The following is a 111,500-nucleotide window of genomic DNA, read 5'->3' as shown; positions in this document are numbered from 1 at the left end:
CTTCGACCAGACGGTGACGCGCGGCGACGTCGAGGGGCGCAGCTTCTCGGTGGTTTATCTCAAGCAGGGCAAGGTCGTGGCGCTGGACTGTGTGAACATGGTCAAGGACTACGTGCAGGGCCGCAAGCTCGTCGAGGCGGGCGCGACGCCCGATGTAGGGCGCCTTGCCGACGCAGGTGTGCCGCTGAAAGAACTGGTCTGAACTGAATCCTCCCCGTTCCGCAGGAATGGGGAGGGGGACCGCCCGCGCAGCGGGTGGTGGAGGGGTTGGAAGGCCCACTCCGTCAGCGACTACGTCGCTGCCACCTCCCCATCGCTGCGCGACAGGGAGGATTGGAGTTTCGCCCTAGCCCACCTCGCCGCATCGGCGACGGCATCGTCTGCATCCGCCAGCAGCGGCTCCACTTGCGCCAGCAGCGCTTCCCGGCCGCTGTTGCCCGCCGCATAGAGGCAGTTGCGCACGAACCGGTCCCGCCCGATCCGCTTGATCGGACTTCCCGAGAACAGCTTGCGAAACCCTGCATCGTCCAGCGTGAGCAGATCCGCCAGCTCCGGCGCCGTCAGTTCCGCGCGCGGCAGGAACGCCTTCATCGTATGCGCCGTCTCGGCGAACTTGTTCCACGGGCAGACCGCGAGGCAGTCATCACAGCCGTAGATGCGGTTTCCCAGCCCCTCGCGCATGTCCTCGGGCACCGGCCCCTTGTGCTCGATGGTGAGGTAGCTGACGCAGCGCCGCGCATCGAGGTGGTAGGGCGCCGGGAAGGCGTCCGTCGGGCAAGCGTCCTGGCAGGCCCGGCACGATCCGCAGCGATCGCGCGCCGGGGCCGAGAGCGGCAGGTCCAGTGTCGTGTAGATCTCGCCGAGGAAAAGCCATGAACCATGTTCGCGGCTGACAACATTGGTATGCTTGCCCTGCCAGCCGAGCCCTGCGGCAGCGGCGAGCGGCTTTTCCATCACCGGCGCGGTGTCGGTGAAGACCTTCACGCCGACCGGCCCCAGCCCGCGTTTGTCCCCCTCGCTCACCATCCAGCGGGCGAGGTTCTTGAGCGCCTTCTTCACCGTGTCGTGATAATCGGCGCCTTGCGCATACGTCGATATCCGGCCGATCCCGCTTTCGTCCGCCAGCCGCAGCGGGTCGGCGGCGGGGGCATAGCTCATGCCCAGCGCGATGACGCTGCGGGCTTCGGGCCAGAGCCCCTGCGGACTGCGGCGATGGTGCGCGCGCTCCTCCATCCAGCCCATCGAGCCGTGCATCCCCGCCGCCAGCCAGGCGTCAAGCCGCGCCGCACGGTCCTCGTCCGTCGCGGCCGAAGCCACGCCGAAGGCGCAGAAGCCGAGAGCGCGCGCCTCTCCCTCCACCGCCTCGGCAAAATTGCTTAGGGCGGTCTTAACCGGGACTGCGCCATCAGGGGCGCACGTGCTAGACCCAGGGGGCTTCATGGATGCGCAAGTAGGAGATCCTCGGTTGACCGGCAATGTGTCAGGTTTCGATTGCCCTCTGGCGATCGAGGCACGGGGGCTCGTCAAGCGGTTCGAGGGGACCACTGCCGTGGGCGGTGTCGACCTCTCGGTGCCGCAGGGCTCGGTCTATGGCATCCTCGGCCCCAACGGTGCGGGCAAGACGACGACGCTGCGCATGCTGCTGGGTATCATCGAGCCCGATTCGGGTTACCGTCGCATTCTCGGCGCCGAGCGGCCGCACGATGTCGCCCACGCCATCGGCTACCTGCCTGAGGAGCGCGGCCTCTACCCGTCCATGAAGGCGACGGAGGCGATCGCCTTTCTCGGCGCGCTGCGGGGCCTGCCGCTGAAGGAAGGCCGCCGCCGCGCGCACGAACTGCTCGAACGACACGGCCTCGGCTATGCCGCGGACCGTCAGATTCGCCAGCTTTCCAAAGGCATGGCGCAGCAGGTGCAGATCCTTGGCACGCTGGTCCATCGCCCGCGCCTGGTCATCTTCGACGAGCCGTTCTCCGGCCTCGATGCGCTCAACCAGGGCAAGCTGGAGGCGATGATGCGCGGTCTGGCGGAGGACGGCACGACCGTGATCTTCTCCACCCACGTCATCGCGCATGCCGAGCGCCTGTGTGACGAGGTCGCGATCATCGCGGGAGGGCGGGTGCCGTTCGCGGGGCCGGTCGACGTCGCGCGCGATCGCATCCCCGCGCAGGTCCGGCTCGAAACGCAGGCCGACGAGGGGCTGTGGCGCGCTGCCTTGCCGACCGATTCGCGGCGCGAGGGGCGGTACTGGCACTTCGCGCTGCCCGAGGGCGGGATCGAGCCGCTGCTGCGCGCGCTGATCGCGGGGGAGGCGGGCATCCTGTCGCTGTCCATCGAGCGCGCCGGGCTGCACGATGCCTTCGTCGCCATCGCCGGGGAGGCTGCCGCCCGCGCCCTCGAAGCGGAAAAGCCCGAGGAGCCGCGCCGATGAACTTCGATCTTTCCGCGCCCGGTCATCGCGGCCGCCTGTCGATGCTGGCCGCCGCCTGGGTGGTGGCCCGGCGCGACTTCACCGCGATCCTGTTCTCGCGCACGTTCTTTTTCTTCCTGCTCGGTCCGCTGTTCCCGGTGATCGTCGGGCTGCTGGCAGGCAGCGTCGGCCAGCGTGTCGACCAGAGCGGCGAGGCGCCCGCGATCGGCGTGGTCATGGCCGAGGCCGACGCGAAGGCGATGGTCCGTGCCCGCGATGCACTGGCCGACCGGCTCGGAGGCGGCCTGCCGGACATGCATGTGGTCAAGGACCTGACCCCGGCCGAGCAGGCCGATCCGGGTGAGGTGCTGGCGTCACGCAAGGGTGCTTTCGCGGGCGTGCTGTCGGGCTCTCCCGCCGCGCCGGTGCTGACCGGGCCGGGACCGCTCATCAAGGACTGGCGGGGGGATGTCGAACTGATCGCGGCCGAGGTTCGTGACGGATCTCTGGCCTTCTGGCCACAGGTGAAGCTGGCCAAGACCTCGGTGGCGGCGCCCGGCGATTCGCGCAGCCGCCTACGTACGGCGCAGGGCGCGCAGACCTTGCTGTTCCTGCTGACGATGATGCTGGCCGGCATGGTCCTGTCCAACCTTGTCGAGGAAAAGGGCAACAAGATCATCGAGGTGCTGGCAGCGGCTATCCCGATGGAATCGGTGTTCTTCGGCAAGCTCTTCGCCATGCTCGGCGTGTCGCTGGTCGGCATCGCGGTGTGGGGTAGCGTCGGCGGAGCGATCTACCTGTCGGCGGGATCGCTCGTGGCACTGCCCGAACCGGCGGTCGGCTGGCCGATGCTGGTCGGGCTGGGGGTGATCTACTTCGCGATGGCCTACCTGCTGCTGGGCTCGGTGTTCCTCGCGATCGGCTCGCTGGCGAACACGGTGCGCGAGGTGCAGACACTGTCGATGCCGGTGACGATGATGCAGCTCATGCTGTTCTTCTTCGCGACTTACGCGATGACCCAACCGGGCAGCGCGGTCGAGATGCTGGCGGTGGTCCTGCCGTTCAGCTCGCCCTTCGCGATGCTGGCCCGCGCCGCGCAGGAGCCGGCGATCTGGCCGCACGTCGCGGCGCTTGGGTGGCAGGTGATGTGGGTGGTGCTGCTGGTTCGCGGCGGCTCGATGCTGTTCCGCAGGCGGGCGATGAAGTCGGGGCCACAGGGGGCAGGTCGCAAGTGGTGGCGGCGCGTCGTTTCCGAAGGCTAGCGGGCGCCCGCTTCCTGCATGTGGAAGGCGCGGACCGCCAGTTCCTCGAGGCTCATCAACTGCCGGAAGACGATGCCGTAGGACGGATGCCGGCGCCAGCATACAGTGGCCTCGAATTCGGGCATGAGGGCGGAGCCGATGCGCAAGTGCTGCCCGATCGCGAGATGGTGTTCGGTCTCGATCCCGGCGCCCTGGCGCGAGAGATCGCGCACCTTGGCGGCCGAAGTTTCCCCCGCGATCGTCACCTGCACCGGATGGCCGACGCAAACGCGGATCGGGCGCTTGGGATAGGGACCAGCCTCGGCGATGAAGCGCTGGACCTCGATCGGGACGTCGAAGCGGAAGCCCGCCTCCCCGCCGTTCTCCCAGACCTTCTCGACCGCAAGCCGATCCCCGGCCGCGCTTTCCAGCGCAAGGCGGCGTTCGGCGGCGAGGGAATGGAACAGGCGCAGCTTCACGCCGGTCTCGGACACGTCGCGCACGATGCAGAGGTATTCGCCATGCGCCCCGATCAGCTTCGCGGCGCGCAGCAGCAAGGCGAAGCGCGGACTGGCGCGCTGGTCCTCGTAGCTCGGCTTGCTGCCGGCGGACAGGCTTTCCGGGAAGGACATGCGAAAGATCACCCCTAAGTACCCAAGCCGTGGCGTCCGGACGATACCATGGAAGGTGGGTACTTAGTAATTGATACCAGTTCTCAAGTTACGCATTTGTAAACGCAAACGATTGAACAAAATCGCTCGCCGAATAAATGCGCAGTATTCGTCGGTATCGAAAATCTGGTGCGGGCGGCGGGACTCGAACCCGCACTGGAATCCCAAGCGGATTTTAAGTCCGCAGCGTCTACCATTCCGCCACGCCCGCACGGCCCGGCTGGGCGTGGCAGCGTCTAGCCGCCTGTGAGCGGCGGCGCAATCTTCTGAACGTGGTCTTCTATTCCCCGACGTTGAGGCGGACGCGCATTTCCTTGCCGGGCTTGAAGTAGGGGACGCGCTTTTCCGGCACTTCGACGCTTTCGCCGGTGCGTGGGTTGCGGCCCTTGCGTCCGTCGCGGTGGCGGGTGGAGAAGGCGCCGAAACCGCGCAATTCCACGCGCCCGCCGTCAGCAAGGCGCTGGCTGATTTCCTCGAAGAAGGTATCGACGGCGCGTTCTACGTCTTCGGCACGCAGTTCCGGGTTGTCCTTGCCCAGTACCTGAAGCAGTTCGGACCTGATCATCGCGACTTTCCCCCAAAAAGCGTGCCCATGGCGACCGGGTGTTAAAAATTGTTCACCCGAGCCCCGAAACAGAAAATTACGTTTGGCCTCCCCATGGCCTGTCGTGAAAATGCCACCAGCGTGCGCTTCGCGCAATGCCTCGCGTGAGATGCGCAAAAGTGATCATTTGAGCGCGGCGTGAGCACCATCCGTGGCAAGGCGGACCCATTTACAGCGTAAAATAGGGCGCTAACTTCCTGTTCCTTCACGCGCGGCCTGTCGGGGCGTGGGATCAAGAACCAAAGCAAACACAAACATTCAGGGCGCGAAGGCATCAGCACCATGAAAGACATGTCACTCTGGACGGAAGGGGACTGGATCGGCGCCGCGGGCGCGGTCTTCCTCTTCGCCGTGCTTGCCGTGGGCGGCATCATCGCCACCCGCAAGAGCGAGGAATTCGCCGGCCACCCACGCGGCCTCTTCGTGCTGTTCTATGCCGAGATGTGGGAGCGCTTCTCCTACTACGGCATGCGGGCGCTGCTGATCCTCTACCTCGTCAAGTTCTGGCTGTTTTCCGACGGCCAGTCGAACCTCATCTACGGCGCCTATACCAGCCTCGTCTACATCACCCCGGTACTGGGTGGCTACATCGCCGACCGCTGGCTGGGGCAGAGGAAGGCCGTGCTGTTCGGCGGCATCGTGCTCGCGGTGGGCCACCTGTTCATGGCCTACGAGGGCCTGCAGGGCGTCACCGACCCGGCGACGAAGCAGGCCGACCCGGCAATCAACGTGTTCTGGCTGGCGCTGGCGCTCATCATCGTCGGCTCGGGCTTCCTCAAGGCGAACATCTCGGTGATCGTCGGCCAGCTCTACAAGATGACCGACACCCGGCGCGACTCGGCCTACACGATCTTCTACATGGGCGTGAACACCGGCGCTACGCTGGGCACGATCCTCGTCGGTTATCTGGGCGAGACGATCGGCTGGTCGTGGGGCTTTGGCCTTGCGGGCATCGGCATGCTGCTGGGCCTCGTCATCTTCGTGCTCGGTCGCCCTGCGCTCAAGGGCCGGGGCGAGCCGCCCAAGCCGCTGACGAAGAACCGCGAGTTCACGCTATACGGCGTGGCCATCGCTTCGGTCGCGGTGATCTGGTTCCTGATCCAGTACGTCTCCGTGATCCAGACCCTGCTGATGGTCTCGGGCGTCGCGATGCTGGCCTATACGCTCTACGAAGCGTTCAAGCTGCCCAAGGAACCGCGCGAGCGTATCTTCGCGATCCTGTTCCTGATCGCGCTCAACCCGATCTTCTGGGGCCTGTTCGAGCAGGCGGGCGGCAGCCTCAGCCTCTATACCGACAAGTTCGTCGATCGCGGCGGAGTGCCGACCAGCCTCTTCCAGTCGATCAACCCGATCTACATCGTGCTGTTCGGCCCCATTTTCGCGGGCCTGTGGGCCTGGCTCGGCAAGAAAGGCCTTGAGCCCAGCGCACCTGCCAAGTTCGCACTGGCGCTGGCGCAAGTGGGCCTCGGCTTCCTCGTCTTCGTATGGGGTGCGGGAACCGGCGATCCGGCAGTGATGACCTCGGTGGTCTTCGTGTTCCTGATCTACATGCTGCACACGACCGGCGAGCTGTGCCTGTCGCCCGTGGGGCTCTCGGCGATGACGCGCCTGGCGCCGCTGCATCTGGGCAGCTTCATCATGGGCGCGTGGTTCTACATGACCGCCGTGGGCAACTTCGTGGCGGGCAAGATCGGCGAGGCCACCGGCGGCGAAAGCGGCACCATGGACAAGGCGCTGACCCTCTCGATCTATTCGAAGATCGGCTGGATCACGCTGGGCGTGGCGGTCGTGGTGCTGGCGGTCTCGCCGCTGGTCAGACGCTGGATGCACCTCGACACGCTGGCGGACCGGGGCATGGACGCCGACCTTGAGGGGCAGGCCGGGATCGGGCTGGAGGCGCAGGAAGCGGGCCTCCACCCGACCATCAGGCACTGAGATGACTGACCGGCCCGGGGTGCTCCCCGGGCCGGTTTCGTATTGCAACAGGGGAAATTGCCAATGAGGGAAACGCCTTGGAAGCGGCGTCTGCTGTGTGGCCTGGCCATGAGCGCCACTCTCGTGATGACCACGCAGGCCGCCGATGCGAAGAAGAAGGACAAGGACGCCAGGTCCGGACCAGCACCCTATGCTTCGACTTACAAGCCCTATCCGGGCCGGCCGACGGCGCTGGTCGGCGCGACGGTCTATGACGGGCGCGGTGGGCGGATCGACAACGGCACCGTCCTGTTCGAGAACGGCAAAGTCGTCGCCGTCGGGGCGGCGGACCTAGCGATTCCGGCCGGTTACGATCGCGTGGACGGCTCCGGCAAGTTCGTGACGCCCGGCGTGATCGACATCCACTCGCACCTCGGCGTCTATCCCAGCCCTTCGGTCGATGCGCTGTCGGATGGCAACGAGATGACTAGTCCGACCACTCCCGACGTCTGGGCCGAGCATTCGGTCTGGCCGCAGGACCCCGGTTTCACGCGGGCGCTGATCAACGGCGGCGTCACCACGCTGCAGATTCTCCCTGGTTCCGGCAACCTCATCGGCGGGCGGGCGGTGACGCTCAAGAACGTGCCCAGCCGCACCGTGCAGGGCATGAAGTACCCCGGGGCGCCCTATTCGCTGAAGATGGCCTGCGGCGAGAATCCCAAGCGGGTCTATGGCGCCAGGAACCAGAAGCCCATGACTCGAATGGGGAATTTCTCGGTCGACCGGCAGGCGTGGATCGATGCGAAGCAGTACATGGACGGCGACCATGCCGAGCGCGATCTTGGCAAGGACACTCTCGAAGGCGTGCTGAAGGGCGAAATTCTCGTTCAGAATCATTGCTATCGCGCCGACGAGATGGCGCAGGTCCTCGATATGGCCAAGGAGATGGGCTACAAGGTCACCGCCTTCCACCACGCGGTCGAGGCGTACAAGATCGGCGACCTGCTCAAGGCCAACGACGTTTGCGCCGCGATCTGGGCGGACTGGTACGGCTTCAAGATGGAAGCCTACGACGGAATCCCTGAAAACGCTGCACTTTTGGCCAAGCAGGGGGCCTGCGTGGTGATCCATTCCGACGACGAGAACGGCATCCAGCGGCTCAATCAGGCGGCGGCGCGCGCGCAGGCGGCAGGCAGGCGGATCGGGGTGGACGTGCCCGACGGGCAGGTCGTCGGCTGGTTCACCTACAATGCCGCAAAAGCCATGGGAATCGGCGAGAAAACCGGCAGTCTGGAGGCCGGGAAGATGGCCGACGTGGTGCTCTGGAACGGCAACCCGCTGTCGGTCTATTCGCGCCCGGAGAAGGTCTGGTCGGACGGCGCGCTGCTCTACGATGCCCATGATCCCAAGCGGAAGCCAGTCAGCGATTTCGAGCTTGGTCAGCCCGGCGAAGGAGACGTGAAATGAAGCGCCTGATCCTCGCCGCGCTGCTCGGTGCAGCGCCGATTTCCGTTTCCGCACAGAACGTTACCATCACCAACGCGACCATCGCCACCGGCGACGGCAGCGCCCCGATCGAACACGCAACCGTCGTCGTCCGGGCTGGAAGGATCGTTTCGGTAGGACGGGACACAACGGTACTCAACGGCACCCAAGTGGTGGACGGAACGGGCAAGTGGGTCACACCGGGCCTGTTCTCCGCCGTCACCGACCTCGGCCTGTGGGACGTCGAGGCGGTCGACGACAGCAATGACACCTCGGCCGACAAGTCCCCCTTCAACGCCGCGCTCGACGTCGCGACCGCGCTCAACCCCGCGAGCGAACACATCGCCGTCAGCCGCGAAGGGGGCGTCACCCGAGCCAGCGTGACCCCTTTCAACGGCAGCTCGATCTTTGCCGGGCAGGGCGCGGTGATCGACCTCGGCAAGGACGCCGCGATCGTCATGAAGCCACGCGCGTTCCAGTATGTCGAACTGGGTGAAAGCGGGGCGAAGCTCGCAGGCGGCAGCCGCGTCGCCGCCCACACCGCGCTGCGCAATGCCCTGCGCGAAGCCCGCGAGGTCGCCGCGCTTCCCCTCGGTGCGCAGCGACAGGGCGACGTCCTCCTCACCCGCGCCGACGCCGCCGCGCTGGCGAAAGTCATCGACGGCACGCAGACGCTCTACGTCGGCGTCGAACGCGCCTCCGATATCCGGGGTGTCATGGCGCTCAAGACCGAGTTCCCGAAACTCGACCTCGTCCTCGTCGGCGCCACCGAAGGCTGGCTCGTTGCGCCGGAGATCGCGGCGGCGCGGGTGCCCGTCATCACGATGCCGATGCGCGACCTGCCCTCTGCCTTCGAGGCGCTGGCGGCGACCATGTCCAACGTCGGGCGGATGAAGAAGGCGGGCGTCAAGGTCGCCATCGGCCTGTTCGAAGGCGGCAACCAGCCCCGCAACGCCACCGAGCAGGCCGGCAACCTCGTGGCCCTGACGAAGATCCCCGGCGCCTCGGGCCTTACCTGGGGCGAGGCACTGGCGGCGATCACCTCGATCCCGGCCGAGATCAGCGGCTTTGGCGGAAAAGCCGGGGTGCTGGCCCCCGGCGCAGTCGGCGACGTGGTGCTGTGGGACGGCGACCCGCTCGAACTGTCCTCCGCGCCGGTCTCGGTGTGGATCGACGGGGTGAAGCAACCGACAGAGAGCCATCAGGCGCGGCTGCGCGAACGGTACAAGGATCTGGATGAGACTTATCTGCCCAAGGCTTACGACTGGTAATTGAGCAGGTTAAGGCAGGGGGCCATCGCCCCCTGCACCCCCGTTACCGGCGACGTCGTGCGCGCAGCGGCGACTGTGCTCGCATTGCGACGAAGGGGTGGTTTAAACACATGTCATTGTGCTCTAGAGGTCGATCGATGGGACGCCCTGCGGCATTGCATGGCCTCCTTCCACGGTTCCGTATGCCTGCGCACGGTTCCCCCCTTATGCCGCACGAAGAAAGTCCACGACCGAACAATGGAATCGTCCGATCTCACCCTTGAAGATCTCGGTTGGAGAGAGGCTTTCAGCAGCCAGCTGACAGCTGACGAACGGGGCGGCGATCTGTGCCCGGTGCGGGTCATGGCGGTCCATCGCGGCTGGATCGAGATCGCCGGCAGCGGGCTGGGCGGCATGATCCCCTCCGCGCTGCCATCGTCGGACGGACCGGTGGACCGCGCCACTGCCGGTGACTGGCTGATCGTCGACCGCGTGAAGATGGAGCCGGTGCGCGTCCTCGACCGGATCAACCTGTTCCAGCGGCAGGCCCCGGCCGACCAGCGCCGCGTGCAGCTGATCGCGGCGAACGTCGATACGCTGTTCGTCGTGACCTCGTGCAACCAGGACTTCAATGTGGCGCGGCTCGAACGTTACCTCGTCATGGCGGGGGAGGTCGGTGTGACGCCGGTAGTGGTGCTTACCAAGATCGATCTTGCCGATGCGCCGGAACGCTATCTGGAGATGGCCCGTGCGCTCCGGCCCGGTCTGCAGGTGGAGATGGTCAACGGCCGCGATCCCGACAGCGTCGCGCGGCTGGCCCGGTATTGCGGCAAAGGCGATACGGTGGCGCTGCTCGGGTCTTCCGGCGTCGGCAAGTCCACGATGATCAACGGTCTGCGCGGATCGGCCGACATCGTCACCCAGCCCGTTCGCGAAATCGACGGCAAGGGGCGGCATACGACGACCTCCCGGCAGCTGCACCGTCTCGATGGCCCCTTCGCGGAGGCGCTTGGAGGCGGCTGGCTGGTCGATACGCCGGGCATGCGCGAGCTTCACCTGCCCGAAGCCGCCACCGGGATCGCCGAAGTGTTCGATGACATCACGGCGCTGACGCTGGAATGCCGCTTCACCAACTGCACCCACGGTGCGGAGCCCGGCTGCATGGTGCAGGCGATGCTGAAGGACGGTACGCTGGAGCCGGAAAGGCTGGAGCGGTGGCGCAAGCTGGTCCTCGAAGACGCTGAAAGCTCACAGAATGCCGCCACGGGCCGCCCCGGCCCGACGCACGCCCGCAAAAGGAAGAAGACGAATGGCTGACCTCTATCTCAAGGCCCTGGAATCCGAGCGCAGGAGCCTGTGGGCCGAATGCCGGTTGAAGGGCCTTGCCAAGGGAACGCCCGAACGGCTGCGGATCGCCGAACTCGACAAGCTGCTGGCCGAACACAAAGCGAAGAAGGCCGGCTGAGCGTCGATGCTGCCGAGAGTGATGCCTTGACCTTGAATCGTCATTGCGAGCGCAGCGAAGCAATCCAGGGCGGCATTCAACTGCCCTGGATTGCTTCGCTGCGCTCGCAATGACGAAGGGTTGGTGTGACGGTGGCCTGGCGGTAAAGCGCGACATATCTGCACGCGCGACGACGACAGCACCGGAGTCTGGGGCGATGGCCCCAGGATATTCTTTTCTAGAACGAAATCGCCCTGCCTTCGGAAGGAGAGTTAAGCCCGCGCCTCGTTCATGCCTGCGCTGTTGTGCCGCAGCGCCTTCAGCACCGTATCGACGATCTGCGGTGCGTTCAGCCCTGCTTCGTCGTACTGCGTCTCGGGCTTGTCGTGGTCCTGGAAGGTGTCGGGCAGGCGCATGGTGCGGATTTTCAGCCCGGCGTCGGTCAGGCCTTCGTCGCTGGCCATCGTCAGCACGTGGGCGCCGAGGCCGCCGATCGAGCCTTCCTCCACGGTCACCACGACTTCGTGGGACAGCATCAGGCGGCGGATGAGGTCGGTGTCGAGCGGCTTGGCAAAGCGAAGGTCGGCCACGGTGGTGGACAGGCCCTTGGCCTCCAGCTGGTCGGCGGCTTTGAGGGCTTCGCCGAGGCGGGTGCCGAGCGACAGGAGGGCGACCTTGGTACCTTCACGCACCACGCGGCCCTTGCCGATCTCCAGCAGTTCGGGAGTCTCGGGCAGGGCGGCGCCGGTGCCGTTGCCGCGCGGGTAGCGGAAGGCGATGGGGCCTGCGTCGTATTGCGCGGCGGTGTGGACCATGTGGACAAGTTCGGCTTCGTCGGCCGCGGCCATGACCACCATGTTGGGCAGGGTGGCGAGGTAGGTGACGTCGAACGAGCCGGCGTGGGTGGCGCCGTCCGCACCGACGAGCCCGGCGCGGTCGATGGCGAAGCGCACGGGCAGGTTCTGGATCGCCACGTCGTGCACGACCTGATCGAAGGCGCGCTGCAGGAAAGTGGAGTAGATCGCGCAGAACGGGCGCATCCCCTGCGCGGCGAGGCCCGCCGCGAACGTGACGGCGTGCTGTTCGGCGATACCGACGTCGAAGCTGCGTTCGGGGAACATCTGCGCGAACTTGTCTAGGCCCGTGCCCGACGGCATCGCGGCAGTGATCGCGCAGATCGTGGCGTCCTTTTCCGCTTCGGCGACGAGGGCCTTGGCGAACGTGCCGGTGTAGCTGGGCGGACCGGCGGGGGCCTTGGCCTGCTCGCCGGTGATGACGTCGAACTTCTGGACGCCGTGGTACTTGTCCGCCGCGCTTTCGGCCGGGCCGTAGCCCTTGCCCTTCTGCGTGACGACGTGGACGAGGATCGGACCTTCGCCGGCGTCGCGCACGTTTTCCAGTACCGGGACGAGGGCGTCGAGGTCGTGGCCGTCGATCGGGCCGACGTAATAGAAGCCCAGTTCCTCGAACAGAGTGCCGCCCATGGCCATGCCGCGCGCGAATTCGTCGGTCTTCTTGGCGGCGAGGTGCAGCGGGCGCGGCAGCTTGCGGGCGAACTTGCGGGCGAGTTCGCGCAGGCCCAGGAACTGGCCCGAGGATACGAGACGCGCGAGATAGGCCGAGAGGCCGCCGACCGGCGGGGCGATCGACATGTCGTTGTCGTTGAGGATGACGACGAGGCGGTTTCCGGCCTCGCGCGCATTGTTCATCGCCTCGTAGGCCATCCCTGCGCTCATCGCGCCGTCGCCGATCACGGCGATGCCGCGGCCGGGCTGGCCCTTGATCTTGCTGCCCATGGCAAAGCCGAGTGCGGCCGAGATCGAGGTGGAGCTGTGGGCGGTGCCGAAGGGGTCGTATTCGCTTTCGGACCGCTTGGTGAAGCCCGAAAGGCCGCCGCCCTGGCGCAGGGTGCGGATACGGTCGCGGCGGCCGGTCAGGATCTTGTGCGGGTAGGCCTGGTGGCCGACGTCCCAGATCAGGCGATCGACGGGCGTGTCGAAGACGTAGTGGATCGCTACCGTCAGTTCGACCACGCCGAGGCCGGAGCCGAGGTGGCCGCCGGTCTGACCCACGGCCGAGATCATCTCGGTCCGCAGTTCGTCGGCAAGCTGGCGCAGTTGCGCAGGCTTCAGCCTGCGCAGGTCATCGGGAGTCGAAACCGTGTCGAGCAAAGGAGTGGCCGGATTGGCGTTCATTTGTCGGCCCCTTACACCTTTGAGACTTGCGTGTCGATTGACCGTGACTGTTAATCTGCGTCAAGAGCAGGCGATTGGAATGAAAGGGGATACAATGGCGATCGTTCCTGAGGCACGCGCGATTACGTTCATCTCTACGACCGACCGCGCGCGGGCCGAAGCGTTCTATGGCGATGTGCTGGAACTGCCGGAACTGTCGCTGGACGAGTACGCGACGATCTACGACATGGGCGGCGGGGCGATCCTGCGGCTGACCTCGAATCGGGAATGGGAATCGCACGAGTATACCGTGCTCGGCTGGTCGATCCCCGATATCGACACGACGATGGCGCAATTGCGTGCGAAGGGGGTTGAGTTCCTCGTGTTCGATGAGGAGAATCAGGACGTCGGTGGGCTCTGGACGTCGGTGGACGGCGGGATGAAAGCCGCGTGGTTCCGCGATCCCGACGGCAACCTGCTCAGCCTGACGCAGACGGGCTGAGCGATTTTCTCCCCTCCGTCATTGCGAGCATAGCGAAGCAATCCAGGGCAGCATGAAACCGCCCTGGATTGCTTCGCTACGCTCGCAATGACGAGGATTGGGTTCAGCTACACTGCGCGCAGATGCCGCGCAGTTCCACGACCGGGCGAACGTCGGCGAAGCCCGCGCCCTTGGCGGCGGCGATGAGGGCGCCGGTCAGCTTGTCGTCGTCGATGTGGACGGCCTGGCCGCAGCTGTCGCAGATCAGGAAGATGCAGTCGTGCTGGCAACCCGGGTGGCTGTTGGCGACATAGGCATTGGCGCTCTCGACCCGGCGGGCGAGGTTGGTGCGCACGAACAGGTCGAGGATGCGGTAGACGCTGTTGGGCGCCACGCGCTTGCCGCGCAGGGCGGATACGCTCTCGGCAAGATCGTAGGCGGAGGCGGGGCGTTCCCGCTCGGCGAGGGCGCCGAAGACGTCGGCGCGCATCTCGGTCCACTGCTCGCCCGCTTCGACGAGGGCGTTGCGGGCGGCCGATACAAGGCTGTCGCCGGAATGTTCGTGGTGATGATGGTTGCCGGACATGGCGCCCATATGGGGCCTGTCGCGGACTTGTGCAATCAGTGCGGGCTTACGGTGTAAGCTTACTGGGCCTGGGCGGCCTGCGCAGGCGGCACGAGATCGTTCGAGAGCGGCGAGACGTGGCCGATACCCATCGCGCCGAGCACCAGCAGCGCGCCACCGGCGAAGCCGAAGGCGAAGTAGCGGTAGAAGTCGGCCTTGAAGATACCCATGACGTCTGCTTTCGAATTGTCTCTTAGAGGAACAGCGTGATGCCGATCCGGGAAATATGTGGTGCCCCTTTGGCCGCAAATGGGTTGCCGTCCAGTGAACGGAACCGTTTACAAGTGCATTTGTCGACGAACGGTTGATCGCACGCGATGAACGCCCGGAACGTTTGCCCTCAGCGTGAGTAAGCTGCGGCCACGGAGATCGCCACCAGCACCAGCACCGGCAATGCGGCGCAACCGAAGGGCAGGGCGGCGGCTCCCAGCGCACTCAGCGGAGAATTCAGGCGACCAAGCCGCAGCAGCACCGCTGCAAGAGTAAGTCCGGCGAGGAAGCCGACGACGACGAGGGGGCCGAGTCCGGTTACCGTCATCGTCGCTGCGTCTCCTGCCGGGTTACTGGGTTACCCTTAGTGCTTGAAATGGCGCATGTTCGTAAAGACCATTGCGAGACCGGCCTCGTCGGCAGCGGCTATGACCTCGTCGTCGCGGATCGAGCCGCCCGGCTGGATCACCGCCGTCGCACCCGCCTCGGCAGCAGCGAGCAGGCCGTCAGCGAAGGGGAAGAAGGCGTCGGATGCAACTGCTGAACCGACGGTGCGTGCCTGCGCCCAGCCGAACTTCTCGGCGGCTTCGGCGGCCTTCATAGCGGCGATGCGCGAGGAATCGCGGCGGTTCATCTGGCCCGCGCCGATCCCGGCGGTGACGCCGTCCTTGGCGTAGACGATCGCGTTCGACTTGACGTGGCGGGCCACGGTCCACGCGAACAGGCAGTCGGCCAGTTCCCGGTCGGTCGGCGCGCGCTTGGTGACGACCTTGAGATCGTCGAAGCCGATCGCGCCGTTGTCGCGGCCCTGTACCAGCAGGCCGCCGGTGATCTGGCGCACGGTCAGGCCAGCGCGGCGCGGATCGGGCAGGTCGCCGGTCAGCAGCAGGCGCAGGTTCTTCTTCTTTGCGAAGAAGGCGCGGGCTTCCTCGTCGGCGTCGGGGGCGACGACGACTTCGGTGAAGATCTGGCAGATCGCCTCGGCGGTCGCGCCGTCGAGCGTCTGGTTGACGGCGACGATGCCGCCGAAGGCCGAGACGTCGTCACAGGCCAGCGCGCCTTCCCAGGCACCCAGCAGCGTATCGCCCTGGGCCACGCCGCAGGGGTTGGCGTGCTTGACGATGACGACGGCGGGCTTCTGGCCCCGGAACTCTGCGGCGAGTTCGAGCGCGGCGTCGGCGTCGTTGTAGTTGTTGTAGGACAGTTCCTTGCCCTGCACCTGCTCGGCCTGCGCCAGACCCTTGGTGAAGGGGCCGACCGGCGTGTAGAGCGCGGCCTTCTGGTGCGGGTTCTCGCCGTAGCGCAGGGTGGTCGAGAGGCGGCCGTTGACGCTCAGCATCTCGGGGAATTCAAGGCCCTGGTCGGCGAAGGCGAACCACTGGCTGATCATCGAATCGTAGGCAGCGGTCTGCGCGTAGGCGCGCGCGGCCATCAGCTTGCGGAAGCCCAGCGTGGTGCAGCCATCGGTCGCTTCCAGCTCGACCATCAGGCCTTCGTAGTCCTTGGGGTCGGTGACGATGGTGACGAAGGCGTGATTCTTGGCCGCCGAGCGCACCATCGAGGGGCCGCCGATGTCGATGTTCTCGATGATCTCGTCGCGGCTCGCACCCTTGGCCACGGTCGCCTCGAAGGGGTAGAGGTTGACGACGACGAGGTCGATCGCGCCGATGGCGTGTTCGGCCATGGCGGCGGCGTGCTCGGGGTTGTCACGTACGGCGAGGAGCCCACCGTGGACCATCGGGTGCAGCGTCTTGACGCGGCCGTCCATCATCTCGGGGAAGCCGGTGATGTCGGAGATGTCCTTCACCGTCAGGCCCGCATCGCGCAGCGCCTTGGCAGTGCCGCCGGTCGAGACCAGTTCAACGCCCCGGTCGCTGAGCACCTTGCCCAGTTCGGCAAGGCCGGTCTTGTCGGACACGGACAACAAGGCGCGGCGGATCTGGACGGAATCGGTCATGAGGCGGGCTTCCCTGGCGAGTGGCTCTTTGCGCGCGCCCTTAGGACGGCAGGGCCACGGGGGCAAGGGCGAGGCCGCTTTCCGGGGCGCGGGTTGGGCGGGGCGGTGAAGGAGCGTTAACCGCTGCCGCCCGCCGTTTTCGGCTAAGCCGCTGGAGCAGCGCGTGGAAACCCGAATTCTGGCTGCAGAGGGGGGTGATTGAAATCAAAGTAGAAACAACAATCCTGATCATCATGGCGTGCCTGGCCTTCACGACGCTTGTTCTCAAGATCGTGGAGATGAGCCGCAACAAGTGATGACGGGCGGGGGATGGGCTGGCACCTGTCCCCCAAACGGCGAAAGGCGCGCCACTGGCATGGCGCGCCTTTCTTTGTTCGAAGGTGATTTTCATCAAACCAGAAACAACAATGCCAATATACACGGCCCATCGGGGGCTTCAAGGCGCGGTTACCATCAATTCATCTTCTTGATGATCCACCCGAAAGTCCCGCCGCCGCGCGAGACCATGCCCTGCACGACGATCTGCTGCGTCGCCTGCGGGCGGCCCTGACCATCGACCCACAGCGAATCCTCGACCGTCATCTCGCCCTCGTCGGTTGCGGAGCGGAACTGCCAGTAGCTGCCGTCGGGCAGCGAGAGCCCGGCGCCCTTGCCGTCGGCGGTGAGGTTGACGTCCACCTCCGGGCCGAGGTGGAAGCGCACCGCGAAGCCGACCTTGCCGCGCTTGCCCTTCTTGCCCGCCGGAAGCAGCAGGTCTTCGCCGCGCAGTTCGCTGCCGTCGTCGCGCAGCAGCAGGATGCGCTGGTGGGTCAGGCCATAGCGGGTGGCGTAGCCGTTGTGGCTGGCCTCCAGCCGGGTGGCGTTGGAGCCGGTTTCCTGCGGCAGGGTCTTGCGATCAACCGCCACTTCGGTGACGCCTGATCCGATCATGCCGTTGATCAACACGGCCGTGGAATTCGCATCATCGAGGGTCAGCGTCGAATGCGCCGCCGTCGCGCGCAGGCCTTGCTCAAGCCGCACCGGAACCAGCCCGCCACCACTCGCCGCGCCGCCGCAGTTGACGACGATGCGGTGCATCCCGTGCGAGAACTCGAAGGCGAGCGTCGAGGCGCAGCCAAAGCGGGCCTGCGCGGGCATCGGCGGCGGCGCGGTGTCGAACTGCAGGATCGACTTGTGCGCGGAGACACGCTGGTAGCCCCATTGGCGCACGTCGCGTAGGGGGCGGGTGCGCACGCCGCTGGCCTGGATCAGCGCCTCGACGTCCGCGCCGTCGACGGCCCAGCCGCCCTGCCAGGAACCGAGGCCGCCGTCGCCGTGCGTCAGCGCCAGCAGCGGCGGCACCAGCAGTTCGACCACGCGCTCAACGGCGGGCGGGGCGTCGCGGCGGGTGGCGTGATAGCAGCCGCGCAGCCGCACCAGCAGTGCGATCGCCTCCATCTGCGCGAGCGGGCTGCGCGACAGGACGCCGCCGTCGTCGCCCATCAGTTCGCCGAGCGCTTTGATCAGCCCGGCCTCGCCATAAAGGCGGCGGGGGCGGCCGTCGGGCAGCAGCAGTCCCGCGGCAACGATGCCAACCCAGCCCGCCACTTCGGCAAGACCGTCCTCGGCATTGGTGACGTGGCGATCGAGCCAGCGCGCGGTCGCGGCGATGTGTGCCAGCGTGCGGATGCGCAGCGCCTTCTCGCCCGAGAGGATCAGCGGGGCATGGGCCAGCCAGTTGGCAAGGCGCGCGCCGGTGTTGCCCACGCTCCACGCCGGGCCTTTGCCCGGCTTTGTGGGGGGCTTGGGGTTGGCCTGAAGCCAGGCCATGAGCACGCGCTCTGCCACCGGCGCAGCCTGTTCGCGCGCGGCGCAGGCTTCGAGGTCGGTGAGCCACGAGAAGGAGTGAACGACCTTCTCCAGCGGCGGAGTGACCCGCGCGGCACCGGCGAAGTCGACTTGCGCGATCGGCGTCTTGGCGCCGTGGACGAGGAAGTGCCCGGCCCGGATCGCGGTGCCTGCCGCGCGGCTGCCGGGCAGGGTGTTGTTGACGGTCGCCAGCAGGCGGGTGCGCGCCTTCTTGCCCATCGGCCCGGACAGCATCGCGCCGGGCACGCCCATGCGATAGGCCATGCGGATCAGCCGCTCGCCAACGCCCACGGACGGCGGCGAGAAATCGACCAGCGCCAGTGCGCGGCCGGGTTCGATGTGGGGCGTTTCGGCCGGAGCGGGCGCGCGGTTGTCAGCAATTCCGGTCACGACACCCTCCTCAGTCTCACGCGACAGGGGAAGCGCCCGGGCGTTGTCCGGGTTCCATGCCGCCGGGCTGAAGCGGGTGTCGGCGCCCATGCCTTATTCGAGGCCCTTGAGGGTCTTGATGTTCGCCGCGTACTGCGACGGCCCGCCCTTGAAGGTCGCGGAGCCCGCCACCAGCACGTCGGCACCGGCCGAGACGCACAGCGGCGCCGTCTTGGCATCGACGCCGCCGTCGACTTCGAGACGGATGTCGCGGCCGGACTTATCGATCATCTTGCGTACGGCCTCGATCTTGCGAAGCTGGCTGGAGATGAAGCTCTGGCCGCCGAAGCCGGGGTTGACGCTCATGATCAGGACGAGGTCGATGTCGTCGATCAGGTAGTCCAGCATCTTGGCCGGGGTCGCCGGGTTCAGCGAGATGCCCGCCTTCTTGCCGAGGTTGTGGATCGTCTGCACCGTGCGGTGGACGTGCGGCCCGGCCTCAGGGTGGACGGTGATGTAGTCCGCGCCCGCGTCCGCGAAGGCTTCGAGATAGGCGTCGACCGGAGAGATCATCAGATGGACGTCGAAGGGCTTGGCGCTATGCGGGCGCAGGGCCTTCACCACGGCCGGGCCGATGGTGATGTTGGGGACGAAGTGGCCGTCCATGACGTCGACGTGGATCCAGTCGCAGCCTGCCTCGTCGATGGCGCGCACTTCCTCTCCGAGCCGGGCGAAGTCGGCGGACAGGATCGAAGGGGAAATCAGCGGAATTGTCATGGCGGGAAACGAACGCTCCTTTTCCCAGCGATACGCCACTACATCTTGGGGCGACAAGCGTATGGGGGTGCGTTTTCCACACGCCATCTTGTAGCAAGGCAGGCGACACGGCGTTTGCGCCCGGCCGGGCCTTGCGGGCGGTGAAACAGAAAGTTCAGTGCGGGTTCACCGCTTTTCGGGCACTTGGGCGGCATTGGAGGGTTTCAGGCTGCCAGTTTGCCGCAAACCCAGTAGACGGGAAAGAGATGATCAGGATCAACGCCTTGCTTCGCCGTACCAGCACCGCCGCCGCGCCTGTCATCGCACTTGCCGCGGTGGCCGGTCTCGCCGCGCCGGTTCCGGCGCTGGCCCAATACCGCAATGAAATTCCCAACGAGATGCGCCGCTGCCAGTCCGACAAGGGGCCGGCGATGATGGTCACCGTGGACGGCATCAAGTCCTCCTCGGGCAACCTGCGCGTCCAGTCCTACCGGGCGACTTCGGCCGAATGGCTGGTCAAGGGCAAGTGGCTCTCGCGTATCGAGGTTCCGGCGCGGGCCGGCTCCATGACGTTTTGCGTGCCGCTGCCCGCTTCCGGCACTTACGGCGTTGCGGTGCGGCATGACGTCAACGGCAATGGTGAGACGGATATCCGCACGGATGGCGGGGCGATGTCGAACAACCCGGCGATCACCATCTTCAACCTCGGCAAGCCCAGCTACACCAAAGTCGGCGTGCCGGTGGGCGAGGGCGTGAAGTCGATCCGGATACAGATGAAGTATATGTGAGGGCGCCGCCCCCGGGGCTTCGACGGGCTCAGGTTGTCCAAGCCCCGGCGCGCCCACCCATTATCGCCCGCGCATCGACAAGGTCCGAGGGCTTGTCCACGTCCACCGCTGCAAGCCCGTCCCTCGCGGCGACGAGGCTGGCGGTGACGCCGATCTTGCGGCCCAGCCGACCAATCGCGTCGGCGAGCGTCAGGCGGCCGAGCGCGTAGCCGAGCAGCATCCCCACGCCCAACCGGGCCGCGATGCGCCAGGGGCGCTTGCGGTCGGCCTCGACCATCTTCCAGGTATCGATCGCCAGACCCGCGCGAGGGCTCGCCAGCAGAAACAGGTTGCAGCCCGACCAGTGGCCGTCGGCGAAGCGCAGATATGTCCGGCGGCTGCCGGGCATGGCGGCCTCGATCGTCTCGCGCCGGGCCAGGAGGATGGCGACGTCGCTGCCCGCCGGCGTGTCGGCGAGGAAATCTCGGACCCACTCGGGCTTCAGCAGCGCATGGTCGCTGGTGGTGACCAGCAATGGTGCGCCGAGCGTATCCAGCCCGATAGCGACGCTCGCGCTGGGACCCGTGCCTGTGGCGAGCACCTCGCAGCCGAGTTCCGCGGCGAGATCGCGCACGTGCGGATCGCTGGCGGAAACGGCGATCCGTGCGATCCCGGCCTCGCGCAGTGCGACGACGACGTGGGCGAGCATCGGCTTGCCCGCTATCTCGACCAGCGACTTGTGCGCGACGCCTTCGGCCTCGGCGACGGGGTCGGGCGCGCCGGGGCGCGATCCGGCGAGGATCAGGGCGTTCATGCGGTCTTCTCCCGTTTGCCGCGCCAGACCTGCCAGAGAACGCCGGGGGCGGCGAGGATCGGGTGACGCTCGCGCCAGGGGGTGATCTTCACGGGGACGCCGGTGTGGCGCTCGATCTTCCAGGCGGCGTAGCGGGCCGCGCCTTCGAACGTCGTCGATGCCTTGAGCAGGCGCAGGACATTGTAGGGCTTGCCCAGCCGCCGCCGCCGTGCCCACCAAGAGAGGATGCGCGTCCGTTCGTTCGCGGGGAGGGTGGGGTGCAGGCGGTCGCCGTCCTGCGTGAAGGCGATCCCGGCACCGTCCAGCGCGAGCGGCAGCAGTCCGTCGAAATGCGCGCGGTTGGCGGCGAGGATCGAATCCTCGCGGCCCGCCTTCTCGACACGGAATTCTGCGGCGTAAGTCGCGCGGAACAGGGCGCGCCAGTAGTCCTCGGGCGCTCCCGCGTCAGGCCCCAGCGCTACGGCGAGGCGCGCCGCCGTGCGGGCGGCGCCTGCGACGGCCTGCGCGATCGCGGCTCCGGCGGCCGCGTCGCGCTGCCAGGCGAGAGCGCTCGGCTGCACGAAGCGTGCCCAGATGGTGGTATCGACGCGCTCTCCGGCGGCGGCAGCGCGGAAGGTCTCCAGCGCCATCGTCGCGACCTTGGCGCGTAACGGAACACCGTCGTGCGTCCATTCGTGATAGCTCACGCGCGGCCAGATCCGCTCGACCTGAGCGCCCGGCAGCAGGACGTAGAAGTCCAGCACGCCCTCCAGCGATCCGGTGCGCAGGTTCGATCCGTAGAACAGCACGCCCAGCGCATCCGCCGCCTGGGCCAGTTTCCCGGCAAAAGCGCGCACTTCGGGCACGACCTCGCGCGTCAGGGCAGAGGCGATGCGGTCATCGAGAGGGGAATGCGCGATCATTGCCGCGTCAATCGGACAGGCCAGCCGCAATTACAAGGTGCCAGTTGGAACCCGGCCGTCAGGCGTCAGGGGACGACGAAGTTGATCTGCGGCCCTTCCTCGAGCACGTAGCGACCGGCCGGGAAAGCCTCACCGTCGAGGATGAAGGTGCCGCCAATGTCCATGTCGACTTCGCTGGCGCTCACGCGGTGCGCGCCCTTGCGGGCGAACAGCTTGAGGTTCAGGCCGAACATCATCGCGGGCAGCAGCGCCACCAGCCAACGGATCGGCCAGTCCATCACTGCCAGCTTGAGTCCCGGCGCCGGATTGCGCCCGAAAGGCTTTGCGCCGAGCGGGAAGCGCTCGAAGGTGGTGGCGATCGTCAGGTAGCGCTCGTCGGCACTGCCCTTGCCCATGTAAGGCAGGTGCTCGCCGGTGCGGCGATCGACGATGCGGGTCGGAGTGCAGGCGCGCCAGGCGTTGCGGGCGCCGCCGAACAGGGTCTGCAGCACGCCCCACAGAATGGTGAGGCCGACCGCGAAGCTGTTGAACAGGCCGCGGCGGTGCGCTTCCTGCCCGGCCTCGGTCGCGAGCGAAAAAGCGCCGGTGCCCAGGATGAAACCCTGCACGCAGCGCGCGGAGCCGTCAGCGGGCGAAATCCGCAGCGGGCTGCGCGAGATCGTGCGGCCACGATGGGCGGAAGCCAGTGCTTCGGCCAGCGACCACTTGCCCGGCAGGCCAAGATCGACCGCCAGCGCGTTGGTCTTGCCTTTGGGCAGCACGATGAAGGTGGGCCAGTCGTTTCCGAAGATGTCCGCGCCGGCCGAGAGCACGTCACGCACGGTGCCGTCGCCGCCGTCGACCACGAGGTAATCGATCCCGCGCCGTGCGAACTCCGCCAGCGTATAGTGCAGTTCCTCGCGCGTGGAGGGGGTCTGCGTCAGGATATTGGAGCAATCGGCCATCTCGGGCTTGATGCCCTTGTTGCGATGGCTACGGGGATTGCGGACGATGCCGACCAGCGGAACCGCACGGCCACGGCGGACGGGGCGCACCGTGCGCGCGCCATCGCGGCGACCAAGCTCGCCGAAGATCGGCAGCGTCTCGAAGGTGTGAATGCTTCCGTGCACGGCGCACCATGTAGTGTCACCGGCCCGGAAAATCACCCAGAAATATGCTCTGACACATTTGAGTTACAGTTTAATGGCGCTTGTTACCGTATCGACACGCTTGTGGCCGAACCGGGGCAGCCGCGATTGTCACCCGGTGCGCAAGGCACTACGTGGCGGTCCATGGTCCAGAATACGCAAGTGCTGCCGGTGGTCACGATCGGCGAAAATCCCGTCAAGCTATGGGGTCTGAGCCCGTCCGTGCGGGTCGGCCGGATCGCCCGCGCCGCCGGTCTCGAACCGGTCGATGCGGTGCCCGAAGGTGCGGCTGTCCTCTCCAACGCGGCTTTCGCGTGGGATCCGGCGTGGTTCGGAAACATCACCGGGCGGCCGGGCATGGTGCTGACTCTGGGCGGTGTTCCGGCGCTTGCCCATGCTGCAAATGCACATCAGACGGCGCGAGTCGCCGAGGCGATGGCGGCAGGCGTTTCGTTGGCTGATTCGACCGGGTTCGACGTCGTCGCCTACGAAGACGGCCCGACCATTGAGAACAAGCAGCTTCGCAAGCGCGAGACGCCGTTCCTCATGGCCCTGACGTCCGCGACGTTGCGCCAGATCGAGCGGGCCAGTTATTTCGGCGCCTACAAGGGCGTGACCGACGTGCTGACCAAGTACCTGTGGCCGGAGTGGGCGCTGGTGCTCACCCGCATCTGCGCGAAGCTGGGCGTGACGCCGAACATGGTCACCACGGTGGGCGCGGTGTTCTGCGTGGTCGCGACGGTGCTCTTCGCTTACGGGCATTACTGGCTGGGCATGGCGCTGGGCCTCGTGTTCATGGTGCTCGACACCGTGGACGGCAAGCTGGCGCGCTGCACGATCACCTCCTCGGCGTGGGGCAATGTGTTCGACCACGGCATGGACCTCGTCCATCCGCCGTTCTGGTGGTGGTTCTGGGCAACCGGTCTCGGCGCCTGGGGCCTTGCCTATGATCCCACGACTTTCTGGTGGGTGCAGGGCGCGATCCAGGGCGGCTACTTGGTGCAGCGGCTGATCGAGGGCGCCTTCATGCGCCAGAACGGGCTGATGCACATCCACGTGTGGCGGCCGTTCGACAGCAAGTTCCGCCTGATCACGGCGCGCCGCAATCCGAACATGGTGATCCTCTTCGTGGCGATGGTGTTCTCGCGGCCCGACCTCGGCCTGATCGCGGTGGCCTGGTGGACGGCCCTGTCGTGCCTGATCCACGCCGTGCGGCTGGTTCAGGCATGGATCGTGCGGGCGCGCGGTGGCACGATCACCTCCTGGCTGGCGGAAGGCTGAAGATCATGAACGCGACGCCTGTGAACGCTACAATCGAGAAGTTCGGCTGGCCCGCGACGCTGGTGGCGGAGTTCGACCACTGGGTCGTGCTGGCCCGCCCGGCGCAGCCGACCCTCGGCTCGCTGGTGCTGGCGGCGAAGAGCGATGTCACCGCCTTCGGCGACCTTCCGGCCGAGGCGCATGCCGAACTGAAGCGCGCGACCGGCGCCGTCGAGGCGGGGCTGGGTAAGGCGGTCGGCTATGCCAAGCTCAACTACCTGATGCTGATGATGGTGGACCCGCATGTCCACTTCCACGTCATCCCCCGCTACGAAGGCGCGCGCGAGTGGCAGGGGCGTGAGTTCGTCGACTGCGGCTGGCCCAAGGTGCCGGACCTCGGCCATGCGGTGGCGCTGGAAGGCGCGGACCTCGATGCGCTGGTGACGTGGTTGAAGGGGTTTTTCGAGGGCTGATGCCCACCCCGTCCGGCTAGATCGCTTCGCTCTCAAGCCTTCCGGCCCTCCCGCACGCGGGAGGGCGAAACGATGGGCTCTCATCCCCTCCCGCGTGCGGGAGGGGGCAGGGGTGGGCTTCCCCCTTACCTCACCACGTATCGGTCAGCTTCGTCGCGATCTCGATGTCGTTGAGGAAGTCCACCTCGGCCCAGTCCAGCCCCTCGATCGAAACCGTGCCGACCTTGCCGGTGGGCGCGATCGAATCGATGACCTTGAGATACCAGTGCTGGACGCCCTCGGGCGTGCGCATCGCCTGGCGCACGGTCTCGCGGAACAAGTCCGCGCCTTCGCCCCGGAATGCGAGGAAGCCGATCGATTCGGAATTGGACTGCGCCGCCGTCAGCGTCTTGCCGATGTGGATCAGGCGGCCTTCGGGGCTGCGTTCCACCTTCATGTCGTCGCTGTCGTAGCCGTCCGCCTTGACGTCCACCGTCACGGTGATCGGCCAGGGCTTGCCGTCGGGACCGGCCGCGCCCTGCTGGACCGTGCGCACGATCTCTTCCGACACCAGCGTGTCGCCGTTGAGGATCATAAAGTCACCGCGCATCGCCTCGCGCGCGATCCAGCATGAACCGAGGTTGTCGGCCACCTTGAAGAAGGGATTGAATCGCACCGTGATTTCCACGCGCGGGTCGCGGATGGAATTGAGGTGATCCTCCAGCATGTCGGTCATGAAGCCGGTGACCACATCGATCCGCTTGACCCCGCCGCGCGCCAGCATCTCGATCTGCCACTCGATCAGCGAGCGGCCGGAGAAGTCGATCAGGCACTTGGGACGCTCGGCCGTGAGAGGGAGCAGGCGCGAGCCCTGGCCGGCGCTGAGGAGGATTGCGTGTTCGATCATGTGTCATTCAGTCTGCTTGGGGGAAGGGGCCATCTAGCGACTGCACTGCGAAAGGGAAAGCTCTGGCGGGGCGACCCGAGCCGGCCATACGTACAAGAAGAGCGAGCCCACCCTTGCAACTGACAGCCCCCTCGTCCAAATGCGAGCCAATGTCCGCCAAACGCTACCGCCAGGAGAGTGCATCTCCGCTAGGGCGGATACTCCAGAACACCGCCTGGCTGCTCGGCGGCAAGGGCTTCGGCGCGATTTGCGGGCTGGCGTACCTCGCCATCCAGACGCGCACCCTCGGCCTCAAGGATTTCGGCCACTTCTCGCTGATCTTCGGCACCGCGCAGGCGCTGACCTCGCTCGCAGGCTTCCAGACCTGGCGAGTCGTCGTGCGCTACGGGTCGGAGCACGTCCACGCGAAGGACTGGGAGAAGTTCGGCCGCCTCGGCATGCTGTGCGGGGTGATCGATGCGGTCGGTGCGATTCTCGGCTGCGGGCTGGCGGCGATCCTGATCTTCGGCTTTGCGCATCTGCTCGAACTCAACCCCAGCTTCATCCATATCGCGTTCTGGTATTGCGTGGGCTCGCTCTGGGCGCTGGTTTCGGCCCCGACCGGGATCGTGCGCGCGCTCAACCGGTTCGACATGGCCGTCTATGTGGAGGCGATCGTGCCGAGCGGGCGCCTCGTCGCCGCGCTGATCATCTGGTTCACCGGGCCGACCGTTGGCCGGTTCCTGGCGGCCTGGGCCGCAATCGATATTCTCGAGGCCATCCTCTACTGGACCATGGCCCGCCGCCTCAGCCCGCAGGCGGTGCGGATTTCCTACCTCTTCCAGCTGCGCCGCGCGATCCGGGAGAACCCGGGCGTCACCCAGTTCTTCTTCGTTACCTACATGGGCTCGGCCATCGATGCGGCCATGAAGAACGGCCCGCTGCTGGTCGTCGGCGGCTGGGTCGGCACCAAGGCGGCGGGCCTCTATCGCCTCGCCTCGCAGCTGTCGCAGGCGCTGAGCAAGCTCTCCACGCTGCTGACCCGCTCGGTCTATGCCGAAGTGGCCCGCGTCCGCGTCGCCTCCAAGGCCGAGGAATTCCGCAAGCTGGCGCTCCAGACCAGCCTGATCGCGGGCGGTGCGGGCCTTGCCGTGGTGGCGGTCGCGTATTTCCTCGGCGAACAGCTGCTGGCGATGATCGGCGGCGATGCCTTCGAAAGCGGCGCCTCGATCCTCATCCCGCTGGCCGTGGCCGCCAGCTTCGACCTTGCCAGCGTGGCGTTCGAGCCGGTGCTGCACTCGACCGGCAAGGCGCGCCAGTCGCTCGTCGCGCGCCTGATCGCGCTGGCGGCGCTGGGCGTGGGCCTGTGGCAGTTCATCCCCATCGGCCCGAGCGGCGCGGCCTGGGCCGTGGCGCTGGCGGGGGCGACCTCCTACGTCGCCATGGGCGTGATGGCGTGGCATACGCTGCGTCAGGTCGATGCGGGCAAGATCATGGTGGGCCTGCCCGATGACGTCGAGGTCGGGCCGGAGGAGTAACCCCGGCTCGACAGCGAAGCGTCCGCGCGTATCATGCGCGGTATGACTCTCGTTGCCGAAGCCGCCGCCCTTTCCGACAGCATCGTCGCCTTGCGCCGTGCGATCCACGCCGAGCCCGAAATCGGCCTCCACACCCCGAAGACGCGCGACAAGATCCGCGAGGCGCTGGCGCACCTGCCCCTCGAATGGGCGGAAGGGCCGTCCACCACCGGCCTCGTCGCGACGCTCAGGGGCGGCGCGGGAAAGGGCCGCTCGGTGCTGCTGCGCGGCGACATGGACGCGCTGCCGATGCCCGAGGAAACCGGGCTGGACTTCGCCTCCATCATACCCGGCGTCATGCACGCCTGCGGCCACGACACCCACGTCGCCATGCTTGCCGGGGCCGCGCAGTTGCTCTGCGCGCAGGCCGACCGGCTGGCGGGCGAGGTCCGCTTCATGTTCCAGCCCGGCGAGGAAGGTTACCACGGCGCGCGCTTCATGCTGGAGGACGGCCTGCTCGGCGGTGAGGGCTTCGACCGGCCGCTGCCTGACGCGGCCTTTGCGCTCCACGTCATGCCCAATGCGCCCCACGGCCTGATCGGCGGGCGCGCGGGCGCTCTGCTGGCGGCGGCGGACCAGCTCAGGATCACCGTGACCGGGCGCGGCGGCCATGCCTCGATGCCGCACGATACGATGGACCCGGTGCCGATCGCCTGCGAGATCGTCGGCGCCATCCAGACCATGGTGGCGCGCCGGTTTAGCGTGTTCGATCCCGTCGTCGTCACGATCTCGAAGATCGAAGCGGGCACCGCGCACAACGTCATCCCCGACACCGCGACCATGACCGGCACCATGCGCACGCTTTCCGCCGCCAACCGCGCGCGGCTGAAGGACGAACTGCCGCTGCTCGCCGCCGGGATCGCGGGCGCGCACGGGCTCAAGGCCGAGGTCGAGGTGATCGAGGGCTTCCCGGTGACCCTGTGCGACCATGGCGCCGTCGATTTCGGCGAGGCCGTCGCCCGCGACCTGCTGGGCGAGGCGGCGTTCCTGCGCCTCGCCGACCCGATCATGGGAGCGGAGGACTTCGCCTACGTGCTGGAGAAAGTGCCCGGCGCGATGTTCTTCCTCGGCGTCAGCCACGAGGGCGCGGATTGGCGCCAGTGCTGCGGCATCCATTCGACGCGCATGATGGTCGACGAAAGCGTGATGCCGCGCGGCGCGGCCTTCCTCGCCGAGCTGGCGACGCGGTTCCTGGCGGATGGGTGGGGAGGGTAAGCAACCTCCCCCTCGTTCGTCATTGCGAGCGTAGCGAAGCAATCCAAGGCGGCGCTGAATTGCCCTGGATTGCTTCGCTACGCTCGCAATGACGAACGAGGGGAGTGGGACTAATGACGAGGGGAGTGGGCCAGGGCCGACCCCAGCGCCCTCACGCCTTCACGTCCGCCCATTCCGGATGCCGCTTGAACGCCACCGCGACGTAGCTGCATGCCGGCTCGATCTTGAAGTGGTTCTCGCGTGCATCGGCGACCATCGCCTCGACCAGCCGCATCGCGACGCCGCGCCCGCCGATCGCCTCGGGGACCAGTGTGTGGTCGGCAGAGCGCACCAGGCCGCGTTCGGTCCATGTCAGGCGGCCGATATGCTCGCTGTCCGCGACGTGGGCGTGGTACTCTCCGGCCGAGCCGAACTCGTGCTTGGTAATGGTGACGCCGACCATGGGGCGGTTCTCCTCGTTGCGCGCTTGACGGGGCGTGCGCGCGCTCACAGGGCATATGGCCATGCAGTTCACGTCCGACAATGCCGCCGCCGTCCATCCCGCCGTCTGGAAGGCGATGATGGCCGCCGATGCGCCCGACGCGCCCTATGACAACGACGCGCTGAGCCAGCGCCTCGACGCCACGTTCTCGGCGCTGTTCGGGCGCGAGTGCGCGGTGCTGTGGGTGGCGAGCGGGACCGCCGCCAACTGCCTTGCCCTCGCCGCCATGACGTCGCCGCACGGCGCCGTCGTCTGCCACCGCGAGGCGCATATCGAGATGGACGAGGCGGGCGCGCCGGGCTTCTTCCTTCACGGCGCCAAGCTGCTGCTGGCGGACGGGGCCAGCGCCAAGGTCACGCCTGAAACCCTCGCCGCCGTGATCGATCCGATCCGCGACGACGTCCATCAGGTCCAGCCCCATGCGATCTCGATCACGCAGGCGAGCGAGTACGGCTGCGTCTACCGTCCCGAGGAAGTCGCCGCGATCGCCGCTTTCGCGCAGGCGCGCGGCCTTGGCCTGCACATGGACGGCGCGCGTTTCGCCAATGCGACGGCGTATCTGGGCTGCTCTCCCGCCGAGGCCGCAGGCGCGGTCGATGCGCTGAGCTTCGGCTTCGTCAAGAACGGCGGCATGGGCGCGGAGGCCATCGTCTTCTTCGACGTCGAGGCCGCGCGCACGATCCGCTACCGCCGCAAGCGCGCCGGGCACCTGCAGTCCAAGGGCCGCTTCATGGCCGCGCAGATCCTCGCGATGCTGGAGGGCGACTTGTGGCTGGGCAACGCGCGCGCCGCCAATGCCGCCGCCGCCGAAATCGCCGCTGCCGCGCCGGGCCGCCTGCTCCATCCGGTAGAGGCCAACGAGATCTTCCTCACCTGCACCGCCGCCGAGCGCGAGGCGCTGCGTGCGCAAGGCTTCGCCTTCTACGACTGGGGCGCCGATGCCGCGCGGCTGGTGACGTCGTGGGATGCGAAGGACGCGCATGTCTCCGCCCTCGCCAGGGCATTGGCCGGGCTGTGACCGAGGCGCAGGAGCCCGCTTCCCGAGGCAAGGTGATCTTCGCCTTCCTCGTCGTCACGGCGATCTGGGGCTCGACCTGGCTGGTGATCAAGGATCAGGTCGGATCGGTGCCGCCGACATGGTCGATCACGTACCGCTTCGCGCTGGCGGGCGCGGGAATGCTGGCGCTCGCGCTGCTGCGGCGCGACAGTCTGCGCCTTTCGCGGCAGGGGATGGGGCTGGCGCTGCTGGTCGGGCTGAGCCAGTTCGTGTGCAACTTCCAGTTCGTCTACCAAGCTGAGATCCACCTGACCTCGGGGCTGGTCGCCGTCTGCTATGCGCTGCTGATGCTGCCCAATGCGGTGCTGGCGCGGATATTCCTCGGCCAGAAGGTGACGCCGGGCTTCGTCGCGGGCTCGCTGGTGGCGATCGCGGGCATCGCGCTTCTGATGGTCCACGAATACCGCAGCGCCCCGCCCGAGGGCCGCGTCGCGCTCGGCGTGCTGATGACTTGCGCGGGCATCCTCAGCGCCTCCACCGCCAACATCCTGCAGGGCACGAGCGTCGGCCGCGCGCAGCCGATGGTGCCGATGCTGGCATGGGCGATGCTGCTGGGCGCCGCGATCGACGCCTGCTGGAGCCTCGCCACCGTCGGCGCGCCGGTGATGGAGACGCGCTGGGAATACCTCGCCGGGATCGCCTACCTGGCGATCGCCGGATCGGTGGTGACTTTCCCGCTCTACTTCATGCTGATCCGCGAACTCGGCCCCGGGCGCGCGGCCTACAACGGCGTTGCGGTGCCGGTGGTGGCGATGGGACTCTCGACCCTGTTCGAAGGCTATCGCTGGACCGGCCTTGCGGTCGGCGGCGCGGTGCTGGCGCTGGCGGGGCTAGTGATCGCGCTGGCGGCGCGCAAGCGCGGCTAGGCCCTCGACATAAGTGGGGTAGCGCGGCCGCCAGCCGAGCACGCGCTTTGCCCTACCGTTCGCGACGCGCCGGTTCTCCGCGTAGAACGCCCGCGCCATGGGCGACAGCTCAGCCTCCTCCAGCGATTGCAGCGGCGGCAGCGGCGTCCCGGTAAGGCGGCAGGCTTCCTCCACCAGCAGGTTCTGCGCGCAGGGCAGGTCGTCGGCGAGGTTGTAGGCGCCCGGTTGAGCGCCGATCCCGGCCAGCACCCCGCTCGCGATGTCCTTGACATGGACGCGGCTGAACACCTGATCGGGCATGTCGATCCGATGCGCGCGGCCCAGCGCCAGCCGTTCCAGTATCGAGCGGCCGGGGCCGTAGATCCCCGGAAGGCGATAGACCCGCGCGCCCAGCGCCAGCCATGCCGCATCGGCTTCGGCCCGCGCCGTGCGGCGGCCGGTGCCGACAGGCGCGCTCTCGTCCACCCACGCGCCGCCGGTGTCGCCGTAGACGCCGGTGGAGGACAAGTACGACAGCGCCTTTCCCCTTAGCGCATCGCCATAGCGCTCGAGCACGAAGTCCAGCGGCTCGCCCCGCCCCTCACGTCCCGGCGGGACCGAGGAGAGCACGTGATCAGCATCCGCCAGAGCAAGGCGCACACTGCCCTCGTCGTCGAAGGCAAGGGTGCCCTCGCTGCCGGTCGAGACCACTTCCCAGCCCTGCACTTCGAACAGCGAGGCGATGAAACCGGCCGTATAGCCGAGACCGAAGATGAACAGGCGGCGCATGGTCCATAGCTAGCGAAGGTGGAGCGCGATGCCCACCCCGCTGCGACTAACTCAGCCTGCAGCTTCGCAAGTCTCGCTCCCCTCCCGCTTGCGGGAGGGGTTGGGGGTGGGCGGATCGCCAATGACGAATCCCCCGCTGGCAATCGGCCGCCGAGCCTCTAAGTAACAGGCATGGACATCGCCAGCAGACCCTCCGAGCCCGCCGAGAACACTCAAGTGGCGGATGCCGCGCCGCCGCTCGCCGCGCCTCCGGTGATCCGGCGCGAGGATTACCTGCCGCCCGCATGGCTGGTGCCTAAGGTCGCGCTGGATTTCCGCCTCGGCCTCGACGCCACTAAGGTCGTCGCCAAGCTCTCGGTCGCGCGCAATCCCGCAGGAAACGGCGCTTCGACGTTGCGCCTCAATGGCGACCAGATCGCCCCGCTGGCGGTCCGGGTGGACGGGCTCGACGTCAACGACTGGCGCCTCGACGGCTCCGACCTCCTCGTCGAACTGAACGGCGAGGCGCATGAGGTCGAGGTCGAAACCGCGCTCAATCCCGCCGCGAACAGCCAGCTCATGGGCCTCTATGCCTCGAACGGGATGCTCTGCACCCAGTGCGAGGCGGAGGGCTTCCGCCGCATCACCTTCTTCCCCGACCGGCCCGACGTGCTCTCCACCTACTCGGTGCGGATGAGCGGCGAGAAGGCGCAGTTCCCCATCCTCCTCGCCAACGGCAACTGCACCGCCAGCGGCGAGGGCGAGGACGGCACGCATTGGGCCGAATGGCACGATCCCTGGCCCAAGCCGAGCTACCTCTTCGCACTGGTAGCAGGAGACCTCGTCGCCAATCACGCGGAATTCACCACCATGGGCGGCCGCAAAGTCGACCTCAATATCTGGGTCCGCCCGGGTGACGAGGACCGCACCCAGCATGCAATGGATTCCCTCGTCAATTCCATGAAGTGGGACGAGGAAGCGTTCGGGCGTGAGTACGATCTGGACTTGTTCAACATCGTCGCCGTGTCCGATTTCAACATGGGCGCGATGGAGAACAAGGGCCTCAACGTCTTCAACACGCGCTATGTTCTGGCCGACCCCGAGACCGCGACGGACGGCGATTACGATGCCGTCGAAGGCGTGATCGGGCACGAATACTTCCACAACTGGTCGGGCAACCGCGTGACCTGCCGCGACTGGTTCCAGCTGAGCCTCAAGGAAGGCTTCACCGTGCTGCGCGACCAGCTGTTCAGCGCCGACATGGGCAGTGAGGCGGTCAAGCGGATCGAGGACGTGCGCGTCCTGCGCATCGCCCAGTTCCCCGAGGATTCCGGCCCGCTGGCGCACCCGATCCGGCCCGATTCCTTCCAGGAAATCAGCAACTTCTACACCGCGACGATCTACAACAAGGGCGCCGAGGTGATCCGCATGATGCGCACCATGGCGGGCCTCGAACGGTTCCGCCAGGGCACCGACCTCTACTTCGAGCGCCACGATGGCGAGGCCGCGACCTGCGAGGATTTCGTCAAGGCGATCGAGGATGGCGCCAGGCTCGATCTCACGCAGTTCCGCCTGTGGTACTCGCAGGCCGGCACGCCGCAGGTTGCTGCTGAGATGGCACACAACGGCACCCAAACGGTACTCAAGCTCACCCAGACCGTCCCCGCCACCCCCGGACAGCCCGAAAAGCAGGCCATGCCGATCCCCTTGCGCGTCGCCCTGTTCGACCGCGACACCGGCGCGCATTCGGGCGAGCAGTTGATCGTCCTCGACAAGGACAGCCAGACCTTCACCTTCGACGGTTTCACGCAGCCGCCGGTGCTGTCGATCAATCGCGGCTTCTCCGCGCCGGTGGCGATCGAGTTCGAACGCGACAGCGCGGACCTCGTGTTCCTCGCCGCGCATGACGATGATCCCTTCGCCCGCTACGAGGCGATGCAGGGCCTCGTAGTCCAGCATCTCGTCGCCGCGGTCTCGGGCAAGCTCGACGATGCGGCGCGGGCCGAGGGCCGGGCGGCGATCGGCGAGGCTTACGGTTCGGTGATCGCCGACCCCGCGCTCGACGACCTGATGCGCGGCGAGCTGATGATCCTGCCCGCCGAGACCTACCTTGCCGAGCAGCTCCCCGTCTCCGACCCCGGCGCGATCCATGCCGAGCGCGAGGCGCTGAAGGCATGGCTGGGCCGCGAACTCACCGGTCCGCTTAAGGCGCTCCACGACCGCGCCGTCGCCGTGCCCTATTCGCGCGAGGCGGCCGCGCGCGGTGCCCGCAAGATCAAGACGCAGGCGCTGGTGCTGATCGCCTGCGGCGACCCGGCCGAGGGCGCTAGCCGTGCCTTCGCGCAGTACCAGGCGGCCGACAACATGACCGACCGTCAGGGCGCGCTCATGGTCCTCGCCAGCCTCGACGCGCCCGAGCGCGAGACGGCGCTGACCGACTTCCACGATCGCTACGAAGGCAATGCCCTCGTCATCGACAAGTGGTTCTCGCTCCAGGCGGGCGCGCTGAACCCGAAAGTGCTGGAGCACATCGCGGCGCTGGCGCAGCACGCAGACTTTACCATGACCAACCCCAACCGCGTGCGGGCGCTCTACATGGCGGCGGCAGCGAACCCCAAGGCGTTCCACGACGCCAGCGGCGAGGGCTACCGCATGATCGGCGACCTGATCCGCCGCCTCGACCCGATCAACGCGCAGACGGCGGCGCGCTTCGTGCCCTCGCTCGGCCGCTGGCGCCGGATCGAGCCGGTCCGCGCGGCGATGATGCGCGCCGAACTGGAGCGCATCGCGGCACTGCCCGACCTTTCGCGCGACGTGCGCGAGCAGGTGTCGAAGTCCCTTGGCTGAGCCGGTCGAAGTCAACCGCGCCGCCCTGCTCGAAGGTATCTCCCACGGCTTCCTCGGCCGCCGGGGCGGGGTGAGCGAGGGCGAGGTGGCGGGCCTCAACGTCGGGCGCGGTTCGGGCGACGACCTTGACCTCGTCGAGCGCAACCGTGCGCTGGCGGCCGAAGCGGTGCTGCCCGGCGCGCGGCTGGTCACGGTCTATCAGGTCCACTCGGCCGACTGCGCGGTGCTGGGCGGGGAACCATGGTCCGAGGAAGACCGCCCCAAGGCCGACGCCATCGTCACCGACCGGCCCGGCGCGGTGCTGGGCATCCTCACCGCCGACTGCGCGCCGGTGCTCTTCGCCGACCGCGAGGCAGGCGTGATCGGCGCGGCCCATGCCGGCTGGCGCGGGGCGCTGGGCGGCGTCACCGATTCCACCATCGCCGCGATGGAGGCCCTCGGCGCCCGGCGGGAAAGCATCGTCGCGGCGGTAGGTCCATGCATCGCGCAGGATTCCTACGAGGTGGACGCGGCGTTCCGCGAGCGCTTCCTCGCCGACGACCTGCCCAATGCGCGGTTCTTCCAGGAAGAGCGGCCGGATCATTTCCAGTTCGACCTCGAAGGCTACGTGCTGTGCCGGTTACGCCTCGCCGGGATCGCGCATCCCGAGGGGCTGCGGCTGGATACCTATGCCGAGCCCGAGCGGTTCTACTCCTTCCGCCGCGCCACCCATCGCGGGGAACTGAGCTACGGGCGGCAGATTTCGCTGATCGGGTTGGGCTGAGGGCGTACCTCCGTCATTGCGAGCGCAGCGAAGCAATCCAGGGCGGCGTCATACTGCCCTGGGTTGCTTCGCTACGCTCGCAATGACGAACTTGGTGGTCGGCAACTTACGCCCCTTAGCGGACTTCGCGTGAAGGTGGTGGACCGGCCTTTTCCCATTCCGCTGCGGTGTACTCAACGCACGGTATCAAGGTGCTACACCTATATCGCTCGCCAACCGCGCGACGAATAACGGCAACACGATCTCGATCAGATGCAAGGTCAACCACGAAGGCAATTCCCGGCCGAGGATCAAGTTGCGCATTGTCTTCAAGGTAATCGAACACAGTTTCGTCGCTGGTTAACTTACCATTCCAAAAGAGCTGATTGTCACGAATCTCCAAGAGATTCACGGTGGCCAGCTCGCCAAATTCGCACCCCTGCCGTTGCCAACCTGATGGTGATGGGTGGCAGTTAGGCCGACCCCCATTTTGCGTTAGCGATCTTTCACCACTATCCGCGCTCGAATTGCTTGTCAGATGAGCGACGGCCATGATGAAAGTAACGAATGTCATGCGGCGGAATGCTATCATGTGAATGGCAGCAATCCACCCAAATTCGCCGTCACCCTGAACTTGTTTCAGGGTCCAACAGGCCGATCGCCCAGTTCATGAGCGACTAAATCGACGGGGCGGTTTTGACCTTCCAGCGATGGCACCAACTGCGCGATGGATCCTGAAACAAGTTCAGGATGACGAAGGGCAGGGGCGCAACATCGGCGTCTCACTGATAGGCCCCCAACCCGCTCAGGCTGAGCTTGTCGAAGCCCCCCGAGGCCGAGCGCTGCGGCCTGCCATGCTTCGGCAGCCCGAACGCGCCATCGCCACCGTCCCACCCCGAAATCACCGGTATCGCCAAGCCGATCGGCCTAACTTCCGTCCGTTACAGTAGCTTGCCTTGACCAAAATCAAGGTTGGCACAGGCGACGTTCATGTATAACAGAAGCCCCAAAGTCGGGAGATTCATGGGTTTTGCCCATGGTTCGTGAGCCGACACGGGGGATACCAGGATACCATTCGGTCTGATAGACCTTCTGCCGCACCTCCGGCAGAGAGGGTTGTCGAAAGCAAGGCAAGGGCAAACATGGCAGAAACAGAGGGCGTAAGGCGGCGCGATTTCATCAACATCGCCGCAGTCAGCGCTGCAGGCGTTGCAGGAATCGGGATCGTCGTCCCGCTCGTGAGCCAGATGTCGGCATCGGCCGACGTTCTCGCGGCATCTTCCACCGAAATCGATATCTCGGCGATCCAGCCCGGACAGGCGATCAAGGCGGTGTTCCGCAAGCAGCCCGTCTTCGTGCGCAACCTGACCCCGCATGAGATCGAGGCCGCCAACAAGGTCGATGTCGCCTCGCTGCGCGATCCCCAGACGCTGGAGGAGCGCACCAAGGAGGGCAAGGAGAACTGGCTCATCACCATGGGCGTGTGCACCCACCTCGGCTGCGTGCCGCTGGGCGCCGGCGAAGGTGAAGTGAAGGGCGAGTTCGGCGGCTACTTCTGCCCCTGCCACGGTTCCGCCTACGATACCGCGGCGCGCATCCGCAAAGGCCCCGCGCCCAAGAACCTCGAGGTGCCGAAGTACGAGTTCTCGTCCGACACCGTCGTCAAAATCGGCTGAGCCCAAGAGAGAGGATCAAGAACATGAGCTTTCCCTGGGCAAAGCACTACACCCCCGCGCATCCCTTCATGAAGTGGATGGACGACAGGCTGCCGATCCCGCGCCTCGTCTACAATGCCGTGGGTGGTGGCTACGAGGTTCCGCGCAACCTCAACTATTTCTGGAACTTCGGTTTCCTTGCGGGGCTCTGCCTCGTGCTGCAGATCGTCACCGGCATCGTCATGGCCATGCACTACGCGGCCAATACCGCCGTGGCGTTCGACACCATCGAGATGACCGTGCGCGACGTGAACTGGGGCTGGCTGATGCGCTATGCGCACGCCAATGGCGCCTCGGCCTTCTTCGTCGTCATCTACATCCACATCTTCCGCGGCTTCTACTACGGCTCGTACAAAGCGCCGCGCGAAATGGTGTGGCTGCTGGGCGTGGTGATCTTCCTGCTGATGATGGCCACCGCCTTCATGGGCTACGTGCTTCCCTGGGGCCAGATGAGCTTCTGGGGCGCCAAGGTCATCACCGGCCTGTTCGGCGCGATCCCCTTCGTGGGCGAGCCGTTGCAGCAGTGGCTGCTGGGCGGTTTCGCGCCTGACAACGCTGCGCTCAACCGCTTCTTCTCGCTGCACTATCTGCTGCCCTTCGTGATCCTGGGCGTGGTGATCCTGCACATCTGGGCACTGCACATCCCCGGCTCGTCGAACCCGACCGGCGTGGAAGTGAAGTCCAGCTCGGACACGGTGCCGTTCTACCCCTTCTACGTCGCCAAGGACGGCTGGGCGATCGGCGTCTTCGCGATCCTCTTCGCGATCGCGGTGTTCTACTTCCCCAACGCGCTCGGTCACCCGGACAACTATATCCCGGCGAACCCGATGAGCACGCCCGCGCACATCGTGCCCGAATGGTACTTCTGGCCGTTCTACGCGATCCTCCGCGCCTTCACGCAGGACTTCTTCTTCATCCCAGCCAAGCTGATGGGCGTGCTCGCCATGTTCGGCGCGATCCTGGTGTGGTTCTTCCTGCCCTGGCTCGACAAGTCGCCGGTGCGTTCGGGCGGCTACCGTCCGCTGTACCGCAAGTTCTTCTTCTTCGGCTTGATCCCGGCGATGCTGGTGCTGTTCTACTGCGGCGGCGCCGCGGCGGCGGAGCCCTACGTGATGATCTCGCAGCTGGCGGCGCTCTACTACTTCGCGCACTTCCTCATCATCATCCCGGTGGTCTCGGCGATCGAAAAGCCGCTGCCGCTGCCGTTCTCGATCACCGAATCGGTGCTCGGCAAGGATGACGAGGCCGTACTCGACGTTTCCGCCGCCCCGGCTTCGGCCGTCTGATCCAGCCAGAACGAAAGACGAAAGACATGGCACGCATTCTCTCGATCCTCGTCGGGCTGTTCTTCACGGTCGCGCTGGCGTGGTCGTTCGGCAAGGGCGCCTACACGCAGATCACCGAACCGCCCGCAGCGACTGCCGAGCACGAGTTCCACCTGCACCCCAAGGAACTCCACCTCGCCAGCGACGGCCCCTTTGGCAAGTTCGACAAGCAGCAGCTGCAGCGCGGCTTCCAGATCTACAAGGAAGTCTGCTCGGCCTGCCACTCGCTCAGCCACGTCGCCTTCCGCGACCTGGCGGCGCTGGGCTATTCCGAAGGCCAGGTGAAGGCCATCGCGGCGGGCTTCCAGGTCCCCGGCGTGGACCCCACCACCGGCGAGGCGAACACCCGTCCGGGCCTGCCGACCGACTACTTCCCCAAGCCCTTCGCCAACGACACGGCCGCGCGCGCAGCGAACAACAACGCGATCCCGCCGGACCTTTCGCTGATGACCAAGGCGCGCCACGAAGGCGGCCCCTACGTCTACTCGCTGCTGACCGGCTTCCAGGCCCAGCCCGCCGCGCTGCTGAAGGAGTTCCCGGACGCCAAGACGCCTGACGGCCTGCACTACAACCCGTACTTCGCGAACCTCAACCTCGCGATGGCGCCGCCGCTGACTGCCGACGGTCAGGTGGAATCCAGCCCGGGCAACCCGAAGCCGACGGTCGACCAGATGGCGAAGGACGTCTCGGCCTTCCTCGTCTGGACCGCCGAACCGAAGCTGGAGAAGCGCAACCAGACCGGCCTTGCCGTGGTGCTCTTCCTGATCTTCGCGACGGTGCTGGGTTATATGTCCTACCGCAACATCTGGGCGGGCAAGAAGCACTGAGCCCACCCATTTCGTCATTGCGAGGGGTGTAAGCCCCGCGGCAATCCAGCGCAGGGCAAACGGCTCTGGATTGCTTCGCTTCGCTTGCAATGACGAAGGGTTTTGGCGATGCCCTACTTGCTGCTAAGGGCTCCGGCGCCCCGCCATCCACGGTGATGGCGGGGCGCTTTGCTTATGAGCTGCCGGAGATGCAAAAGTGACCGTCGAAGACCTCCGCCAGCTGGTGCGCACGATCCCCGACTTCCCCAAGCCCGGAATCCTGTTCCGCGACGTCACCACCCTGATCGGCCACGGCCCCGGCTTCGCAGCGGCGGTGGGGCACATGGCGGACCGTGCCGAAGCGGCGGGCGCCGAGGTGATCGCCGGGATCGAGGCGCGCGGCTTCGTGTTCGGCGCGGCGATGGCGGCGCGCATGGGCCTGCCCTTCGTGCCGGTGCGCAAGCCGGGCAAGCTGCCGGTCCCGGTCCTCGCGATCGACTATGCGCTGGAATACGGCACAGACACGCTGGAGGTCGATCCGGGCGCGGTGCCGGACGGCGCCCGCGTGGTGGTGATCGATGATCTCATCGCCACCGGCGGCACGGCGCTGGCGGCGGTGGAACTGCTACGCCGGGCAGGGGGTGAGGTGGTGCATTCGCTCTTCGCCATCGACCTGCCTGACCTCGGCGGCGCGCAGCGGCTGCGCGATGCAGGCGTTCCGGCCGAGGCGCTGATGGCCTTCGAGGGGCATTGAGGCGCTAAGGGAAAAAGCCCACCCCTGCCCCCTCCCGCAAGCGGGAGGGGAATGAGAGGTCGGGTTTCCCCTTCCCGCAAGCGGGAGGGGCAGCGAGACTTAGTCCGCAGGACTTAGTCGCAGCGGGGTGGGAGGGTGGACCTGCCGCTCACGCCGCCACCGTCTCCTTGGCCTTCTTCCCACCCTTCTTCGCCCCGCCTTCCGGCTCCTCCAGCAGTGTTTGCACCGCCTTCGAGGTGACGACCGTGCCCAGTTCGGTCAGCGCGAAGAAGTTCGCCTCGATGTCGGCCAGATCGTAGAGGTAGTTCACCATGACCCCGTGCGCCTGCTTCTGCCCATTGGCGGAGAGGTCCGCATTGGCATGCACCGCCTCAAGCCGCGCGCCGTTGCCGAGGTGGAATCGCGCCACCGGATCGAGCGGCTGCCCGCCCTTCTTCGCCTCGACCAGGTAGCGCGCTGCCAGCCTGCGCAATTCCTGCGCGCCGGGGACCGGAGCATCGGCGTCCTGCTCCTTCGCCAACCACTTGGCAAAGCCCGGCACCGGTGAAAGCGTGGCGAACGTCTTGAGGTGCGGCAGTTCTTCCTTGAGCAGCCCGACCACGCGCTTGATCAGGTGGTTGCCGAAGGGGATACCCTTCAGCCCGACCTGGCAGTTGCTGATCGAATAGAAGATCGCGCAGTTGGCCTCGCGCGGGACGATCGTCTCACGCTCCTCGGAGATGATCTCGTGGATGGAGCCGGGAATCTGCTGCGTCAGCGCGACTTCGACGAAGATCAGCGGATCGTCCTGCATCTGCGGGTGGAAGAAGCCGTAGCAGCGCCGGTCGACCGGCTCGACCCGGCGGCGAAGGTCGTCCCAGCCCTGGATCTGGTGGACCGCCTCGTAGCGGATGATGCGCTCCAGCAGCTGCGCGGAGCTGTCCCAGCCGATCCGCCGCAGTTCGAGGAAGCCGGCATTGAACCAGGCCGTGAAGGCGTTCTCCAGATCACGGTCGAGCGCGGCCAGGCCTGAGGTGGAGGCCGAGCGCGGCACCGCCAGCAAATCTTCGCGCAAGTCGATCAGGCGCTGGGTGCCCTGCGGCGCCAGGTTGAGCTGGTTGATCAGCCGCCGGCTGGGCGACTTGCTGGCGACGTTGAGAGCGAGGGCGGAAGCCTCGTCCCGCTTGTCGTTCCATCTGGCGATGGCCTGGTCGATGGCCTTGGCGTCGGCCGGGTGGAGGTCGTGCACCTTGCCGAGAAACTCCTGCCGCGCGGCAAGGTCGCTCGCTTCGTAGAGATCGAAGAACGCCGAGGCGAGCGCCGGTCCCGAAGCCCGCCCGCGCAGCGAAAGCAGGGCGTCGGCAAGGTCGAGCAGGCTCTCCCCGCTCGCGGGCCGGGGGGCGACGCCGATGCCGCGCAGCAGCTTGCCCAGCCCGGAATTCATCAGCAGATCGAGCGGGTTGCGCCGCCGCGCGGAAGCGGTTTCGGCGGGAGTGCGCGTCCGGGGCGTGTTCATCAGGACCTCGTTCTCGTCAGCTGCTTTGGGACGTCAGGCTATCATCGCTGCACCTGCGAGAGAATACGTCGAAGCCGGGATGCGCGACGTTCGGGGCAGGAAGAATGGTCCGGATCGGCAGTTTTCCGTGCCTCTGGCCACAGAAGCCGCCGGGGCGATCCTCGGATGTGCGCCTGTCATGTTGCAAGAATGCAAGAGAGGCGTTGACGTCGATGCCCCGACCGTGGCAAGCGCCTCCCACGACGCGGCCCGGGATACCACGGGGCTCGCGGTACGGCGCGATGAGCGGGTATAGCTTAGTGGTAAAGCTCCAGCCTTCCAAGCTGGCTATGCGGGTTCGATTCCCGCTACCCGCTCCAGCCACCCTTCCAAAATAGCCTGAAAATGCTATGAAACCCGCAGAAAACCAAGACTTTTGTGTCTTGGTTCGTCCGGGTATGACCACCTAAATCCACCCCCATCCGCCCCATATAGGGGCCAAACGGGGGCATGGCATTTTCCGGGCGATTAGCGTGGCCCCCCAAGCGGGGGCCACGCCGCGGAAAAGGCAACGAATCATGGCACTTACCGATGTCGCTATCCGAAACGCCAAGCCACGGGCCAAGCCATACAAGATGGGAGATGCTCTGGGCCTGTTCCTTCTCGTCCAGCCGACCGGGGGCATCTTTTGCACCGTTTGGCCCGCGCTGGCGCAAGCTCCGATGGAAGGGATGACGGTGGCGGTCGTAATTAGGTAACTGCACCGTGCTGGCGGCAGAGTCGCGCCAGCGACTGGAGAATGTTGATGGCTGCCGAGAATTTGAGCCCTGAGCACGAACGGAACGCTGCGATCTATGTCGCTGTGATCGATGGGGCGACCTTCGGCCAGCTTGCCGGACGGTATGGCATCAGCAAAGTCCGGGTGCAGAAGGCCTACGCTCGCGAGCGCACGAACGCTTGGGAAGCGCGCAAGCGTGGTGAGACCAGCTACCTTGATCGGCCCATACCGGCGGACGTTTGAGGCATGCGGCATTAAAGGCACGGATCCGACGGCGCTCCTCGCCGAAGAGCGGACGGCAGAATTGCTGTCACAGCACTGGGTATTTTTCGACCGGGCTCCATGAGTACCCGCACGCCATCTCATCCGCGATCGAGCCAGTCGTTCCCTTTCTCCGGATATGCGTCGAGCGGCCGGGCGCGGGCCGGATCAGGACGTCTGCCGGGCACCTCGTCCGCCTCGTAGACACCCTGCTGGTCGATCTGGGGAAGCCCCATCTCCCAGAAGGTCAACGTCCGGAGAGGAGAAGGAGTATCGAGGGCGATCGCCGCAACCGGTTGATAGTTAGGTGAGTCCGCGCGCGGGTAACATTGCGCCCATGCTCCCCCGGGTGCTCTGCCGTTCGTCCCCTTCCGGCGCCGCCAATCCGGGCAGAGCGGTATCGACCGTGACCGGCTCGTCGCTCTTCGCCAGCGCGACAGCTTCCGCCTGCGTCGCCACCGACGGGGGCGATCCTCGCAACGGCATGCCCGCCGTCTCCTTCACCGTCAGCATCGTCAGCAGCCCGATCGTCGCCGCGCCCATCAGGTAATAGGCGGGCACCAGCGGATCGCCGGTCTTCTCCACCAGCCACGCGGTCAGCAGTGGCGTGGTGCCGCCGAACAGCGAGACCGAGACGTTGAACGCGATCGACAGCGCACTGTAGCGCACCGGCGTGTAGAACAGCGCGGGCAGCGTCGAGGGCATCGAACTGGTGAAGCACACCAGCGTCACCCCCAGCAGCATCAGGCCGAGGAAGATCAGCCAGTCATTGCCGGTGCCGATCAGCAGCATGCACGGGATCGACAGCACGATCAGCGCGGCGCAGGCGCCGATGATCATAGGGCGGCGCCCCAGACGGTCGCTGAACCGGCCGCCGAGCACGTTGAGCGGCATCATCACCACCATCACGAGAATGATGAGCAGCAGACCCTTGCTTGTCGCATAGCCCATCGTCACGCTGAGATAATTGGGCATGTACGTCAGCAGCATGTAGTCGGTGACGTTGAACACCAGCACCAGCCCCACGCATTTCAGCAGCTGCGCGCGGTGGCGGCGGAACAGGTCGCCCAGCTTCGGGCGGTCGACCTCGCGCTTGTCGACGTCCTCGGCATAGGCCTGGAAGGCGGGTGTCTCCTCCAGCTTCAGGCGCATGTAGAGGCCCAGCAGGCCCAGCGGCCCGGCGACGAGAAACGGAATTCGCCAGCCCCACGCCAGCATGTCGGCGGGGGTCAGCGTCATCTGCAGTGCGGTGACGGTGCCCGCGCCCGCGATATAGCCGCCCAGCGTGCCGAATTCGAGCCAGCTGCCCATCTGCCCGCGCCGCCGGTCGGTGGAATATTCGGCGATGAAGGTCGCCGCGCCGCCATATTCGCCGCCAGTGGAGAAGCCCTGCAGCAGCCGCGCCGCCAAGAGCAGCAGCGGCGCCGCGATGCCGATCTGCGCATAGGAGGGGATCAGCCCTATCGCGAAGGTGCCCGCCGCCATCAGGATCATCGTCAGCGCCAGGATCTTGTGACGCCCATAGCGGTCCCCCAGCGGACCGAACACCAGCCCGCCGAGCGGCCGCACCAGAAACGCCGCCGTGAAAGTCGCGAACGTGGCGATCAACTGCACGCTGGCGCTGCCGGTGGGGAAGAAGACGTGGCCCAGCGTGATGGCGATGTAGCCGTAGACGCCGAAGTCGAACCACTCCATCGCATTGCCGAGCGCGGCGGCGCCGACAGCGCGGTTGAGGGTGGATCGGTCGACGACGGTGACGTCGTCCACGGTCAGTTCGCTGCTGCGCTTGAACCAGCCGTATTGGGCGCTGAGCGCCTGGCTAGCGGACATGTTTTTCTCCGGTTTCCGCCGAAAGCGAGCGCGGATAAGGCGCGCGGGTGCACATGACGGATGCGGCCGACGAACGGCCATGGATCTGAAGCGACGCCGAAAACGGCATCAAGCGGGTCCGGCGGTCCCTAGAGAGGGAATCGCGGGAGGGGGAAACGGATGGACGAGCTGTGCGCCCACCGGGGTGAAGCGAGGGTTTTGAGCCGTTTCAACGGCAGAACGCCGCGATGGTTCCCCCGTGCGGCGGCGGTGCCGTTCACGTGTTTCGCTGCCGTCTGCCGAATTACGATGGAAACCCCGGGGCTGCCGGGCCACAAGCTGCGCTTATGAAGACATCCCTGACATTCGTTGCCGGACTCGCGCTTGTCGCCGCTCTTTCCACCCCCGCCTTCGCGCAGGAGGGGATCGAGGCGCTGATCGGGCAGGTTGCCCCTGATGCGCAGGGTGGCGCGCAAGTGGACGTGCGCCTGCTCAATACCGGCATCGCCGCCGCAACCGCCACCCTGCCTGAAACCGTCGAGGCGCGTCTGGCTCACGCGGGCGCCTTCGGGACCGGCCGTACTGTCATCCTGCACCGCGACCCGGATGACCCTGCCGTGCGCGCGATCGCCCCGGGCAGCTTCGCGAGCGTGCGCTACAGCCTTGCCGCCGATGGGTTCGAGAACGGTGCGCTGCTGTCAGTGCCCGCGTGGGGCGGCCAGTCGGTGACGCTGGCGGCGGCGCCGAACGTCGCGGCACCCGATAGCGCTCCGCAGGTTGCCGCCACGACGGGTGCGCCAACGCCGCCGGTCCCGGCCACCCCGCCGCCGAGCGACCGCACCGTAGGCAACGCCTTCCTCGCCAACCTGAGCGCCAACGAGCCGATCTACGCCGTCTACGGCCCCGGCACCGACGACGAGGCGCGCATCCAGCTCAGCTTCCGCTACCAGCTGTTCGGCAGCCGTGCGCGCGAAGGCGGCAAGTCGCTCGGCGACGGGCTCTATTTCGCCTATACCCAGCGCATGTTCTGGGATCTGGGCGCAAAATCCTCGCCGTTCCGCAACATAGATTTCCAGCCAGAGGTGTTTTACGTCACCCCGCCCAAGGCGCTGTCGGACGCCGCCACGGTCAGCGCGCAAATCGGCATGCGCCACGAATCGAACGGGCGCGACGGCGATTTCTCGCGCAGCCTCAACACCGTCTACATCGCGCCGATGGCCGCCTTCTCACTCGGCGGCGACCTGCGCCTGACGGTGGCACCGCGCGCGTGGTTCTACGCGGGCGACCTGTCGGACAACCCGGACGTGCGCCGCTATCGCGGCAACACCGGCCTGTTCTTCGAGATCGGGCAAGAGAACGGCATGCGCCTCTCGTCCTCCAGCCGGTTCAACTTCGGCAGCGGCAAGGGCGCGATTTCGGCGGACATGTCGTATCCGCTGCGACGATTGTTGGGCGGCGGTCCGGACTTCTACCTCTTCGCGCAGAGCTTCACCGGCTATGGCGAGAACCTGCTCGACTACAACAAGCGCGTCAGCCGCCTGCGCCTCGGCGTGGCGTTGGTGCGGTGACCCGCCGGGACGGTGTCGTTCCCGCGGCATTATCCACCCCAGTATTCACGAGCGTGCAAAGCCAGGTTTACGATCCGGAATTATAATCCGTTCGAAAGGATAGAACTTGGGCGGTAGAACGTCCGAAATATGTCGCGATTGATTTTCTCCAATCTCTAGCGGCTCGATTTGGGACTTTCGCGACTGTTGCTTCTGAGCTCACGAATCAAGAGACCAGGCACTCTCAGTGTTCCGATTGCTAACCATCCTTTGGCGTCAGCCGCCCTTGTTTCGGTTGTTCACGAATAAACTCGCTCTCCTCCAAGCGGTCGTTCTTACGTGATTTCGGATAATGGCGGTTGTAACGGGTGGCTACCGCCCAATGGGCCTGAAAATCGCCCAAAGCGTTCTTGACCCGCGCGCGACACATCCCACAAACAGCTCTGATGGATCATGATTTCGCCAACTTATCCCAGTCTCAGTTCGAGGATCTTTGCCGCGATCTGATCGGTGCTGAACTTGGGGTTCGGTTCGACGCCTTCCCTGAGGGGCCTGACGACGGCATGGACGGGTCGGTCTCTACCTCCGATGACGATCGCTAACGCAGCCTTGGAGCCTTACGCCGAAACGCGATGTAGGATTCTATATTGAGTACCGGATTGGTTACTTTAATCGCATCGCGCTCCGCTTCCGCGCCTAACAAGAAAGACACGATCATAACTTCGCTTTGCAGAAGGTTCAGCAGTTCGTTTAAAGGCTGATCGTCAGAATTTTTGAGCCGCAATGAATTATCGCCATTCCTTCCATGCCGGCAATAGCGCCGATGTCGTCAAACACAGCCTCCTCATCGCCTTGGTGCGGGCCTTGCAGCAGAAGCCGGGCGCGCTGACTCTGATCGATACCCATGCCGGTTGCGGGCTGTACGATCTTGGCGGTGACGAAGCTCAACGCACCGGCGAGGCCGCGCACGGCGTTCTGCAGGCCTTTGCGGACCCGAACCCCTTGCTGGACGACTATCGTGCCGCCGTGCAGGCGGTAAATGTGGGGGGAGAACCCCAGCTTTACCCCGGCTCGCCTCAGTTTCTGACGCAGCTTTTGCGCGAGCAGGATTTACTGATCCTCAACGAAAAACACCCGGAAGACGCTGACACCCTGCGCGGCGTGATGCGGGGCACCGGTGCGGCCGTGCATCAACGCGACGCTTACGAACTGTGGCTGGCTATGGTGCCGCCCCGCACCGCGCGCGGGGTGGTGGTGGTCGACCCGCCCTATGAGCAGACGGACGAACGCGCACGCATCGCCACCACCCTCTCCGCCGCTCACCGCAAATGGGCGCATGGCGTGACGGTGATCTGGTATCCGCTGAAAGACGGCGCCACGCACCAGCGATGGAAGGCGCAGTTGCGCAAGCTCGGCATCCCGAAATTGCTGGTGGTGGAGCATTGGCTCTACGATAGCGAGCAGCCCGGCATCTATAACGGCGCGGGCCTCTTCATCGTCAATCCGCCCTACGCGTTCACGCAAACACTGGCTCCACTGCTGGAAGCTTTGCGCGCGGCGTTAGCCCCCGAAGGACACAAGGGCGAGATTATATGCGATTGGTTGGGCGGCTGAAATGCCCCTATCCTTCCCTTCTTTCGGAGGGGGGAAGGGCCGGGCGCTGAAGGACGCCGCCTGCACAGGCAATCAGCCTGCGTTCGCCGTATGCCTAAAGGAAATGGGCGCGTATCAGGCGACGATCATGAGGGAAGGGTGGAGTGTAGCTGCCGGTATGCTAGAGGCATGTCATGCTTCACAAACATGGCCGTGGCGGCACCGTCGAAATCGATGGGTTCAAATATGACTGGGAACTCCTCACCGACCCTCAATTATCTTCTTCCGATGGCTGGAAGGGCATGACGGTGTCCCTGCGTCAGCACGACATGCCACGTGAAGCAGTGCTGGAATTTCCGGCGCCAAAGCGCCTGTTGAAAGGATTGCCGAAAGGGCGATTGCATATCAACGACACGATTGCTTCACGCGGCGTGCGAGCAGCATTGTCGGCAGGATGGGATCCGACGTCGCGAGGCAAACCTATTGTATTTATGGTCGATGCCAACGGCGACTAAGCGGACGCAAATCGTGGACGCGCACACCGCAGATGTAAACTTAGTCGGACAAGATAGTGCCATTCCTACTTCGTGACCGACAAAGCAGACGGGCTGCACCTGGGGAATGGAAATCGGCGATTGAGCGACCAACCAGGGTCGGAACGGATCTTCGCATTGAGTAGAATCGCAGCACGACCACGCCCTGCCCTGCCGAACGGCGGGGCAGGGCAGGGCGTTTGATCAGAATGTGAAGCGTGCGCCGATCTTGAACGTGCGCGGCTCGATCACGCGGCTGAGACGCCCCTCCACCGGGCCATGGGTGTCGAACGCCGGGATGTAGGATTCGTAGTAGTACGCGATGTCCTTGTCGTGGCTGTCGAAGATATTCAGCACCTCACCGTAGATCTCGATCTTGCGGCCCTTCCATGCGGCGCGGGCGTTGACGATCGTGCTGCCCTTGTCGCGCACCGAATTGTCCTCGATCAGCGGGTAGGGCCCCAGATGTCGGACGCGCACGCTCGCCTCCCATGAGTCGAGCACGATCGCCGCGCCGGCAGAGACCGCGTTCTCGACCGCGTTGGGAATGCGATCGCCATTGTCGTAGCGCGAGTGACTGGCGACATAGCTGCCGTCGAGTGCCAGCCACGGCAGCGGCCGCCAGAACCCGACTACCTCGTAGCCATGACGCTTGCTGGCGCCAGTCGGCTCCACCGCGTTGGAATCGCCGACGAAGCGCAGTTCGCTGCCCACGTCGAGCCACCAGTACGTGGCCGTCAGCGAGACGGTGCCCAGTTGCAGGCGCCCGCCCAATTCCTTGCCGGTGCCGCGCACGAGCACGGGCACGGGGGATTCCACGTTTATCGCGCCGCGCACGTCGTTGGAGTGGAAACCGCGTCCCCAGTTGGCGTAGACCTCGAACTGAGGGACGATCTCGTAGGCTGCAGATACCTTGGGTGATATGATGGAATCATGCCCACTGCCGGTTCCCAGATCGGCCGCCACGGCATCTCGCGCGCGAACCGTGTAGCGGTAGTAATCTGCCCGCATGCCGCCGGTCAGCCTGAGGCCACGCGCCGGCTTCCAGGTCGCTTCACCGTAGAGCGCGCCGGACAGTTCCTCGACGTGGTATCGTCCCAGTGAGGACAGGAAGGCGCGGGTGTCTGCGCGATTTACCCCGACATTGCCGATGTGATCGTAGCGGTTTTCGGTTCCCACGCTCAATTGCAGCGTCGAGTCCACATCCCACTGCTTGCGCGCGGTGAGGCCCACGATCCAGCGCTTGTCGAACTGGTCGATCTGCGCACTGGTGCCATCGGGATCGGCGTACGTCGGGTTCGAATACATGTTCCAGTTGTAGTACTGGGCATAGACATTCGCGTTCCAGCTCGGCTGCCGCATCGCGATGTTGCCAACCCAGCGTGTGGTGCGGCCGCGCGCCGAAGGATCGGGCGAGCAGAACTCGTCAGGACACAGCGCGCTGCCGATGATCCGCTCCGGGATCTGCTCGGTCGGCCGCCAGGTGGCGTGGTAGGCATGGAGCGAAGCTTCGAGGGTGCCTCCGCCGGTGGGCGCGGTGTACTTCGCGAAGCCGGAGTAATGCCGAAGGTGTTCTGCCTCCTGCCAGGGCCCGTCATAGCGCTTCGCCTGCCCCACCAGCGTCAGGCTGCCACCCGCCACATCCTTGACGGTTCCACCGGCGGCCAGGCGCCCCGACATGTAGGATCCCCCTTCGACCGAGATCCACGGGCGGTCGAACCCATCGATAGTGGTCATGGAGGCCGCGCCCGCCAGTGCGAAGTCGCCGCCATCGGCGCGGTACGGTCCCTTGCGAAAATCCTCTCGGGCGACGACCTCGGGGATCAGACCGTTGAGATCGAGATAACCCTGACCGTGACCATGGCTACGCAGGTTCATCTGCACGCCGTCGATGTAGGTCGTGAAGTCGGTGCCGTGATCAAGGTTGAAGCCGCGCAGGAAGTACTGGTTAGCCTTGCCGCTGCCCGAATGCTGCGCCGCCACCATGCCGGGCACCGCCTCGAGCAGTTCGGCGACCCGCAGCAGCGGACGGACCAGCAGGTCGGATCCGCCGACGCTACCTTCGCTGGCGGCATGAGCGGTGCCGATCTTGGCCTCGCCGCGTCCGAACACCACGATCTCACTGGAGCCGCCGGGTGCGATGTCGGCGGGGACCTCTTTGGCTTGCGCTGGCACCGTCGCCAGTACCATTGCGCTGCCAGTCGCGATCCCTGTCGCGATGCGCACCAGCGCAACGGTTGTCATCAAATTCATCGTCATTCCCCCCGGGCGCCTGCGACTGGGTGGGAGACGTGCCGCCATAAAGACGGTCGGCACGCGCCTGCGGCCGGACGCCGCGGGCGACCGTCTGCGCGAACCGATGCGGCCTCCACCGCTGGTTCGTCGCTCGAACGGAATGATTCCGGGCCCTGGCCACCCCCTGGACCACGGCATGAGCGACCAGACGCAGGCAGGTCTCCTGGCTCACGGGTCAACGCAGCGATGCACGGCCTTCCCAGGCCTCGCATGTTGCAGCGTCCGGCCCAGTGACTGGCGGCAGGACCCTTCGCCCCGCCGCGCATATGCATCGCGCTCACCGCTTACAGTTGCAGGGACAGCCTCGGATTCGAGGGGCAAAAACCCCTCTCACCGCGTTCCCTTTTAAGCCTCTTTCGAAGCACCGGCGCGATCTCGTCCGCGCCGATGAGGGCGCAGGCACAGCGCGCTATCCCAACCCTTCCCAAGACACAAGAGTGTCTGATTGGTCGCAGAATGTTTTTGGAAATATCGCGCGGCGCCGCAGCGGAAAGATTGCGGATATAAAGAAAGCAGACAAGCCGGAGTAGACGTAGGCAATCCGAGTCTGAGTGTCAGCTAAGGATCGACGGCAGTAGCGATTGACAGGCACCTTATGAGCACTGCCCAGCCGGGTATTGGTAATTATAAGTAACTGTCAATATGGGGGCTGTACCATTCGTCGATCGTAAGGCTGCGCCAAAACTCTGTCGATATCCCGATTTTTTAAAGGATTTCATGCCTATCGACACGATCAGTTCTAACACCTCGCCTTTGCTATCCTCGGGCAGTTTAAGAATCCTCGTCGCGATGGCTAAGGTGTCCGTCGCGGCGAGGAAAGCTTGCTTCCGAACTGATGGTTTCCAGATCCCGGCCGTCAACGTGTATTTTTACGCAGCGAGACTTCGTCGAGCGCTTCGCCGGTGGCAGTGTAGGCGCGGTAGGTCAGGTGATCCGGAGTCACATCGATAACTTGATAGGCCTGCGTGCGTGACGCCGACTTGCGCGCCCAGGTCAAGCTGCCGACATCGTACATTTTGGGACCGGCCACCGACACCGCATACGTTGAGCCGGCATCGTCGGTGGTCGGGCCATCTGGGCCGATTGCGCCGCGTGCATAGCCATGGTCGTGGCCCTGCAGCACCAGATCGACCTTGTACTTGTCGATCAGCGGTTTCAGTGCCGCGCGCACTTTCGGGTTGTCGCGGCCCGGTTCGCTGGAGAACAGCGGGAAGTGCAGGAACATCACCGTCCAATGGCTGGGGTTGTGCGCCAGAAGGCCATCGAGCCACTTGATGATGGATTTCCTCGCCTTCTCATCGCGGTCGACCTGCATGGAATCGATCGAGATCAGGCGCAGGCCCTGATAGTCGGTGTACCAGCTGGTTTCGCGGCTGGCGGGAACGTCGGCCGGGCCGTCTTCGGGCAGGGTGAACTGGCGGCGCCACTGGCCGTTGATCGAGGAGCCGGCGCGGGCGGTCTCGTCCTTGACGTATTCGTGATTGCCCGGCGTCGGCATCTGCGGGGTCTGGGCATAGAGGAAGCCGCCGGCCGTGAACCATTCGCCCCATTCGGCGTCGCTGTCGTGGCGGTTGATGAGATCGCCCGCATGGATCGTGAACGCCGCGTCGCCCGCCTGCCGGAAGGCCATGCGCAGCGTGCGCGAGGCTTCGGACAGGATCTGGTTCTGCATGTCGCCCATGTAGATGAAGCGGAACGGCTTCGCCTCGCGCGAGGCGGTGCGGAACTGCAGCCATTCGGACCAGTGCGTGCCGTCGCCCACGCGGTAGGCGTAGACGGTATCGGCCTGCAGGCCCTTCAGCACCGCCGAGTGATAGGCGGCACGGAAGGCGGGGTCCTCGCGCACGGGCAGGACGGCGTCGTCGGTCGTCGCGGCGAGGGTCATCGGGGATTTCACGAAGTCCGGGCTGCTGGTCGCCACCGCATATTGCACCTGCCCGGCAGAGCCCGGCGCCGAGCGCCAGGTCACCGCCATCTCGCTCGCCGGGTCGGCGGTGAGATTGAGCACGATGCGCTCGGGGTTCACCGTCGCCGGGGCGAGGATCACCGCAGGGGGCGCGGCGGGAACGGCATCAGCCGCCCCCGCCGCGCTGAGGGGAAACGCGCTCAGCAACAGCGCGCTGGCAAGGGTTCGGGTCGCAGTCATCCTTGTTCCCCTCAGAAGATCATGTTGAAGCCGAGCGTCATGCTGCGGCCGTTCTTGACATAGGCGCGGCTGGCGCCGGTGCCGGACGAGACGGTTTCCCAATATGTGTGGGAATCGAAGAGGTTGCGGACCTGGAACTGGATCGACGACTTCTTCATGAAGGTCTTGCGGAAGGTCAGGTCGACGAAGCTGTAGCCCTGTTCGTAGGGGTTGTTGCCGAAGTCGTTGATGCCGCCCATGAACTCCGACTGGTAGTTCCAGGCACCGTAGATTTCCCAGCCCTTGCGCTTCCAGAAGATCTGCAGGTTGGCGACCGTTTCGGGCGTTTCCATCAGCGGCAGGGTGTAGCCCTCGGGGTGCCACGAGAGGCCGGTTACCGCCTTCGAGCGCTGCAGCGTCAGGTTGCCGCCCACGCCCAGCGAGCTGAGGATGCCGGGCAGCCAGGGCAGCTGCTGCTGCACGCTGAACTCCACGCCGTAGACTTCGGCCCACTTGCCGTTGTTGGGCATCGAGATCGCCACGCCTGCAGGGTCGACGTTCTCGCCCAGCGTTCCGTCGCGGATGTTGCTGGAGGAGGAGCGGAACAGGAAGTTGGTGATGTGCTTGTAGTACAGCGCCACCGAATACGACCCGGTGTTCCCGGCGTAATGCTCCAGCGACATGTCGAGGTTGAGCGAGCGCATCGGCTTGAGGTTGGGGTTGCCCTGCTCGATCGCGAGCAGCACCCAGTCCGAGGTGGAGTTCTCCTCGCCGTCGCCATCGGGGTCGGTATCGTAGCTGTATTCGCGGGCAGAGCTCATGCGGGCGATGTCGGGCCGGGCGAAACTGGTCCACACCGCGCCGCGCAGGCGGGTCTTGCGGTCGAAGTCGTAGTTTACATGGATCGAGGGCAGCACGTTGGCGAAGCTGCTGGTGTCGGTCGTGAAGCGCGCGCCCTGCACCTCGTCCATGGTGTAGGCATCGATCGTGTTGCGGGTGGCTTCCACGCGGACGCCGGCAATGATCTGCGCCTTGCCGATGCGCGCGGTCGCCATGGCGTAGCCGGAGATCACGCGTTCATTGAACCGGAAGCTGTCCTCGTTCGACAGGACTGCCTGGGACGGATCGGTCGCCACGCCTTCGAACATGGTGCTCTCGCCTTTTTCGGCGCGCTGCAGTTCGGCCAGCATCTTGGCGTTGTTCAGCGTCTGGCCGAGGCGGTAGACCCCGGTGTAGGCGCCTCCGAACAGGCTGGTCACGTCCGCGCCGTAGAACTGCGAGAAATCGGCCATGGTGCCGTCGGTCTCGAGGTTCAGGAAAGAGCCTTGGTAGGTATAGCGGCGCGAGTCGTAGAACTTGCCGCCCACCTTGACCGATTCCAGCCATCCGCTGTCCGGCTTCCACAGCACGTTGGTCTGCGCCTGCCACAGCCTTTCACTGCTGCCGCCGACTTCGCCTTCGAGGCTGCTGAAGGCATATTCGGACGGGTCCTGCACCGCTGCTAGACCCGCATCGTTGAGCAGCCACTTGGGGAAGCGCGAATCCTCGCTGCTGGAGAACAGCACGCCTTCGTTGCCCAGCCAGCCGTACTTGTCGCTGCGGAATTCCAGCGTGTAGCCGTCGTCGAGGTTATCTTCCGACTTGGCGTAAGACACGTCGTAGTCGATCGTCACGGTGCCTAGGCGCGAGACGCCGCCGAGGTTGGCCGAGGCCAGGCTGCCGCTCTCGTTGGTGGCTTCCCAGAAGCGGCGCAGGCGGAAGCCCTGCGGGTCCCAGGTGCCCGAGCCGCCGTTGAGGCTGTAGAACGACTTGGCCGACCGGTCCGCGTCGGTGATGATGCCGTCGCCGTCACGGTCGACGATCTGGTCGGTGGTGTAGCTGTAGATGCGGCCCAACTCGTCGTCGTAGCCGACCACGCTGTCGTCGGGCTGCGCCAGACTGGTGTCGTCGGTGTCCACCTGCGACAGCCGGGTCGAGTTCTTCGAGGTGTCGTTGCGGAAGTTCAGGCGGTTGAGGAATTCCTTCTTGCGGTACTTGTTGTACTGCCCTCGGAAGTGGAGGTCATGGTTGTCCGAGCGGTAATCGACGCTGGTGTTGCCGCCGAAGCGCTCCACGTCGGTCTCGCCGAAGCCCAGGTCCATGCCGCGCATCACGAAGCGGTTGGGGTCCCAGCCCAGCGTCTCGCTGTCGGAATACCAGGTGTCGGGTTGGTTGTCGCCGTCGACACCGTTCTGTTCGAACTGCGACTTGCGGCGGCTGTAGCTGCCCGAGACGAAGACGCCGAAGTTGTCGCTGAACTGGCGAGAGAACGCCCCGGATACCTGCGCGGACTTCTTGTGATCGAACTTGTCCAGCATGCCGCCTTCGGCCGAGAGGCGGAAGTAGGTGGGATCCTGATCGAACGCGGTCGGCGTCGAGATGTCCACCGAGCCGCCTAGCGCATCGCCGTCGCGGTCGGGGGTGAGCGTCTTGTAGACGGTGATCTGCTTGATCCCGTCGGGCGGCAGCACGCTCAGGCGCACGCCGCGAAAGAAGTTGTCGTCGCGCGATCCGGCGCCGCCCACGCGCACGCCGTTCATCGAGTAGTTGTTCAGTTCGGTGGACATGCCGCGCACGGTGATGCGATCGCCTTCGCCGGTGGCGGAATCGCGCACCGCGTTGACGCCGGGCATGCGGGACAGCGCTTCGGACACGTTGTTGGCGGGCAGCTTGCCCATGTCGTCGGCCATGATGGTGTCCGAGACGACGTCGGTCTTCCGCTTCACCTCAAGCGCCTTCTGCACCGCCTCGACATAGCCGGTGACGACGATCTCGCCGTTGGCCGGTTCTTCTTCGGCCATGTGCGCTTCCGCCGGGCGATAGGCCGGGGCGGGTGCAGCACTGCGCGGTGCAGGTTTAGCCAGCGCGGCGGCAGGCTGGACGCGCGCAGCCAGCGGTTTGACGATGATCGTGCCGCCGCGTCGCTGCGTATCGACATTGGCGCCGCCGATTAGCAGTTGGAGCGCGCCCTGCGCCGACATCGTGCCCGAAACGGCCTGGCTACGGCGACCGCGCAACGCGTCCGACGAAGCGGCGACGGGCACGCCGGTGATGCGCGAGAATTCCTGCAGCGCATGCGCGAGATCTTGCGCGGGGATCGCGAAAGCGTAGCGCCGCTCGGCTGCGGCAACGGGTGTCGTGCAGACGGTCGCCACGGCTATGGCCAGCGCCGATACGGCGGGCCGGTACGGAAGAAACATCGAAGAAATACCCCCAGCTGAACTTAGCGTTCAGGGCTCAGACGCGGCTGGCAGGCAAAACCCGACAAAATAATTTTCTTACAATTTCATGGCTTTACTGTGAATATTCGATGACAGTCATGGGCTAGGCTTTCTACCGCTCCAACAGATAGCTCCCATTTGTTTCCCGCCAGTGCAGATCGTGGATTGCCGCCACCGCGTCGAGCACGCCGCGAGCGTCGCCGGTCTGGAAGCGGCCGGTCACCAGCAATTCGCCGAGGGCTGGATCGGCCAGCGCCACAGCCTTGGGTGCCGTGCGGTTGAGGCGCTGCACCAGTTGTGCGACGGGTGTGTCGTTGGCTTCGTACCAACCGCTCGTCCAATCGGGTCGATCGCCTTCCACGTCCTTAAGGCTGCGCACCCGCTCGCCCGAGAGCTCCAGCCCGCTGCCTGCGGGCAGGCGCCATTCGCGTCCGGTGCCGGCCTCTACGCTTACCAGTCCGCGATAGACCTGGATGACGCGGGTGTCGGCATCGACCCGTTCGATGTCGAAAGCGGTGCCAAGCACCGATACGGCGGCGCGGCCGGTGTCGACTGTGAAATTGCGCATCCGCTCGTGCGCTACGTCGAAGAAGGCCTCGCCGCGTTCCAGCGCGACATGGCGGGACCAGGGCGTGATGCGCACGGCGATGCGCGTCTCGCCGTCCATCCGCACGGTTGAGCCGTCGGGCAGCGATACCGTGCGCATCTCGCCGTGACCTGTCGCAAAAATCCGGTCGGTCACCAGCAGGCGAGGGACGGCGATGCAGGCGACCAATAGCACGCACAGCGAGGCGACCGCCTGCACCGTGCGTCGCCGCATCAGGTGATGGCGGCTCCGCGGCGCATCACAAGCGTCCTCATCGTCGTTCGAGGCGGCAGGGCGCGTGGCGGGATCGTGAAGTGCGGCTGCCAGTCCGTCCGATTGCCACAGCGCGCTCATGCGGGCATAGCTTTCGACGTGCTGCGGGTCCTTGAGGATCCAGCGGTCGAAGTCGGCCGCAGCGGCGCTGTCGATCACGGGGCGGCTCAGGCGTTCGATCCACTGGATCGCCTGCATGTCGATCGCCTGCCGGTTCCTGATATGCATATCGTGCCCCATCAGTCCTGCCCAACCAGATCGATCCCGGCATGGTCGAGCGCACGGCGCAGGTCGATCATGCCGCGTGTAATGTGCTTCTCCACCGCCTTGGCGCTGATGCCCAGATCCTCGCCGATGGCGCGGCAGCTTTCCTGATGGAGCCGCCGCCGCATAAGTACCTCGCGCCGCAACTGCGGCATGCGTTTGAGGCAACGGTCGAAGATGTCGATAGCCCGGCGCGAATCTAGCACGCGATCCAGCGAAGGCTCATCGCTTCGCCAATCGTCATCGATCTCAGCCGACAGGCGGCTTTCGCGGCGATGCATGTCCATCAGCAGGTTGTCCGCGATGCGAAACGCCAGCGCGAATACACTCGCGATCTGCTGTTCACGAGTGAGTTGAACCAGCCTTGCTATAACCTCTTGGGCAATGTCGTCTGCAATGTCATGCCGCGCACCTCGTCCACGGATGTAGCGCTGCACGGCCACTTGGACAGCACACCAGTCAAAGTCTTGCTGCGCGATATCGTAAGGCGCGCCCCTGGTCGACGAAAGCACGCGCACCTCCAACCAAATCGGCCGCCCCGTAATGCCTCGATATGACAACTCAGAGGCACGTCGTCCGCGAAATCCAGGACCATCGAACACGATGAGGCCTAACAGGGGCAGTTGCGAGCAAAGCCTTGAGATTAGCGGACGGTCGCCCGCCAGAGATGAAAATCTTGCTTTTGAGCGACCGAGAAGGGTCGACAGCGGGACGGCAACAACGCGCCCATCTTTGTCGTTCCGACATCCGATTTTGATCCAGAAAGTCGCCCTTGACCCTGTAGTTGCTACAGGGCTTATGAAGCCTTCCGTAACCGGCGGTTCATGCCGGAAAGGAACGGGGCGATATGAGTCTGATGTTTCGTGGCGGCGGGGCATATCCAACTGGCAGCGTGCTGGTCATTGCGATCGTGATTGCCAGCCCAGCCTACGCGCAGGCCGACGCCGATCATGCCGAAGACGCCGAGACCGAGATTGTGGTCCAGGCAACGCGCACGGGCCGCCGTGTTCAGGATGAGCCCATCCGCGTCGATGTGATCAATCGCGAGGAGATTGAGGAGAAACTCCTCATGCGGCCCGGCAACATCGCCATGCTCGTTAGCGAGACGCCAGGCGTTCGCGTCCAGACCACATCGCCTGCGCTGGGCGCAGCCAATGTCCGCATCCAGGGCCTCAAGGGCCGCTACACGCAGATACTGGCCGACGGATTGCCGCTCTACGGCGGGCAGACGCCTTCCATCGGCCTGCTGCAAATTCCGCCGACCGATCTTGGCCAGGTCGAGATCATCAAAGGCGCGGCATCGGCGCTCTACGGACCCTCGGCGCTTGGCGGCGTCATCAATCTGGTTTCACGCCGTCCAACCAGCGAACCACAGGGCGAACTCCTGCTCAACGCGACCAGCCGGGACGGGCAGGATGTGACGGGGTATGTCGCCGCACCGCTCAGCAGCGTGCTCAGCGCCTCGATCACGGCAGGCTACGATCGACAAAGTCGTCAGGATTTGAACGACGACGGCTGGGCCGACATGCCCGGTTACGAGCGCTTCACATTCCGGCCCCGGCTGTTTATCGACGCTGCCGATGGGACCAAGGCCTTGCTCACCTTCGGCGCGATGGCAGAGCAACGCGACGGCGGAACCATTTCAAGCGCGAAGGCTCCGGACGGATCGCCATTTGCTCAGACGCTGCGCAGCCGACGGTATGATCTAGGTCTCACGGCCGAGACGCCGCTGGAAGGCATCGGTACGCTGCATCTGCGGGCCTCCGGCGTCACCCAGTCCCATCGTCATGTCTTCGGCGACACGGTGGAAGATGATCGCCACCACACGGCATTTGCGGAGGCGTCGATCGGCAGCAAGGCGGGCACGACGACATGGCTGGCAGGCGCTGCGGTGCAGCTGGACGACTTCCGGTCCAAAGCATTCTCAGCCTTCGACTATAGCTACACCGTGCCCGCACTTTTCGTGCAGGGTGAGCAGGAATTGGCCGACAGGTTGACGCTGGCAGGCAGCCTGCGCTGGGATGCGCACAGTGACTATGGTTCGCATATCAGTCCGCGTGTGTCCGCGCTCTATCGGCCCGGTCCCTGGACTATCCGCGCTTCATTGGGCCGCGGCTTCTATGCGCCGACACCGTTTGTCGAAGAAACGGAGGCCAATGGCCTCGCGCGGCTGCAGCCCTATGGAAAGCTCAAGGCGGAGATCGCCGACAGTGGCTCGGTCGATTTCGGCTACGCCAACGGGCCGTTGGAAGCGAACCTCAGCCTGTTCGCTTCCAACATCGACCATGCCCAGCAATTGCAGGCGGTGGATGCCGAGCATGTCACGCTGGTCAACGCCGATAGCGTCACGCGGACGCGCGGCGCCGAAGTGCTGCTGCGCTATCGCTGGCGGGCATTGTCGCTGACCGGCAGCTACGTCCATGTCGCCGCGCGCGAACCGGATCCCAACGGACCCGGCCGCCGTTTGCTGCCATTGACGCCGCGAGACAGCGCGGGCTTCGTCGGCATGTGGGAGCAGGAAGGGCGCGGCCGCTTCGGGATCGAGGCCTACTATACCGGGCGTCAGTCGCTGGACGACAATCCGTATCGGACGCGCAGCAGGCCCTATGTCCAACTGGGCGCCATGGGCGAACTGATACTGGGCAAGATGAGCCTGTTCCTCAATGCCGAAAACCTGCTCGATGTGCGGCAGACGAAATACGATCCGCTGCTTCTGCCGCGCCGGGCGGCCACGGGTGCGTGGACGGTCGATGCCTGGGCACCGACCGATGGTTTCGTCCTTAACGGAGGGGTGCGGATTCGCTTCGGCGGAGAATAGGTGCTCCCCTTAGTTCATCCCGAGCCTGGCGGATGATCTGCCATCCGCCTGACAGCGCCAGTATGGCCATGATCGCCGCGACCGCGATGTCCGGCCAGCCCGTGCCGGTGCCGAACACGCCGAGGCCGGCAGCGACCACGGCGATATTGCCGATCGCGTCGTTGCGCGAGCAGATCCATACGGAGCGCCTGTTGGCGTCACCCTCCCGGTGGCGCCATAGCATCGTGGCACAGGCAAGGTTGGCGACGAGCGCGATCACGCCCACGATACCCATGGTCTCTGCGGCAGGAACGACGCCCTGCGCCGCCATCCAGATGCTGTTGCCAAGGACCCAGAGGCCAAACAGCAGGATCGACACACCTTTGGTCATCGCGGCCCGCGCTCGCCACGCCAGCGCCATGCCCGCGACGCCGAGGCTGATCGCATAATTGGCTGCGTCACCCAGGAAGTCGAGCGCATCGGCCTTGAGCGATGCGGACCCGGCAGTGACCCCGGCGACGATCTCCACGCCGAACATGAGCGCGTTGACGGCAAGCGCAATCCACAGCACGCGCCGCCACGCAGCGTCTCTCAGCTTTTCCGTATCGTTCTGTGATCCGCCGCAGCATCCGCCGGCCATATGCATCTCCTGTTTCGGTGATGACGGGCTATATAGGCCCTGTAGCGACTACAGGGTCAAGGGCATGGCATTCACGATTGGCGATATGGGCAAGGCGACGGCCACCAAGATCGAGACGATCCGATATTATGAGAAGATCGGCCTGCTACCCAAGCCAGCGCGGACGACGAGCAACTACCGGGACTATGGGCAGGCCGAACTTGGCCGCCTTTCCTTCATCCGCCGTGCCCGCGACCTTGGGTTTTCGCTCGATCAGGTTCGCGCGCTGCTGGGCATTTCGGGCGATCGCAGCGGCGATTGCGCCGGTATCGATCGGATCGCCAGGGAGCACCTGCTGGAAGTGGATCGCAAACTGGCCGACCTTACCGCCCTTCGCAAAGAGCTTAAGGCGGTGATCGATTCCTGCGATGGCGGCATCGTTGCTGACTGCCGCATCATCGAAGCACTTGGTCCTGTTCCTCCAGCCTGAGGTGCCCGAAGCGTTCAGTCGCTGTCGCCCAGCGCTGCATTGGCACGGGTGGCTGAAGGATCAACCTTTGTCCTCATAGACTTCCGCTCCGAATAACGGTCGACCAGCTGGATCGCGTGCGGGCGCGTCAGCACGGTGATCCGCACCAGTTCCTCCATCACGTCGACGATCCTGTCATAATAGCTGGATGGCTTCATGCGCCCCGTCTCGTCGAACTCCTTGTAGGCCATGGCGACCGACGACTGGTTGGGGATCGTGAACATGCGCATCCATCGCCCGAGAAGGCGCAGCGTGTTGACGGCATTGAACGACTGCGAACCACCGGACACCTGCATCACGGCGAGGGTGCGCCCCTGCGTGGGGCGCATGCCCTTCATCTCCAGTGGCAGATGGTCGATCTGCGTCTTCATGATGCCGCTGATCTGGCCGTGCCGCTCGGGGCTGCACCACACCTGTCCCTCTGACCACATCGACAGTTCGCGCAGTTCATGGACGGCAGGGTGGTCGTCTCCCGCCACCTGGTCAGGTAGCGGCAGGTCGGATGGATCGAAGATGCGCGTCTCTGCACCGAAGAACCGGAGCAGCCGCGCTGCCTCCTCGACCGCTAACCGCGAGAAGGATCGTTCCCGCAGCGAGCCGTAGAGCAGCAGGATACGTGGCGGGGGCCGGTCGTTACCAAGACCGAGCGCCGGACGCGCGATGGCATAGGCGGGATCGAGAGCCGGAAGATTGTCCGGGTCAGGCAGGGCGCGGACGCGGCTCATGCAGGTTCCTTCTGTAGTGATGCCGGGAAGATGATCCCGCTGGCAATATGGGCAGCGAGCCCGCCGATGATCTGCGCGGCGATGAAGGCTGGCACGCAGGACGGGGCGATCCCTGCGAAGCTATCGCTCAGCGATCGGGCGACGCTGACGGGCACGCTGTCCGGGCGCAGCCGTACCGTCCCTGCGATCGTCAGGATTAAACCGAAGGTGGCTACTGCCTCGCCTGCCCATTGGCCAAGACCGTAGCGCACTTTATCGGAAAGCTGGAGCACCGGCACATCGAACATAAGGTGCGCCAGCCACACGCCCATGATGCCGCCCGCTAGCTGGGCCGCGCCATAGGCCAGCGCCGCATCGGTACGGATCTGACCGCGAAGACGCATGACCAGTGTGACGACCGGGTTCATGTGGGCGCCCGACACCGGCCCGAGCATCGTGATCAGCACGAACAGGATCGCGCCGGTCGCCAGCGTGTTGCCCAACAGCGCGATGGCCTCGTTCCCGTCAGCGAGACGCTCCGCCATGATCCCCGAACCGACGACGTTCGCGAACAATAGTAGGCTGCCCAACGCCTCGGCAAGGATGGCGCGGTAGTTCACTGAGGGTGGATGCGATTGCCGGCCGCGTCTACGACCTGCTCGCCGCCCTCCTTGGCAAAGGCGCCGCGCTGCGCATCGGGCAGGATGTCCAGCACGGCTTCGGACGGGCGACACATTTTCACACCCAGCGGCGTCACCACCAGCGGCCGGTTGATGAGGATAGGGTGCTCCATCATCGCGTCGATAAGTGCCGTGTCGGACAGTGCCGGATCGGCGAGTCCGAGGTCGGCAAAGGGGGTGCCCTTCTCGCGCAGCAGGTCGCGGGGGGTCATGCCGGCGCGGTCGATCATATCGACAAGTAATGCGCGGACCGGAGGCGTCTTCAAATACTCGACGATGTGAGGCTCGACACCGGAGTTCCGGATGAGGGCGAGCGTGTTGCGTGACGTCCCGCAAGTGGGGTTGTGGTAGATGATTATGTCGGTCACGGGGTGATCCTTCAGCAGCACGTGAGTTCGGCTAGCAGCGGCTCGCACAGATCGGCGCGACCACCGCAGCAGTCCTTTGCGAGAAACAGTATAAGACCGCGCAACGCGTCGATGCTGACACGCTGGATCTGCTGGCGTCCGCGCTTTTCGGGAACGACCAACCCGGCCTTCACCAGGACCGCCAAATGGGTGGAGAATGTGCTCTGGCTTAAACCGCTTGCTTCGACGAGTTGCCCAGTTGAAAGGCCGTCGGGCTCATGCTGGACTAGCAACCTGAAGGTCGACAAGCGGGTCGGGTGCGCGAGGGCGGTGAGGATCGAAAGGGCTGCGTCCGTTTGCATCTATCGGATTTATCCGATGCAATTCGGGCGGTCAACAACCCATCGGACAAATCCGATGATTTTATGGCAGCTATCTGCGTTTGCAGGTCGCTAAGCCGCTGTTGGTCAATCATGGACATCTAAAGTGGAATAGCCGACCCGGGCGTTTCCGCGCACAAAGAAATGGCTGTTGAATGACTGGCTCTGGCTCCCTCTCCCGTGAAGCCGCGTATATCCCCCGGTTTGTTTAGAAACCGTCGATCCACGACGGGATCGAGTTCAGGTCAGGCGGCGCTGAGTACCCTCGGCGTGGGCGCCGCGCGCATCATCAGGCGGTTGAAAACTCGGCGCTTGAGCGATTGCTGTTCGAGAACCTCGTTGTTGCGCTCCCATAGCGTGCCGTTCAGCGAAGGATCGCTCGACAGTGCGAGTTGCGCGCCCCAGCGGGCGGCGTCGGCGGGGTGGATGCCGTCGGGCAGGCCCATCGCGGTCCGCAGGGCGCCGGGGATCCAGTCGCTGATGACGATCTCCGGGAAGCGGCCCTCCAGATCCGCGACCAGCGCGCGGGTGAAGATTCGTGCCGCACCTTTGGATACGGAATAGGCGCTGCTTGCGGCGATCGGGGCGAGGTCGGCGAAGCTGGTGACGTTGACGATGCGGCCGCTGCCCCGGTTCACCATGTCCTCCAGCGCCAGGCGGCTGCAGGCGACCATGCCGCCCAGGTTTATCGCCATGGTCTGCATGAAGCTTTCGGGCGTCTCGTCGAGGAAGTCGCGGCGCGGGTAGGCGGCGGCGTTGTTGATGAGGATCGCGACCGGGCCGAGGCGGCGGATCGTGGCGAAGGCCGCGCGCAGGGCTTCGTAGTCCGACACGTCGCAGGCGATGGGGTGGAATGCCCCGGCGACCGGGCACAGCTTCGAGGTGGCCGACAGGTCGGTCTCGTCGCGGCCGAGACCGGCGACGGTGCAGCCGCGCGCGACGAGTTCCAGCGCCAGCGCGCGGCCCAAACCCTTGCCCGCGCCGGTGACCATCGCCAGCTTTGCGGCCCCGCTCATGACAGGACGCTCACGGCTAGAGGCTCATGGCGCGATGCCTTCGGAGCCGCCAAGATTGCGTCGCCGACCCTCAGCGCGTTGGCGGCGATCGTCAGGCTGGGATTGACGCCCATCGAGGTGGGCATGAACGAGGCATCGGCTACCCACAGGTTGCGGATGCCGTGGACGCGGCAGTCGGCATCGACGACGGATCTGGCGGGGTCTGTCCCCATGCGCAGGCTCCCACAGGGATGGCCGAAGTTCAGTTCCGGCTGGTAGGTCAGGAACAGCGTGCGCCGCAATCCCAGCGAAGTGCGGATCAGCTTGCGGAACCGCTTGCGGCGCTGGTGGAGTTCGGGGCTGAACCGGTAGTCGATCAGGATGCCGCCGGGACGCTCCGGGTCTGGCATGACGCGGTTCTCGGCGTAGGGCATGTCTTCCAGCAGGCCGACGAAGACCTTGGCCTGGCCCAGCGCCCGCGCGGCGACCTTGGCCGGTATGCGCGCCATCTGGCTGGCGCCGGGCAGGCGACGCAGTGGGCTGCGCTGGATCTTGCCCCGCAGGTAATTGAGGATCTCGCCCTCGCCCGCGTCGAGGCCCATCGCCTGCACCATGCCGAAGCGGTGCCCTTCGGCGTGATAGAGGTCGCGAAAGCCGATGGACTTGGCCGCTTCGGCATAGCCTTCGCCGCGCCGGGGCCAGAGTGCGAACATCTCGTTGAGGTGGAACATCAGGTATCGTCCGACCTGCCCGTGGGCGTTGCCGCACCCTTCGGGCCACTCGGCGCAGCGCGAGGCCAGGAGGATACGCGGCGAGGAAAGGGCGCCGGCCGCAAGCACGACATGGTCGGCGGTGAATTCGAGCGTTTCTCCGTCCCGGCGGACGACGACATTGGTGATACGGGGGCCGTCACCCCGCAGCTCCGTGACTTCGCAGCGCTCGGCAACCGCGGCGCGGCCGGTCGCGAGGGCGGGCTCGACACCCGCCGATCGTCCGTCGAGCTTGCATGGGCGCGGGCACTTGCGGCCCAGGCACGACCCGCAGCCCTCTACCCCGCGCATGGCGCTGTGCAACTGGTAGGGGTGGAGGCCGGAGCGCCGCATGCCCTCCATGAGCCGGGCGTCGCCCTCGCACATCGCCGGGCCAGCGGAGAGGTTGGGCGTCGGGTGGTTGGCAAGCGGATCGGGCTGGCCCCGGACCTCGAACAGGGCCTGTGCCTGGTCGAACCAGGGAAGCATCGTGTCGAAGCCGACCGGCCATCCGTCTGTCGGGTGCGGACGCTCGGCGCTGTCGTCGAGGTCGTGTGCCTCGGGCCGTTCCAGCGTCGCGGCGTAGAACACCGAGGATCCGCCGACGGCGGCGCCGATCGCGGGATGGAAGCGACGTTCCTGCCCTTCGATGCGCGCACGCGCGGTATCGGGCCATGATCCGCGTATGAGCCGCGCTTCGGGGTCGTGGACGTCGTCGCCCGCCATGTGGTTCTGCTCGGTGCGGTAGCCGGAGCGACCCTTTTCGATGAACAGGACCGAGAGGCCGCGTTCTGCTAGGCGGCGGCCGATGGTGCCGCCGCCGATGCCGGTGCCGATGACGATGACGTCCCAGCGGCGGGAGGCAAGGTCGCCGGTCATCATGGCCGTGCCGCGGCTATGTTCGTGGCGCCGGAGCCCGACATGAAGGGGATGAACAGGTCGCGCAGGCGAACCGAGCCCTCGTAGGTCATGTGGTTGTTATCGAAGTAGAGCGAGGCGCCTTGCACCATGCCGCTGCAGCTGTCGCGGCAGAGCCTTGGCCACGGGTCGATCAGACGGACCTGCCGATCGGCGACGAGCTGGCCGATCGACACCTCCGCCAGCCGGTTGCGGTCGCGCAAGGCGGGCATCCGCACGCTGGCGAGCACCCGGGCCTGGTCTGGGGTCAGCCGCCCGTAAGCGAGGTCGCGGGCGACGCGGACGCTGTCGAACTGCGGCATTTCCGGCACCTGGCGCAGCAGGTAGACCTCATGGCCTTCGCCCTTAAGTTCCGCGACCGTGAGCTTCAGCGCGGCGCCGAACAGAGCCGATTGCGAGACGCCGCGCGGCAAGCCCGAGCCCGTCTCGGGGGAGAGGGTGATGAGGTTGTGGGCGTCGCGGCCGACCCCCTTGCCGTCGGCGTAGTAGGCCCATCGTCCGACCAGCAGCAGGCGGCGAATGCTCGGATATTGCCGGATCGCCGCGCGGATACGCCGGTTGTCGTCGGCGCAGGTACGGTCCTGGTCGGGCGTCGCGGCGCTTTCGTGCTTGGCGAGGCCGAAGAGCGGCGGGCATCCGGCGTGCCAGATGATCATGCCCGGTCGCCCCGCCTCGCGGGCGGCCATGGCGAGGCCATCCATTTGCGCACGCAAGTGGCTGTCGCCCCAGATCAGGAATTCGGGCCGGCCGTCGGGACCGATCGCGCATGTCCTGATTCCGGCGAGGGGACCGTCCTCCGGCCGGCGGCAGCGGCTGGTGTCCTGCAGGAAGCCGGCCGACGCCGCGATGTAGACTTGCGTATCGCGCGAGAAACGGTCTGGCAGGCCATCGGCGAGGAACGTGGCCGCTCCCACCGAGAGGGTGGCGCAGGCGGCCACGGCGGCGCTGCTCAGCAGCACGGGCGCAGTGATCCGGCGGTTGCGGCGGAAGGGCTGCTCGACGAAGCGCCAGCTCAGCGCCGCGACCACGAATACCAGCGCCAGCCATCCGGCGGTTTCCAGCGGCGAGGCATAGTGCCCGCGCCAGTAGCGCGAGAAGATCAGAAGCGGCCAGTGCCAGAGGTAGAGCGAGTAGGAGATCAGCCCGATGAAGACCATGGCAGGGTGCGAAAGCACGGCGCCCGGATTGCCCCTGTCCCCCTTCGCGCCTGCCAGCAGCGCGGCGCTGCCTGCCACCGGGAGCATGGCCTGCCAGCCGGGAAAGCTCGCGTTCCTGATCAGCAGGAAGGACGCGGCCAGCAGCAGGAACCCTGCGCTTGCCAGCACCGCCTGCAGGCGCGGGGTCAGGGCGGCATCGCGCAGCCAGATCGCCAGCAGCACGCCGGAGAGCATCTCCCAGGCGCGGAAGGGGAAGAGGTAAAAGGTCATCACCGGATAACCGGCGGTCAGGGCCACGCAGGCGAGCAGCGATCCGGCCCAGACTGCGATCAGGATACCCAGGATCACCTTCGGGCCGACCCGCGCCAGCGCGAGTGCGCTCAGCAGCAGCGGCAGGAAGAGGTAGAACTGCTCTTCCACGGAAAGCGACCAGGTATGCAGCAGCACCCGGCTGTCGGCGCCGAAGTCGAAATAGCCCGCCTCGCGGTAGAACAGGACGTTGGACATCCACAGGCTGGAGGCGATCAGTTCCTTGCCGAAGTTGCGGAACTCATAGGGCAGGAGGACAAACCAGCCGATCACCGCACAGGCGGCGCCCATCGCGAAGAACGCAGGCGCCAGGCGGCGAATGCGTCGCAGGTAGAACTGGCCGAGATCGATCCTGCCCGCCTCCAGCAATTCGGACCAGAGCATCCCGCCGATCAGGAAGCCGGAGATGACGAAGAACACGTCGACACCGACGAAGCCCGCCTTCAGGCCCGGCACCGCGAAATGATAGAGCACCACCGCCAGCACCGCGATGGCGCGCAGTCCGTCTATCTCCCGGCGATAGGGTGCATGCTGCGGTGCCGGCACGTCGCGTTTCCTTCCGTTGCCGTCCGGCCGCAACCGGGGGCGCAATCCCCTGAAAGTCTAAGTCGAGGCCGACCCCCGCGAAATTCGGCAAAGGGCGGTAGAATTTTTCGGAACGGGGCATGCCCGGAATGTCAGATGCAATGTCCCTGCCCTTCGGACGCGAAGCGGGTGCAGTCCCAACGCAAGTTCTCCGGCGCGGCGGCGGTGCTGCGGCGCTCGAAGATGAAGGAAATGGCGTCGATCGAACTGCCGGGCATCGGCAGGGCGCGGGGCGTGCGGGAGGCGTCGGTCCAGCCGATGAAGCGGCACCGGCTCACTCCGGCGCAGCGCTGTTCGGCAAGGGCGCGGAAGCTGGCGGGCGTGCCGCCTGCGGGCAGGGTCACGAGGAAGATGTTCGGCGGCGGTGCGACAGCGACATTGCTGATCTCCGTCCTCGGTGCGGCTGGCGCCGCCGCCGCGGCGGCAGGCTGTCCGGACGGAATGATCGGCAGGAACTGCAACTGCGGCGCTTCTGCGCTTTCGCTCGTGCCTGCGGTTAATCCGCGATGCGCTTCCGAGATACGTGAAAGCATCGGAATGTCCGGCTCGCTGCCGGTGTGGCGCATCTCGAACACCTGGGTGCCGCGCCAGCGGTAGAACAGGTGGGTGCGCACGACCGCTACCTTGTCCATCGAGCGGTCCCAGGCCGGGCTGACCCAGTCGGTGTGGTAATGCGTGGCAAGGCCGACGGTCGGATCGACCTGTCCGAGCAGCATTTCGGTGGCGACGCGGCGGGCCGCCTGCCATGCTTCCGCCGACGGCGTGCGGCGCAGCATCGAGCCGTCGCAGGTGAAGGTGAACTGGCAGCCGGTGCGCCGCTCCGAACCCTGGAACACCACGCCGCAGACGCTGGCCGGGAATGCGCGGTGGCGCACCCGGTTGAGCACGACTTGCGCGACCGCGCGCTGGTCGGCGATGCCCAGACCCGCCTCGTAATAGTCCGCAGCGGCGAGGCAGTCGGTGGCCCGTGCCAGGTCCGGCGGCGCGGCGCGCAGGTAGAAGGGCTGGGCTGCGACGAGGACGCCCCTCGCCAGCGGCACGCCGGCGTTGAATGCGCGGGCCAGCTGCGACTGCGGATCGGCAGGGGGCAGCAGTACATCCTCCGGCGCGTCGAAAGCCCCACGCACGATCGGCGGCGCGGTGAATTTGGGCAACGGGCTGGCGACGGGGCGCTGGGCTGGAACGGTCGCGATCGCGACGAGGGCCAGACATGCGCCGAGCCCTGTTCTGACCCGGCGCATGACCGTCCTCCCATGCCCCGCTGGCGGCTGCTCGCGTTTCCGATGCTTGCCCGGCAATCTGGAACGAAGGGCGGCAAATGCCGACAAGACGGGTCTCCCGCAGTGACAGCGATTCATCCCACGGCGCGCGTTCAAGCGGCATCCGGGGGATCATGCTCCCGGGGATCCCTCCGTCGATTTCCCAAGCAAAACCCGGAATGCCGCGCGCCTGCCTCAGCGCGCATAATGCGGCGATTATGGAGATCACCGGAACCGCCGCCGAACCGCTCGCCTTCAGGCATGAATCGGGGACCGCGTGGTCCGGCATTGTACGCCAGGCCAGACCCGTCCGGTCGCGGGGCGCGATCGCCTATCTCAGCAACGTCTACCCCAAGATCAGCCACAGCTTCATCCAGACCGAGATCGCGGCACTGGAGCGGCAGGGGTTCGAAATCCACCGCTTCACCGTGCGTCGGGCGGGTGAAACTCCTGCCGATACGGCCGAGCGCGCGGAGGCGGGCCGCACCACGGCGCTGCTGGAAGATCGTGGCGCTCTTGCGTCTGCGACGCTGGCTTGTCTGGCGCGGCAGCCGCTTGCCGCGCTGCGCGCGCTGCAGCTGGCGTGGCGGACGGGCGGGAGGGGCAACCGTATCCGGGCGTTGGCCTACTTCGCCGAGGCCGCGCTGCTGGCGCGGCGGCTGGAAGCAGCGGGGGTCTCGCACCTCCATGCCCATTTCGGCACGAACCCGGCGATGGTGGCACGTCTCGTGGCGCGGTTGGCGCCGGTTACCTACAGTTTCACCGCGCACGGACCGGATGAATTCGACGCACCGCGCGCCCTCGATCTGCCCGGCAAGATCGCCGAGGCGGCCTTTGTGGTCGGCGTCTCCAGCTTCGGACGCGGGCAGTTGATGCGCTGGTCGCATCCTGACCACTGGTCACGTATCCACGTCGTCCACTGTGCCCCGGACCCGGCGTTCTTCGCAGGGCTCTCGCAGGGTGGAGCCATGGTCGAGGATGAACGGGAGGGCGGGCCGGACGGAGAGGATACGCGCTTCGTCTGCGTCGCCCGTCTCAGCGCCCAGAAGGGGCTGCCGCTGCTGCTGGAAGCCTTCGCCCGCGTCGCCGTGCGGCGCCCGATCCGGCTCGACCTTATCGGCGGGGGAGAAGACGAGGCGATCATCGCGGCCCAGATCGCGCGGCTGGGAATGCGCGAGGTCGTCACTCTGCATGGCTGGGCGAGCCCGCAAACGATCCGCGGTGCGCTGCGTAGGGCGCGGGCGCTGGTGCTGCCCAGCTTCGCCGAGGGGCTTCCTGTCGTGCTGATGGAGGCCATGGCGCTGCGCCGCCCGGTGATCGCCACGGCCATTGCCGGGATACCGGAACTGGTCGACGGGGATGTCGGCTGGCTGGTGCCCTCCGGCTCGGTGGATGCTATCGAGGGTGCGCTCGACGCTGCGCTCGATGCCTGGCCGGAGGAACTGGAGGCAATGGGAGAGCGTGCCCGAGCCCGCGTTCTCGACCGGCATGATCCCGAGCGTTGTGCGGGCCGGATGGTCGATCTGTTGGTACCGCTGGTGCGCTGAGGTCGTTTGCAGATACGCCGCAGGGCGAATGTCCCCGGACGGCATCTCGGTCGTCCGGGGAGGGTGGCGGATCAGACGCTCGCGGGCGGGATCATTCGCATCACCGGGGAGAGCCGGCGGCGCCACAGGGCGGCGCGGCGCTGGCGGTCGGGCAGGCCCTCGATCATCTGCAGTGCCTCGGAGCGGTCTATGCCGCTGCGCTCGCACAGGAAGGGGTGGCGAGGCGGGTTCGCGAAGTAGCTGTAGAACAGGGCTGCCCGGTCACGCCCGGTGGCGGGTTTGCCGCGATGGAAGAAGCGTGCGGTGTCGCAGAAGACCACGGTGCCCTTGAGCCCGGTGCAACTCACCACGTCGTCGGCATAGTCCGGTCCGAGCCGTGCCTTGAGCAGCGGGTCTTCGCCGAATTCGTAGTGGTAACCGTCTATATCGCTGCGCACCGTGTCCTGCCGGGCGATGCACTGGAACGGGCCGCCTTCCTCATCGACGTCATGGAGGTAGATCGCGACCTTGAGCATGCGCCGGTCTTCGCGGTCGCGATGCCACTTGCGGGTGGCGATTTCCAGCCCGTCGGCCACGGTGTAGTTAATCGCCACCCCGTCGTATGCCACGGGTAGACCGATGTAGCTCTCTACGATGTCGAGCAGGCGCTCATGAAGGCCCAACCGGTAGATGTCCGGGTTGCGGACGATCTGGAGGGGGGGGACTATGATGAATTGTCTCCCGTCCCGGGCCAGTGCCCGAGCCTCGGGGGCGAAGTGGCTCGACAGTTGCCATGCCGCGTCGACCACTTCGGCGGCGCCGTGGATACGCAGGGCATCGAGCGTGGTGACGCATACGCCCTTGCGGTTGAGCTGTGCGACTACGTCGTTGCCGATTGCGTCGAGGTCCGGCAGCCTGTGGGCATGCCGGGTCACGGCGGCGCGGTGCCGCTTGCCGAGCCACAGCCGCACCCGCCTTTCGTTGAGTACCGCGAGCGCCGCCTGCGAGGGCAGATCGCGCAGCCATCTGGCGCGCCCTTTCAGCTTCAGGATCGTCATAGCATCCTCCGGTATGTGTGGGTCAGGCCTGTCTGGCTCCACTTTTGTAGTACCCGTAATCCACCCGGCGTGCGGTCGGCGAGATGGACCGGTTGAGCACGGTGCCGACGATGGGCGTCGGACTGACGGTTCGGGCGACGTCCTGAAGCGCTGCCCGCGCGGTCCTGCCCTCTTCCGCGACGATCAGGATACCGTCGACGTTGCGCGCGATCAGCGCTAGGTCGTCGCTGAGGATCGCGGGCGGGGTATCGACGAGGCAGATCGTGCCGTCCTCGATCGAATGCCGGTTGTGCAACGCCAGTGCCAGCGCATTGGAGGCGAGGAGCGCTTCGGCGTCGGCACGCGCGCGGCGCACCCGATGGACGGTGAGGTCCAGTCCCTCGATGCGCGCCTGCGTGGCGCTCCAGGGGCACTCCCCGGCAAGATAGTCCTCGACCCCGGCATAGTCGTCCGGCAAGCCCAGCCGGTTGCCCATCGCGGGACGGCGCAAGTCCAGTTCGACCAGGACGGTTGGGTGAATCCTGGCCATTGCCATGGCGAGATTGGCGGTGATGTGGGTCTTGCCGTTGCCGGGCTCGGCCGAGGTTACCGCGAAGACGCGGGAACCGGTGGCGCGGGCATGGTCGAGCAACGCCGAGCGGATCATCGTGAACTGCCGCAGTTCGTTACTGGGCGGTGCAAGCCCGACTATGTGATTCTCTGAAAGGTGCCCGGCATCGGGTGCGAAGGTGATGCCGGCGACGGCGGGGACTTCGATGCCGCCCTGCGGAATGAATGGCACTTCAGCGTTCATGGGCCTGCTCCGGGTTCTGTCTGGCGACTATGCTGGCGAATGGGCTGGCGAGTAGCTCGGCGCACTGCGCGCCCGGCCCGGCAGCCAGCGTGCGAGCCTGTCGAGGAAGTTGGGATCTCGGCTTGTCGGTATGGCACCGAACAAGGGCGCACGAACCGCATGGCGCAGGCTTTCGGTGCCGTGGATCGTACCGGTCAGTATCTCGCGCGCGATGATGAGCGCCAGGCCGAGGCCGAAGCCGGCAGCGAGGCCCATCAACATGACCATCCATGCGTTTCGGCCCAGCGGGTGCAGCGGCAGGTTGGGCGGGTCGACGACGGTGAAGCGTTCGCCCTTGTCCTCCGATTGGAGATTGGCGGCGACTTGCGCGTCGAGCTGCTTTTCCCGCAGGGAATCGTACTGACGCTTGATGTTGTCGTATTCGCGTTCGATCGTACTGAGTTCGTAGGCCGACTGCGGCGCCTGGGCGACGCGGTGATCGATATCGGACATCGTCCGCACGAGTTCGGCGCGACGGGAGGCAAGGGTGGAGATGCGTTCGCGGCCTGCGGCGATCTCGGCCTCGATCAGCGTCTCACCGCGACCCGGTTCCTGCGCGATCAGGCTTCGCTGACGCTGCACTTCCGCGCGGGCGGCGACGACGTCGGGGAAGCGTTCCGAATGCGTGGAAAGCAGTGCGGACAGGCGCTCTTCCGCGCGCTGGAGCCCTTCGACGCCGGGTGGGGTCCGTTCCAGTTCCTGCTGACGCGCGGCGAGCAGGCTGGACTGCTGGATCAGCCCCTGAGTCTCGGCGTCGGTGCGAGAAATCTCGGCGCGCATCGCCGAGCTGGACTGCGAACTCAGCGCGACATCGGTGGGCAGCGAGCCGGCATAACGGGCCTCTACGCTGCGGCGCTTCTCGGCAAGGTCGCGCAGCTGGCGACGCAACTCGTCGGAGCGCTTGGCGAGGAAGGCAGCGGTGCCGGTGGCCTGTTCGGTGCGGAAGCGCTTGTCTTCGACGAGGAACATCTGGGTCAACTGCTCGGTCACCGCCTGCGCGCCGCGAGGATCGCGATAGTCGAACGAGAGGTTGAAGGCGATCGTGCCGCCGCGACCCCGCGTCGGATCCGCAGCGACGAGGTTCACGCCGACTTTCGTACGCATGATTTCGAGCAACCTGGGATAGTCCATCACCGCCCGCTCCCGCTGATAGAGCCGGTTCTGCTCGATCAGCCTGGTCAGGCTTTCGCGGCTGACGACCTGCTGGCGAATCTTGGCGATCCGCTCGTCCGCCACGTCCGTCAGCGGCGAGGAAATCAGGCTGGGCGGGATTCGCGGGGAATCGATCAGTAGCGTCGTGGAGGAACGGTAGACCGGCTCGTGCGTGGCGACCGAGGCTGCGGCAGCAACGCCGCCAAGCAGGGTCGGCGCGATCAGCCAGCGCCAGCGGCGGCGCAGCATCGCAAGGATCTCGACCGGATAGATGCCGAGGGGATCGGCATTGGCAGGGTCTGATCCGGGCGCCGCAGTGGGCGAAGACGAGGGCGTCATGGGTGTCTGGCTGTTATTGTTCATCGGCTGGGTATCCGGAAAGTGACGCCGGCCCGGATGGTCCAGGAACTCTGCGTCTGGCTGGACAGGCCGGTGCGGCGGTCATAGTCCGCACCGACATGAAGGCGGAATCGGTCGTCGAGGCGATGCTCGTAAGTCGTGGAGAGGCTGACGATCTTCGCGTCCGATCCGAATGTGGGACTGGGAACGGAGCGATACTCGCCAAGGGCGCTCAAGGTGCCGCGTTCGCTTGTCTGGAAATCGAAAGTGGCGGTCAGCACTTTTTCGCGCTGGATGCCGCCGAAGCCGGTGACCGCCGGCCTGATCTGCCCCGCAAGACACACCCGCAAGCGTCGTGGATCGTAGCATAGCGATACCGAAGTCGCGAGTTGGAGCGGGGTCCGGTCGGTCGGCGCACCAGGCCCGCTTCGGGAAGTCCGGGACGCCCCCGCTTCAGCCTGTACGGACAAATGAGGAGCGACGCGCGTTCCAGCCTTGAGCACGAACAGAGCCGCATCCGAGCGTGATCCGTCGGATGCCTTGCTGAAGGTTGCCGAGCCTCCGAGGCCGATCCATGAAAAGGGCGACAACCGGCGTTCTGCGCCGAGATCGAAGTTGGCCGCATCGGTACGGCGCAGCAGTTGCGAGCCGCGCGGCGACAACCGGCTCCAGGCCCCCTCTCCGCTGATCGTCAGGTATTGGTCGGGGCGCCAGCGCAGGCTCTGCTTGAGTTCGTAGCGATCCTGGAGGCTTACCGGATCGATTGCGGCATCGATCGTGCCATTGGTGCCTTCGAGTGGCAGGAGGCGTTCGAAAGAGGCTTCGGTGCGAGCCGATAGGCGCTCGCTGCCACGGTGATCCAGCGCGAGCTTGCCATAACCCGTGACGAAATCGCCATAGCGCCGACTGTAGCGGCGGTATGCGATTCTGCCCTCGAGGTCGAGCGTGGTCCCGGCATCGACGCCGAGGGTCGCACCTGCCTGTGCGGAGACTTCCCCGCCCGAATTCATCTTGCGGTCGTCCGTGAGGAGGAACAGGTTGCGCCCCGTGAACCCCGTCATGTCGAACTCGATGTAGGGCGGCTGCTCCTGTGCGGCCGCATTGGCGGGAACAAGCCCCAGCGTCGGCGGGGCGACTGCCAGGAGGAGCAGGGTGCCACGATGTGCCGCCGTCACGGGATCAGCAGGACGTCGCCGCTCTGAAGCGTCGGCAGTGCCGTGCCAAGGGCACCGGAATTGAGCGAGCGGGCGCCTTTCAAAAGCTTGCTCAGCTTGATGCGCTCCACCACCTGACCGGCGCGGGTCTGGCGCAGGATCACCGCGCCTCCGGTGTCGGCGAAGTCGGCGGTGCCACCGGCCATGCTGAGTGCCTGAAGGATATTGGGCGCCGAGCGACTGGTATAGCTTCCAGGCGTCCGCACTTTGCCGAGTACGTAGAAACGCGTGCCGTCGGTCTCGCGCACGGTCACGGTCACGTCCGGCGGGCCGGCCGTGTAGTTGAGCGCGATGCGGCCGCGAATCTCGTCGGCGATGTCGGTGACGTTGCGCCCGTCGGCGCGGATCGTACCCGCCAACGGAAAGGCGAAAGTGCCGTCTGGCTGGACGAGAACCTGGCGCTGCATGCGCTCCTCTCCCCAGACGAAGACGTCGAGCTGGTCGCCCGCCCTCACCGTGTAACGCGAGGCCGAGGCGGCATCGGGCATGCTGGCGGCCGATTGCGCACCGGACACGACGGGCGCGATGGCCTGGGTGCCGGGAGTGGCGGCCCTGACCTGTGCCGAGACGGGATGGACCGCAAGGCCCATGGCGAGGAAGGAAACGGCCGCCGCAACGGTCCGGGTTGATCGGTGCGCAGCGCGCGACCGATAAGCGTCGTTCGATTGAAGCATGTCTACCCCCACAGTCGGCATGGAATGTCGATCTGCGGAAAAGGCTAACCTCGTGCGGTACTTGCCGAAAATTCTCCCATTGGAGGGCGTGCTTATCCGTGGGGAGAAACACGCATCGGCTCGTTTTGAACAGCCCTCCGGGATTTATGGAGAGGTTTTTCAGAACGAGGAATACGCCTCCCAGTTCGTCGGGCGCAGTTGCTGGAGAAGACCCCGGAACGGCGTGGCGGCATAATCGCGCACGGGGAGGTACGCTTTATGTCGCTTGAACACCTGAACCTTATCGGCCGCGAGATTTCGGCACCCGTGCTGGATCTGCCGCTGGATCTGCCGCTGCCGGTCATCGCCGACCTGAATGCCGGGCATCAGGCCGGCCATCGGGACGATGTCGAGTTCCTCGACCTCGATTTTACGCCGATCGACTTGCCGACAGCGATGAATGCAGTGTGCAAGCGGCCTCCCTCGGCGCCATTTACGTATATCGTCACGCCCAACGTCGACCATGTCGTGCGGTTGCTGCGGCGGCGCTCCGACTTGTGGCCGGCCTATCGTGATGCCTGGATGACCTTGTGCGACAGCCGTATCCTTGCGCGCCTGGCACGCGGCGACGGGCGCGAGTTGCCGGTGGTGACGGGCAGCGACCTGACGCTGCGCCTGTTCGAGGAGGGCATTGCCGCCGACGATGCCGTCGCGATCCTGGGCGGCAGCGACGCTACAGTGGCGCGCATCAGCGAACTCTACGGGCTGCGCAACGTGCGTCACTACAATCCGCCGATGGGCTTCATCAAGGATCCGCGCGAAGTGGCGCGAGCAGTACGCTTTCTTGTCGAGGCCAAGGCGCGATACTCATTCCTGGCGGTGGGTTCGCCGCAGCAGGAGATCATCGCGCGTCGCGTCGCCAAGGCGCGCGGCGGCCAGGGTATCGGCTTCTGCATCGGCGCCAGCCTCGAATTCCTCTCCGGCGAGCAGGAGCGCGCGCCGGCGGTGATCCAGCAAATGTCGATGGAGTGGGCCTTCCGGCTGTGCTCCAACCCCCAGCGGTTGTGGCGGCGCTATCTGATCGAGGGGCCGCAGATTTTCCGGATCCACCAGATGTGGCGTAGCAATAGGGCGCCGGCTCCGTTGCGAGCGCCGCTGCACGCATAACGAGCGGGGCAACCGTCCGCAGCCCGCCGATCGACCCTGGAGCAGTTTGCGCCTCGACGGCACGACTGCTCCAGTTTTCTTTGGTTTAAAACGTTTTCCGGGTCATCGGTGGTTCCACCTGATCGGACGTGCTCTGGTACGACAGGCGCTTATGGGATCAGCGCGCGCAGATGCGCCATCCTGCCTGCGAATTCCTGGCCGAAATCATGCCGGCGGGCGAAGGCGAGGCCGGATCGTGCGCTTTCGGCGATGGCGGGGCGATCAAGGTTCCACCGCCCGATCGCCTCTGCAAGCTGCTTCGTCGAGCCCAGCGGCACTGCGAGGCCGCCGCCCGATTCCCTGCTCAAACGGCACCACATGCGATTGCTGTAGCCAGCTATGGCAAGACCGCAGCCCATCGCTTCAAGGTAAGTGCATGAGGGGTCGGACTGTCGGTGGCAAGACAGGAATACATCGGCCTGAGTCCGGCTGAGCGGCACCAGCTTCGTCTTGAAATCGACGGGCGCATGCAGGCGGACCGCACCGTCGAATTCGCCGAGCCCATCGCGAATTTCCTGTTCGAGACTTCCCGCGCCGTAGATGTCCAGGGTCGCTGGTACGCCCATTGCCGCCAAGGCGCGCATCACGGGAAGCAGGTCCTGGCTACCCTTCATCGGCTCCAGGCGTCCCGAATGGATCAGTCGCAAAGGATATCCTGCCAGCAGCCGTTCATTGCGCACGGCCACTTCGGCCGGCGTCGCCATCATCTCCGGACCCATCCTGTTGTCGAAATAGAGATGCGCATCGTCTGCGAGCCGGGAATAGGCGCTGAAAGCCGGATACCCGTTGAACTGTGCACCGACGGCGGCCTTCAGCCGCGATCGCACCTGCCGTTCGTTGCGCAGGAGCCAGAGACTACTGCGCATCTTGCGCATTCCCGACACCTCGCGATCCAGCCAGAGGGTGCGTAACCGGGTCTCCAGCGTATATTCCACCCCCACCGCGTATGGGATACCGGCTGAGGCGATGCTCTGGCAGATGGCCGGGAAGCCCGGCATGTCGGCAGATACCAGCGCGATCGAGATTCCCGTCAGTGCAGCGGGCGGTACAGGTGCGCCCTTGCCCAGCACAACCATCTCGAAGTCGAGTTCATCGGGTCTGTAGACACGGCCGAAGGGGATGGTGTCGTCGCTTTCCCAGATTATGCAGCGGATTTTCCCACCCCAGTCTGCGACATGCGCGCGCATGCCTTCGACGAACTTGGTGTCCAGGCGATACCCATCCGCAGCTACCTGGACAGGCGCCGGAGCGCTGAGCAGCAAGGTAGCCGCGGCCGCCCCCCTTTGACCTGCAGTACCGGCGGCCGTGCAGGGCGGCATCGCGGCGTTCATGGCAGGAAAGGCGGGGCGCATTCTGTCGTCCACCTTCCTGACGATGCCGACAGACTTGGCCTGCGGCGTGAACGGAGCCCGATGTACATGCAGCAACTCTCCTTGGAAATTTCGCGAGACGCTTTGCGTCCAAGTCTATTGGGCGCCGCCGCCCGGTGTCGATCATGAGAACTTCCAAGGGAGTTTCAGGTCTGCCCGGGCCTTGGCTGCCCCCTTATCCTCTTGCCGGGTGAAGCTGGCGTCGCGGGGCGCAAGAGGGGAACCGGATGGACTTGCTGGTGCTTGCCGACCGCATCGTGCTGGGCTTCGCATGGTGGATGGCCGTGGCGGCCGGATTGCCGACGGCGATGCTTGCGCTCGAATGCGTCGTCGGCGCGCGGAGGCATGTTTCCGGCGAAGCCGGTGAGGCGCCGCCTTTTGTCGTCGTCATGCCCGCCCACGACGAAGCGGCCGGAATCGACACGAGCGTGCGCGCGGCGCTGGGGTTGCTGCGCGATGGGGACGAACTGCTGGTCGTCGCGGACAACTGCACCGATGATACGGCCGCAAGGGCGCGGGCTCTGGGCGCGACGGTCATCGAAAGGTCCAATCCGCACTTGCGCGGAAAGGGCCACGCGCTGGAATACGCCCGCGCCTTCATTGCCGACCATCTGCTGCGAGCGGAGGCGGTGCTGGTACTCGACGCCGATTGCCGCGCGATGCCCGGTTCCCTGCCTGCGTTGGCTGAGGCGGCGGTCCGGCGCGATGCGGCGGTGCAGGGAATCTTCCTGCTTGCCGCCCCGGATGATGCGGGCGCGGTCGTGCGGGTGTCCAGTTTCGCCTTCCTGATCAAGAACCTCGTGCGGCTTCAGGGGCTGGGGCGCCTGTCCGGAATGGCGCTGCTGCAGGGATCGGGCATGGCCTTCCCGCGCTCCATGTATCTCGAGATGCGCTGGCCGGGCGGGTCGCTGGTCGAGGATCTGGAAATGGGGCTCGACCTCCTGCTCGCAGGCCGGCGCGTGATCGTCGAGTCCGGCGCCCGCATCCTGAGCGCTACCAGCTCGGTCGAGGGCACCGGCAGCCAGCGCCGCCGATGGGAGCACGGCATGATGCAGACCGCCTGGCGCTATGTCCCCCGGCTGCTGGCGCGCGCGGTGCGAAGGCCCGCGCTTGCGATCGTCGCGCTGGACCTCATGATACCGCCAACCGTGCTGCTCGCGCTGTGCTCGGCACCCGCGCTGGGGATCGTGCTGGCACTGGCGGGACCAACCGCGCCGTTCCTCGCCCTGCTGGCGACCCAGACCGCAGCGGCGCTCGGGCTATCTCTGGCATGGTGGCTGCATGGGCGGGATACCCTGCCGCTGTCGTCCCTGCGCCTGCTGCCGGGCTACTTCGTCTGGAAGCTGCCGCTGATCGCCCAGTTCGTGACCCGCCGCGAGCGGGAATGGACCCGTACGGAGCGGCTGCCGTGACGCCGGTGGGCTTCGTCATTATCGGTCGCAACGAAGGCGGGCGCCTCGATTTGTGCATCGACAGCGTGACGCGGACCGGCCAGCGCGCCGTCTACGTCGATTCCGGCTCCACCGACGGTAGCGTGGCGCGCGTGAAGGCGCGGGGCCTGTCGGTGGTCGAACTCGATCCCGGGCAGCCGTTCACCGCTGCGCGGGCGCGGAATGCCGGGCTTGACTGGCATCTGGACAAGGACCCGCTGCTCGAATTCGTCCATTTCATCGATGGCGATTGCGAACTGATCCCTGGTTGGCTTGACAAGGCCCGCGCCGCATTTCTGGCCGACGATCAACTCGCCGCCGTTTGCGGTCGCCGGCGGGAGAGGGCACCGGACGCCAGCCTCTACAACCGATTGTGCGAGGCCGAGTGGAACACGCCCGTGGGCCTTGCCGAAAGCGTCGGCGGCGACGCACTGTTCCGCGTCGTCGCACTGCGCCAGGTAGACGGCTACGATGAGCATCTGATCGCCGGCGAGGAGCCCGACATGTGTTACCGCATGCGACGGCGTGGCTGGCTCATCCGCCGGATAGAGGGAGACATGACCATCCATGACGCGGCGATGATGCGCCTCGGCCAGTGGTGGCAGCGCAACCGCCGTAGTGGCTACGCCACCGCCGAGGCACTGGCGATGCGCGGCGCGCAAGATCTGCAAAAGGGGCGCGAACTGCGTCGCAAGGTGCTCAGCAATCTACTCTGGTCGCTCCCGCCGATGTGGCTGCTCTGGCCCGTGTTGTGGCTGCGCATCCGTGCGCGCAAGGATGCGCTTCAGGCGACTTGGCTGATCCTTGGCAAGCTGCCGCATCTGCAGGGGCAGATTGATTACTGGCGTCGTCGAAAGTCGCGTAGCGCCGCCGTTCGTCCTGCTCGTCTGATCGAGTATAAGTAATTCGCTCCCTAAAACACCCAAGTAAGCATCCATGGTGAAAACAGGGGCGGGGTTTGGGACATAGTTTTCCAAATTCAGTCTCAATACAGTCGATGTCGACTTGGGGTAATTCATTCAGGCGTGGGGCATCGCATGACGTCTTTCCGGGACTTCGCCGGCAATGGGCAATCTCCTGATTGCCCGGTTGCAAGCAGCATTCTCGTCGGCAACGAAACGCTGCTCGCGGAGTGTGGCAGGCTGCTGATCGATCGTGGGCACCGGATCGCCGCCGTGGTGGCGGCGCCGGTTTCGCCGGCCGCCGATTGGGCTCGGCGCCTCGGCATTGCGCTGTTCGAGAAGCCGCGCGACCTTCTGGCCGCTGCCGTAGAAAGCGTCGACTACGTCTTCAGCATCTCCAACCTCAGCGTTCTGCCGGCGGAGGTACTGGCGCTCGCATCGCGGGCGGCGATCAATTTCCATGACGGCCCGCTGCCCGAACTGGCCGGCCTCAATACGCCCGTCTGGGCGCTGCTGGATGGAGCGGCGCGGCATGGCGTGACCTGGCACCTGATGACAGGCGCAGTGGACGAAGGTGCGATCCTCGCTGCGGAGCGCTTCGAAATCGCCGAAGAGGAAACCGCGCTTTCGCTCAACACCCGCTGCTTCGAGGCGGGCTTGCATTGCTTCGAGGGGCTCGTCGCAGATCTCGACGGCGCGGTCGCAGCGGCGGTTCTGCAGGACCGTGCACCCGATCGCATGGTCGGCCGCGCCGACCGCCCGAAGGCCGCCGCCACGATCGACTGGAGCCGCCCGGCTGCCGAGATCGCCCGTCTGGTCCGTGCGCTCGACTTCGGAACTTACGCCAACCCGGTCGGAGTCCCGAAGGCATTGCTCGGCGATCGGCTGTTGCTCGTGCAGCAGATCACGCCGCTGTCCAGCGTATCGGGCCGCGAGCCGGGCACGATCCTGGTGTCCGGCCCCACGCCGGTTGTCGCCACAGGCGATCTTGATGTGCGGCTCGACCGTCTCGCCATGCTCTCCGGCGAAGCGCTGGGCGGGGCGCAAGTGAGCGAACTGCTGATCGGTGCGGCGGGCTTCACGGTGCTCGACGATGCCCGGCGCGATCAGCTCGATTGCCTCGATGCGGCCGCCGGGCGCTATGAGGCGTGGTGGCGTCGTCGCTTGCAGCAGCGCGAGAGCTTGCAGTTGCCGCAGTTTACTCCGCGTGTTGGCGACGGTCCTGCGCAGCCCTTCATGCTGGACCGGGCAATGCCGCAGGGTCTCGATGCCGGCGGCGCTCTGGCCGCGCTGGTCGCGTGGCTGGCCCGCGCTGCCGACCGGGCGAGCGTCGAGATCGGATATTCCGACTGTGTCAGCCGTGCGCGGCTGGACGACGTGGCGGGCTGGTTCGCGCCGGAGATGCCGCTGAAGGTCGCGGTCGATTTCGATGCTCCGCTGGCCGTGCTGCGCGACGCGCTGGACCGTGAAGTCGCCGGGATGCACCGCCGCGTGGCCATCTGCGCCGATCTCGTCGCCCGCAGCCCCGAACTGCGCGGTCGCGCGGGGGGCGACCATCCCGTCAGCGTGCAGGTGGTGAAGCGGCTCGACGAGGTGCGCGCAAGCGACGCGGTGCTCGACGTGGCCGTTTGCACCTCGGAAGGCAGGCTGCGCTGGACCTGCGACGCCACCCGCCTTTCCCGCGCCGATGCGGAGGACCTCGTGCGCGGTTTCGAGGCGATGTACCTGGACCTTGCGGACGCACCGGTCGGCCGCCTGTCGCTGCTCGAACCCGAGGAACATGGGCGGATCGTCGGTGCCTGGAACGCCACCGAAGGTCCCGTTCCTGCCGGTCCGGCCTGGCACCACCACTTCGTGGAGCAGGCCGTGCGCACGCCCGACAAGCTGGCAGTGACGGCGCTCGGCATCTCACTGACTTACGCGCAGCTCGATGCGCTCTCTAACCGCGTCGCGCATGACCTTGCGGCGCGGGGCGTGGGGCCGGAAGTGCTCGTCGGCCTCCACCTGTCGCGCTCTGTCGAGATGCTCGCCTGCCTCATCGGCGTGCACAAGGCGGGGGGCGCCTACGTGCCGCTCGACCCGTCCTATCCGCGGGATCGCATCGCCCACATGGTGGCGGATTCCGGCCTTGGCCTGGTTCTGAGCGAAACTGTGCTGGCGGGCGATCTGCCGCAGACCGAGGCGCCGATCCTCCTTATCGATACCATGCGCGAGGTCTTCGCCGCGTGCCCGTCGGACCCCTTCGACGGCGGCGCGGAAGGCGCGAATCTCGCCTACATGATCTACACCTCGGGTTCGACCGGGCTGCCCAAAGGTGTCATGGTCGAGCACCGTAACCTGTTGAATTTCTATGCAGGAATGGACCGCAAGATCGAGCCGGACGGGACGTGGCTGGCCGTCACCAGCCTCAGTTTCGACATCTCCACGCTGGAGCTGATGTGGCCGTTGATGCACGGCTATCACATCGTCATCGCCAGCGAGCGCGAAGTGCGCGGCGATGTGCCGGAAGTGGCTGTCGCCGATGCGCGGCCGGTCGGTTTCAGCCTGTTCTACTTCGCCAGTTCCAGCGCGGGCAGCGCGGCCGAGCAGTACAACCTCCTTCTGGAAGGCGCCCGCTTCGCCGATGCCGAGGGCTTCGAGGCGATCTGGACGCCGGAGCGACATTTCCATGACTTTGGAGGGCCTTACCCGAATCCCGCCGTCGCCGCGGCGGCCATCGCGGCGATCACGTCGCGGGTGCAGATCCGTGCCGGGAGCGTGGTGGGGACTTTGCACCATCCGCTGCGTATCGCCGAGGAGTGGGCGCTGGTTGATAACCTGTCGGGCGGGCGTGTAGGGATTGCTTTCGCCTCCGGCTGGCAACCGGACGATTTCGTCCTGAATCCAGGGGCTTATGCCGATCGTGCGGGCGTTCTCAAGCGGTGTGTCGAGGATGTCCGGGGCCTGTGGCGGGGCGAGGCGCGGGCCTATCCGGGGCCGTTGGGGCATGACGTTTCGGTGCGCACGTACCCGCGCCCGGTCCAGCCGGAGCTGCCGGTCTGGATAACTTCCGCTGGAAATTCAGAGACTTTCCGCGAGGCAGGGCGCGTCGGCGCCAATGTGCTGACGCACCTTTTGGGGCAGTCGATCGAGGAGGTGGCGACCAAGATCGCCGCCTATCGTAGCGCCTGGCACGAGGCCGGGCATTCGGGAGAAGGGCGCATCACCTTGATGTTGCACACTTTTCTTGGAGAAAGCGAAGATGCGGTGCGTGCGGCCGTCAAGCCTGCGCTCATCGAGTACCTGCGCACCTCGACCAATCTGCTCAAGCAGTACGCCTGGTCGTTCCCGGCTTTCAAGACGCCGCAAGGTGCTGAAAGACTGGAACTTTCCGACATTTCCGAGGAAGAGACCGACGCCCTGCTCGACCATGCCTTCGAGCGCTACTTCGAGACCAGCGGCTTGTTCGGCACGCCTGAGGACAACGTCGGACTGGTCCACCGCCTGTCGGCGATCGGCGTCGACGAGATCGGCTGCCTTGTCGATTTTGGCGTGGATTCCCAGACGGTTATTGAACATTTGCCGCAAATCGCGCAGTTGCGCACACTGGCACTCAACGGCACTCAACAGGACCATAACGCCGCAGAACGCCCGCTTCACGACCTGATGGCGCGCCACGGGGTGACGCACCTGCAGTGTACGCCGTCCCTGCTTCAGGTGCTCGCGAGCGACCCGGCTGCCCGCCCGCGCCTGCAGGCGCTCCAGCACCTCATGGTCGGCGGCGAGGCGTTCCCGCCGCAGCTGGCGACCGACATGACCGGCCTCGTTTCCGGCACCGTCATGAACATGTACGGGCCGACCGAGACGACCGTGTGGTCCGCCGTCCACGCGCTCGATGAAGGGGGGGCGCCGCCGCTCGGCAGGCCGCTGCTCAACCAGCAGATCTACATCCTCGACCGGCGGCTGCAGCCGGTGCGGCAGGGCACGCCGGGCGAGCTGGTCATCGGCGGCGCCGGGGTCGTGCGCGGCTACCACGACCGGCCCGAGCTGACCGCCGAACGCTTCGTCGCCGACCCGTTCAATCCGGGCGCGCGCGTCTACCGGACCGGCGACCTCGCCCGCCAGCGCGAGGACGGGACGCTCGAATTCCTCGGCCGCCTCGACCATCAGGTGAAGATCCGCGGCTACCGCATCGAACTGGGCGAGATCGAGGCCGCGCTCACCGCGTACCCGGACGTCACCGAGGCCGTCGTCGTCGCCCGCAAGGAAGGCGTCGCCACCCGCCTCGTCGCCTACCTCGCCCCGCGCACCGATGCCCCGGCGGTCGAGGACTTGCGCGCGCATCTGCGGGAGCGGCTGCCCGACTTCATGGTCCCCGGCAACTTCGTCCTGCTCGAAGCCCTGCCGCGCACGCCCAACGGCAAGATCGACCGCAATGCCCTGCCCGAGCCGGTCAGCGTGGTCGTCGACAACATGGATGACAGCGCCGCCCCGGCGACCGGCGTGGAGGCCCAGATCCAGGCGATCTGGTGCGACGTGCTCAAGCTGCCGCAAGTGCGCCTGACGGAGAACTTCTTCGACATCGGCGGCCACTCGCTGCTCGCCATCCAGGTCCACCGCCGCTTGTCCGCCGAACTGACGCAGCCGGTCGCGCTGACCGACATCTTCCGCTTCCCGACCATCGCCGCGCTCGGCGCGCACTTGTCGGGCGGGCAGGACGATGCCGCCGCGCTCGCCGGTCAGAACCGCGCCGAAATGCGCAACCAGGCACGTAATCGTCGCGCTACCGCCCGCATCGGCGTGAGGGTCTAGACCATGCACCAGCCCATCGAAGAACCGTTCGACCCCTCGCTCGACACCTCCAGCGCGGTCGCCATCGTCGGCATGGCGTGCCGCTTCGCCGGGGCGCGCGGCCCGGAGGAATTCTGGTCGCTGCTGAGCGAAGGCCGCGACGGGATCGAGACCTATTCCGAAGAGGAACTGCTCGCCGCCGGAGTCTCGCCCGCCCTGTTGCGCAACCCCGACTACGTGCGCCGCGGCGCGCCGCTCGCCGACATGGAGTGCTTCGACGCCGCGCTGTTCGGCCTGTCGAAGCGCGATGCTGCAGTCATGGACCCGCAGCATCGCCACTTCCTCGAATGCTCGTGGGAGGCGCTGGAGGACGCAGGCCATACGCCGCAGGGCTTTGCCGAGGGAACAGGCGGGGTGATCGGCGTCTTCGCGGGATCGGGCCACAACGCCTACATGCCCTACAACCTGCTTACCAACGGCAAGCTGGTGAACGAGGTCGGCCTGTTCCTGCTGCGCCATACCAGCAACGACAAGGACTTCCTGACGACGCGGGTGTCGTACCTGTTCGACCTCAAGGGGCCGAGCATCAACGTCCAGACCGCGTGCTCGACCTCGCTCGTCTCGATCCACATGGCGGCGCAGAGCCTGCTGTCGGGCGAGTGCGACATGGCGCTCGCGGGCGGAACCTCGATCGAACTGCCGCACCGCCGGGGCTACCTCTACGAGCAGGGCGAGATCCTTTCCCCCGACGGCCTGTGCCGTCCCTTCGACGCGGACTCCAAGGGCACCGTGTTCGGCAGCGGCGTCGCCGTGGTGGCGCTGCGCCGACTGGAGGATGCCATGGCCGCCGGCGACCACATCCATGCGGTGATCCGGGGCTCGGCGATCAACAACGACGGCGCGGGCAAGGTCGGCTACCTCGCCCCCAGCGTGGACGGGCAGGCGGCGGTGATCGCCGAGGCCCTCGCGGTGTCCGGCATCGCGCCTTCGGCCATCGACTATGTCGAGGCGCACGGCACCGGCACGCCGATCGGCGACCCGATCGAAGTGGCGGCGCTGCGGCAGGTCTTCGCCCAGTCTGGTGCAAGGCCAGAGCCCTGCGCGCTGGGTTCGGTGAAGGCCAACATCGGCCACACCGACACCGCCGCAGGCGCGGCGGGCGTCATCAAGGTGGCGCTGGCGATGCGCCACGCCGAGCTTCCCCCTGTTCCGCATTTCGGGGCCGCAAATCCCGAATGCGCGCTGGATACTGGCCTTTTCCGCGTACAGGCCACCAGCGCGCCCTGGCTCCGGCGCGACGATCGCCCCCGTCGCGCCGGGGTCAGCTCACTCGGCGTGGGAGGCACCAATGCCCACATCGTCATGGAGGAAGCGCCGCCGCGCGCGCCCAGCGGGCCGAGCCGCCGTCGCCAGCTGCTGATGACCTCGGGCGCCACGCAAGGTGCGGCGGATGCCAATGCTGCGGCGCTGTCCGCGTATTTTGGGGCGCAGCATTCTGCGGCAACCCCCTCCGTCATTGCGAGCGAAGCGAAGCAATCCAGGGCCGTTGACGCCGCCTCTGGATTGCCGCGCCCCTTCGGGGCTCGCAATGACGAAGCAGGGGAGGAGGGCTGTGTCCTCGCCGATGCGGCCTTCACCCTCAACACCGGCCGTCGCGCGCTGGCATGGCGCCGGTTCGCCGTAGGGCAGGACGGGGCTGAAGCCGCCGCTGCGCTCGAAACCGCAAGTCGCCAGTCGTCCGCGAAGCAGGTTTGCGTGCCCGGCCGCCCGGTCGCCTTCCAGTTCTGCGGCGGCGGGCTGCAGCATGTCGACATGGCGCTGGGTCTCTATCAGACCGAGGCCACGTTCCGCGCCGACGTGGACAAGGGCCTCGCCGTGCTTGCGCGCATCGGCGTGCCGGACCTCAAGCGCTGGCTGTTCCCGGTCGAGGCCGACCGCGACGCCGCGGCCGCCGAGCTGGAACGTCCCTCCAACGCGCTGCCCGCGCTGTTCATCGTCCAGACCGCGCTCGCCCGTTTCTGGATGGCGCTGGGGATCGCGCCGGCCGCGATGATCGGCCACAGCTGCGGCGAGTATGCTGCGGCGCATGTTGCGGGCGTGGTGGACCTCGAAGCGGGCCTGCGCATCGTCCACGCGCGCGGCCGCCTGTTCGAGACGACCGCGAAAGGCGGCATGATAAGCGTGCCGCTTTCCGAGGCGGAACTTGCGCCGATGCTGCCGCCCGGGGTTTCGATCGCGACGATCAACGCCCCGTCCCTGTGCGTCGTATCGGGCGCGGCGGACGCGGTGGCGGCCTTCCTCGACGACTTGCGCGCGCGTGAGATCGAGGCGCAGCCGATCCCCATCGAGGTCGCCGCGCATTCGGCGATGCTCGACCCGATCCTGCCCGAATTCCGCGCCCTGCTGAAGACGATCACGCTGCGCGCGCCGCAGACCCCCTTCGCCTCGAACCTGACCGGGCGCTGGGTGAGCGCGGCGGAGGCGACCGATCCCGAATACTGGGTGCGGCACTTGCGTGAGCCGGTGCGCTATACCGACGGCCTCGAATGCCTGCTGGGCGAGGCGGACCAGGTGCTTCTGGAAGTCGGCCCCGGCCGCGCCATGACCAGCCTCGCCCGCCAGCACCCGGCGCGCAAGGCCAGCCAGCCGGTGGTCGCCTCGATGCGCCATGCGGGTGAGGACGTTGCTGACGACCAGCGGTTGCTCGAAGCGCTCGGCGAACTCTGGGCGCTGGGCGTCGAGATCGACTGGACCGCATGGTGGGGCGAGGAGCGCCGCCTGCGCGTGCCGCTGCCGACCTATCGCTTCGAGCGCGAACGGCACTGGATCGAGCCGGGTGCGAGCCTGCACACGGCGGCGTCCGGGGGCGATGCAGATACCCGCCTCGCGCTGGGCGACTGGGGCTACGAGCCGGTGTGGAGCCGCGAGGATCCGGTGGCGGGAGAAGCCGTGGGCGGGGCTGCAGGCGGTCCGGCTCTGGTGCTCTGCGATGACGACGGGTTCGGCGCCAGCCTTGCCGCGCGGCTGCGCAAGGCGGGGGTGGAGACCGTCACCGTCCACGCCGCGACGCGCTTTGCCGCGAGCGCCGCCGACGCCTTCGCGCTGCGGCCCGACGTGCGCGAGGACTGGGCGCGGCTGTTCGTCCGGCTGGGCCGTGACGGGCGGATGCCGCGTCAGGTCTATCATTGCTGGCTGGCGGGCGGGGTAGCCGCGCCGAAGCGCCGGGATGCGGCGATCCTCGACCGGGGGCTGCATGCGCTGATCGCGATGGTGCCCGAACTCGCCGCTCAGGTGGACGAGGGGCCGGTGGTCGTCGCGCTCGTCACCGACAAGGCGCAGCGCGTGGCGGGCGATGCGGACCTCATGCCGCTCAAGGCCACGGCGATCGGCGCCGCGCGCACCGTCTCAGCCGAGTATCCGGGACTCGAGGTGCGCGCGATCGACATCGATCTTGCCGCCGTGAACGCCGCCGACCTTGCCGACGCGGTGATCGCCGAGGTTTCCGGCCCCCGTGCTTCCGGTGACGTCGCCTTGCGCGCGGGCGAGCGCTGGACGCTCGCCTACCGCAACGCGCGCGAGCCGCTGGCCGAGGGACAGCCGACATGGCTGCGCGAGGGCGGTGTCTATCTCGTCACCGGCGGGCTGGGCGGGCTGGGCCTGTCCATCGCCGACCACCTTGCGCGCGGATACAAGGCGCGCCTCGCTCTCGTCGGGCGCAGCGCCTTACCGCCGCGCGGGGAGTGGGCGCAGCGCCTCGCAAGCGGCGACCTGCCGCTGGGCGTCGAGGACAAGGTGCGCAAGCTGCTCGCGCTCGAAGCGGCGGGGGCGGACGTGGAACTGATCGTCGCCGACGTCGCCGATGCGAAGGCGCTGGCGAAGGGCGTGCGCAAGGCGGTTTCCCGCTTCGGCCCGATCGACGGCGTGTTCCATGCCGCCGGCGCGCTCGACGACGGGCTGATCGAGACCCGCAGCCGCAAGGCGGTGGACGCCGTGCTGCGACCCAAGATCGCGGGCACCCTGGCGCTGGAGGAGGCGCTCAAGGGTCAGGCGCCGGGCTTCCTGCTGCTGTTCTCCTCGGTCAGCGCCTTCGCGGGGCTGCCGGGGCAGGTGGACTATGCCGCCGCCAATGCCTTCCTCGACGCCTATGCGCAATCGCGGCGCAGCGATGCGCGCACGCGGGTGCAGTCGGTCGGCTGGAGCCAGTGGGCCGAAGTCGGCATGGCCGCCGCGCTCGGCGGGCGCGAGGGCGGAGCGCCTGAAGGAGGGATGGGCGCGCTGCCCGACGACCTCGGGGCAGGGAAGGCGATCGAGCATCCCTTCCTCGAACGGCTCTGCACCATTTCCGACGATGAGTTTGTGGTCACCGGCATCCTAACCCCCGTGCGGCATTGGGTGCTCGACGAGCACCGAGTCGTTGATGCCGGTGCGCTGCTGCCCGGGACATCTTTCCTGGAGATGTCTCGGGCAGCAGTTGCGCTGGTCCACCAGGGCGCGCTGGAACTGTCCGACTTCACGTTCCTCAAGCCCTTCGCTGTGCCTGACGGGGAGGCGCGCGGCTTGCGGGTCCATGTCCGTCGGCGCGGCGCGAGCGGGTGGAAGGTCACCATCCTCGGCCGCCCCGAACAGGGCGGCGAATGGATCGAGCACGCACACGGCGTGGTCCGCCCGCACACGCTGACGCCGCTGCGCTCCACGCTTGACCTCGGCGCTATCGCCGAGCGCTGCAGCCCCGCGATCTGCGGCGGCGCCGACCAGCCGATGATGAACTTCGGCCCGCGCTGGGATACGCTCGTGCAGGCGCTTGCTTCCCCTCATGGCGAAGCGCTGCTCCAGCTGGAACTCCCTGCGGCCTACACCGCCGAGGCCGAGGCGATGGGCCTGCACCCGGCGCTGCTAGACTTCGCGACGGCGGGCGCGCAGACGCTGATTCCCGGGCGCGACCGGAGCCGTGATTTCTACGCGCCGTTCACCTATCGCCGCTTTCTCCTCCACGCCCCGCTGCCCGCGCTCGCGTGGAGCCACATCCGGCTGGTCTCCTCCGATGGCCAGACGGCGGTGTTCAACGTGACGATCACCGACGCCGACGGCCTCGTCGTCGCCGAAGTGCGCGAATTCACGATGATGCACATGGGCGACGCGGCGCTGCTCGCCCGCGCCTCCGCGACGCCGCCGCGCGCCGCGAAGGCCGCCACCGGCGAGATCGCGGCAAGCTCCGAGGGCATACTGCCCGAAGAGGGCACCGAAGTGATCGCGCGCCTGCTCTCGGGCCGGTGCCGCCCGCATACGGTGATCTCGCCCTACGACCTCGCGCCGGTGCTCGCGCGCCTGCGCAGCCCGCCGCGCGCCAGCCGCCGGGAGGCTGCGAGCGGCGATCCGGCGGATCTGCCCGCGACCCCGGCCGAACAGGTCATCGCCGACTTGTGGTGCGACCTGCTGGGCATGGAGGCGGTCGGGCGGCACGACAACTTCTTCGATCTTGGCGGCCATTCGCTGCTGGCGGTGCAGTTCACCAACCGCCTGCGCAAGAAGACCGGCCGTACCCTGCCGCTCGCGGCGATGCTCGGCCAGCCGACCGTCGCGGGGCTTGCCGCCGTGATCGACCCGGACAGCCGCGCGCCCGATATGCCCGCCGCCGCCGAGGCGGAAGGACCGGGTCTTGGCTTGGGTCACGGCATCGTCACCATCCGCAAGGGCGGCCCGGCGACGCCGCTGTTCCTGATCCACGACGGCCTCGGCGAAACGCTGCTCTATCGCGGCCTGGCGCTGCGGCTGGACGGCGCGCGGCCGGTACTGGGGATAGAGCCGCTGCGCAAGGCGGACGGCAACTACGCCCACACCCGCATCGACGAGATGGCGACGTACTATATCGGCAAGGTGCGCAGCGTTCAGCCGCAAGGCCCCTATCTCCTCGCCGGGCTCTGCGCCGGGGGCGTGATCGCCTTCGAGATGGCGCAGCAACTTCAGGGGATGGGCGAGCAGGTGGCCTTCGTCGGCGTGATCGACGCCGCCGACGTCGAGGCGCGCAAGCATCGCTTCGGCGAGAGCCGCGCCCGCCTTGGCCGCGTGCTGGGCGTGCTGAAGTCCGGCAATCCGCTGCAGATCTTGCCCGACCTCGGCCGCCGCGCCTGGAACCTCGCGCGCTGGGAGGTCGAATCGCGGATGCGACGGGCCGAGGACCGCCGCACCGTCGATGCCCTGCGTACCGCCGATGCGGGCGCCAGGATGGAGGAGGCGGGCTCCCCCGCGATCCCGTTCCTCAGGCTCTACGAAGCGGCGCACAAGGAGCACCGCCCGATCGGCATCCTGCAATCGACCAGCGTGGCGCTGTTCAAGGCCAGCGACGATACCGACCTTGCCGACGACACCCCCTACCGCGCGGTCTATCGCGACTATGCGCTCGGCTGGGGCAAGCGGGTGCGCGAGGACATCGTGATCCTCGACATTCCCGGCGGCCACATGTCGAACCTGCAGGAGCCGCACGTCGCCACGCTGGCGCCGCTGTTCCAGAATGCGCTCGACGATGCCGTGTCCGAGCATGGTCCGTGGAGCCGCCCGGCGACGACGCACGGAGAACCGATCGACTTCTTCGAGGAGGCCGCAGAATGAGCGGAGGCATGACAGAGGCCATGAGCGGGGGGATCAGCGGGCGCAATTTCCGCCGGGAGCCGGATTTCCCGATCGACGTGGTCATCGTCAATTACCGGACCGGGCCGCTGGTGGTCGAGTGCCTGTCCAGCCTCGATGCCGAGCGCCGCTCGGGCGCGCGGCTGCGGGCGATCGTGGTCGACAACGATTCGCGCGACGGTTCGGCCGAACTGCTGCAGGCGACGATCGCGCGCGAGGGCTGGGACTGGACGACGCTGGTGCGCTCGCCGACCAACGGCGGGTTCGGCACCGGCTGCAACATCGGCATCGAGCATGCCCTACGTGACAGCGAGGCGCGGGGTGTCTGGCTGCTCAATCCCGATACGCGGGTGATGCCCGGTGCCGTCAATGCGCTGGCGAGCTTCATGGCGGCGATGCCGCGCGCCGGGATCGTCGGCACCGCATTGCTGCTGGGCGACGGATCGCCATGGCCTTACGCCTTCCGCTTTCCCACCGTGCTCGGCGAACTGGAGCGCGCCTTGCGCTGGGGGCCCGCCACACGCCTGCTGGCCGGGCACATGACCGCGCGGCGGATGGACGGGCGCGCGCAGCAGATGGACTGGGTCTCCGGCGCCAGCATGGCCGTGCGTCGCGAGGCCTTGCAGCAGGGGCTGCGGTTCGACGAGGACTACTTCCTCTATTATGAGGAGACCGACTTCTGCCGCGAAGCCAAGGCGCGCGGGTGGCAATGCTGGTATGCGCCCCGGCCGACCGTGCTGCACGTCGCGGGCCAAAGCACCGGGCTTACCGCCGCGGATGCTCATGCGCGGCGGGTGCCGCAATACTGGTTCGCCTCGCGGAGGCGCTACTTCCGCAAGAACCACGGCTGGGCTTATGCGCTGGCGGCCGATCTCGCCTGGGTGGCGGGGCACTGTCTCCACCTCGTCAAGCAGCAGCTGCGCCGCAAGCCGCGCGAAGACCCGCCGCGGCTGCTGAGCGATTTCGTCTGGTTCGGGATGCTCGCACCCGAACGGCGTTGAGGCGATGAAGGCCATGGGAGAGGACTTCATCGCCACGCTGGCCCGCCACGGGATTATCGGCGAGCGGATCGCGGCGCCGTTCGTGCTCTGGCTGGTGCGCCCTGACACGGGCGACCAGGCCGCAGTGTCGGCGCTCCTGAGCGATGCGGAGGCAGAGCGGGCGGGGCGGTTCAGGATCGACGCTCTCGCCCGGCGTTACCGGGCGGCGCATGGCGCGCTGCGGCTGCTGGTCGAGGCGGAGTTCGGAATCGCGGCGGCGCGGCAGCGCTACGGAGCCAATGAATTCGGCAAGCCGCATCTGCTCGATGAGCCGGATGTGCAGTGCAATGTGAGCTACAGCGGCGATTTCGCGATGGTCGCCCTGGCGCGGGGCGTGGAGATCGGCATCGACCTTGAGCGGGTGCGCCCTGTCGATGACGCGGCCGGACTGGCTGCGATGTACTATACCGATCGCGAATTAATGCAGCTGAATGAAAGGCCGGGTGCGTTTTCCGACCATGAATTCCTGACGGTCTGGGTCAGGAAGGAAGCGTGTTCGAAGGCACTCGGGCGGGGTCTTTCGATTGCCCCGTCATCGTTCGAGTGCGGAGTGGGCTGCGGCCCGAGGAACGTGCTTGTCGATGGAGAAGTGGTGGAAAGCGATGTTGTCGACCCGAAGGGCGGTGTGCTGATGTCTTGGGCCGTACGAGGCCAGTGTTAGTTCCCTGGTACTAACCGACATTCTTGCTTTTCTCTGCTCTTAGTTAGCCTGCGACTGAAGAAGGCCTTCGCGGATGACGTAGGCGATCATGTGCGCGCGGTTGCGCGTGCGGGTCTTGAGACGCACGTTTTCCACGTGGCGCTCGACCGTGCAGGGTGCGATGTTGAGTTCGATCGCGGTTTCCTTTGCGGAACGACCCATTGCGACAAACTGCAATACGTCGAGTTCGCGCGAAGTGAGCTGGACGTTTTCGGTGCCTTCAATTCTGTACATTTAAACCCCCGTTGATTCAAATGGAGTCAGTTAACCCCATAAACCCAATGTCGCATCGCTCTTCCGGAGAGTCACGCAATATTTTGGGGGAATATACCTACTTCATCATCCTCTTGAGGCACTAATCAGTACTACAATGGGACTCTGAAAATTCAGGATAGGTACGTCATCTGGAACGCGATCGCCTAACAAATGCAGTTAGATGACTCTAAATCACCTATTGCAACAACGTGTTCCTGCTCTTGGGTGCAAGAGTCGTTTCAGGCAGGCGGGGACCGGAAAAATGCCTAATGCTTGAATCGGAAGAGATCGAACCAAGATCGAACCGACTCGCTAGCGGCGGATGGCTCGTCTGGGGAACCTCGACGTTTCCCTCCACGGCCTCCTGTCCGACGAGGCTGGATGGACGGTTAATTAATTCGCGAGCCATCACCGCGGCCTGGGTGCGGTTTTCGACGCCAAGTTTGCGCAGGATGGCCTTAACTGCGGCTTTTACTGCGGTCTCGTTGATCCCCATCTCGCGTGAGATCGCCTTGTTCGGCTGGCCGAGCGCCAGATGTTCCAGCACCCGGACTTCCCTGTCGCGGAATCCGAACGCCTCGATCGCCGGGGCGGGGGCGGCATGGCGGGTGGCTGCAGGCAGGCTGACGAGGAAGTCGATCACTTCCGGAGGCGCCACTTTCTGCCCGTTCGAGACCATCTGCAGGATCGCGACCAGCGAAAGATAAGGCACGTTGTCGGGAAAATAGGCATAGGCTCCCGCCGCATAGAGCGCGACCATCTCGTCGAAGTCGAAAGCACCGGTGAGGACGATGATCCGCATGTCCGGATCATCGCGCTGCATGGTCTCGATGGTGTGGGTACAGTTGTCCTGCAGCAATTCGCGCTCGACGACGATGATCTGCTGAATGTCTTCAGCATGGCCCCCAAGGGTCAGTTCTTCGAGCGCGGATACCGATTCCGCCACCTCGAAAGACGCATCGGTGAAGATGCGTCGAAGGCCTTCGCGGATGATCGAGTTCGTGATCGCAATGGAAATGGATGCCGGCATGTCGGTTCGTATGCCCCTCTTCGCATTTTCGCCCCCATGCGTGGCGGGCACCATGGATGATGATTAATAGTTTGACAATGCCGTAAAAATCAGTGCTCAGAAGAGTAAGGATTGTTGCTGATATGTTGCAACATAGGCTCAAGTCACATGGTCATTATTAATGATCGGCGGTGTTTCTGAGAAGTTATCATCCCGGTCTTCATTTCATCGTATCGTCGAAAGGTCGCCAGATGTGCGTTCGACTCTTTTGGGATACGTAAAATTCATAGGGCCCAAGTCGGAATAGGATACTCGGGCCGGTCATCGCCGAATAGCAGGTTCCCGGCAAAACTGGCTTCCTGTCTCTAGCGGGGCCTGCCGGTCGTGCGTTCATGCGAATACGCGAATGAAGACATTTCTCGCCCGGCAGGAGGAGCGGGAGCCTCGATAATGATCGTCAAGTCGTATGAAATAGCCGGCCCCTGCGCCTTCGTGCCCAGTCGGATTGCAGACATGCGCGGCTGGTGCGCCGAGACTTTCCGACATGACCTGTTCGCAAGGTACTGCGGGGAGGCGATCTTCGTGCAGGACAACGAATCCCGCAGCCTGGCCGTCGGCACCGTGCGGGGCCTGCACTATCAGCGCCCGCCGCATGCGCAGGGCAAGCTGGTGCGCTGCACCGCCGGGGCGATTCTCGACGTGGCGGTCGACATCCGCGCAGGCTCGCCCACCTATGGGCACTGGATCGCGGAGACGCTGACGCCTGACAACGGCACGCAGCTCTGGATACCGCCCGGCTTCGCGCATGGCTTCTGCACATTGCTTCCCGACACCGTGGTCGCCTGCAAGGTCACGGACTATCACTGCGCCGAGTGCGACCTTGGCATGCGCTGGAACGATCCGGTGCTGGCAATCGCCTGGCCCGAGCTTGTCAATCCCGCGAGCCTCTCGCCCAAGGACCGCGCGCAGCCGCTGGTCTGCGAGCGGCCTGCCCATTTCATCTTCGAGGAGCTTGCCGAATGCGCCTGATCGGTTCGCCTGTCCGCAGCTGCGGGGAGAATGCGCACGACCGGGCCATCGCCCGGCACCAATCCGTGAACCAGTCTTCGGGAGTCCGCGCATGAAGGGCATCATTCTTGCTGGAGGCAGCGGTACCCGGCTTTATCCGATGACGCTGTCGACTTCCAAGCAGCTGATGCCGGTCTACGACAAGCCGATGATCTATTATCCGCTCAGTACCCTGATGCTTGCGGGCATCCGGCAGATCCTGATCATCTCCACCCCGCGCGACCTTCCTTCCTTCCGCGAGCTGCTGGGTGACGGATCGCAATGGGGGCTTGAACTGGAGTACGCGGCCCAGCCGCGCCCGGACGGGCTGGCGCAGGCTTACGTGATCGGTGCGGATTTCGTGGGCTCTCAGCCATCGGCGCTGATCCTGGGCGACAACATCTTCCACGGCCACGGCCTGCCCGACCTGCTCGCCCGCGCGGGGGAGCGCAAGCGCGGGGCGAGCGTCTTCGCCTATCACGTGCAGGACCCCGAGCGTTACGGCGTGGTCGAGTTCGACAGTCGGGCGCGCGCCATCTCGATCGAGGAGAAGCCGAGCCTGCCGCGTTCCAACTGGGCGGTGACCGGGCTCTACTTCTACGACGCGCAAGTGGTGGAGATCGCCGCCAACCTCGCTCCTTCGCCGCGCGGCGAACTGGAGATCACCGACGTCAACCGCGCCTATCTGGAGCGCGGGCAACTGTCGGTGGAGATGATGGGGCGCGGCTATGCCTGGCTCGATACCGGGACGCCCGACAGCCTGATGGACGCAGCCGAGTTCGTGCGCATCCTCGAGAAGCGGCAGAGCACCAAGATCGCCAGCCCCGAGGAAGTCGCCTATCGCCGGGGCTTCATCAGCGAGGCGGGGCTGGAACGCGCCATTTCGCGGCTCGGCAAGTCGGAATACGCGCGTTACCTGCGGCACGTTCTGGAGCAGGGAGGGATCACGCCCGACACGGCGTTGCCGGGGGGGCGGCTGGAAATGGACCCGCATCCCTCGGTGCAGTAAAATCCAGCTGCACCCGTTCGTCATTGCGAGCGCAGCGAAGCAATCCAGGGCGGCCCAAGACTGCCCTGGATTGCTTCGCTGCGCTCGCAATGACGAAGTGTGGTGGGTTAGCGAAGGGGCCGGAGCCGAGCCTCAGGCGCGCGGCGTGAAGTCCGGCACCAGATGGCCCTTCTCGTCCATCCGCGCCGGTACGATCCCCGGTTTCTCGCGGAAGGGCGCTTCGTCGTCGTTGCCGAAGATGGTGCACCACCAGCGGCCTTCCTTGTCCTTGAAGATGTTGCCGCCGCCGCCGCACGGCACGCTCTCGTAGCGATCGCGGTACGGGCCGAACGGCGTGTCCGAGGTCGCCAGCGCGAAGGAATAGCGGTTGGGGTGGAAGCGATCGACGGCGCCGAGGTAGTATTTGCCGTCATGCTTGAACATCGTCGCGCCCTCGAAGCCGATGTCCTTGAAGCCGCGGTGGACGCACTTTTTGTTGTGGTGCAGCGGGTCTGGGGCGGGTGTTTCCAGCGTGATCGGGGTCCACTCTCCGTCGTAGCCAGAGAGGTCGGGCTTCAGGCGCACCATCTCGAAGGCGCCGCCGTAGGTCAGGTAGACCGCGCCGTCGTCGTCGCCGAACAGGGTGGCGTCGATGCCGTTGCGCAGCGGCTTGTCGGGCGAGAAGGCGTGGACGTAGGGGCCGGTCGCCTTGCCGGTGGTGCTGCGCAGGATCGCGATGCCGGAACGGCTGATCGAATGGCAGATGTAGTAGTTGCCGTTGATGTAGTGGATCTCCGGCGCCCAGATCGCGCGGAAGTAGTCGCCCTTGCGCACGGTCCACTGCTTCTCCCAGCCGCCGTCCTTCTCGATGCTCCAGACGAGGCCGAGGTAGTCCCACTGCTCGAGGTCGGCCGAGCGCCAGAGTTCGACGCCGTCGTTGGCCTTCCAGATGTCGTCGCCGGTGGAGCCGGTCATATAGTAGAAACCGTCACCGCCGAGGCACACGATGGTGTCGCGCAAGTGGACGTGGATCAGCGGCTTCACCGGCGGGATCAGGCCCTGCGTGACGACGCGGCCGGAGTCGGAATCGTTCCACGGCAGCGCGTTCTTCGGCGGCGTGCCGGGGCCTTTGAAACGCACGCCCTTGCGGTCCACCGCCGCCTCGCTGGTGACCCAGCCGCCGCGCTCGGTTTCGGGAGTGACCGGCAGGCCGGGACCGCTGCGCGTGGCGACGTCGTAGTAGCCCGCAGGCGGTGGGGCGATTGGACGGCCGTTGTCGTCCTCGACCGGGAAGGGCGGGCGCTTCAGCGGCTCGGCGGCAAGGCCGAGCGAGGGGCGCGTGCCCAGCAGCGCGAGGCTGCCGGCAACCACCGCGCGGCGGCTCAGTTCGAAGCCCTTGGTCACGTCATCTCTCTCCATCGGTTCGTTCCCCCAACGGTTCGTCATTGCGAGCGTAGCGAAGCAATCCAGGGCGTTCTTGCGCCGCTCTGGATTGCTTCGCTACGCTCGCAATGACGAAGGGTTTTTGGTCATTGCCCGGCACTCGAACGAAAAAGTCCCGGCCCTCGCGTTAAGCGGGGACCGGGACAGGTCGTCAGTACTTGAAGCGGACGCCGAAGTAGAACTGGCGGCCGAAGCTGTGGTTGAGGACGACGCGGTCGGCATCGCCGATGTACATGTCCTTCACCTCGTTCGTCAGGTTGTTGCCCTCGATGGTGAGGGTGATCTTGTCGGTCAGGTTGACGCCGATCGAGGCATCGACGTTGATCGCGCTGTTGACGCCTTCCTGCGTGCTCTGTTCACGCGCGCCGCCGCCGAAGGCTTCGACGTAGCCAGAACGGTAGGACACCGAACCGCGCAGGGAGAGCAGCTTGTCCTCGTAGAACAGGGTGCCGTTGGCGGTGTGCTTCGACAGGTTGGTCAGCGGGCCGACCACGGTGCCGATGCCGCCGGGGCCGGGGTACTTTAGGTCCGCCTTGACGTACGTGTAGTTCGCCAGGACGCCGAGGTTGCTGAGGAAGCCCGGCAGGAAGTCCAGCTGGTGCTGGTAGTTCAGCTCGAAGCCGCGCAGCTTGCCGCCGTCGCCGTTGATCGTGCGGCGCACGGTGACGGGCACGTTGGCGGGCAGGCCCTGATCGGTCGCGAGGTTGAGCGGGAAGCCCAGCTGGTCGAACGGCACCAGCGTCGAGATCTGCGTGCCCGAGAGCGAGCCGATGTCCTTCTGGAACAGGCTGACGCCCAGCAGCGAGCCCGGTGCGAAGTACCACTCGGCCGAGAAGTCGAGGTTGAAGGCTTCGGTGGGGTTCAGGTACGGGTTGCCCTGGTTGAACACCTGGTTCGCCTGCTGCAGCGTCAGGCTGCCGCCCGGCGACAGCGAGCCGAGGCCCGGACGGGTGATGACCTGCGCGGCGCCGAAACGCAGCAGGAAGTCGGGGGTGATCTCGGCGACGAGGTTCATCGAAGGCAGCCAGTTCTCGTAGCTGCGCTTGACGGTGATCGGGGTGGCGACGCCGCTGGCGAGGCCGTAGCCGAACGAGGTCTGGCCGGTGCGGACATAGCGCACGCCCGCATCGCCGCGGAACATGATGCCGCCGATCTCGCGCTCGAAATCGATCTGGAACCACGCCGCCTTGTCGACTTCCTTGATCGAGCCGGTGTTGCTGGCCGCCGTCGCGTTGGGGTTGGTGCCCGCCACGTCACGTCCGTTGACGCGGAAGTCCACGTCGCGGCCGTTGATGTTGGTCACGCAGTTGCAATAGATATTGAGCGTATCGACGAAGCCCTGCAGGTCGGGGATCACGTAGCCCGAATAGTTCGGGTCGCCGGTCTTGCCGTTCAGCGGCTTGGTCAGCGCCGCGATCTGCGCCGGGGTCAGCGTGCCCGAGGAGGTTTCGGCGACGAAGCGGCGGCTCTCGAAAGTTTCGTAGCGGAAGCGGCGGTATTCGCCGCCGAACGACAGCTTGAAGCCGTCGGCCACGTCCCACTCCGCGCCCAGCTTGGTCGAGAGATAGTCGTTGGTGACCTCGTTCCTGCGGATGCGCACGTCCGAGGTGCCGTTGGTGAACGACCAACTGGCCGGGTCGCTGGGATCGAAGCCCCAGTTGATGGTCGGCGCGCGGCTGTTGTCGCGGTAGTCCCACGAGAACCCGTCCGAGTTGGCGCGGTCGAGGACCACGGCGGTCTGCTCGGGGCTGTCGAACTTCGACTTGGAGTAGCCTGCGTAGCCGTTGAGGCGGAAGGTATCGCTCAGTTCCTGCTTCACCACGGTGTTGTACTGATAGAAGGTGGTGCTGAAGCGGTCGTGGCGCGATTCGATGCGCATGTCGACGTCGTCGAATACGCCGTAGACCAGCGAGTTGTTGGCATCGACCACGCCGTCGCGGATGATCGTCTGCGACTTGCCCGAGGAGCCCGAGCGGCTGAACGAGAGCGCCTCGATGTAGTTTTCCCAGCGCTGCGTCTTGGACTTCGCATAGAGCCCCTCGACGACGATTTCGGTGCGATCCGAGGGCTTCCACTGGACGGCGCCGGTGAGACCCAGGCGCTTGATGTCGTTCTTCCAGGTGTCGTAGCGGGGAATGCGCGGGTGATAGATCAGGTCGCCCCAGTTCGAACCGTCGGCGGCGGGGGCCTGGTTGATCTGGGCGGCGGTGTAGCCGGGCAGGGTGGAGGCCGCGTTGAAGCCGCCGTTCACGCCCGCCGGGCTCCAGCGCACGGTCGAGTGGCCTTCCTCCTCGATGGTGCGGGTGGAGTACGCGGCCGAGGCGAGGACGCCGAACGTGCCCGAATCGTTCTGCCAGCTGACGAGGCCCGCAAGGCGCGGGTCCCATGCCTTCGACAGATCGTTGTAGCCCGCGCGGGCGGACCCGGCGACGACGAAATTGTCCTTGAAGTCCAGCGGGCGGGCGGCCTGCAGGTCTACCGTGGCGCCGAGCGAGCCTTCCTCGACCGAGGCCGAGGCGGTCTTGCGCACGGTCAGCGAGTTGAACAGTTCCGAGGCGAAGATGTTGAAGTCGAAGCCGCGGCCGCGGTTGACGCCGCCGCCTGCATCCGAACCGCCGGTGGTCGCCACGGCTTCCATGCCGTTGATGCGCACGCGGGTATATTCGGGGCCAAGGCCGCGCACCGAGATCGCGCGACCCTCACCGCCTTCGCGGCTGATCGCGACGCCGGGAATGCGCTGGAGCGATTCCGCCAGGTTGTTGTCGGGGAACTTGGCGACGTCCTCGGCCTTGATCACGTCCACTGCGGCGGTGGACTGGCGCTTTTCGGCCTGCGCGGTCTGCACCGAGTTGCGGAAGCCGGTGACGATGATGTCGGCGGGCGTCGCGCCGTCGATCTCGGAGGTCTGCGCGTCCTGCGCATAGGCCGGCGAGATGCAGGCGACGGCCAGAACGGTCGCGGACGCACCGCGCACCAGGCGACGACGAAGAATTGCGGAACTGCGCACCCTGATTTCCTCCCCATTTGTAGACCGGCGACGCGGGACTTTCCCGTCCTCGCCTTGACCGGCCCAGCCTCCCTTTTATGGTCGAGCTTGATACCGGTGTCAGAGACTACGAACAACACGCAGATTGATACGCCCGGCGCTTCATTGCTTCGTGCGCGAAAAGGGGCTTGATCGATGCAGTCGGTGCATCGGTTCGGGGAAGAAAGCGGGATTGTCGAATGCCGAACTTCCGTCCCGTCATTGCGAGCGTAGCGAAGCAATCCAGGGCAATTCCACCCCGCTCTGGATTGCTTCGCTACGCTCGCAATGAAGAAGCGACGGCGACGATGCACAGCGCACATCGATCAAGCTGCACAGCGGCATGGATGGAGTGGACGCCGCGCGCGTAAGTCTGAAGGCACGGAAAAAGCCGCAAACCAGTGCGGCGGATGTGGGGCGATGGAGAGATGGATTTGTCAGGTTCGATAGAAGCGGCCACCCCGGCGGGTACGCGCCCGACGAAGGTGCGTTTTCTCATCATCGCGCTGATCTTCGTCATCACCTCGCTGAACTACGCGGACCGCTCGACCTTCTCGATCGCGGGGGCTTCGGCCTCGGCGGAGCTGGGGCTGGATGCGGTGCAGACCGGGTTCATCCTCTCCGCCTTCGCCTGGGCCTATTCGCTGGCGCAAATCCCCGGCGGCGCGCTGCTTGACCGGTTCGGGACGCGGCCGATCTATATCGCCGCGATCGGGACGTGGTCGTTCTTCACGGTGCTGCAGGGCTTCGCGGGCTTCATCCTCGGCGCGACGGTGGTGACGCAGCTGTTCCTGCTGCGCTTCCTCGTGGGTCTGTGCGAGGCGCCCTCGTTCCCCGGCAATGCGCGCATCGTCGCCGCATGGTTCCCGGCGCGCGAGCGCGGGACGGCCTCGGCGATCTTCAATTCGGCGCAGTATTTCTCGCTGGTCGCCTTCGCGCCGCTGATGGGCTGGGTGGTCCATGAATTCGGCTGGCGCGCGGTGTTCTTCGTGATGGGCGCGCTGGGCCTGATGGCGATGTGCGCCTTCGCCGCCTTCATCCGCGAGCCGACTCGCCACAAGTGGGCCAACGCCGCCGAAGTCGAACTGATCCGCGAAGGCGGCGGCCTCGTCGAACCGGAAGGCCGCAAGGACAAGGCCGCCGAGCCGACCTTCACCTGGAGCAACGTGCGTCAGCTGCTGACCAGCGGCATGATGATCGGCGTCTACCTCGGCCAGTACTGCATCAACGTGCTGACCTATTTCTTCGTGACCTGGTTCCCGATCTATCTGGTCAAGGATCGCGGCTTCAACATCATGGAGGCCGGCTTCGTCGCCGCGCTGCCCGCGCTGTGCGGGTTCGTCGGCGGCGTCGCGGGCGGCGTGATGTCGGACGTGCTGCTGGCGCGCACCGGCTCGATCACGATGGCGCGCAAGGCGCCGCTGCTGGCGGGGATGCTGCTCGCCAGCCTCATCATGGTCGCCGCCAAAGTGGAAAGCCAGGTCGGCGTGGTGCTGCTGATGTCGGTCGCGTTCTTCGGCAAGGGCGTCGCTTCGCTCGGCTGGGCGGTGATGTCCGACGTGGCGCCGCGCAAGCTGGCGGGGCTGGCGGGCGGCGTGTTCAACACCTTCGGCAATGCCGCCGGAATCGTCACGCCCATCGTCGTGGGCATCCTCGTCGCGCAGGCGGGGTCGTTCGACACCGCGCTCGTCTTCGTCGGCGCGCATTGCCTCTTGACCATCGTTGCCTATTTCGTCGTCGTGCAGAAGCTCGAGCGACTGGAGCTTGCCGCATGAATCTCGACCGTCGTACCGTACTGCTGGCCACCGGCGCGCTGATGCTGGTTCCGGCCATAGCCCGCGCCGGATCGGCCGAGATCGCCATCGACACGCCGATGGCCGCGCCGCGCTGGGCGGTGCTGCAGCGCCACCTCATCGCCATGCAGGGTGACGCCGCCCGCGCCTTCCACGACCGCTACTTCAACGCGAAGCATGAGATCGAGGCGTTCCTGCGCTGGGGCGCCAACGACGGCCCCGACGACGCCATCGAGGCGATCAACGACTGGCCCTACCTCTACCTCATTGGCGGCGAGGCGGGCCTGCTCGACCTCGCGCAGAAGGTGCAGGAAGCCCACTTCGCGCAATACTCCCGCGCCCGCACCAAAGACGTGCTGATGGGCCGGAACGGCATGTACGTGCGCGAATTCCCGCCGCAGATGGACTGGCAGCACATCAGCGAGGGCCTGACGACCTTCAACCAGCTCGGCCTGTGCAACCCGGACGACCGCAAGCTGATCGAGCGTGCCCGCCGCTTCGCCGATTTCTACACCGGCCGCGATCCCATCGCGCGCAACTACGATCCGAAGCTGAGGCTCATCCGTTCGATGTTCAACGGCAGCATCGGCCCGCTGATGCGCCCGGCGACGATGCTCGACTGGGCAGGCGACCCCTTCGACACCGCGCCGTTCGAGATGGTCCACGGCGAATCGAGCTACAAGGACACGCTGGAGCACTACCGCGAATATACCGAGACGGTCGGCGACAACCCGCTGAACCTGCACTCGACCGCGCTGGGCTTCAACGCCTGGATGCTGACCGGCGAAGCGCGCTTCCGCGACTGGATGCTGGAGTATGTCGAGGCATGGGCGGCGCGGGCCAAGGCCAACGGCGGCATCCTGCCCAGCAATATCGGGCCGGACGGCAAGGTCGGCGGCGGCGCGGGCGGTCACTGGTGGGGCGGCACCTACGGCTGGGGGTTCAGCCCGATCAACCCCGTCACCGGCAAGCGCGAGGACCGCAACCGCATCCCGCGCGCGATCATGGGCTTCATGAACGCCTACATGGCGACCGGCGACGACCGCTACCTGCAGGTCTGGCGCGACCAGAACGCGGCGATCAACGCACAGTCGCGCAAGATCGACGGCGTGCTCTCCGCGCCGACGATGCACGGCGCGCAGGGCTGGTACAGCTTCAAGCCCGGACCCTACCGCTTCAACACCGGCGAGATCTGGTATCTCTCCCAACGCGAGGCCGACCGCGCGGCGATGGAGCCGACGCCGTGGACGCAGTTCCTCGAGGGCAAGCAGGACGGCTGGGCCGAACAGGCGCTGCTCGACGACATGGAGCGCGTGCGCACGCAGATGGTCCGCGTCCACGAGGACAAGACGACTGCTGCGACGCGCCTCGCCGACAACCCGATCGAGCGCAACCCGGTCTCGGTGACGGCGCTGCTGCACCAGACCATGGGCGCGATCCACGTCGCGCGGCCGCCGTGGTCGAAGACCTCGCCCAATCAGGGCGGCACGCTGCTCTTCGCGCGGTTGCGGCACTTCGACGCCGACCGCAAGCGTCCGGGCCTGCCCGAGGACGTGGCGGCGCTGGTGGAGAAGATGGATGCCGGGACGACGACGCTCTCGCTGGTGAACCTCAACCCCGCGCTGGCGCGGCGGCTGGTGATCCGCGGCGGCGGCTACGGCGAGCATCGCATCGAGGCGGTGCGGATCGGCGACAGGCGCATGCCGGTGGGCGATCGCGACGTGGCGCTCAGGCTGGAGCCGGGCGCGGGCGCAAGGGTTGTGCTGGAGATGAACCGGTTCAGCCAGCCGCCGACACTGGCGTGGCCGCAGATGTAATCGTCGTCCCGGACTTGATCCGGGACCGCTGGCCATGAACGGCCCACCTTGCTGCGCGCGCAGCACGCTCTCGCCTAAAGACAGCCACCGGTCCCGGATCAGGTCCGGGACGACGTCATTACTATCGCGTCATTCCGCCATCGCCTTCAGACACAGTTCCCTGAACGCCGGCAGCGCCGGGTTCTCGCTCTCCCGCCGCCACGCCAGATGCAGTTCCACCGGCGCGGCGGGCTCGCTCTCGAAGGGCCGGAACACCACCCCGCGCGGATGGAGCCCCGCCGCCGCCTCGGGCACGATCCCAGGCGCGAGCCCCGCGCCGACCAGCCCCAGCAATGAGTGGATCTGCGTCACGTACTGCACGTAGCTGGGCGCTGCCCCGGCCCGCTCGAACAGGCTGGACAGCAGCAGGTTGAAGTACCCGGCCCCGCGCTGGGCGTACATGACGAGATCCTGCCCGTCGAAATCCCCCGGCGCGAAACGCTCCTGCCCCGCGCGCGGATCGTCCTCGTGCAGCGCCACCAGCAGGCTTTCCAGCAGCAGCGGCGCCGAATCGAACTGTACCTTGTCCACCGGCGGGCGCACCAGCGCGAGGTCGATCATGCCGGTATGCAGCGCCTCGAACTGATCGCCCGAGACCAGTTCGTGCAGCTGCAGTTCCAGCCCCGGCAGTTCCACCGCCGCGCGCTTGACGATGCGCGGCAGCAGGACATAGCCCGAGACCGCCGTAAAGCCGATCGAGATGCGCCCGGTCTCCCCCTTCCACACCCGCCGCGCCGCCAGCGCCGCGCTTTCGGACAGGCGCACGATGCGGCGCGCTTCGTGAAGGAAGGTCTCGCCCGCCAGCGTCAGCGTCACCCGGCGGCTGGTGCGGTTGAACAGCTCGACGCCGAGGATGCGTTCGAGCACCTGGATCTGGCGGCTGAGCGGCGACTGGGTCATGTGCAGCCGCTCGGCGGCGCGGCCGAAGTGCAGTTCCTCGGCGAGGACGACGAAGCAGCGCAAGTGCGTGAGTTCGAACATCGTCGATGCCTACCGCGCATGAGGCCGGAGGAAAAGCGCGCGATGCATCGATGGGCGCTGATCGATGCCGCTGCGACATAAATCGATCCAGTCCCAGCGATGGGCGCGGCCGCCCCGCGCAGGTAGCAAAGGCTCTACAGGATCAATTGGAGCATTAAGCGATGTCGCCTCAGGATTTGGCCGCCCGTATCGGCGGGGGTCTCCTCTCGTTTCCGGTCACGCATTTCGACGCCGACCTGAAGTTCGACGAGGCGGCCTATCGCGACCATCTCGGCTGGCTGTCGGACTACGACGTGGCCGGCCTGTTCGCGGCGGGCGGCACCGGCGAGTTCTTCTCGCTCACCCCGGCCGAAGTGCCGGGAATTGTCAAGGCGGCGGTCGAGGAAGCGGCGGGCAAGGTGCCGGTGCTTTCGGGCTGCGGCTACGGCACCGCGATCGCGGTGGAGATGGCGCAGAACGTCGAGAAGGCGGGCGCCAACGGGCTGTTGCTGCTGCCGCCCTACCTCGTCAATTCGACTCAGGAGGGCCTTGCCGCCCACATCGAGGCGGTCTGCAAGGCGACCTCGCTGGGCGTCATCGTCTACAACCGCGACAACGCGATCGTCACCGAGGACACGCTGGCCGGTCTTGCCGAGCGCAACCCCAACCTCATCGGCTACAAGGACGGCGTCGGCGATGTCGAGCTGATGATGCGCATCTACGCCAAGCTGGGTGACCGCCTGACCTACATCGGCGGCCTGCCCACGGCCGAGACCTTCGCCCCCGCCTATCTGGAAATGGGCGTGACGACGTACTCCTCGGCGATCTTCAACTTCATGCCGGAGTGGGCGCTGGCTTTCTACAAGTCGGTCCGCGCGCGCGACAAGGCGGCGATCCTGGCGGGCCTGATCGACTTCGTGCTGCCCTATATCGCCATCCGCAATCGCGGCACCGGCTATGCGGTGTCGATCGTCAAGGCGGGCATGAACGTGATCGGCCGCCCGGCGGGTCCGGTCCGCTCGCCGCTGACCGACCTCTCCGCAGAAGAGCAGGCGATGCTCGCCGCGCTCGTCGAGAAGGCCCAGGCTTCGCTGCGCGAGACGGCCTGACGGTACTCACCCAAGGCGCGGGTGGCTCCAAACGCCCGCGCCGTGACGCAGGGATGAACTTGCTCCCACCCCTCCGGGAGCCGGTTCATCCCTGTTTTTTGTGTCCGTCGTCCCGGGTCGAGCCCGGGACGACGTCAGCCGAGCCCCACGCGGCTCGCCCAGTCGAGCCAGAGGCCCGGCCACGCGGCCACAGGCTTGCCCGCGATGTTCCACAAGTTGAACCCGTGCCCGCCCTCGGCGAAGAGGTGGAGGTCCACGCTCACCCCCGCTTTTCTCAGCGCCGCGCGCAGACGCAGCGAGTTCTCGACCGGCACGGTGGCGTCGTCCTCGGCATGGACGATGAAGTGCGGCGGGCTTTCGGGCGTCACGTTGCGATCCACCGAATGCGCCGCCTCGAGCGCGGGCGTCGGGTTCGGGCCGAGCAGCTTCTCGCGCGATCCGGCATGGGCGATGGCGCGGTCCATGCTCACCACCGGGTAGAGCGGCGCGGCGCAGAACGGCCGGGCGGAGAGCCTGTCCGCCGCGTCCACCGGCGCGTAGGCGGGAAACGCGAAGCGGCTGGCAAGGTCGGCGCACAAGTGGCCGCCCGCTGACGATCCCATCACCGCCACCCGCTCCGGCGCGATGCCGTAGGCGGCCGCCTTCGCGCGGATCAGCCGCATGGCGCGCTGGGCATCGGCAAGCGGCGTGTTGGAGCGATCCTTCCAGCCCTCGCCGGGCAGGCGGTAGGTGAGAACGAATGCGGTGTAGCCGTGCTCGGTCAGCCACTGCGCGACCTGAATGCCGCCCTTGTCGAGCGATTCCTCGCGGTAGCCGCCGCCGGGGATCACCAGCAGCGCCGCGCCGTTGGGATACTTCGGGCGGAAAGCAGTGATGCGCGGCCGGGCGATCCCCGCGATCACGCGGTCGGGCTGGGCGGGGTTGGCGGAGCGCTCGGTCGCGATCTCCACCGGCAGCGGGGAGGGTGCTCCCGGCGGCGGCCCGGGCCAGAGGTCGATGACCTCGCCGGTTTCATGAAACGGACGCGGCGGGAGCGTTGCCCCCGCCGCCGGTATCGTGCGGATCACCGAAGCCGCGAGGGCTCCGGCGAACAGAGCCCTGCGGTCGATTGCCATGGTCAGACCCGCGCCTGCGCCAGACGCGGGCTGAGGACGTGGACTGCCAGCAACGCGATCAGGTAGGCGCTCGCGCAGATGGCGAAGAGCACCTCGTAGCTGTGCGTGGCGTCGAGGATGTAGCCCGCGAACAGCGCCATGCCCATGCCGCCGAAGGCGCCCACGGTGCCGCCGATGCCGACCACCGAGCCCACCGCGCCGCGCGGGAACACGTCGGAGGGCAGGGTGTAGAGGTTGGCCGAGAACGCCTGATGCGCCGCCGTGGCAAGGCCGATCACCAGCACCGCGACCCACACGTTGTCGACGCTCTGGACGAACCAGATCGGCAGCACGCACAGCGCCGAGAGCAGCATCGTCGCCTTGCGCGCGAAGTTCGGGGTGCGCCCCGCCTTGATGAGCTTCGAGGACATCCAGCCCCCCGCGATGCTGCCCACGTCCGAGATCAGGTAGATCGCGGCGAGCGGCAGGCCGAAGGTCTTGAGGTCGAGGTCGTAGCGCTCGAACAGATAGCCGGGCAGCCAGAACAGGAAGAACCACCAGATCGGGTCGATCAGGAACTTGCCCAGAGCATAGGCCCAGGTCTCCTTGACGACCAGCAGGCGGCTCCAGCCGATCTTCTCGACGGGGTCGGCGGGGTCCTGCTTGATGTAGGCGAGTTCGGCCGCGGTGACGCGCGGATGCTCGTCCGGGTGGCGGTAGACGGCCCACCACACGGCGAGCCAGATGATGCCGAACAGGCCGGTGACGAAGAACGCCATGCGCCAGTCGAACCACAGCACCAGCAGCGGCACCAGCAGCGGGGTGACGATCGCGCCGACGTTGGCGCCCGCGTTGAACACGCCGATCGCCAAGGCGCGCTCCTTCTGGGGGAACCAGTCGGTCACGGCGCGGATGCCGGCGGGGAAGTTGCCCGATTCGCCGACGCCGAGGCCGAAGCGCGCCATCGCGAACGAGGTCAGGCCGGTGGCGAAACCGTGTGCCATGTGGCTCACCGTCCAGATGACGATGGCGACGGTGTAGCCGAGGCGCGCGCCGAGCGTGTCGACGATCTTGCCGAACGACAGGTAGCCGACCGCGTAGGCCAGCTGGAACCAGAACACGATCCCCGCGAAGTCGGACTCGGACCAGTGGAACTCCGCCGACAGCGTCGGCTTGAGCACGCCGATCATCTGACGGTCGACGTAGTTGATGGCGGTTGCCGCGAACAGCAGCGCCACCACGACCCAGCGATAGCGCCCGACTTTTGCCGTCTGGCCTACCGTACCGCCGGTTCCTGCATCCATTTCCCTACTCCCTTGCGACCGTCTTGTTCGTGTGCCGCTCTAATTGGTTCTGTCAGGCGGGTTTTGCCGCGACGATGCCGCAGGCTACCGTACCGTGCCCCGCGAAAGTCGCCAGTACCTGCTGGCCGGGCACGACCTCGTGAACCCCGGTGACAGCGCCGGTCGAGACCCAGGTGCCGCCGCTGCAGTCGATCCCGCGCGCGACAAGGTTGCCGAGCAGGAAGCGCACCGCGCCCAGCGGGCCGTCGAGCATCGTCGCCGTGGTGGCCTCGCCCGCCGTCTCGCCGTCGATGTCGAGGCGGACGGTGATCGCGTTGAAGTCGATCGTCTCCCAGCCTTCGAGCACCGGCCCGATGACCATGCCGTAGTTGTTGCCGTAGTCGGAGACGGTCACCGGCGGCCCGTCCGCGTTGATGCGCGGGTAAGGCGAACTGGCGACCTCGATGCCGATGTGCACCGCGTCGAGGACCGCGCGGGTGGCCGCGTCGTCCTGCGGCACCGTGCCGTCCCAGCCTGCCGCGACGTGAAGCAGGAACTCCGCCTCGCCCGCTGCGAAACCTTCGGCGAAGACGGGCATCTCGGGCGATTCGCCCGCTGCCACCGTCACCACGCTGTCGGTGAAGATCGGCCCGGCCAGACGGTTCGCGCCCAGTTGTCCGTCAAGCGGCGGGTTGATCTTGCCGACCTTCCAACCGGCGACCTCGCGCCCGTCGAAGGCGAGGGCGAAATCCTGGATCGCATAGCCGCCGCCGAGGTCGGTGGGGGCTTGTCCGGGATAGGAATCCAATGCGCGCTTCTCGCGCCGCGCCGTCACGAATGCTTCGGCGACTGCCTTTGCCGTGTCTGTCAAAACAATCCCCACACCCAAGAATACCGTGCTTCGGTCAGTTCGGCGCTGGATTACCGGCGACACCGGTGTCATCCAAACGCCCATCCTGACCCGTCTGTACAGAGTGTCCGCTCTGTCGGATTGGTCACCCGCCGGTACGCCCTGCGAGCGTTCCGGCATCTTTCCATCCTATGCAAATGCACAGGCGATGGAATGGTAACCGGTGTCATCTTGCCTTTCGTCCCGCTTGAAGGCAAGCCGGAAAAATTCGGCCCATCGACCAACGCGCCGACGCAAGACCATAAGGACGCCGCATGGCAGAAGGCCAGAAACCCACGATCAACGACGTTGCGCGCATTTCCGGCGTGTCCAAGAAGACGGTGAGCCGCGTCATCAACAAGTCGCCGCTGCTCAATCAGGCGACGCGCGAGAAGGTCGAATCGGTCATCGCCGACCTTGGCTATGTCCCCAATCCGCAGGCGCGGGCACTGGCGCTGCGGCGCAATTTCCTGATCGGCCTGATTCACGACAACCCCAACGCGCAGATGGTGCTGGGGGTGCAGGAGGGTATCCTCGACACCATCCGCGACACCGAGTTCGCCCTCGTCGTCCATCCCGTGAACCGCCATTCGCCGACGCTGGCGGAGGACATCCGCCGCTTCATCGAGCAGCAGCGGCTCTACGGCGTGATGCTTCTGCCGCCGCTGTCGGAGCGCGACGATCTCGCCGAATTGTGCCGCGATCTCGGCTGTACGCTGGTGCGGATGGGCTCGGCGCGGCTCGACGACGACGAGCACCTCGTCGCCTCGAACGACCGGCAGGCGGTGAGCGAGGCAGTCGCGTGGCTCGTGGAACTGGGCCACACGCGAATCGGCTTCGTCGCCGGGCCGGAGGGCTTCCGTTCCGCCAACGAGCGCGAACAGGGCTTCCTCGACGGACTCGCGGCGGCGGGCCTGACGCTCGACCCGGCGGTCGCGGCGCGCGGTACTTATCGCTTCGAATCGGGCAAGGCGGCGGGCGAGAAGCTGCTGTCGGCCGCCGAACCGCCCACCGCCGTGTTCTCCAGCAACGATGAGATGGCGGCGGGCATCCTCCACGCGGCGCGCGAGCGGGGGCTGAACGTGCCCGAAGACCTGTCGATCATCGGCTTCGACGATACCGCCACCGCCGCGCACATCTGGCCGCCGCTGACGACAGTGCGCTGGCCGATCCGCACGATGGCCAGCACGGCGGCGGCCAAGCTGATCCGCCCGGCCTCGGCAGCGTCGGAGCCTTCGTTCTTCCTATCGGACCTGATCCGGCGGGCTTCGGCGGTGCCATACCCGAAACCCTGACATCCCGTCATTGCGAGCGCAGCGAAGCAATCC

Annotated in this window: 93 protein-coding genes, 2 tRNA genes and 1 riboswitch; of the genes, 44 read left to right on the top strand and 51 right to left on the bottom strand. The window is 66.4% G+C overall.

What is annotated here, in order from left to right:
• A partial coding sequence (locus tag PKE80_RS04300; RefSeq protein ID WP_271181433.1) for an oxidoreductase C-terminal domain-containing protein occupies positions 1-202 on the top strand: 202 nt, incomplete at its 5' end.
• An 89-nt stretch (positions 203-291) separates the two neighbouring features.
• On the opposite strand, the gene queG is transcribed toward PKE80_RS04300, so the two are convergent.
• Positions 292-1,359 (bottom strand): tRNA epoxyqueuosine(34) reductase QueG, encoded by a 1,068-nt coding sequence (gene queG / locus PKE80_RS04295; protein ID WP_271181432.1) that lies wholly within the window; start codon positions 1,357-1,359, stop codon positions 292-294.
• 79 nt (positions 1,360-1,438) lie between these two features.
• Here queG and PKE80_RS04290 point away from each other — a divergent pair, with 79 nt between their 5' ends.
• Positions 1,439-2,431, top strand: a complete 993-nt coding sequence (locus PKE80_RS04290; protein WP_051586835.1) for an ABC transporter ATP-binding protein — start codon at positions 1,439-1,441, stop codon at positions 2,429-2,431.
• A complete protein-coding gene (locus PKE80_RS04285) occupies positions 2,428-3,672 on the top strand; it encodes an ABC transporter permease (RefSeq protein ID WP_271181431.1) in 1,245 nt (414 codons plus the stop codon). Before PKE80_RS04290 ends, PKE80_RS04285 begins: the two co-directional genes overlap by 4 nt.
• On the opposite strand, the gene PKE80_RS04280 is transcribed toward PKE80_RS04285, so the two are convergent.
• The 3 genes from PKE80_RS04280 to PKE80_RS04270 form a co-directional block, all read right to left on the bottom strand.
• Entirely contained in the window at positions 3,669-4,283 is a 615-nt protein-coding gene (locus PKE80_RS04280) for a PilZ domain-containing protein (protein WP_271181430.1), read from the bottom strand. The genes PKE80_RS04285 and PKE80_RS04280 overlap by 4 nt on opposite strands.
• 166 nt (positions 4,284-4,449) lie before the next feature.
• Positions 4,450-4,533 (bottom strand) — tRNA-Leu (locus PKE80_RS04275).
• Between the two features lie 69 nt (positions 4,534-4,602).
• Positions 4,603-4,887: an integration host factor subunit beta gene (locus PKE80_RS04270; RefSeq protein WP_036525893.1), complete on the bottom strand. Its 285-nt coding sequence runs from the start codon at positions 4,885-4,887 to the stop codon at positions 4,603-4,605.
• A gap of 321 nt (positions 4,888-5,208) precedes the next feature.
• Here PKE80_RS04270 and PKE80_RS04265 point away from each other — a divergent pair, with 321 nt between their 5' ends.
• From PKE80_RS04265 to PKE80_RS04245, 5 genes are all read left to right on the top strand, one after another.
• A complete protein-coding gene (locus PKE80_RS04265) occupies positions 5,209-6,861 on the top strand; it encodes a peptide MFS transporter (protein WP_271181429.1) in 1,653 nt (550 codons plus the stop codon).
• A gap of 108 nt (positions 6,862-6,969) precedes the next feature.
• Positions 6,970-8,307: an amidohydrolase gene (locus PKE80_RS04260; RefSeq protein ID WP_370424962.1), complete on the top strand. Its 1,338-nt coding sequence runs from the start codon at positions 6,970-6,972 to the stop codon at positions 8,305-8,307.
• Positions 8,304-9,596 (top strand): amidohydrolase family protein, encoded by a 1,293-nt coding sequence (locus PKE80_RS04255; protein ID WP_271181428.1) that lies wholly within the window; start codon positions 8,304-8,306, stop codon positions 9,594-9,596. The genes PKE80_RS04260 and PKE80_RS04255 overlap by 4 nt, the downstream gene beginning before the upstream one ends.
• A gap of 342 nt (positions 9,597-9,938) precedes the next feature.
• The gene (gene rsgA / locus PKE80_RS04250; RefSeq protein ID WP_271181427.1) at positions 9,939-10,892 is read left to right on the top strand and encodes a ribosome small subunit-dependent GTPase A; all 954 of its coding nucleotides are present in this window, start codon (positions 9,939-9,941) and stop codon (positions 10,890-10,892) included.
• Positions 10,885-11,040 (top strand): hypothetical protein, encoded by a 156-nt coding sequence (locus PKE80_RS04245; protein ID WP_172705113.1) that lies wholly within the window; start codon positions 10,885-10,887, stop codon positions 11,038-11,040. The genes rsgA and PKE80_RS04245 overlap by 8 nt, the downstream gene beginning before the upstream one ends.
• Before the next feature lie 251 nt (positions 11,041-11,291).
• Here PKE80_RS04245 and dxs read toward each other — a convergent pair whose 3' ends face one another.
• On the bottom strand, positions 11,292-13,214 hold the full coding sequence (dxs, locus tag PKE80_RS04240; RefSeq protein WP_271181426.1) for a 1-deoxy-D-xylulose-5-phosphate synthase: 1,923 nt from the start codon (positions 13,212-13,214) through the stop codon (positions 11,292-11,294).
• A gap of 94 nt (positions 13,215-13,308) precedes the next feature.
• Here dxs and PKE80_RS04235 point away from each other — a divergent pair, with 94 nt between their 5' ends.
• Complete coding sequence (locus PKE80_RS04235) at positions 13,309-13,695, top strand: VOC family protein (protein ID WP_271181425.1); 387 nt, start codon at positions 13,309-13,311, stop codon at positions 13,693-13,695.
• A 103-nt stretch (positions 13,696-13,798) separates the two neighbouring features.
• Here PKE80_RS04235 and PKE80_RS04230 read toward each other — a convergent pair whose 3' ends face one another.
• The 7 genes from PKE80_RS04230 to rpe form a co-directional block, all read right to left on the bottom strand.
• Complete coding sequence (locus PKE80_RS04230) at positions 13,799-14,260, bottom strand: Fur family transcriptional regulator (RefSeq protein ID WP_036525896.1); 462 nt, start codon at positions 14,258-14,260, stop codon at positions 13,799-13,801.
• Between the two features lie 59 nt (positions 14,261-14,319).
• The gene (locus PKE80_RS04225) at positions 14,320-14,469 is read right to left on the bottom strand and encodes a hypothetical protein (protein WP_271181424.1); all 150 of its coding nucleotides are present in this window, start codon (positions 14,467-14,469) and stop codon (positions 14,320-14,322) included.
• A gap of 170 nt (positions 14,470-14,639) precedes the next feature.
• Entirely contained in the window at positions 14,640-14,837 is a 198-nt protein-coding gene (locus PKE80_RS04220) for a hypothetical protein (RefSeq protein WP_271181423.1), read from the bottom strand.
• Positions 14,838-14,873: 36 nt separating this feature from the next.
• Entirely contained in the window at positions 14,874-16,466 is a 1,593-nt protein-coding gene (purH, locus tag PKE80_RS04215) for a bifunctional phosphoribosylaminoimidazolecarboxamide formyltransferase/IMP cyclohydrolase (RefSeq protein WP_271181422.1), read from the bottom strand.
• A 40-nt stretch (positions 16,467-16,506) separates the two neighbouring features.
• A complete protein-coding gene (locus PKE80_RS04210; protein ID WP_271181421.1) occupies positions 16,507-16,887 on the bottom strand; it encodes a hypothetical protein in 381 nt (126 codons plus the stop codon).
• Between the two features lie 32 nt (positions 16,888-16,919).
• The gene (locus tag PKE80_RS04205) at positions 16,920-18,794 is read right to left on the bottom strand and encodes a heparinase II/III family protein (RefSeq protein WP_271181420.1); all 1,875 of its coding nucleotides are present in this window, start codon (positions 18,792-18,794) and stop codon (positions 16,920-16,922) included.
• A gap of 3 nt (positions 18,795-18,797) precedes the next feature.
• Entirely contained in the window at positions 18,798-19,460 is a 663-nt protein-coding gene (gene rpe, locus PKE80_RS04200; protein ID WP_036525820.1) for a ribulose-phosphate 3-epimerase, read from the bottom strand.
• 245 nt (positions 19,461-19,705) lie between these two features.
• On the opposite strand from rpe, the gene PKE80_RS04195 reads away from it, so the two are divergent.
• Positions 19,706-20,227, top strand: a complete 522-nt coding sequence (locus PKE80_RS04195) for a DUF2141 domain-containing protein (RefSeq protein ID WP_271181419.1) — start codon at positions 19,706-19,708, stop codon at positions 20,225-20,227.
• Between the two features lie 28 nt (positions 20,228-20,255).
• On the opposite strand, the gene PKE80_RS04190 is transcribed toward PKE80_RS04195, so the two are convergent.
• The 3 genes from PKE80_RS04190 to PKE80_RS04180 form a co-directional block, all read right to left on the bottom strand.
• Entirely contained in the window at positions 20,256-21,020 is a 765-nt protein-coding gene (locus tag PKE80_RS04190; protein ID WP_271181418.1) for a nucleotidyltransferase family protein, read from the bottom strand.
• Positions 21,017-21,922 carry a hypothetical protein gene (locus PKE80_RS04185; RefSeq protein ID WP_271181417.1) on the bottom strand — a complete coding sequence of 302 codons (906 nt, stop codon included), beginning with the start codon at positions 21,920-21,922 and terminating at the stop codon, positions 21,017-21,019. The genes PKE80_RS04190 and PKE80_RS04185 overlap by 4 nt, the downstream gene beginning before the upstream one ends.
• A 65-nt stretch (positions 21,923-21,987) precedes the next feature.
• Positions 21,988-23,031 (bottom strand): diacylglycerol kinase family protein, encoded by a 1,044-nt coding sequence (locus PKE80_RS04180; protein ID WP_271181416.1) that lies wholly within the window; start codon positions 23,029-23,031, stop codon positions 21,988-21,990.
• Between the two features lie 162 nt (positions 23,032-23,193).
• Between PKE80_RS04180 and PKE80_RS04175 the strand changes: the two genes are divergently transcribed.
• Complete coding sequence (locus PKE80_RS04175; RefSeq protein WP_271181415.1) at positions 23,194-24,330, top strand: CDP-alcohol phosphatidyltransferase family protein; 1,137 nt, start codon at positions 23,194-23,196, stop codon at positions 24,328-24,330.
• Between the two features lie 20 nt (positions 24,331-24,350).
• Positions 24,351-24,782, top strand: a complete 432-nt coding sequence (locus PKE80_RS04170; RefSeq protein ID WP_271181434.1) for an HIT family protein — start codon at positions 24,351-24,353, stop codon at positions 24,780-24,782.
• A 130-nt stretch (positions 24,783-24,912) separates the two neighbouring features.
• Here the strand turns inward: PKE80_RS04170 and PKE80_RS04165 are convergent, their stop codons facing one another.
• A complete protein-coding gene (locus PKE80_RS04165) occupies positions 24,913-25,668 on the bottom strand; it encodes a phosphocholine cytidylyltransferase family protein (protein ID WP_271181414.1) in 756 nt (251 codons plus the stop codon).
• 149 nt (positions 25,669-25,817) lie between these two features.
• On the opposite strand from PKE80_RS04165, the gene PKE80_RS04160 reads away from it, so the two are divergent.
• Together PKE80_RS04160 and PKE80_RS04155 are read left to right on the top strand one after the other, a co-directional pair.
• Positions 25,818-27,185 carry a lipopolysaccharide biosynthesis protein gene (locus PKE80_RS04160; RefSeq protein WP_211149465.1) on the top strand — a complete coding sequence of 456 codons (1,368 nt, stop codon included), beginning with the start codon at positions 25,818-25,820 and terminating at the stop codon, positions 27,183-27,185.
• 33 nt (positions 27,186-27,218) lie between these two features.
• Positions 27,219-28,439 carry a M20 metallopeptidase family protein gene (locus PKE80_RS04155; protein ID WP_271181413.1) on the top strand — a complete coding sequence of 407 codons (1,221 nt, stop codon included), beginning with the start codon at positions 27,219-27,221 and terminating at the stop codon, positions 28,437-28,439.
• 151 nt (positions 28,440-28,590) lie between these two features.
• Here the strand turns inward: PKE80_RS04155 and PKE80_RS04150 are convergent, their stop codons facing one another.
• Positions 28,591-28,881: a GNAT family N-acetyltransferase gene (locus tag PKE80_RS04150; RefSeq protein WP_008829718.1), complete on the bottom strand. Its 291-nt coding sequence runs from the start codon at positions 28,879-28,881 to the stop codon at positions 28,591-28,593.
• 61 nt (positions 28,882-28,942) lie between these two features.
• Here PKE80_RS04150 and PKE80_RS04145 point away from each other — a divergent pair, with 61 nt between their 5' ends.
• Together PKE80_RS04145 and PKE80_RS04140 are read left to right on the top strand one after the other, a co-directional pair.
• Positions 28,943-29,938 carry a threonine aldolase family protein gene (locus PKE80_RS04145; protein ID WP_271181412.1) on the top strand — a complete coding sequence of 332 codons (996 nt, stop codon included), beginning with the start codon at positions 28,943-28,945 and terminating at the stop codon, positions 29,936-29,938.
• On the top strand, positions 29,935-30,843 hold the full coding sequence (locus PKE80_RS04140) for a DMT family transporter (RefSeq protein WP_271181411.1): 909 nt from the start codon (positions 29,935-29,937) through the stop codon (positions 30,841-30,843). The genes PKE80_RS04145 and PKE80_RS04140 overlap by 4 nt, the downstream gene beginning before the upstream one ends.
• Here the strand turns inward: PKE80_RS04140 and PKE80_RS04135 are convergent.
• Positions 30,808-31,611, bottom strand: a complete 804-nt coding sequence (locus tag PKE80_RS04135) for a Rossmann-fold NAD(P)-binding domain-containing protein (protein WP_271181410.1) — start codon at positions 31,609-31,611, stop codon at positions 30,808-30,810. The genes PKE80_RS04140 and PKE80_RS04135 overlap by 36 nt on opposite strands.
• Before the next feature lie 171 nt (positions 31,612-31,782).
• Between PKE80_RS04135 and pepN the strand changes: the two genes are divergently transcribed.
• Entirely contained in the window at positions 31,783-34,437 is a 2,655-nt protein-coding gene (pepN, locus tag PKE80_RS04130) for an aminopeptidase N (protein WP_271181409.1), read from the top strand.
• Entirely contained in the window at positions 34,430-35,200 is a 771-nt protein-coding gene (pgeF, locus tag PKE80_RS04125; protein WP_271181408.1) for a peptidoglycan editing factor PgeF, read from the top strand. The genes pepN and pgeF overlap by 8 nt, the downstream gene beginning before the upstream one ends.
• Before the next feature lie 115 nt (positions 35,201-35,315).
• Here the strand turns inward: pgeF and PKE80_RS04120 are convergent, their stop codons facing one another.
• Positions 35,316-35,753, bottom strand: coding sequence for a hypothetical protein (locus tag PKE80_RS04120; RefSeq protein ID WP_271181407.1), 438 nt, complete (start codon positions 35,751-35,753; stop codon positions 35,316-35,318).
• Positions 35,754-35,961: 208 nt separating this feature from the next.
• The gene (locus tag PKE80_RS04115; protein ID WP_271181406.1) at positions 35,962-36,096 is read right to left on the bottom strand and encodes a hypothetical protein; all 135 of its coding nucleotides are present in this window, start codon (positions 36,094-36,096) and stop codon (positions 35,962-35,964) included.
• 225 nt (positions 36,097-36,321) lie between these two features.
• Here PKE80_RS04115 and petA point away from each other — a divergent pair, with 225 nt between their 5' ends.
• From petA to PKE80_RS04095, 4 genes are all read left to right on the top strand, one after another.
• Positions 36,322-36,855 (top strand): ubiquinol-cytochrome c reductase iron-sulfur subunit, encoded by a 534-nt coding sequence (gene petA, locus PKE80_RS04110; RefSeq protein ID WP_008830913.1) that lies wholly within the window; start codon positions 36,322-36,324, stop codon positions 36,853-36,855.
• Positions 36,856-36,878: 23 nt separating this feature from the next.
• Positions 36,879-38,180 (top strand): cytochrome b, encoded by a 1,302-nt coding sequence (locus PKE80_RS04105; protein WP_008830912.1) that lies wholly within the window; start codon positions 36,879-36,881, stop codon positions 38,178-38,180.
• Between the two features lie 26 nt (positions 38,181-38,206).
• Positions 38,207-39,046 (top strand): cytochrome c1, encoded by an 840-nt coding sequence (locus tag PKE80_RS04100; RefSeq protein ID WP_271181405.1) that lies wholly within the window; start codon positions 38,207-38,209, stop codon positions 39,044-39,046.
• Between the two features lie 196 nt (positions 39,047-39,242).
• The gene (locus PKE80_RS04095; protein ID WP_271181404.1) at positions 39,243-39,779 is read left to right on the top strand and encodes an adenine phosphoribosyltransferase; all 537 of its coding nucleotides are present in this window, start codon (positions 39,243-39,245) and stop codon (positions 39,777-39,779) included.
• A gap of 148 nt (positions 39,780-39,927) precedes the next feature.
• On the opposite strand, the gene PKE80_RS04090 is transcribed toward PKE80_RS04095, so the two are convergent.
• Positions 39,928-41,274 (bottom strand): malonyl-CoA decarboxylase domain-containing protein, encoded by a 1,347-nt coding sequence (locus tag PKE80_RS04090; protein WP_271181403.1) that lies wholly within the window; start codon positions 41,272-41,274, stop codon positions 39,928-39,930.
• A 285-nt stretch (positions 41,275-41,559) separates the two neighbouring features.
• Between PKE80_RS04090 and PKE80_RS04085 the strand changes: the two genes are divergently transcribed.
• Together PKE80_RS04085 and PKE80_RS04075 are read left to right on the top strand one after the other, a co-directional pair.
• A tRNA-Gly gene (locus PKE80_RS04085) sits at positions 41,560-41,633 on the top strand.
• Between the two features lie 425 nt (positions 41,634-42,058).
• The gene (locus PKE80_RS04075; RefSeq protein ID WP_271181402.1) at positions 42,059-42,274 is read left to right on the top strand and encodes a hypothetical protein; all 216 of its coding nucleotides are present in this window, start codon (positions 42,059-42,061) and stop codon (positions 42,272-42,274) included.
• A gap of 119 nt (positions 42,275-42,393) precedes the next feature.
• On the opposite strand, the gene PKE80_RS04070 is transcribed toward PKE80_RS04075, so the two are convergent.
• Both PKE80_RS04070 and proP read right to left on the bottom strand, forming a co-directional pair.
• Positions 42,394-42,543, bottom strand: a complete 150-nt coding sequence (locus PKE80_RS04070; protein WP_271181401.1) for a hypothetical protein — start codon at positions 42,541-42,543, stop codon at positions 42,394-42,396.
• 52 nt (positions 42,544-42,595) lie between these two features.
• Entirely contained in the window at positions 42,596-44,122 is a 1,527-nt protein-coding gene (gene proP, locus PKE80_RS04065; protein WP_271181400.1) for a glycine betaine/L-proline transporter ProP, read from the bottom strand.
• 326 nt (positions 44,123-44,448) lie between these two features.
• Here proP and PKE80_RS04060 point away from each other — a divergent pair, with 326 nt between their 5' ends.
• From PKE80_RS04060 to PKE80_RS04045, 4 genes are all read left to right on the top strand, one after another.
• Positions 44,449-45,669, top strand: coding sequence for a phospholipase A (locus PKE80_RS04060; RefSeq protein WP_271181399.1), 1,221 nt, complete (start codon positions 44,449-44,451; stop codon positions 45,667-45,669).
• Positions 45,670-46,094: 425 nt separating this feature from the next.
• Positions 46,095-46,250, top strand: coding sequence for a hypothetical protein (locus PKE80_RS04055; protein ID WP_271181398.1), 156 nt, complete (start codon positions 46,095-46,097; stop codon positions 46,248-46,250).
• 181 nt (positions 46,251-46,431) lie between these two features.
• Positions 46,432-47,262 carry a 23S rRNA (adenine(2030)-N(6))-methyltransferase RlmJ gene (locus PKE80_RS04050; RefSeq protein WP_271181397.1) on the top strand — a complete coding sequence of 277 codons (831 nt, stop codon included), beginning with the start codon at positions 46,432-46,434 and terminating at the stop codon, positions 47,260-47,262.
• Between the two features lie 173 nt (positions 47,263-47,435).
• Positions 47,436-47,756, top strand: coding sequence for a hypothetical protein (locus PKE80_RS04045; RefSeq protein ID WP_271181396.1), 321 nt, complete (start codon positions 47,436-47,438; stop codon positions 47,754-47,756).
• A gap of 222 nt (positions 47,757-47,978) precedes the next feature.
• Here PKE80_RS04045 and PKE80_RS04040 read toward each other — a convergent pair whose 3' ends face one another.
• From PKE80_RS04040 to PKE80_RS04020, 5 genes are all read right to left on the bottom strand, one after another.
• A complete protein-coding gene (locus PKE80_RS04040) occupies positions 47,979-50,033 on the bottom strand; it encodes a TonB-dependent receptor (protein WP_271181395.1) in 2,055 nt (684 codons plus the stop codon).
• A gap of 172 nt (positions 50,034-50,205) precedes the next feature.
• Positions 50,206-50,453: riboswitch (cobalamin riboswitch) on the bottom strand.
• Positions 50,454-50,925: 472 nt separating this feature from the next.
• Positions 50,926-52,215, bottom strand: coding sequence for a purple acid phosphatase family protein (locus tag PKE80_RS04035; RefSeq protein WP_271181394.1), 1,290 nt, complete (start codon positions 52,213-52,215; stop codon positions 50,926-50,928).
• A gap of 11 nt (positions 52,216-52,226) precedes the next feature.
• Positions 52,227-55,433, bottom strand: a complete 3,207-nt coding sequence (locus PKE80_RS04030; protein WP_271181393.1) for a TonB-dependent receptor — start codon at positions 55,431-55,433, stop codon at positions 52,227-52,229.
• Positions 55,434-55,566: 133 nt separating this feature from the next.
• A complete protein-coding gene (locus tag PKE80_RS04025; RefSeq protein ID WP_271181392.1) occupies positions 55,567-56,541 on the bottom strand; it encodes a FecR family protein in 975 nt (324 codons plus the stop codon).
• Positions 56,542-56,552: 11 nt separating this feature from the next.
• Positions 56,553-57,020: an RNA polymerase sigma factor gene (locus PKE80_RS04020; RefSeq protein WP_271181391.1), complete on the bottom strand. Its 468-nt coding sequence runs from the start codon at positions 57,018-57,020 to the stop codon at positions 56,553-56,555.
• A 404-nt stretch (positions 57,021-57,424) separates the two neighbouring features.
• Between PKE80_RS04020 and PKE80_RS04015 the strand changes: the two genes are divergently transcribed.
• Positions 57,425-59,395, top strand: coding sequence for a TonB-dependent receptor plug domain-containing protein (locus PKE80_RS04015; protein WP_271181390.1), 1,971 nt, complete (start codon positions 57,425-57,427; stop codon positions 59,393-59,395).
• Here the strand turns inward: PKE80_RS04015 and PKE80_RS04010 are convergent.
• Complete coding sequence (locus PKE80_RS04010; RefSeq protein ID WP_271181389.1) at positions 59,358-60,014, bottom strand: cation efflux transmembrane domain-containing protein; 657 nt, start codon at positions 60,012-60,014, stop codon at positions 59,358-59,360. The genes PKE80_RS04015 and PKE80_RS04010 overlap by 38 nt on opposite strands.
• A gap of 64 nt (positions 60,015-60,078) precedes the next feature.
• Between PKE80_RS04010 and PKE80_RS04005 the strand changes: the two genes are divergently transcribed.
• Complete coding sequence (locus PKE80_RS04005; protein WP_271181388.1) at positions 60,079-60,483, top strand: MerR family transcriptional regulator; 405 nt, start codon at positions 60,079-60,081, stop codon at positions 60,481-60,483.
• A 14-nt stretch (positions 60,484-60,497) separates the two neighbouring features.
• Here the strand turns inward: PKE80_RS04005 and arsH are convergent, their stop codons facing one another.
• The 8 genes from arsH to PKE80_RS03965 all read right to left on the bottom strand — a co-directional run bounded on the left by arsH (position 60,498) and on the right by PKE80_RS03965 (position 68,587).
• Complete coding sequence (arsH, locus tag PKE80_RS04000; RefSeq protein ID WP_271181387.1) at positions 60,498-61,247, bottom strand: arsenical resistance protein ArsH; 750 nt, start codon at positions 61,245-61,247, stop codon at positions 60,498-60,500.
• Entirely contained in the window at positions 61,244-61,846 is a 603-nt protein-coding gene (locus tag PKE80_RS03995) for an aquaporin (protein WP_271181386.1), read from the bottom strand. Before PKE80_RS03995 ends, arsH begins: the two co-directional genes overlap by 4 nt.
• The gene (gene arsC, locus PKE80_RS03990) at positions 61,843-62,274 is read right to left on the bottom strand and encodes an arsenate reductase (glutaredoxin) (RefSeq protein WP_271181385.1); all 432 of its coding nucleotides are present in this window, start codon (positions 62,272-62,274) and stop codon (positions 61,843-61,845) included. Before arsC ends, PKE80_RS03995 begins: the two co-directional genes overlap by 4 nt.
• Positions 62,275-62,285: 11 nt before the next feature.
• Complete coding sequence (locus tag PKE80_RS03985; protein WP_271181384.1) at positions 62,286-62,615, bottom strand: ArsR/SmtB family transcription factor; 330 nt, start codon at positions 62,613-62,615, stop codon at positions 62,286-62,288.
• A 263-nt stretch (positions 62,616-62,878) separates the two neighbouring features.
• A complete protein-coding gene (locus PKE80_RS03980) occupies positions 62,879-63,649 on the bottom strand; it encodes an SDR family oxidoreductase (protein ID WP_271181383.1) in 771 nt (256 codons plus the stop codon).
• Positions 63,646-65,256, bottom strand: coding sequence for a GMC oxidoreductase (locus PKE80_RS03975; protein ID WP_271181382.1), 1,611 nt, complete (start codon positions 65,254-65,256; stop codon positions 63,646-63,648). Before PKE80_RS03975 ends, PKE80_RS03980 begins: the two co-directional genes overlap by 4 nt.
• Positions 65,256-67,307: an acyltransferase family protein gene (locus PKE80_RS03970; protein ID WP_271181381.1), complete on the bottom strand. Its 2,052-nt coding sequence runs from the start codon at positions 67,305-67,307 to the stop codon at positions 65,256-65,258. Before PKE80_RS03970 ends, PKE80_RS03975 begins: the two co-directional genes overlap by 1 nt.
• Before the next feature lie 131 nt (positions 67,308-67,438).
• The gene (locus tag PKE80_RS03965) at positions 67,439-68,587 is read right to left on the bottom strand and encodes a cell wall hydrolase (RefSeq protein WP_271181380.1); all 1,149 of its coding nucleotides are present in this window, start codon (positions 68,585-68,587) and stop codon (positions 67,439-67,441) included.
• Positions 68,588-68,823: 236 nt separating this feature from the next.
• On the opposite strand from PKE80_RS03965, the gene PKE80_RS03960 reads away from it, so the two are divergent.
• Positions 68,824-70,152 (top strand): glycosyltransferase, encoded by a 1,329-nt coding sequence (locus PKE80_RS03960; RefSeq protein ID WP_271181379.1) that lies wholly within the window; start codon positions 68,824-68,826, stop codon positions 70,150-70,152.
• A 71-nt stretch (positions 70,153-70,223) separates the two neighbouring features.
• Here PKE80_RS03960 and PKE80_RS03955 read toward each other — a convergent pair whose 3' ends face one another.
• From PKE80_RS03955 to PKE80_RS03935, 5 genes are read right to left on the bottom strand one after another with little or no spacing between them, the layout of a single operon-like run.
• On the bottom strand, positions 70,224-71,189 hold the full coding sequence (locus tag PKE80_RS03955; protein WP_271181378.1) for a phytanoyl-CoA dioxygenase family protein: 966 nt from the start codon (positions 71,187-71,189) through the stop codon (positions 70,224-70,226).
• A gap of 22 nt (positions 71,190-71,211) precedes the next feature.
• A complete protein-coding gene (locus PKE80_RS03950; RefSeq protein ID WP_271181377.1) occupies positions 71,212-71,982 on the bottom strand; it encodes a P-loop NTPase family protein in 771 nt (256 codons plus the stop codon).
• Positions 71,983-72,009: 27 nt separating this feature from the next.
• A complete protein-coding gene (locus tag PKE80_RS03945) occupies positions 72,010-73,536 on the bottom strand; it encodes a GumC family protein (RefSeq protein WP_271181376.1) in 1,527 nt (508 codons plus the stop codon).
• On the bottom strand, positions 73,533-74,687 hold the full coding sequence (locus PKE80_RS03940; protein WP_271181375.1) for a putative outer membrane beta-barrel protein: 1,155 nt from the start codon (positions 74,685-74,687) through the stop codon (positions 73,533-73,535). Before PKE80_RS03940 ends, PKE80_RS03945 begins: the two co-directional genes overlap by 4 nt.
• On the bottom strand, positions 74,684-75,316 hold the full coding sequence (locus PKE80_RS03935) for a polysaccharide biosynthesis/export family protein (protein ID WP_271181374.1): 633 nt from the start codon (positions 75,314-75,316) through the stop codon (positions 74,684-74,686). Before PKE80_RS03935 ends, PKE80_RS03940 begins: the two co-directional genes overlap by 4 nt.
• A gap of 282 nt (positions 75,317-75,598) precedes the next feature.
• Here PKE80_RS03935 and PKE80_RS03930 point away from each other — a divergent pair, with 282 nt between their 5' ends.
• On the top strand, positions 75,599-76,546 hold the full coding sequence (locus tag PKE80_RS03930) for a WecB/TagA/CpsF family glycosyltransferase (RefSeq protein ID WP_271181373.1): 948 nt from the start codon (positions 75,599-75,601) through the stop codon (positions 76,544-76,546).
• Between the two features lie 149 nt (positions 76,547-76,695).
• On the opposite strand, the gene PKE80_RS03925 is transcribed toward PKE80_RS03930, so the two are convergent.
• Positions 76,696-78,012 carry a glycosyltransferase gene (locus PKE80_RS03925; protein WP_271181372.1) on the bottom strand — a complete coding sequence of 439 codons (1,317 nt, stop codon included), beginning with the start codon at positions 78,010-78,012 and terminating at the stop codon, positions 76,696-76,698.
• Positions 78,013-78,182: 170 nt separating this feature from the next.
• Between PKE80_RS03925 and PKE80_RS03920 the strand changes: the two genes are divergently transcribed.
• The 6 genes from PKE80_RS03920 to PKE80_RS03895 all read left to right on the top strand — a co-directional run bounded on the left by PKE80_RS03920 (position 78,183) and on the right by PKE80_RS03895 (position 93,382).
• Positions 78,183-79,367 carry a glycosyltransferase family 2 protein gene (locus PKE80_RS03920; protein ID WP_271181371.1) on the top strand — a complete coding sequence of 395 codons (1,185 nt, stop codon included), beginning with the start codon at positions 78,183-78,185 and terminating at the stop codon, positions 79,365-79,367.
• Positions 79,364-80,290 (top strand): glycosyltransferase family 2 protein, encoded by a 927-nt coding sequence (locus PKE80_RS03915; protein WP_271181370.1) that lies wholly within the window; start codon positions 79,364-79,366, stop codon positions 80,288-80,290. The genes PKE80_RS03920 and PKE80_RS03915 overlap by 4 nt, the downstream gene beginning before the upstream one ends.
• A 132-nt stretch (positions 80,291-80,422) precedes the next feature.
• Positions 80,423-85,078 (top strand): MupA/Atu3671 family FMN-dependent luciferase-like monooxygenase, encoded by a 4,656-nt coding sequence (locus tag PKE80_RS03910; RefSeq protein WP_271181369.1) that lies wholly within the window; start codon positions 80,423-80,425, stop codon positions 85,076-85,078.
• A gap of 3 nt (positions 85,079-85,081) precedes the next feature.
• On the top strand, positions 85,082-91,663 hold the full coding sequence (locus PKE80_RS03905; RefSeq protein ID WP_271181368.1) for a type I polyketide synthase: 6,582 nt from the start codon (positions 85,082-85,084) through the stop codon (positions 91,661-91,663).
• The gene (locus tag PKE80_RS03900) at positions 91,660-92,682 is read left to right on the top strand and encodes a glycosyltransferase family 2 protein (protein ID WP_271181367.1); all 1,023 of its coding nucleotides are present in this window, start codon (positions 91,660-91,662) and stop codon (positions 92,680-92,682) included. Before PKE80_RS03905 ends, PKE80_RS03900 begins: the two co-directional genes overlap by 4 nt.
• Before the next feature lie 4 nt (positions 92,683-92,686).
• Entirely contained in the window at positions 92,687-93,382 is a 696-nt protein-coding gene (locus PKE80_RS03895) for a 4'-phosphopantetheinyl transferase family protein (protein WP_271181366.1), read from the top strand.
• A 39-nt stretch (positions 93,383-93,421) separates the two neighbouring features.
• On the opposite strand, the gene PKE80_RS03890 is transcribed toward PKE80_RS03895, so the two are convergent.
• Both PKE80_RS03890 and PKE80_RS03885 read right to left on the bottom strand, forming a co-directional pair.
• Positions 93,422-93,655, bottom strand: coding sequence for a response regulator transcription factor (locus PKE80_RS03890; protein WP_008830144.1), 234 nt, complete (start codon positions 93,653-93,655; stop codon positions 93,422-93,424).
• Between the two features lie 217 nt (positions 93,656-93,872).
• A complete protein-coding gene (locus tag PKE80_RS03885) occupies positions 93,873-94,706 on the bottom strand; it encodes a response regulator transcription factor (RefSeq protein WP_271181365.1) in 834 nt (277 codons plus the stop codon).
• A gap of 429 nt (positions 94,707-95,135) precedes the next feature.
• Between PKE80_RS03885 and rfbC the strand changes: the two genes are divergently transcribed.
• Positions 95,136-95,714, top strand: a complete 579-nt coding sequence (rfbC, locus tag PKE80_RS03880; RefSeq protein ID WP_271181364.1) for a dTDP-4-dehydrorhamnose 3,5-epimerase — start codon at positions 95,136-95,138, stop codon at positions 95,712-95,714.
• 91 nt (positions 95,715-95,805) lie between these two features.
• Positions 95,806-96,741, top strand: a complete 936-nt coding sequence (gene rfbA / locus PKE80_RS03875) for a glucose-1-phosphate thymidylyltransferase RfbA (protein ID WP_271181363.1) — start codon at positions 95,806-95,808, stop codon at positions 96,739-96,741.
• 132 nt (positions 96,742-96,873) lie between these two features.
• Here rfbA and PKE80_RS03870 read toward each other — a convergent pair whose 3' ends face one another.
• Complete coding sequence (locus tag PKE80_RS03870; protein ID WP_271181362.1) at positions 96,874-98,139, bottom strand: family 43 glycosylhydrolase; 1,266 nt, start codon at positions 98,137-98,139, stop codon at positions 96,874-96,876.
• 175 nt (positions 98,140-98,314) lie between these two features.
• A complete protein-coding gene (locus tag PKE80_RS03865; protein ID WP_271181361.1) occupies positions 98,315-101,170 on the bottom strand; it encodes a TonB-dependent receptor in 2,856 nt (951 codons plus the stop codon).
• A gap of 446 nt (positions 101,171-101,616) precedes the next feature.
• Between PKE80_RS03865 and PKE80_RS03860 the strand changes: the two genes are divergently transcribed.
• Both PKE80_RS03860 and PKE80_RS03855 read left to right on the top strand, forming a co-directional pair.
• Entirely contained in the window at positions 101,617-102,963 is a 1,347-nt protein-coding gene (locus PKE80_RS03860) for an MFS transporter (protein ID WP_271181360.1), read from the top strand.
• A complete protein-coding gene (locus PKE80_RS03855) occupies positions 102,960-104,798 on the top strand; it encodes a DUF8034 domain-containing protein (RefSeq protein ID WP_271181359.1) in 1,839 nt (612 codons plus the stop codon). Before PKE80_RS03860 ends, PKE80_RS03855 begins: the two co-directional genes overlap by 4 nt.
• A gap of 129 nt (positions 104,799-104,927) precedes the next feature.
• On the opposite strand, the gene PKE80_RS03850 is transcribed toward PKE80_RS03855, so the two are convergent.
• Positions 104,928-105,818, bottom strand: a complete 891-nt coding sequence (locus tag PKE80_RS03850; RefSeq protein ID WP_008830134.1) for a LysR family transcriptional regulator — start codon at positions 105,816-105,818, stop codon at positions 104,928-104,930.
• 161 nt (positions 105,819-105,979) lie between these two features.
• On the opposite strand from PKE80_RS03850, the gene kdgD reads away from it, so the two are divergent.
• Complete coding sequence (gene kdgD / locus PKE80_RS03845; protein WP_271181358.1) at positions 105,980-106,906, top strand: 5-dehydro-4-deoxyglucarate dehydratase; 927 nt, start codon at positions 105,980-105,982, stop codon at positions 106,904-106,906.
• A 134-nt stretch (positions 106,907-107,040) separates the two neighbouring features.
• Here kdgD and PKE80_RS03840 read toward each other — a convergent pair whose 3' ends face one another.
• Genes PKE80_RS03840 through PKE80_RS03830 form a run of 3 tightly spaced genes read right to left on the bottom strand, consistent with a single transcriptional unit; the run spans position 107,041 to position 110,154 of the window.
• Positions 107,041-108,021 carry an alpha/beta hydrolase gene (locus PKE80_RS03840; protein WP_271181357.1) on the bottom strand — a complete coding sequence of 327 codons (981 nt, stop codon included), beginning with the start codon at positions 108,019-108,021 and terminating at the stop codon, positions 107,041-107,043.
• 2 nt (positions 108,022-108,023) lie between these two features.
• Positions 108,024-109,304, bottom strand: coding sequence for an MFS transporter (locus PKE80_RS03835; RefSeq protein WP_271181356.1), 1,281 nt, complete (start codon positions 109,302-109,304; stop codon positions 108,024-108,026).
• A 52-nt stretch (positions 109,305-109,356) separates the two neighbouring features.
• Positions 109,357-110,154, bottom strand: coding sequence for a 2-keto-4-pentenoate hydratase (locus tag PKE80_RS03830; RefSeq protein ID WP_271181355.1), 798 nt, complete (start codon positions 110,152-110,154; stop codon positions 109,357-109,359).
• Positions 110,155-110,447: 293 nt separating this feature from the next.
• On the opposite strand from PKE80_RS03830, the gene PKE80_RS03825 reads away from it, so the two are divergent.
• Positions 110,448-111,467 (top strand): LacI family DNA-binding transcriptional regulator, encoded by a 1,020-nt coding sequence (locus PKE80_RS03825; RefSeq protein WP_271181354.1) that lies wholly within the window; start codon positions 110,448-110,450, stop codon positions 111,465-111,467.
• The last annotated feature ends 33 nt before the right edge of the window (positions 111,468-111,500 follow it).

It is taken from the genome of Novosphingobium resinovorum, assembly GCF_027922145.1.
Taxonomy (GTDB): Bacteria; Pseudomonadota; Alphaproteobacteria; order Sphingomonadales; family Sphingomonadaceae; genus Novosphingobium; species Novosphingobium resinovorum.
The sequence above is the reverse complement of the archived record's forward strand: the minus strand, read 5'-3'. Positions and strand labels throughout refer to the sequence as shown.

Bases quoted from the DNA above. Each gene is read 5' to 3' on its own strand.
- PKE80_RS04060 (WP_271181399.1), top strand. From the start codon at position 44,449: ATGAAGACATCCCTGACATTCGTTGCCGGACTCGCGCTTGTCGCCGCT.
- PKE80_RS04190 (WP_271181418.1), bottom strand. From the start codon at position 21,020: ATGAACGCCCTGATCCTCGCCGGATCGCGCCCCGGCGCGCCCGACCCC.
- PKE80_RS03965 (WP_271181380.1), bottom strand. From the start codon at position 68,587: ATGCGCCGGGTCAGAACAGGGCTCGGCGCATGTCTGGCCCTCGTCGCG.
- PKE80_RS03825 (WP_271181354.1), top strand. From the start codon at position 110,448: ATGGCAGAAGGCCAGAAACCCACGATCAACGACGTTGCGCGCATTTCC.
- PKE80_RS04265 (WP_271181429.1), top strand. From the start codon at position 5,209: ATGAAAGACATGTCACTCTGGACGGAAGGGGACTGGATCGGCGCCGCG.
- kdgD (WP_271181358.1), top strand. From the start codon at position 105,980: ATGTCGCCTCAGGATTTGGCCGCCCGTATCGGCGGGGGTCTCCTCTCG.
- PKE80_RS04075 (WP_271181402.1), top strand. From the start codon at position 42,059: ATGGCTGCCGAGAATTTGAGCCCTGAGCACGAACGGAACGCTGCGATC.
- PKE80_RS04245 (WP_172705113.1), top strand. From the start codon at position 10,885: ATGGCTGACCTCTATCTCAAGGCCCTGGAATCCGAGCGCAGGAGCCTG.
- PKE80_RS03955 (WP_271181378.1), bottom strand. From the start codon at position 71,189: ATGACGATCCTGAAGCTGAAAGGGCGCGCCAGATGGCTGCGCGATCTG.
- petA (WP_008830913.1), top strand. From the start codon at position 36,322: ATGGCAGAAACAGAGGGCGTAAGGCGGCGCGATTTCATCAACATCGCC.
- PKE80_RS04290 (WP_051586835.1), top strand. From the start codon at position 1,439: ATGGATGCGCAAGTAGGAGATCCTCGGTTGACCGGCAATGTGTCAGGT.
- PKE80_RS04030 (WP_271181393.1), bottom strand. From the start codon at position 55,433: ATGTTTCTTCCGTACCGGCCCGCCGTATCGGCGCTGGCCATAGCCGTG.
- PKE80_RS04105 (WP_008830912.1), top strand. From the start codon at position 36,879: ATGAGCTTTCCCTGGGCAAAGCACTACACCCCCGCGCATCCCTTCATG.
- PKE80_RS04025 (WP_271181392.1), bottom strand. From the start codon at position 56,541: ATGCATATCAGGAACCGGCAGGCGATCGACATGCAGGCGATCCAGTGG.
- PKE80_RS03935 (WP_271181374.1), bottom strand. From the start codon at position 75,316: ATGGGCCTTGCGGTCCATCCCGTCTCGGCACAGGTCAGGGCCGCCACT.
- PKE80_RS04005 (WP_271181388.1), top strand. From the start codon at position 60,079: ATGGCATTCACGATTGGCGATATGGGCAAGGCGACGGCCACCAAGATC.
- PKE80_RS04055 (WP_271181398.1), top strand. From the start codon at position 46,095: ATGGATCATGATTTCGCCAACTTATCCCAGTCTCAGTTCGAGGATCTT.
- PKE80_RS04050 (WP_271181397.1), top strand. From the start codon at position 46,432: ATGAATTATCGCCATTCCTTCCATGCCGGCAATAGCGCCGATGTCGTC.
- PKE80_RS04015 (WP_271181390.1), top strand. From the start codon at position 57,425: ATGAGTCTGATGTTTCGTGGCGGCGGGGCATATCCAACTGGCAGCGTG.
- PKE80_RS03950 (WP_271181377.1), bottom strand. From the start codon at position 71,982: ATGAACGCTGAAGTGCCATTCATTCCGCAGGGCGGCATCGAAGTCCCC.
- PKE80_RS03905 (WP_271181368.1), top strand. From the start codon at position 85,082: ATGCACCAGCCCATCGAAGAACCGTTCGACCCCTCGCTCGACACCTCC.
- PKE80_RS03945 (WP_271181376.1), bottom strand. From the start codon at position 73,536: ATGAACAATAACAGCCAGACACCCATGACGCCCTCGTCTTCGCCCACT.
- proP (WP_271181400.1), bottom strand. From the start codon at position 44,122: ATGTCCGCTAGCCAGGCGCTCAGCGCCCAATACGGCTGGTTCAAGCGC.
- PKE80_RS03895 (WP_271181366.1), top strand. From the start codon at position 92,687: ATGAAGGCCATGGGAGAGGACTTCATCGCCACGCTGGCCCGCCACGGG.
- PKE80_RS03860 (WP_271181360.1), top strand. From the start codon at position 101,617: ATGGATTTGTCAGGTTCGATAGAAGCGGCCACCCCGGCGGGTACGCGC.
- PKE80_RS03850 (WP_008830134.1), bottom strand. From the start codon at position 105,818: ATGTTCGAACTCACGCACTTGCGCTGCTTCGTCGTCCTCGCCGAGGAA.
- rpe (WP_036525820.1), bottom strand. From the start codon at position 19,460: ATGACAATTCCGCTGATTTCCCCTTCGATCCTGTCCGCCGACTTCGCC.
- PKE80_RS03885 (WP_271181365.1), bottom strand. From the start codon at position 94,706: ATGCCGGCATCCATTTCCATTGCGATCACGAACTCGATCATCCGCGAA.
- PKE80_RS04255 (WP_271181428.1), top strand. From the start codon at position 8,304: ATGAAGCGCCTGATCCTCGCCGCGCTGCTCGGTGCAGCGCCGATTTCC.
- PKE80_RS04045 (WP_271181396.1), top strand. From the start codon at position 47,436: ATGCTTCACAAACATGGCCGTGGCGGCACCGTCGAAATCGATGGGTTC.
- PKE80_RS04090 (WP_271181403.1), bottom strand. From the start codon at position 41,274: ATGAACACGCCCCGGACGCGCACTCCCGCCGAAACCGCTTCCGCGCGG.
- PKE80_RS04040 (WP_271181395.1), bottom strand. From the start codon at position 50,033: ATGACGATGAATTTGATGACAACCGTTGCGCTGGTGCGCATCGCGACA.
- PKE80_RS03835 (WP_271181356.1), bottom strand. From the start codon at position 109,304: ATGGATGCAGGAACCGGCGGTACGGTAGGCCAGACGGCAAAAGTCGGG.
- PKE80_RS03855 (WP_271181359.1), top strand. From the start codon at position 102,960: ATGAATCTCGACCGTCGTACCGTACTGCTGGCCACCGGCGCGCTGATG.
- PKE80_RS04160 (WP_211149465.1), top strand. From the start codon at position 25,818: ATGTCCGCCAAACGCTACCGCCAGGAGAGTGCATCTCCGCTAGGGCGG.
- PKE80_RS03890 (WP_008830144.1), bottom strand. From the start codon at position 93,655: ATGTACAGAATTGAAGGCACCGAAAACGTCCAGCTCACTTCGCGCGAA.
- rfbC (WP_271181364.1), top strand. From the start codon at position 95,136: ATGATCGTCAAGTCGTATGAAATAGCCGGCCCCTGCGCCTTCGTGCCC.
- PKE80_RS03960 (WP_271181379.1), top strand. From the start codon at position 68,824: ATGGAGATCACCGGAACCGCCGCCGAACCGCTCGCCTTCAGGCATGAA.
- PKE80_RS03900 (WP_271181367.1), top strand. From the start codon at position 91,660: ATGAGCGGAGGCATGACAGAGGCCATGAGCGGGGGGATCAGCGGGCGC.
- PKE80_RS04185 (WP_271181417.1), bottom strand. From the start codon at position 21,922: ATGATCGCGCATTCCCCTCTCGATGACCGCATCGCCTCTGCCCTGACG.
- PKE80_RS04120 (WP_271181407.1), bottom strand. From the start codon at position 35,753: ATGACATTCGTTACTTTCATCATGGCCGTCGCTCATCTGACAAGCAAT.
- PKE80_RS03920 (WP_271181371.1), top strand. From the start codon at position 78,183: ATGGACTTGCTGGTGCTTGCCGACCGCATCGTGCTGGGCTTCGCATGG.
- PKE80_RS04165 (WP_271181414.1), bottom strand. From the start codon at position 25,668: ATGATCGAACACGCAATCCTCCTCAGCGCCGGCCAGGGCTCGCGCCTG.
- pepN (WP_271181409.1), top strand. From the start codon at position 31,783: ATGGACATCGCCAGCAGACCCTCCGAGCCCGCCGAGAACACTCAAGTG.
- PKE80_RS04270 (WP_036525893.1), bottom strand. From the start codon at position 4,887: ATGATCAGGTCCGAACTGCTTCAGGTACTGGGCAAGGACAACCCGGAA.
- PKE80_RS04035 (WP_271181394.1), bottom strand. From the start codon at position 52,215: ATGACTGCGACCCGAACCCTTGCCAGCGCGCTGTTGCTGAGCGCGTTT.
- PKE80_RS03975 (WP_271181382.1), bottom strand. From the start codon at position 65,256: ATGACCGGCGACCTTGCCTCCCGCCGCTGGGACGTCATCGTCATCGGC.
- purH (WP_271181422.1), bottom strand. From the start codon at position 16,466: ATGACCGATTCCGTCCAGATCCGCCGCGCCTTGTTGTCCGTGTCCGAC.
- rfbA (WP_271181363.1), top strand. From the start codon at position 95,806: ATGAAGGGCATCATTCTTGCTGGAGGCAGCGGTACCCGGCTTTATCCG.
- PKE80_RS04230 (WP_036525896.1), bottom strand. From the start codon at position 14,260: ATGTCCGGCAACCATCATCACCACGAACATTCCGGCGACAGCCTTGTA.
- PKE80_RS04235 (WP_271181425.1), top strand. From the start codon at position 13,309: ATGGCGATCGTTCCTGAGGCACGCGCGATTACGTTCATCTCTACGACC.
- PKE80_RS03840 (WP_271181357.1), bottom strand. From the start codon at position 108,021: ATGGCAATCGACCGCAGGGCTCTGTTCGCCGGAGCCCTCGCGGCTTCG.
- PKE80_RS04280 (WP_271181430.1), bottom strand. From the start codon at position 4,283: ATGTCCTTCCCGGAAAGCCTGTCCGCCGGCAGCAAGCCGAGCTACGAG.
- PKE80_RS04010 (WP_271181389.1), bottom strand. From the start codon at position 60,014: ATGGCCGGCGGATGCTGCGGCGGATCACAGAACGATACGGAAAAGCTG.
- PKE80_RS03985 (WP_271181384.1), bottom strand. From the start codon at position 62,615: ATGCAAACGGACGCAGCCCTTTCGATCCTCACCGCCCTCGCGCACCCG.
- PKE80_RS04135 (WP_271181410.1), bottom strand. From the start codon at position 31,611: ATGCGCCGCCTGTTCATCTTCGGTCTCGGCTATACGGCCGGTTTCATC.
- dxs (WP_271181426.1), bottom strand. From the start codon at position 13,214: ATGAACGCCAATCCGGCCACTCCTTTGCTCGACACGGTTTCGACTCCC.
- PKE80_RS04220 (WP_271181423.1), bottom strand. From the start codon at position 14,837: ATGACGGTAACCGGACTCGGCCCCCTCGTCGTCGTCGGCTTCCTCGCC.
- PKE80_RS04150 (WP_008829718.1), bottom strand. From the start codon at position 28,881: ATGGTCGGCGTCACCATTACCAAGCACGAGTTCGGCTCGGCCGGAGAG.
- PKE80_RS04175 (WP_271181415.1), top strand. From the start codon at position 23,194: ATGGTCCAGAATACGCAAGTGCTGCCGGTGGTCACGATCGGCGAAAAT.
- PKE80_RS04155 (WP_271181413.1), top strand. From the start codon at position 27,219: ATGCGCGGTATGACTCTCGTTGCCGAAGCCGCCGCCCTTTCCGACAGC.
- PKE80_RS04195 (WP_271181419.1), top strand. From the start codon at position 19,706: ATGATCAGGATCAACGCCTTGCTTCGCCGTACCAGCACCGCCGCCGCG.
- PKE80_RS04285 (WP_271181431.1), top strand. From the start codon at position 2,428: ATGAACTTCGATCTTTCCGCGCCCGGTCATCGCGGCCGCCTGTCGATG.
- arsH (WP_271181387.1), bottom strand. From the start codon at position 61,247: ATGAGCCGCGTCCGCGCCCTGCCTGACCCGGACAATCTTCCGGCTCTC.
- PKE80_RS03980 (WP_271181383.1), bottom strand. From the start codon at position 63,649: ATGAGCGGGGCCGCAAAGCTGGCGATGGTCACCGGCGCGGGCAAGGGT.
- PKE80_RS04260 (WP_370424962.1), top strand. From the start codon at position 6,970: ATGAGCGCCACTCTCGTGATGACCACGCAGGCCGCCGATGCGAAGAAG.
- PKE80_RS04145 (WP_271181412.1), top strand. From the start codon at position 28,943: ATGCAGTTCACGTCCGACAATGCCGCCGCCGTCCATCCCGCCGTCTGG.
- PKE80_RS03910 (WP_271181369.1), top strand. From the start codon at position 80,423: ATGACGTCTTTCCGGGACTTCGCCGGCAATGGGCAATCTCCTGATTGC.
- rsgA (WP_271181427.1), top strand. From the start codon at position 9,939: ATGGCGGTCCATCGCGGCTGGATCGAGATCGCCGGCAGCGGGCTGGGC.
- PKE80_RS03870 (WP_271181362.1), bottom strand. From the start codon at position 98,139: ATGGAGAGAGATGACGTGACCAAGGGCTTCGAACTGAGCCGCCGCGCG.
- PKE80_RS04225 (WP_271181424.1), bottom strand. From the start codon at position 14,469: ATGGGTATCTTCAAGGCCGACTTCTACCGCTACTTCGCCTTCGGCTTC.
- PKE80_RS04100 (WP_271181405.1), top strand. From the start codon at position 38,207: ATGGCACGCATTCTCTCGATCCTCGTCGGGCTGTTCTTCACGGTCGCG.
- PKE80_RS04205 (WP_271181420.1), bottom strand. From the start codon at position 18,794: ATGGGCGCCGACACCCGCTTCAGCCCGGCGGCATGGAACCCGGACAAC.